The organism is Mycobacterium sp. Root265 (assembly GCF_001428895.1).
GTDB lineage: Bacteria > Actinomycetota > Actinomycetes > Mycobacteriales > Mycobacteriaceae > Mycobacterium.
Map to the genome: position 1 here is coordinate 1 of NZ_LMJA01000009.1, position 113745 is coordinate 113745.

A 113745-nucleotide genomic window follows, 5' to 3' on the forward strand; every position below is an offset into this window, starting at 1 on the left:
GACCACCCCGTGAACGCTGCAGCCGCCGCCGACACCGCCGCCTCGATCTGCTCATCGGTCGCGGTGGGATACTCCTTCACCACATCACCGGTCGCCGGATCAACTACCGCGTACAGACTCATCGGTTCTGCTCCTCACTCGTGGTAACAGTCCCCCCGGACCGAACCTACGCGGTTCCACGCGAGCTGCCTCGTTTTGGCCGATCGGGCTGCGGCAGGCTATTCTTTCCGGGTTCCACCGAAGACCGTCGGTCACCGAGCAATCGGTTGAAGGTCCCGGATCATCCGGGCGGCCCACGCAGGAGGACGAGGTAGAGCATTCTTGCGCGCCCCGACCTGTCTGTGTCGGGGCGTTCGTCTTTTCCGAAGCCTTTCAGCGCACGTGCGGCCCCGTGTCGGTTGGTGGACATCCCAACCATCACGAGGAGGCAAGCATGGCCAAGGCTGAAAAGGCCACCGCGGTCGCCGACATCGCCGAGAAGTTCAAGGAGGCGACGGCCACCGTCGTCACCGAGTACCGCGGCCTGACGGTGACCAACCTTGCCGAGCTGCGCAGGTCACTGGGCGACGGAACGACCTACACCGTCGCCAAGAACACCTTGGTGAAGCGTGCGGCGTCCGAGGCCGGAGTCGAGGGTCTCGATGACCTGTTCGCCGGTCCGACCGCCATCGCATTCATCAACGGTGAGCCCGTCGACGCCGCCAAGGCGATCAAGAAGTTCGCCAAGGACAACAAGGCGCTCGTCATCAAGGGCGGCTACATGGACGGCCGTGCGCTGTCCGTGTCCGAGGTCGAGCGGATCGCCGACCTGGAATCGCGCGAGGTGCTGTTGTCGCGCGTCGCCGGTGCCCTCAAGGCGAAGCAGTCCCAGGCCGCAGCGCTGTTCGTGGCGCCCGCGTCCCAGGTCGCACGACTGGCTGCAGCTCTGCAAGAGAAGAAGGCCGGCGAAGAAACCGCCGCCTGAGACCACATCAACAACCCATAAAGATAAGGAACCACCATGGCCAAGCTGTCCACCGAAGAACTCATCGACGCCTTCAAGGAACTGACCCTGCTCGAGCTCTCTGAGTTCGTGAAGGTGTTCGAGGAGACCTTCGACGTCACCGCCGCCGCTCCCGTCGCCGTTGCCGCAGGCCCCGCCGCCGGTGGCGCGCCTGCCGAGGCCGCCGAAGAGCAGAGCGAATTCGACGTCATCCTCGAGGGTGCCGGCGAGAAGAAGATCGGCGTCATCAAGGTCGTCCGCGAGATCGTTTCCGGCCTGGGCCTCAAGGAGGCCAAGGACCTCGTCGACAGCGCCCCGAAGCCGCTGCTGGAGAAGGTCAACAAGGAAGCCGCCGACGACGCCAAGGCAAAGCTCGAAGCTGCCGGCGCATCGGTCACCGTCAAGTAGTTCTCTGCGCACTGTGGGCCGGGTCGAATTCGACCCGGCCCACAGTCGTCTACAGGGCTGTTCAGTGTGCGGTTCGTCGTTGCTGAAAAACTGTGTAGGTTACAGTGACTCAAGCCACAGGCGGGTGTAGCAGGTGGCACGGCGGGGCTGTGAGCGGAAGGAACCTGTATGGGCGTCCAAATCGACGTGACTGGACTGAGTAAATCGTTCGGGTCGTCGAAGATCTGGGAAGACGTCACATTGACGGTTCCCGAGGGTGAAGTCAGCGTGCTGCTGGGCCCGTCCGGTACCGGTAAGTCGGTGTTTCTGAAGTCGCTGATCGGCCTGTTGCGGCCTGAGCGCGGCTCGATCGTCATCGATGGCACCAACATCCTGGAGTGCTCGGCCAAGGAGCTCTACGAGATCCGCACCCTGTTCGGTGTGCTGTTCCAGGACGGCGCCCTGTTCGGGTCGATGAACATCTATGACAACACGGCCTTCCCGCTGCGCGAGCACACCAAGAAGTCCGAGTCCGAGATCCGCAACATCGTGATGGAAAAGCTCGAGCTCGTCGGTATGCCCAATGACGGGCACAAGTTCCCCGGTGAGATCTCCGGCGGTATGCGCAAGCGCGCCGGCCTGGCCCGCGCTCTCGTCTTGGACCCGAAGATCATTCTGTGCGACGAGCCGGACTCCGGTCTGGATCCGGTGCGTACCGCGTATCTGTCGCAGCTGTTGATCGATATCAACGCCCAGATCGATGCGACCGTGCTGATCGTGACGCACAACATCAACATCGCCCGCACCGTGCCGGACAACATCGGCATGCTGTTCCGCAAGAAGCTGGTCATGTTCGGCCCGCGTGAGGTGCTGTTGACCTCGGAGGAGCCGGTGGTCAAGCAGTTCCTCAACGGTCGCCGTATCGGTCCGATCGGTATGTCGGAGGAGAAGGACGAGGCCACCGCAGCGGCCGAGCAGGCGATGATGGAGGCCGGTCAGCATGACGGTGGTGTCGAGGAGATCGAGGGTGTGCCGCCGCAGCTGATGGCCACTCCCGGTATGCCTGAGCGTAAGGCGGTGGGTCGTCGTCAGGCGCGGGTGCGCGAGATCCTGCACACCCTGCCCCCGGCCGCCCAGGAAGCCATCCGCGACGATCTGGAGGGCACGCACCAGTACCAGGCGCACGAGCCCGGTCACGTCCCGGCCCGCCCGCACCACCACGAGGACGACGCCCCGACGACGTCCATCCCGGTCACCAATCAGTAGAACGTCCAGCACGCAGAAAACCGCCCGAGCCTCGGCCCGGGCGGTTTTTTGTTGCCCGCGGGGGCGAGGGTGCGTCCAGAGCGCCGATGGCGCGGTTTACACGATCTGGATGCACTGTCACGCCCTTGGTGGCCGGCAATTCGTCGAAACCGCGGTCGTACCCGGTGCTCAGGGCTAACATCTGGCACCGGGGGAGGTCGTCATGGGGATTTCGATTTCACGGTGGATCGGCGCGGGGTTACTGGCATTCGGGGTGGTGATCGCGCCGACGGCATTCATCAGCTCAGCCGGCGTGGCGTACGCCGACACCGAAGCCGATTCCGAGGCAGGCAAGCCGGCACCGCCGGACTCAGCCGGACCGCAGGAGTCGGAGAGCCCCGACCCGGCAGAGCCCGACGACGAGGCAACGGCCCCGGACGACGAGCCCGCCGAGGAACCCGAGGCCGAACCCGACAGTGACGTCACGAAACCCACCTTGCGGACGGTGGAACGCGTGCGCGATCACGCGCCCACTCCCGGCGGTCTCGCCGACCAAGTGGCTGAGGAGGACGAGCCGGTCGAGGAGGCCGCGGAACCGGAGCGCATCGCGGCGACCAGCCGACCGGTCGAGCGTCGGGTGGCGCGCACCGCGGTCGCGCAGGTGTCCGCCGCGACATCGCGAGTCACCGTGGCCGAGGCACCCGAGGCTGCAACCGCAGCCGCGCAGCCGGCACCCACCGCGGTCGCCGCGACGGGCCGCCCGACCCTGATCAACATCGTCGGCACCTTCTTCTTCAGCCTTTTCGACAGGTTCGTGCGACTGTTCGAGGGGCCGCCGGCGGTCCCGCCCGGCCGAGCGGTGCGACTGGCCCGCACACCTCTTGAGCTCGACTGCGGCAACGGCTACACCGTCGACGCGGACTGGTACTTCCCGACCGAGACCGAGCCGGACAAGATCATCTACCTGCAGCACGGCGCCTTCGCCCGTGCCGGGCTGTACAACGTCACCGCGGCCGATCTGGCGGTGCGCAACAACGCCATCGTCGTGGCGCCCTCGATCACCACGAACTTCTTCGCCTGCGACGGGTGCGCGCTCGGAAACGATCAGATGCACGCCGCCGTCGCAGACCTGTTCATCGGCGACCGGAACGCACTTGTTGCCAGCGCGCTCGCGGCGGGCTGGACCGCACCGCTGCCGCGGCGGTTCGTGATCGCCGGGCACTCCGGCGGCGGTCAGCTGGCGGCGGGCGCGGCCGGCTATTACGCGGTCCGGGCGCCCGCCGACGAGGTGTACAACCTGGCCGGTGTGCTGCTACTGGACACCTCCTCGGTCGGCGGTGCGGTGGAACGTGGGATTGCCAGAGTTCCGCTCGACATCCCCGTGCACCTCATCGCCGGGGCCCCGGCGCCGCTGAACACCTACGGTGACGTGAACTTGGTGCTGGCCCAGCTCCGACCGGGTTTTGTCGGCGTGCAGCTGATCGGTGGCACCCACAGCGACGCGTGGCGATCCAGCAACGGGCTGGCCGAATTCGTCGGCGGTCTCCTCGGCGGTTTCTCGAAGGCTCGCAACGTCGACGCCGTCCAGGAGCTGGCGCAGGCCTGGATCGCCGATTGGTTCAACGGCACCCACACGGATGCCTATTACGGCGAACGGGGCGAGACCATCACCATCGCCACCCCGGCGGGGCCGGCGCAGGCGTACGTCATCCCCGGGCCGGCGCCGCGGCTGACCTTCTTCGACCGGATTCTGAAGGCGATGATCGAGTCGACGGAATTCCTCGCTCAATTCAGCGGTAACTGCGCCGCGGACCCTGCAGTGACCCCGAATGGCGCTGAATCGCTGCTCCTGAGCAGAAACTCCACAGGCGACACGGCTCTATCTCTTGACGAAGGGCGGCAAACGGGCCAGTCTGTTTTGCAGCAATGTAGGAGGGGTTGAACAAGATCGAGTCGCCAGCCAGCGCCCGGTTCGCCCCCTACATGCGGTGGTTGAGGAATGCGCCGTCTTGCGCTATTGTTGGACGTTGCGCTGGCTGCATCCTGCCCACCCTTCACTGCACCTGACATCGTGACCTAGCCTGAGCCCTGCTCAGCGATCTAGACGCGTGCCATGGTTCCGGCGAAGATTCGGGCTTGAGAGCCAGCCAAACCGATGCAGATATAGCTGGAAGGGTGCATCTTGGCAGTCTCGAGCCAGAGCAAGTCAGATTCCACTAATAGTTCCGTTCCGGGAGCGCCGAACCGAATTTCCTTCGCCAAGCTCCGTGAGCCTCTTGAGGTTCCGGGGCTACTTGACGTTCAGACCGACTCTTTTGAGTGGCTGGTCGGTTCGGACCGGTGGCGTACGAAGGCAGTCGATCGCGGGGACGTGAACCCGGTCGGCGGCCTGGAAGAGGTACTTGCCGAACTGTCCCCGATCGAGGACTTCTCCGGCTCGATGTCGTTGAGCTTCTCCGATCCGCGCTTCGACGAAGTCAAGGCGCCGGTGGACGAGTGCAAAGACAAGGACATGACGTACGCAGCTCCGCTGTTCGTCACGGCCGAGTTCATCAACAACAACACCGGTGAGATCAAGAGCCAGACGGTCTTCATGGGTGACTTCCCGATGATGACCGAAAAGGGCACCTTCATCATCAACGGCACCGAGCGTGTCGTGGTGTCCCAGCTGGTCCGTTCGCCGGGCGTGTACTTCGATTCGTCCATCGACAAGGCCACCGAGAAGGACCTGCACAGCGTCAAGGTCATCCCGGGCCGCGGTGCATGGCTGGAGTTCGACGTCGACAAGCGCGACACCGTCGGCGTCCGTATCGACCGCAAGCGCCGCCAGCCGGTCACCGTGCTGCTGAAGGCCCTCGGCTGGACCAACGAGCAGATCGTGGAGCGCTTCGGCTTCTCCGAGATCATGATGGGCACGCTGGAGAAGGACAACACCGCCGGAACCGATGAGGCGCTGCTGGACATCTACCGGAAGCTGCGCCCGGGCGAGCCGCCGACCAAGGAGTCCGCGCAGACCCTGCTGGAGAACCTGTTCTTCAAGGAGAAGCGCTACGACCTGGCTCGCGTCGGCCGCTACAAGGTCAACAAGAAGCTGGGCCTGAACGCCGGCCAGCCGATCACCAACTCGACGCTGACCGAAGAGGACGTCGTCGCGACGATCGAGTACCTGGTGCGTCTGCACGAGGGCCAGACCTCGATGACCGCTCCCGGTGGCGTCGAGGTACCCGTCGAGGTCGACGACATCGACCATTTCGGTAACCGTCGTCTGCGTACCGTCGGCGAGCTGATCCAGAACCAGATCCGGGTCGGCCTGTCGCGTATGGAGCGTGTCGTGCGTGAGCGCATGACCACCCAGGACGTCGAGGCGATCACCCCGCAGACCCTGATCAACATCCGTCCCGTCGTGGCGGCGATCAAGGAGTTCTTCGGAACCAGCCAGCTGTCGCAGTTCATGGACCAGAACAACCCGCTGTCGGGTCTGACCCACAAGCGCCGCCTGTCGGCGCTGGGCCCCGGTGGTCTGTCCCGTGAGCGCGCCGGCCTTGAGGTCCGCGACGTGCACTCCAGCCACTACGGCCGGATGTGCCCGATCGAGACCCCTGAGGGCCCGAACATCGGCCTGATCGGCTCGCTGTCGGTGTACGCACGGGTCAACCCGTTCGGTTTCATCGAAACGCCGTACCGCAAGGTTGTCGACGGCCAGGTCACCGACCAGATCGACTACCTGACCGCCGACGAGGAGGACCGCCACATCGTGGCGCAGGCCAACTCGCCGCTGGATGGCGACGGCCGGTTCACCGAAGAGAAGATCCTGGTCCGCCGTAAGGGCGGCGAGGTCGAGTTCGTCTCGGCCGTGGACGTGGACTACATGGACGTCTCCCCGCGCCAGATGGTGTCGGTCGCGACGGCGATGATCCCGTTCCTCGAGCACGACGACGCCAACCGTGCCCTGATGGGTGCCAACATGCAGCGCCAGGCGGTTCCGCTGGTCCGCAGCGAGGCCCCGTTGGTCGGTACCGGTATGGAACTGCGTGCCGCCATCGATGCCGGTGACGTGGTTGTCGCCGACAAGACCGGTGTGATCGAAGAGGTTTCGGCCGACTACATCACCGTGATGGCCGACGACGGTTCGCGCCAGACCTACCGGATGCGCAAGTTCGCCCGGTCCAACCACGGCACGTGCGCCAACCAGCGCCCGATCGTGGACACCGGACAGCGTGTCGAGGCCGGCCAGGTTCTCGCCGACGGGCCGTGCACCGAGAACGGTGAGATGGCGCTGGGCAAGAACCTGCTCGTCGCCGTCATGCCGTGGGAGGGTCACAACTACGAAGACGCGATCATCCTCTCGAGCCGTCTGGTCGAAGAGGACGTGCTCACCTCGATCCACATCGAGGAGCACGAGATCGATGCCCGCGACACCAAGCTGGGCGCCGAGGAGATCACCCGGGACATCCCGAACGTCTCCGATGAGGTGCTGGCCGATCTCGACGAGCGCGGCATCATCCGCATCGGCGCCGAGGTCCGCGACGGCGACATCCTGGTCGGCAAGGTCACCCCGAAGGGTGAGACCGAGCTGACCCCGGAAGAGCGTCTGCTGCGTGCCATCTTCGGTGAGAAGGCCCGCGAGGTCCGCGACACGTCGCTCAAGGTGCCCCACGGTGAGTCGGGCAAGGTCATCGGCATCCGCGTGTTCTCGCGCGAGGATGACGACGAGCTGCCCGCCGGCGTCAACGAACTGGTCCGCGTCTACGTGGCCCAGAAGCGCAAGATCTCCGACGGCGACAAGCTCGCCGGACGCCACGGCAACAAGGGCGTCATCGGCAAGATCCTGCCGATCGAGGACATGCCGTTCATGCCTGATGGCACCCCGGTGGACATCATCCTGAACACCCACGGTGTGCCGCGTCGTATGAACATCGGCCAGATCCTGGAAACCCACCTCGGGTGGGTGGCCAAGGCCGGCTGGAACATCGAGGGCTCACCCGAGTGGGCAGGCAAACTGCCCGAGGGCATGCTGTCCGCTCCGGCCGACAGCATCGTGGCCACCCCGGTGTTCGACGGTGCCCAGGAAGGGGAGCTGGAGGGCCTGCTGGGCTCGACGCTGCCCAACCGCGACGGCGACGTCATGGTCAACGCGCAGGGTAAGGCAGAGCTGTTCGACGGGCGTTCCGGCGAGCCGTTCCCGTACCCGGTCACGGTCGGCTACATGTACATCCTGAAGCTGCACCACCTGGTGGACGACAAGATCCACGCCCGCTCGACCGGTCCGTACTCGATGATCACCCAGCAGCCGCTCGGTGGTAAGGCGCAGTTCGGTGGTCAGCGGTTCGGCGAGATGGAGTGCTGGGCCATGCAGGCCTACGGCGCCGCCTACACGCTGCAGGAGCTGCTGACGATCAAGTCCGACGACACCGTCGGTCGCGTCAAGGTGTACGAGGCCATCGTCAAGGGCGAGAACATCCCCGAGCCGGGTATCCCGGAGTCGTTCAAGGTGCTTCTCAAGGAGCTGCAGTCGCTCTGCCTGAACGTCGAGGTGCTGTCCTCGGACGGTGCGGCGATCGAGATGCGTGACGGTGACGACGAGGACCTGGAGCGCGCTGCCGCGAACCTGGGAATCAACTTGTCGCGCAACGAATCTGCTTCTGTCGAGGATCTCGCTTAAACCTCCGCCGTTTGAACTGATAGTTATCTAGTCCCGCAAGGGGAAAGGGAGTTACGTGCTAGACGTCAACTTCTTCGATGAACTCCGCATCGGTCTCGCGACCGCGGACGACATCCGCAACTGGTCCTTCGGCGAGGTCAAGAAGCCGGAGACCATCAACTACCGCACGCTCAAGCCCGAGAAGGACGGCCTGTTCTGCGAGAAGATCTTCGGACCTACTCGCGACTGGGAGTGCTACTGCGGCAAGTACAAGCGCGTGCGCTTCAAGGGCATCATCTGCGAGCGCTGCGGCGTCGAGGTGACCCGTGCCAAGGTGCGCCGTGAGCGGATGGGCCATATCGAACTGGCCGCACCCGTCACGCACATCTGGTACTTCAAGGGCGTTCCGTCGCGCTTGGGCTACCTGCTGGACCTGGCCCCGAAGGATCTGGAAAAGATCATCTACTTCGCGGCCTACGTCATCACCGCGGTCGACACCGAGATGCGCCACAACGAGCTCTCGACCCTCGAGGCCGAGATGGTCGTCGAGAAGAAGGCCGTCGAGGATCAGCGTGACGCGGACCTGGAGGCCCGGGCCCAGAAGCTCGAAGCCGACCTGGCCGAGCTGGAGCGCGACGGCGCCAAGTCCGACGTGCGCCGCAAGGTGCGTGACGGCGGCGAGCGCGAAATGCGCCAGCTGCGTGACCGTGCCGGCCGTGAGCTGGAGCGTCTCGACGAGATCTGGACCACCTTCACCAAGCTGGCGCCCAAGCAGCTCATCGTGGACGAGGTGCTCTACCGCGAGCTCATCGACCGCTACGGCGAGTACTTCCAGGGCGCCATGGGCGCGGAGTCGATCAAGAAGCTCATCGAGACCTTCGACATCGACGCCGAGGCCGAGAGCCTGCGCGACACCATCAAGAACGGCAAGGGCCAGAAGAAGCTGCGTGCGCTGAAGCGGCTGAAGGTCGTTGCGGCGTTCCAGATGAACCGCAACTCGCCGATGGGCATGGTGCTCGACGCCGTGCCGGTGATCCCGCCGGAGCTTCGCCCGATGGTGCAGCTGGACGGTGGCCGCTTCGCGACCTCCGACCTCAACGACCTGTACCGCCGCGTCATCAACCGCAACAACCGGCTCAAGCGACTGATCGACCTCGGCGCGCCCGAGATCATCGTCAACAACGAGAAGCGCATGCTTCAGGAGTCGGTGGACGCGCTGTTCGACAACGGCCGCCGCGGCCGTCCGGTCACCGGACCGGGCAACCGTCCGCTCAAGTCGCTGTCCGATCTGCTCAAGGGCAAGCAGGGTCGCTTCCGTCAGAACCTGCTCGGCAAGCGCGTCGACTACTCGGGCCGTTCGGTCATCGTCGTCGGCCCGCAGCTCAAGCTGCACCAGTGCGGCCTGCCGAAGCTGATGGCACTCGAGCTGTTCAAGCCGTTCGTGATGAAGCGTCTGGTCGACCTGAACCACGCGCAGAACATCAAGAGCGCCAAGCGCATGGTCGAGCGTCAGCGTCCGCAGGTGTGGGACGTCCTCGAAGAGGTCATCGCCGAGCACCCCGTGCTGCTGAACCGCGCACCCACGCTGCACCGTCTGGGCATCCAGGCCTTCGAGCCGCAGCTGGTGGAGGGCAAGGCCATCCAGCTGCACCCGCTCGTCTGTGAGGCGTTCAACGCCGACTTCGACGGTGACCAGATGGCCGTGCACCTTCCGCTGTCCGCGGAGGCGCAGGCCGAGGCCCGCATCCTGATGCTGTCCTCGAACAACATCCTGTCTCCTGCGTCGGGCCGTCCGCTGGCCATGCCGCGTCTGGACATGGTGACGGGCCTGTACTTCCTGACCACCGAAATCCCCGGTGACACAGGCGAGTACACGGCGCCCGGGAAGGACACCCCGGAGACCGGTGTGTACAGCACCCCGGCCGAGGCCATCATGGCCCTCGACCGTGGCGTGCTGTCCGTGCGCGCCAAGATCAAGGTGCGGCTGACCAACCAGCGTCCGCCCGCCGACGTCGAGGCACAGCTGTTCCCCGAGGGCTGGCACCACGGAGACGCCTGGATCGCCGACACCACGCTGGGTCGCGTGCTCTTCAACGAGCTGCTGCCCAAGGGCTACCCGTTCGTCAACGCGCAGATGTTCAAGAAGGCGCAGGCCGCGATCATCAACGATCTCGCCGAGCGTTACCCGATGATCGTCGTCGCGCAGACGGTGGACAAGCTCAAGGACGCCGGTTTCCACTGGGCGACGCGTTCGGGTGTGACGGTCTCGATGGCCGACGTGCTCGTTCCGCCGCAGAAGGCGGAGATCCTGGAGCGCTACGAGAGCGAAGCCGACTCGATCGAGAAGCAGTACCAGCGCGGCAAGCTCAACCATGTCGAGCGCAACGGCGAACTGGTGAAGATCTGGCAGCAGGCCACCGAAGAGGTCGGTAAGGCCTTGGAGTCGTACTACCCCGAGGACAACCCGATCATCACGATCGTGAAGTCCGGCGCCACGGGCAACCTGACCCAGACCCGCACGCTCGCGGGCATGAAGGGTCTGGTGACCAACCCGAAGGGCGAGTACATCCCGCGTCCGATCAAGTCCTCGTTCCGCGAGGGCCTGACCGTGCTGGAGTACTTCATCAACACCCACGGTGCCCGTAAGGGTCTGGCCGACACCGCGCTGCGTACCGCCGACTCGGGTTACCTGACCCGTCGTCTGGTGGACGTCTCGCAGGACGTCATCGTGCGTGAGACCGACTGTGAGACCGAGCGCGGTATCAACGTCACCCTGGCTGAGAAGCAGGACGACGGCAGCCTGGTCCGCGATCAGCACATCGAGACGTCGGCATACGCCCGCACGCTGGCCACCGACGCGGTGGACGCAAGCGGCAACGTCGTCGTCGCGCGTGGACATGACCTGGGTGACCCGGCCATCGACGCGCTGCTGGCAGCCGGCATCACCGAGGTGAAGGTCCGCTCCGTGCTGACCTGCACCACGGGCACCGGCGTCTGCGCGATGTGCTACGGCCGTTCGATGGCCACCGGCAAGCTCGTCGACATCGGCGAGGCCGTCGGTATCGTCGCCGCGCAGTCCATCGGTGAGCCCGGCACGCAGCTGACCATGCGTACCTTCCACCAGGGTGGTGTCACCGGTGGTGCCGACATCGTCGGTGGTCTGCCGCGTGTTCAGGAACTGTTCGAGGCCCGCGTGCCGAAGAACCGTGCCCCGATCGCCGATGTCACCGGCCGGGTGCAGCTGGAGGAGACCGACAAGTTCTACAAGATCACCATCGTTCCCGACGATGGTGGCGAGGAAGTCGTCTACGACAAGCTGACCCGTCGCCAGCGCCTGAAGGTGTTCAAGCACGATGACGGTTCCGAGCGTCTGCTCTCCGACGGTGACCATGTCACCGTGGGTCAGCAGCTCATGGAAGGTGCTGCCGATCCGCACGAGGTGCTGCGTGTGCAGGGCCCGCGTGAGGTGCAGATCCACCTTGTCCGGGAGGTCCAGGAGGTCTACCGGGCTCAGGGTGTGTCGATCCACGACAAGCACATCGAGGTCATCGTGCGGCAGATGCTGCGCCGCGTGACGATCATCGATTCCGGTGCCACGGAGTTCCTGCCCGGATCGCTGACGGAGCGTGCCGAGTTCGAGACCGCCAACCGTCGGGTGGTGGCCGAGGGCCTGGAGCCCGCGGCCGGCCGTCCGGTGCTGATGGGTATCACCAAGGCATCGCTGGCCACGGATTCGTGGCTGTCGGCGGCGTCGTTCCAGGAGACCACTCGCGTGCTGACCGATGCGGCGATCAACTGCCGCAGCGACAAGCTGATGGGTCTGAAGGAGAACGTGATCATCGGCAAGCTGATCCCGGCCGGTACCGGCATCGCCCGTTACCGGGACATCCAGGTGCAGCCGACCGAAGAGGCCCGCGCTGCGGCGTACACGATCCCGTCCTACGAGGATCAGTACTACAGCCCGGACTTCGGCCAGAGCACCGGTGCTGCGGTGCCGCTGGACGATTACGGATACTCGGACTACCGGTAAGACCTACCGATAGTCTTCAGTTCGAGAAAAGCCCCCGGGATTCATCCCGGGGGCTTTTTCGTGTCAGCGCACGAGCAGGTTGTTGCGGCCCGAGCAAGCCAGCAGCAATTCGACTGCGGTGCCGCGTATCTCGCGGCCGGTGCCGATCCTCAGGTCTTGGTCCGTCGCTGTGAGGCTGAGGCCGGCGGCGAGTTCCTTGGCCCCGCCGAACTTCGTCGAGGTGCGGATCTGCTGGCGCAGCGACCATTCGACCGCTTCGGGCGGATAGGCACGGTGCAGACCCAGCGCGCGGCGGATGTCCTCGCCGTGCACGACTTCCTCGACGATGCGGGTGCCCTTCGGGGCGAGCGGGGTGGTGGTCCTCGGGGCAGCCTGCCTCAGCCGCTGCAGGGTCTGGGTGGGCGTCGCACCTTTGGCGCGTGCGATACCGCGGTCGTTCTGCCGGTCGAAATCGAAGCCCGCCCTGGCCATGTCGCGCGCGAAGCCGAGGCGGGTGGACTCGGCGACGTCCACGAGGTGCGCGGCCACATCGTGCACGGTCCACCCCGGGCACAGCGACGGCTGCGCCCACTGTTCCTCGGTGAGGCCCTCCAGGTCGGCGATGAGGGCGTGGCGCTCGGTGTGCACGAGCGGCCAGATGTCATTGCTCATGCCGGGTAGACCCGCGCGGGCCCGAAATCTCATCGAGTGTGCGTCCCCGTCGGCATCGGAGCCGTTTCCCCGACGAGGATTCACACTCGGCGGCTCCACGCGTCGCCGAGACGGATCAGGACACTGTCTTCGGTGTCCGCGGCCGTCACGCGGATGATGATCCAGCCCAGTCGCGACAGCTCATCCAGCCGCCGGATATCGCGCTCATAGGTGAATCGGTCGGTCTGGTGGTGTTTTCCCTCGTACTCCAGACCGATCTTCCGGTCCTCCCAGCCCAGGTCGATGCGCGCGAATTCGTAGTGGTGCTGATCGCGAACGCGAATCTGGGTCTGTGGGCGCGGGTATCCGGCCCGACCGACGAGCAGGCGCAGCCAGGTCTCGCGGGGGGACTCCGAGCCGCCGTCCACAAGTGTCAGGGCCTTTCGTGCCGTCGGGATACCCCGCCGGCCGGGGTGAGCGGCCATCAGCTTCTCGACGTCGAGCACGTCGAGTCGAGTGGCATTGACCAGAGCGTCGATGGCGGCCACCGCGCGGTCCAACGGATACCGACGGGCCAGATCGAAGGCGGCTCGGGCGGGCCTGCACACGCGCATACCGCGAATATCGATGATCTCGTCGTCATCGATATCGTCGGACCAGACGCGAATACCAACAGGCGGTCGACGGTTGTGATGGATCAGCTCGGCCGGACTGCGCGCGTCGACCCACTTCGCACGGTGCAGCGCGGCGGCTGAGTTGCCCGCGATGACTGCCCGCCTCTTCGACCACAGCCACGCAGCCTCGGCCCGAAGCGCCGCGGTGAGCTCGATATCCCGGCACAGATGGATGCTCGGGTAGACGGGGCGATACCGAGTGCGGAGCGCGTGCCCGGTGAGTGTCCCGGCAGCGACGGCGCCCCAGTCGATGAACGGACCTTGCATTCAACAAGTCTCACGTCGGGCAGTGTGTGGAACCTCTGAGACTTTGCGGCGGATTGTGTGCGTACCCGTCGGCATCGGAGCCGTTTCCCCGACGAGGATTCACACACCGGCGGGTCCACTAGGCTCTTCGCGATGTGGAGTGATGCGGGCTGGTTCCTGTTGGGCCTGGCCGCACTGGTTCTCGGGGCCGAGGTGATGGTCCGTGGCGGCGCGGAGGTCGCGGCAAGGCTCGGCATCAGCCCGATCGTCATCGGCTTGACCGTGGTGTCGATCGGCACCAGCCTGCCCGAACTGGCCGTCGGCGTGGTCGCGGCGAGTGAGGGCAGCGGCGCGCTGGCGGTCGGCAACATCGCCGGTACCAACGTCGTCAATCTGCTGCTCATCCTGGGCCTGAGCGCGCTGATTCTGCCGCTCACGATGGCCACGCGGACGCTGCGTTTCGAGCTCCCGGTGATGGCCGGAGCGGCGGTGCTGATGCTGGTACTCGCGCTGGACGGCACCTTGTCCCGGGTCGACGGCATCATCCTGGTGACCGGGGCGGTGGTCTACACGGCGGCGCTCATCCAGATGACCCGCCGCGAGTCGCGCGCCGTCGTCGGCGAATACGGCGAGGCCTACGCCCCGGAGCAGCCCGGCGACCTCGTCGTGAAAACCCGGCCCACCGCGCTCTATATCGGCATGATGCTGGCCGGTATCGCGGTCGTGGTGATCGGCGCGGACTGGCTCGTCGACGGCGCGGTGGGAATGGCGCGCAGCTTCGGGGTCTCCGACGCCCTGATCGGGCTGACCGTCGTCGCGATCGGCACCTCCGCGCCGGAGCTGGTGACGACGGTGGTCTCCACCTTGCGCGGTAACCGCGATATCGCCATCGGCAACCTGCTGGGCAGCAGCATCTACAACATCCTGCTGATCCTCGGCGCCACCTGTCTGGTTGCCACCGACGGCCTGGTGATGCCGGCCAGCCTGGTGCGCATCGACATCCCGATCATGGTGGCCGTCGCGCTGGCCTGCATCCCGATCTTCGTCACGGGCCGCCGGGTGAGCCGCGGCGAGGGCGGTGCGATGGTCGCCGCATACCTTGCCTACCTGACGTTTCTGCTGGTCACCCAGAGCTGATCCGGAAAGCGCACGGCCGCCGCGACTCCCGGTGAGGCAGACCGCGGCGGCCGCGTGACAATCAGCTTGTCCTGTCGGCCTCACGACGCTGCTTACGCGTTTCGCGTTGGTACTTCACCAGCGCGACCAGTGCCTTGGGATTGCGTGCCAGGGCGACCGCAGCCTGCCCGCCCATCTTGACCTTCTGACCGAAAGTCGGTTTTTCCTGGGGTTCCACTACTTACCTCTCACCGATCTTGATTGTCCGCTCTGCACCCTAGCCGGGCCGTCACAGCCGGTGCCTACACTGGCCTCGTGCTCATCGGTTCGCATGTCAATCCCGAAGACCCGATCGCCGCGGCCACCGCCGAAGGCGCTGACGTGGTCCAGTTCTTCCTCGGAAATCCGCAGAGCTGGAAGAAACCCAAGCCGCGTGAGGATGCCGAGGTGCTCAAGGCCTCCAGCGTCCCGCTGTACGTGCACGCGCCGTACCTGATCAATGTCGCCTCGGCGAACAACCGGGTGCGCATCCCGTCGCGGAAGATCCTGCAGGACACCTGCGATGCGGCCGCCGAGATCGGCGCCACCGCCGTCATCGTGCACGGCGGGCACGCCGACGACAACGATATGGACGCCGGTTTCGAGCGCTGGGTGAAGGCGCTGGACTACCTGGAGACCGATGTGCCGGTGTACCTGGAGAACACCGCGGGCGGCGACCACGCGATGGCGCGGCATTTCGACACCATCGCCCGGCTCTGGGATCACATCGGCGACAAGGGAATCGGCTTCTGCCTGGATACCTGCCACGCCTGGGCCGCCGGCGAGGCACTGATCGACGCCGTCGAGCGGATCAAGTCCATCACCGGCCGCATCGACCTCGTGCACTGCAACGACTCCCGCGACGCCGCGGGCTCCGGCGCGGACCGGCACGCCAACTTCGGCACCGGGCAGATCGACCCGCAACTGCTGGTGGCCGTGGTCAAGGCCGCCGATGCCCCGGTGATCTGCGAGACCTCCGAAGAGGGCCGCAAGGATGACATCGCGTTCCTGCGCGACAACATCTGACGCATTTCGGACTGTCGGCAAACGGTGAGTGACCGGAAGGTGAACTAGGCTCACCTCTCGTGGCCACGATTGACGAGGAACAGTCAATCGTCGCGGACGGACAGCTCGCCCCCGGGCGTCGCGCCCAGCGGCTGCGATATCTGCGCTACACCGCGATCACCGTCTGGGCGGCCGTCGTCCTGTGGCGCACCATCACCGACGGATTCGCCTTCAACCGGGAACTCGTGCTGCTGTACATCAGCACCGGACTGCTCGCGGCCAGCATCGGCCAGGGCCGGCGCATGTTCTACGTGCTCCGCGACTGGCTGCCCTTCGCGGTGTTGTTGATCGCTTACGACCTCAGCCGGGGAGCGGCCGATTTCGTCGGCCGCCCGACGTTGTGGCACTGGCAGGCCGACGCCGACCGCTGGCTGTTCGGTGGCACCATGCCGACGGTATGGCTGCAGGAACGCCTGAAACTGCCGCAGCCGCCGTGGTGGGAAGTCGGGATCAGCACCGTCTACATGTCGTTCTTCGTGCTCCCGTACGTGATCGCCGGGGTGCTGTGGCTGCGCGACCGCGACGAGTGGAAGCGGTTCGTCAAGCTGTTCGTCGGCTTGAACTTCGCCGGGCTGATCATCTACACGCTGGTGCCCGCCGCGCCGCCGTGGGCGGCCGCCCGCTGCACCGCCGATGACGTCGCAGGTGGTCCGTCGGGCCCGCAGTGCATGTTCAAGTCCGCGCGCGGCGTCCCCGACGGCGGTGTCCTCGGCGCCATGGAGAACGTGCAGGACGGCGCCAACGGCTGGATCGAGCGCATCGTGACGCGGGGTTGGGGCAACCTCAACCTGCACACCGCGACCGCCCTGCTGGACCAGGGACAGGCCAGCGTCAACCTGGTGGCCGCGATCCCGTCACTGCACGCGGGGATGTCGGCAGCGTTGGCCGCGTTCCTGTGGAACCGGTTGAACCACCGGTGGCGCCCGGTGCTGGTGGCCTACCCGCTCGTCATGGCCTTCACGCTGGTGTACACCGCCGAGCATTACGTCATCGACATCCTGCTGGGCTGGGCGCTGGCCGCTGCGGTGATCTACGCCGGGCACGCCTACGAGTCGCGGCGCAGGGCGTCGACGACCTAGGTCCGTCAGACCTGCGCCAGCGCGATGACCATCTCGGCCACCGTGTCCAGATCCGCGCGGGCGCGCCTTCCGTCGGGGTCGCACACGTACTGCATCGTCAGGCCGTCCACTCCGGCCAGAATGATCCGGGCGAGTCGGTCGTAGGGCACCGCGCTCTGCTCGCCGGCATTGGTGGCCGCGGCCTCACACCAGGTCGCGATGGCCTCGGCGTATCGCTGGTACTGCCACTGCGCCAGGTGTTCCAGGCCGGGTTGGCGCAGCGCGTAGTTGAGCAGTTCGAACTGCATCAGCTGCAGGTTGATCTGGTCGACGACGAGCTCTGTCCAGAAGACCGTCAAGCCCTGCCGGATGGCGTGCGCCAGTCCGGAATTGGTCTCGACCGCGCCGGTGAGGACGGTGGCGATCTCATTGATGACGTCCTCGATGACGGCGCGCAACAACTGTTCCTTGGACGGGAAGACGTACTGCAGCGTGCCCAACGGCACCTCGGCCTCGGCGGCGACGGCACGCAACGAAGTGGTCGCGACGCCCTGGCGGGACATGACCTGCCGGGCAGCGGCGACGAATTGCCGGCTGCGGACGGACGCTTCGACGTACGGCATGCTCAGGTCAGGTAGATCTTGCGCAGGGTCTCGGTGACCGTCCAGGTGGTCTCGGCGCCGGCGGCCAGGCGCCCGATATCGCCGGCGCGCAACTGCAGCGCCACAGTGCCGTCGGCGAACTCGACGGTGGCGGCCCCGGAGAGCACGACGAACACCTCGTCGGCCTCGACATCGGTCATGGTGCCCACCGACATCTCCCAGACGCCGATCTCCAGATCGCCGAACTCGGTGAGCGTCGACGCCGCGGTGCTCGGGTCGCCTGCCACGGACTGATCGGCCGGTACCGGCTCGTGGGTGAGTGCCAGTGCGGCGGCGCGGATGACGGTATTGGGCTGCACCGCACGAGTATGCACTGTGTTACGTATCTTGTGCAGCTGTCGAGAAAATGTAACAGTAGTTGTATGGCCACTCACGTCGTCACCAATCAGGTCCCGCCGATGCTCGACCACAATCCGGCTGCCTCGCCGGTGCTCATGGAGGCGCTGGTCCGCGAGGGCGGCGGATGGGGCGCCGACGAGATCACCGAACTCGGCGCGCTGAGCGGATCGGCCCAGGCCCAGCGCTGGGGCGAACTGGCCGACCGCAACCGTCCGGTGCTGCACACCCACGATCGCTATGGCCACCGCGTCGACGAGGTCGAATTCGACCCGGCCTATCACGAGCTGATGAATGTGGCCGTGACGCACGGACTGCACGGCTCCCCGTGGGCCGATGACCGCACCGGATCTCATGTGGTCCGGGCCGCCAAGACCTCGGTGTGGACGCCCGAGCCGGGACACATCTGCCCGATCTCGATGACCTACGCCGTGGTGCCCGCGTTGCGTTTCAACCCCGAACTGGCCGCGGCCTACGAACCGCTGCTCACCAGCCGGGTCTATGACCCCGAGCTGAAAGTGCCCACCACCAAAGCCGGTCTCACCGCGGGTATGTCGATGACCGAGAAGCAGGGCGGCTCCGACGTCCGGGCCGGCACCACCGAAGCGGTCGCCAATGGCGACGGCACCTACACGCTGACCGGACACAAGTGGTTCACCTCGGCGCCGATGTGCGATGTGTTCCTGGTACTCGCTCAGGCGCCCGGAGGAGTGTCCTGCTTCTTCCTGCCCCGGGTGCTGCCCGACGGCACCCGCAATCGGATGTTCCTGCAGCGCCTCAAGGACAAGCTCGGCAACCACGCCAACGCTTCCAGCGAGGTCGAATACGACGGGGCGACGGCCTGGCTGGTCGGTGAGGAGGGCCGCGGGGTGAAGACCATCATCGAGATGGTCAACCTGACCAGGCTGGACTGCACGCTGGGCAGCGCGACCAGCATGCGCACCGGGCTGAGCCGCGCAGTGCATCATGCCCAGCACCGAAAAGCGTTCGGCGCCTATCTGATCGACCAGCCGCTGATGCGCAACGTGCTGGCCGACCTCGCCGTCGAGGCCGAGGCCGCGACCATGCTGGCCATGCGGATGGCAGGTGCCACCGATCGCGCGGTGCGCGGTGACGAGCGCGAGTCGCTGTTGCGCCGGATCGGCCTCGCCGCCGCCAAATACTGGGTGTGCAAGCGGGCGACACCGCACGCCGCCGAGGCGATGGAATGCCTGGGCGGCAACGGCTACGTCGAGGACTCCGGGATGCCGCGGCTGTACCGGGAGGCGCCGCTGATGGGCATCTGGGAAGGGTCGGGCAATGTCAGCGCGCTGGACACGTTGCGCGCCATGGCAACCCGGCCGGAATGCGTCGACGTGCTCTTCGAGGAACTCGCGCTGGCCCAGGACCCGCGTCTGGACGCGCACGTCGCCGCGCTGAAGACGTCACTGAGCAGCCTCGGCGATATCGAGTACCGCGGACGGCAGGTCGCCGAGGACATCTCACTGGCCTTGCAGAGTTCGCTGCTGGTGCGACACGGACATCCCGCCGTCGCCGAGGCCTTCCTGGCCAGCCGCCTGGGCGGGCAGTGGGGCGGCGCGTTCGGCACCCTGCCGACCGGCCTGGACCTGGCGCCGATCATCGAGCGCACGCTGGTCAAGGGATGAGCTCCCTGCGGCAGGAGGGGAGCCCGTGGACACGCTGAAGACCATGACCTATGAGGTGACCGGCCGCATCGCCCGGATCACCTTCAACCGCCCGGACAAGGGCAACGCCATCATCGCCGACACCCCGGTGGAACTGGCGGAACTGGTAGAGCGCGCCGATCTGGATCCGAATGTCCACGTCATCCTGGTTTCCGGTGCCGGAGAAGGCTTCTGCGCGGGCTTCGACCTCGGGGCCTACGCCGACGGCAGCTCCTCGGCCGGCTCCGATCACCGCGGCACCGTGCTCGACGGCCGCACCCAGGCGGTCAACCATCTGCCCGGCCAGCCCTGGGATCCGATGATCGATTACCAGATGATGAGCCGGTTCGTGCGCGGCTTCTCCAGCCTTATGCACTGCGACAAGCCCACCGTGGTCAAGATCCACGGCTACTGCATCGCCGGCGGCACCGACATCGCCCTGCACGCCGATCAGGTCATCACCGCCTCAGACGCAAAGATCGGCTACCCGCCGATGCGGGTGTGGGGTGTCCCGGCGGCCGGGTTGTGGGCACACCGGCTGGGAGACCAGCGCGCGAAAAGGCTTCTGTTCACCGGGGATTGCCTCACCGGCACCCAGGCCGCCGAATGGGGACTGGCCGTCGAGGCGCCCGAACCCCAGGACCTGGACGAGCGCACCGAACGCCTCGTCTCCCGGATCGCCGCCATGCCGGTGAACCAGCTCATCATGGCCAAGCTGGCCTGCAACACCGCGCTGCTGCAACAGGGTGTGGCCACCAGTCGGATGGTCAGCACCGTGTTCGACGGTATCGCCCGGCACACCCCCGAGGGGCACGCGTTCGTCGCCGACGCGGTCGAGCACGGGTTCCGTGAAGCGGTCCGGCACCGTGACGAACCGCTGGGTGATCACGGCCGACGCGCCTCCGGGGTCTGACCGGTGCGACTGACCGCCCGATCGGTGGTGCTGAGCGTCTTGCTCGGTGCGCATCCGGCGTGGGCGTCGGCGGCCGAACTCGTGCTGTTGACCGCCGATTTCGGTATTCGGGAGGCGACAATGAGGGTGGCGCTGACCAGGATGGTGGGTGCGGGGGACCTGGTGCGATCCGCGGACGGCTACCGGCTCTCGGACCGGCTGCTCACCCGGCAGCGCCGCCAGGACGGCGCCATCGAACCGCGGGAACGATCGTGGGACGGAACCTGGACGACGCTGCTGATCACCAGCGTCGGCGCCGATGCCCGGACCCGCGCCGACCTGCGGAACACCTTGGTGCAGAACCGGTTCGGCGAGCTTCGCGAAGGGGCGTGGTTGCGCCCGGACAACCTCGCGGTGGTGCTGCCCGATGACGTGCGGGCCAAGGTGCGTGTCCTGCGCAGCCGCGACGATGACCCCGCCGGCCTGGTGGGGCAATTGTGGGACCTGCGGGCCTGGGCCCGCGAGGGCGAGCGGTTGCTCGCCGAGATGTCCGAGGCCACCGATGTGCCCGGGCGTTTCGTGGTGGCCGCCGCCATCGTGCGGCATCTGCTGACCGACCCGGTGCTGCCGGCCGAACTGTTGCCGGCGCGCTGGCCCGGCGAACGGCTTCGGCTGGCCTACCGGGATTTCGCCGCCGAACTGGTCGCGCGGCGAGACGACCGAGTGGAGGCACTGTGAGTGAAGGTTCGGAGGGCAGCAGCGAAGCGACCCGGGGAATCGGTTCGGTCCGCATCGAACGGGACGGGCCGGTGACGACGGTCATCATGAACCGGCCGGAGGCGCGCAATGCGGTCAACGGCCCGGCCGCCGCAGAGCTGTACGCGGCCTTCGACGAGTTCGACAAGGACGAGACCGCGTCCGTCGCAGTGCTGTGTGGGGACAACGGAACCTTCTGCGCCGGAGCCGATCTCAAGGCGATGGGCACCGCGGAGGGCAATCAGGTGCAGCCCACCGGGCCGGGACCGATGGGGCCGTCGCGGATGATCCTGTCCAAGCCGGTGATCGCCGCCGTCAGTGGTTACGCCGTGGCCGGGGGACTGGAACTCGCACTGTGGTGTGACCTGCGGGTGGTGGAGGAGGACGCCGAGTTCGGGGTGTTCTGCCGGCGCTGGGGTGTGCCGCTGATCGACGGCGGCACGGTGCGGCTGCCACGCCTGATCGGGCACAGCCGGGCGATGGATCTGATCCTCACCGGGCGGGCCGTCGGCGCCCAGGAGGCCATGCAGATCGGTCTGGCCAACCGGGTGGTGCCGAAAGGGCAGGCCCGCGCGGCCGCCGAGGAACTGGCCGCCCAACTGGCCGCGCTCCCGCAGCTGTGTCTGCGCGCCGACCGGCTCTCCGCGCTGCACCAGTGGGGTCGAACCGAAGAAGCGGCAATCGATTTCGAATTCGGCAGCCTGGCCAAGGTGTCCTCGGAGCTGCTGGCGGGCGCCCAACGGTTCGTCGACGGGGCCGGACGGCACGGGGCCGGCAGCTAGCCCTTGCTGACCTTGTTGCCGCTGCCGAGATCCTCGACCTTCGGGTCACCGCCCTTGTAGACCACGGTGTTGTCGATGCCGACCACGCTGATCTCGGTCTCGACGTTGTCGAGCGTCACCTTGTTGTCGGCGCCGCCGATGTTGACGCTGGAGCAGGTGCCCTTGATGGTGAGGGTGTTGTTGGATCCACCCACGTTGATCGCCTTGCCCTGTGCGCAGTCGATATCGGCTGTGGTGCCGAAGGACCCGTAATTGATGGTGTTGCCGATCTCGACCTGGGCGCCCGAGGTGCCTGCGGTGACGGTCGGAGCGTCGGAATCCCCACTCGACCCGCATCCGGCCAGACCGAGCGCGAGCGCCACGGCGGCGACGGTTCCTGCGATGGGAGTGCGCATACTTCCTCGATTCGTAGCCGGTCGGTTCCAGCCTAGGTGAGCGGAACGTTGATGATGGGCCGTCGCTCACCGGCGCCCGGGCCGTCGAAATGCCACCACTCGCCCGAGTAGACGGTCAGCCCGCCGGCGGCCATCGCTTCGCGCAACACCGCCCGGTTGTACTGCGCGGCGGCGCTCACCCCGTCGGTGGCGTAGGCGTGCGAGGCGGCGGTGAAATCGTCGAAACCGGTGCCCATCTCGGAAAGGCTGGTCGCCCCGGCGGTGGTGACATCGACCGACCGTCCCGATTCGTGGCTCTTCGAGTACGGGCCCGGCTGCGCCACCCAGGCCGGGTTGGACACCACCTGGAACATCCGGACCTGGACGTCATGGGGCCGGTAGCAGTCCCAGAACACCAGCCGCAGACCCCGGGCGCGCAGCTGCGCCGCCGCGGTGGCCAGCCCTGCCGCCAGTGATTCGTGCACCAGGCAGCGGGCCGCAGGCGGATACAGCGGTGTGCCGACGAAGTTGTTCGCGGTGGCGTAGCGCAGGTCGATGACGGCGTCGGGCACCGCGCTGCGGACGTCGATGAAACCCGCGGTGCGGGCAGCCGCCGACACCGGAGCGATGGACGGCTCACTGTTCGCCACCGTGACCACCTCGGGAGTCATTGCCGCGCCGCCTATTCCGCCGAGCAGGGCGAACAGTGCGATGAGCCGGCGCACAGGGTCAGGCCGGTGCCCAGTTGACGCGGTTGGTCATGCCGAGTTCTCGGCCGCGGTCGATCACCGCGGGTGCGCCGTTGTGATAGATCACCGTCTGGTCGTACCCGTAGACGGTGACGTCGTTGATGACGTTGTCGGCGATCACGATGTTCGACGACCCCTGCAGCGTCACCGCCCAGCAGGTGCCCTTGGCGTTGATGGTGTTGCTGGTCCCGTTCACGAGCAGCGTGGCGTTGTTGCAGTCGATCGTCTGCACGATGCCCTGGCCGGTGATGTGCGTGTCGCCGTTCTTGGCCTGCGCGGACGGCGCGGCCAGACTCGCCAGCAGCAGGGGGGTGACCAGCGCGCCCGCCGCGATGGACCGGCTCCGACTTTTCACACTCAGGGTCGCCATGGGACAACAGAGTACGGTGCCGTGCCCGCCCGGTGGCACCGCTTGGCAGGGATTCCCGTCCGGTCGCCTACGGCGTTGCCGCTGGGTAGCGTAGTCATCGATGTATGGGCGTGGCTTCCGGACGATTCTCCGGACTCTTGCCGTGGCAGCCACCGTCATGGCCGCTGCGGGCTGCGTGCAGCAGGTCGACGGCATGGCACAACCGGCGCGTTCGGCGGATGCCGACGCCGAACGCAGCTACGGCTACGCCGACAACCGCTGCGGATTGCTGACGGACACCTCGGTGCAGTCCGTGCTGGCCGCCGATGACGTGGTCCGGCCCTACAGCGGTGCGGTCTGCCAATACGTGCTGATGCGTGACCGCACCATGCTCGACGCGACGTTCGCCTGGTTCGACACCGGCGACCTGGACCGCGAACGTGCGCTCGCGGTGGAGCGCGGCGCCGAGGTCAGCGACACCGTGATCGAGCGCAGGGTCGCGTTCCTGGCCCGCCGCGACACCACGGGGTCGGGCTGCGCGGCCACCGCGGCCGCCGGCGGCGGCGTGCTGAGCTGGTGGGTACAGGTGCGCGACACTTCCGGCGCCGACGCCTGCCCGGACGCCCAGAAACTGTTGTCGGCGACGCTGAAATCGGACATGTGACATGCGCCGCCCCGTGTTGATCACCGCATTTGCCGCCGTGATGGCCGCCGTGCCGGCGCTGACGGGATGCGGCGCCGCAGAGACCGAGCGGGCGGCCCCGGCCACCGGGCAGCAGCGCGCCGGCGGCGGTTTCGAGGGCGGGGACTGCCACGGCATCACCGACGCCGATATTGCCCGGGTCACCGGTGCCGAGATGTTCACCAAGGTGCTGGTCAACGACACCGGGTGTTTCTGGCAGGAGAACACGGTGATCGGCACGTTCGGTGCGGGGATGGGCATTTCGACCTGGTGGTACCGGGGCAGCGACATGGAGGTCGAACGGGAACTGGAGAAGAAGGCCGGCCGCACCCTCACCGAGATCTCGATGGACGGCAACAAGGGTTTCAAGGCCTATGACGCAAATGCCTGCAGCATCTACGTGGCGAAGGGAAACGACCTCATCACCTGGTCGATCCAGACGATGAATCCGGCGACCCTGCCCGCGCTCTGCACCATCACCGATGAACTGGCCAAACTCAGCCAGGACCGCGTGAACTAGAGTCATTAGTCAACCCGGCTTCGGGGGATCTCGACGAACCGGAGGGTGGGGGAATGGCAGCGCGGGCGACCAAACTGAGCCGCGACGCAATCGTGAACGCCGCGCTGGCCTTCCTCGATCGGGAGGGCTGGGACGCGCTGACCATCAACGCGCTTGCCATGCAGCTGGGCACCAAGGGCCCGTCGCTCTACAACCACGTCCAGAGCCTGGAGGACCTGCGCCGAACAGTGCGTATGCGGGTCATCCGGGACATCATCGGCATGTTGAATGCGGTGGGAGAAGGGCGCACCCGGGACGACGCGGTGGTCACCATGGCGAGCGCCTACCGCAGCTACGCCCACCACCATCCGGGCCGGTACTCGGCGTTCACCCGGATGCCGCTGGGCGGCGACGACCCCGAATACACTGCGGCCGCGCGGGAGGCCGCCGGCCCGGTGCTGGCGGCGCTGGCGTCCTACGGACTGGTCGGCGATAACGCGTTCTATGCGGCCCTGGAGTTCTGGTCCGCCCTACATGGCTTCGTCCTGCTGGAAATGACCGGTGTCATGGACGACGTCGACACCGACGCAGTGTTCACCGACATGGTGCTGCGGTTGGCCGTCGGTATGGAGCGCAGGTAGCCCGTCTGTACGCTGTCGGTATGCGCCCCAGCGCGGCTGTAGCGTCTGACCTGCGATAAGGGCCTTTCAGACGGGTTTGGTTCGGCACGCCCACCCCTGGTATTGTGGAGCCTCGTGCCTGGCTGTCAGGGGCGTGTGCGGCTATTGAGAACGGCCCATACGCTCGCAGGTCGGGCGAATTCGTGTGTCTTCGTGTCCCCGAATGCATCGGAAGGTTCGGTGCCGGGCGCGTGCGACACGCCCGGTCGCGGGGTAGGCGATCAGGCGAAAACAGCAGTACAGAGACCTAAAGCTTGACCTGAAGTAGCACCGCCCAAGAAGCACTGAGCCACCAGAAGTAGAAGTAGCAACACAGAAAGCCGGTACATGCCAACCATCAACCAGCTGGTCCGCAAGGGTCGCCGCGACAAGGTCGCGAAGGTGAAGACCGCGGCCCTCAAGGGCAGCCCGCAGCGCCGCGGCGTGTGCACTCGCGTGTACACCACCACCCCGAAGAAGCCGAACTCGGCGCTTCGGAAGGTCGCTCGCGTGAAGCTGACCACCGGGGTTGAGGTCACCGCCTACATCCCGGGCGAAGGCCACAACCTGCAGGAGCACTCGATGGTGCTGGTGCGCGGCGGTCGTGTGAAGGATCTTCCCGGTGTGCGCTACAAGATCATCCGCGGCTCGCTGGACACCCAGGGTGTCAAGAACCGCAAGCAGGCACGCAGCCGTTACGGCGCGAAGAAGGAGAAGAGCTAATGCCGCGCAAGGGTCCCGCGCCGAAGCGCCCGTTGGTCAACGATCCGGTTTACGGGTCGCAGCTGGTCACCCAGCTGGTCAACAAGGTGCTCTTGGACGGCAAGAAGTCACTGGCCGAGCGCATCGTCTACGGCGCCCTCGAGCAGGCCCGTGACAAGACCGGCACCGATCCCGTCGTCACCCTGAAGCGCGCGCTGGACAACGTCAAGCCCGCCCTCGAGGTGCGTAGCCGCCGCGTCGGTGGCGCCACCTACCAGGTGCCGGTCGAGGTCCGTCCCGAGCGGTCGACCACACTGGCACTGCGCTGGCTGGTCAGCTTCTCCAAGGCCCGCCGCGAGAAGACCATGGTCGAGCGTCTCGCCAACGAGATCCTCGACGCCAGCAATGGCCTCGGCGCCGCTGTGAAGCGTCGCGAAGACACGCACAAGATGGCCGAAGCAAACCGGGCATTCGCGCACTACCGCTGGTGATCACGGCCCTTCGGGGCAGCACACCGGACAGCAATCAAGCAAGCGAAAGAGTGGGAATCTAGCCGTGGCACAGGACGTGCTGACCGACCTCACGAAGGTCCGCAACATCGGCATCATGGCGCACATCGACGCCGGCAAGACGACGACGACCGAGCGCATCCTCTTCTACACCGGTATCTCGTACAAGATCGGTGAGGTGCACGACGGCGCCGCCACGATGGACTGGATGGAACAGGAGCAGGAGCGGGGTATCACCATCACCTCGGCTGCCACCACCTGCTTCTGGAACGACAACCAGATCAACATCATCGACACCCCGGGTCACGTCGACTTCACCGTCGAGGTGGAGCGCTCGCTGCGCGTGCTCGATGGCGCCGTTGCCGTCTTCGACGGCAAGGAAGGCGTGGAGCCGCAGTCCGAGCAGGTGTGGCGTCAGGCCGACAAGTACGACGTGCCGCGTATCTGCTTCGTCAACAAGATGGACAAGCTGGGCGCCGACTTCTACTTCTCGGTGCAGACGATGAAGGACCGCCTCGGCGCCAACGTCATCCCGATCCAGCTGCCGATCGGCTCCGAAGGCGACTTCGAGGGCATCGTCGACCTGGTCGAGATGAAAGCCAAGGTGTGGCGCGGCGAGACCAAGCTCGGCGAGACCTACGAGACCATCGACATTCCGGCGGATCTCCAGGACAAGGCCAACGAGTACCGCACCGCCATGATCGAGGCCGTCGCCGAGACCGACGACGACCTCATGGAGAAGTACCTGGGCGGCGAGGATCTCACGATCGACGAGATCAAGGCCGGTCTGCGCAAGCTGACCGTCTCCTCGGCGGCCTACCCGGTGCTGTGCGGTAGCGCGTTCAAGAACAAGGGCGTGCAGCCCATGCTCGACGCCGTCATCGACTACCTGCCGACCCCGCTGGACGTCGCGGCGGCCGAAGGTCACCCGCCGAACAAGGAAGACGAGATCATCTCTCGTAAGCCTTCGGCGGACGAGCCCTTCTCCGGGCTGGCCTTCAAGGTTGCGACCCACCCGTTCTTCGGCAAGCTGACCTACGTCCGGGTGTACTCGGGCAAGGTCGACTCCGGTGCTCAGGTCATCAACTCGACCAAGGGCAAGAAGGAGCGTCTGGGCAAGCTGTTCCAGATGCACTCCAACAAGGAGAACCCGGTCGAGACGGCCAGTGCCGGCCACATCTACGCGGTCATCGGGCTCAAGGACACCACCACCGGTGACACCCTGAGCGACCCGAACAACCAGATCGTGCTCGAGTCGATGACCTTCCCGGATCCGGTCATCGAGGTTGCCATCGAGCCCAAGACCAAGAGTGACCAGGAAAAGCTGGGCACCGCCATCCAGAAGCTCGCCGAAGAGGACCCGACCTTCAAGGTCCACCAGGACGACGAGACCGGCCAGACCGTCATCGGCGGCATGGGCGAGCTGCACCTGGACATCCTCGTGGACCGCATGCGTCGCGAGTTCAAGGTTGAGGCCAACGTCGGTAAGCCCCAGGTGGCCTACCGCGAGACCATCCGGCGCACGGTCGAGAAGGTCGAGTACACCCACAAGAAGCAGACGGGTGGCTCCGGCCAGTTCGCCAAGGTCATCATCAGCCTGGAGCCGTTCAGCGGCGAGGACGGTGCGACCTACGAGTTCGAGAACAAGGTCACCGGTGGCCGCATCCCTCGCGAGTACATCCCGTCGGTGGATGCCGGTGCGCAGGACGCCATGCGGTACGGCGTGCTTGCCGGTTACCCGCTGGTGAATGTGAAGGTCACGCTGCTCGACGGCGCCTACCACGACGTCGACTCGTCGGAAATGGCCTTCAAGGTGGCCGGTTCCCAGGCGCTGAAGAAGGCTGCCCAGGCAGCTCAGCCGGCGATCCTGGAACCGATCATGGCCGTCGAGGTCACCACGCCCGAGGATTACATGGGCGATGTGATCGGCGACCTGAACTCCCGCCGTGGTCAGATCCAGGCCATGGAGGAGCGCAGCGGTGCGCGTGTCGTCAAGGCGCAGGTTCCGCTGTCGGAGATGTTCGGCTACGTCGGCGACCTTCGGTCGAAGACCCAGGGCCGGGCCAACTACTCCATGGTGTTCGACTCGTACGCTGAAGTTCCGGCGAACGTCTCGAAGGAGATCATCGCAAAGGCAACGGGTCAGTAACTCTGGCTCGATCCGCCTCGGCGGACCACACAACTGAACACATCAACACACCTGCTTTAAGTAAAAGCACCAACAAGTCCAGGAGGACACCACAGTGGCGAAGGCGAAGTTCGAGCGGACGAAGCCGCACGTCAACATCGGGACCATCGGTCACGTTGACCACGGCAAGACCACGCTGACCGCAGCGATCACCAAGGTTCTGCACGACCAGTACCCCGATTTGAACGAGTCGCGCGCATTCGACCAGATCGACAATGCGCCCGAAGAGCGTCAGCGCGGTATCACCATCAACATCTCGCATGTTGAGTACCAGACCGAGAAGCGTCACTACGCACACGTCGACGCCCCCGGCCACGCTGACTACATCAAGAACATGATCACCGGTGCGGCCCAGATGGACGGCGCCATCCTCGTGGTCGCCGCCACCGACGGCCCGATGCCGCAGACGCGTGAGCACGTGCTGCTCGCCCGCCAGGTCGGCGTGCCCTACATCCTGGTCGCGCTGAACAAGTCGGACATGGTCGACGACGAAGAACTGCTGGAGCTCGTCGAGCTCGAGGTCCGCGAACTGCTGGCCGCCCAGGACTTCGACGAGGACGCCCCCGTCGTTCAGGTTTCGGCGCTCAAGGCACTCGAGGGTGACCCGAAGTGGGTCGAGTCGGTTCAGAAGCTGATGGCCGCCGTCGACGAGTCCATCCCGGACCCGGTTCGCGAGACCGACAAGCCCTTCCTGATGCCCGTCGAGGACGTCTTCACCATCACCGGTCGTGGCACCGTGGTGACCGGTCGCGTCGAGCGTGGCGTGATCAACGTCAACGAGGACGTCGAGATCGTCGGCATCAAGCCGACCACCACCAAGACCACGGTCACCGGTGTCGAGATGTTCCGCAAGCTGCTCGACCAGGGCCAGGCCGGCGACAACGTCGGTCTGCTGGTTCGTGGCATCAAGCGCGAAGATGTCGAGCGTGGCCAGGTTGTCGTCAAGCCCGGCACCACCACCCCGCACACCGAGTTCGAGGGCAGCGTCTACATCCTGTCCAAGGACGAGGGTGGCCGCCACACGCCGTTCTTCAACAACTACCGTCCGCAGTTCTACTTCCGCACCACGGACGTGACCGGCGTTGTGACCCTGCCCGAGGGCACCGAGATGGTGATGCCCGGTGACAACACCGACATCTCCGTCAAGCTGATCCAGCCCGTCGCCATGGACGAGGGTCTGCGGTTCGCCATCCGTGAGGGTGGACGTACCGTCGGCGCCGGCCGCGTGACCAAGATCAACAAGTAACACCAACGCTGTAAAGAAGCGGCGCTCACCCGAAAGGGTGGGCGCCGCTTTGCTGTCCGCATCTTGCGGCGAAACTCGCGTACCCGGGGTTGAGAAAGCCTGCGCAACCCCGGGTACGCGAGTTTCGCGCTAGAGGTCTTCGATGCTGAGGATGCCGTCCTGCACGGCACGGGCGATCAGCGCCGCCTTGGTCGGCGCCGGTCTGCCGACGGCGGCGTACTTCGCGCGGGCCCGCTGCAGATGGGTGCGCACCGTCGACGGCTCGATGAAGAGCCGCTTGGCGACGAACTCCTTGTTCTCGGTCTGGAACCAGGCGATGAGCACCTCGCGCTCGCGGGTGCTCAGACCGGGCCGCCCGACCGTGCGGTCGTTGAACAGCGCCTTGGCCATCCGCGGACCGACGTACGGCGTGTTCGCATGCGCGGCATACACCGCGTCGAACAGGTGCTGCTTGTCCTCGCCCTTGGCCAGGAAAGTGGTGGCGCCGGCATCCAGGCTCGACAGGATCACCTCGTCGGTGGCCATGTGCGAGTAGACGATGACGCGGTGCCCGGCTTCGCACACCTGCCGCAGGGTTTCGAACTCGGGCTGGAAACGGTCGTACTGCAGATCGAACATGACCACCTCGATGTCCTCGCCGCCCTGCGGATGGTCGGCGAGGAATGAGGTGGGGTTCGGGTAATCGGCGACCAGATCGATGGGCGGATTGCAGCCGGCAAACCAGGCGCGGACGCCGGCATGGATCACGTCGTGATCGTCGATCAGTGCGACCGTGATGGCTTCCGTCGTTTTGTCCACCCCGCGATCGATGGTCCTAGTCATGCATTTCCCCCGACATCGACGAGGGCATCAGCGTGTCCCCAGCGCGGTGCAGTTCACAGGACTGTACCTCCAGCAAACCCGTAGTGACGCCTCAACTTGAGATCTTGGCTAACAGAATTGTCGCCGGGGTAGATTTTAGGCGATTTCGGCGCAGTCCTCGACGTCAATGACAGTATCCGGCAGCAGGTGATGGACGCTGATCCACACGGTGCCGCCGATCTCGGTGACCTCGATACGCGGCTGATCGGTTGTGCCCGGCCGCGGCTCGACCCCCGTGCCGTCGTCATCGCAGAGAATGCTGGCGATCAGTTCCCCGGGGACCACGGTCAGCCCCAACCGGGCATGTTCGACGGCGCGGGCCAAGGCCGCCTCGATCGGTTCGAGCAGTCGGCGGCGCTGTTCGCGGTCCAGTTGCGGCAGGTCATTGTCGGCGTTCAGCGACACCACCACACCGCGCGCGTCGGCCTCCTCGATGGCCGGCCGCAACTCGGCGACCAGCGGATGGCCGAAGGTGCGAGCCTGGAAGATGTAGAGGCGCAGCCGACGCGATTCGATGCGGGCCCGCCACCGGATGTCGGCGTCCATGGCCCCGGTGCTCAGCGTCTGCAGCAGCGGGAACACCCCGCGGATCAGTTTCGAGGTGCGCCGCACGTAGTCGTCGTGCAGGGCCTCGGTGATCCGTCGCTGGGCGTCATTGGCCCACCGGGCCCGGATCTCTTCGGCAGCAACGGTATTGGCATTGCGCAGCAGTACCGGAAACGCCAGCGCGAAGATCTGGACCACGAAGATGCCCGCGGTGTACAGCGCCAGGTTGTACGCGGTATCCATGCCCGGGTAGTGGACGAAGTTCAGGATCGCGGTACCCAACCAGAACGCGATCATGACGGCTGCGGCCGGAGCCAGCCGCAGCCGCAACAGGTGCGGCAGTACGCACAGCGTGGTCGCCAGCAGGGGCCACTGGGCCGGCCCACCCAGCATGGTGTCGGGCAGCAGGCTGGCCTGCGCGTAGATCACCATGGCCATCAGCACCAGGGCCGGGATGGTGAGATTCGGGCGCTGGTCCAGCACCCGCGGGATACCCGCGAGTGCCACCAGGGCAGCGAGCCCGCCCAGTGCGAACTGCGCCGTGGGGTGGTCGGTCGTGGTCGCCGCATAGGGCACCGCAAGCGCCAACTGGACGAAGGCGAACGCCACGATGCCCAGGCCGAAGCGCACCAGGATGCGCTCGGTGAGCTGGTCGACGTCGTCGATGCGAGGTGCGCCCGGCGTCGCGCGCTGCAGTTGATGCCAGTTGACGGTGACGACGGTGCCGGTTCCGGGGGAGGAGCGCACCGATGCGGTGCCGTTGGCGCGTCGCATCCTGCCGACGATCGATTCGGCGACACCGTGGCCGAGCGTGGTGGTGATGGGGTCGAACCCGACACCATCGTCGGTGATGGTCACTTTCGTCGGCGAGATGTCGATGACGATGCGCTGCGCCCGGGCGTGACGATCGGCGTTGTTGATCGCCTCACGGACCACCGCGACCACGGCGTTGGCGGTGCGGCCGTCCAGCACCAGCCGACCCAGCCCGGTCATCGCGATGGGGGTGGTGCAGTGCTGGACCTCGACGCGAATCGCGGCGGCGACATCGGTGGCCGACTTGGCGCCGAGGCCGATCGGCTCCCCGGCCAGCAGCGCGAGGTCGCGGCTGGCCTGGGCCGCGATGCGTTCCGGTGAGACCTCGGCGCCTTCGCCGACGAGGTGCAGGGTCGAGGCGGCGGTGTCGTGCACCAGCGCCATGTGTTCGAGTTCGTGATCGCGCACGGCCGCGGCGATCGCGTCGCGCAGCGCGGCATCGTGGTTGTCGGCGCGGGTCTGGTCGACGCGGCGGGCCACGGTCCGCGCGGTCAGCACCAGCACGGTGGTGATGGCCCACTCGACGGCCAGCATGTAGTAGAGCATCGGGATGTGCAGGACCCGATCCCACCCGACGACCTGCGCGCACCCGGCCATGTAGGCCGCTGTGATCGCCAGTGCCGCAGGGAAACTCATTTTCGGGGGCTGAGCGATGGCGTAGGTGATCACCGCGACGCCCGCGATGACCTGGGGTACCGAATTGGTGTACAGCAACTGTGGGTCGGTACCGAAGACCGGAACCGAGGCCGACACCACCAGCACATAGCAGAGGTCGAGAATCTGAAACGTCGCCGACGTCGACCTGGTCGCCAACCGGTAGACCGACCAGCACACCAGCAGTGCCAGCGCGGCCAGTCCGAGATTCGATTCCGGGGTGTTCGGCAGCAACAGTGCACTGATCGACGCCACCAGCGTGACGCTGTTCAGCAGAATGACGGCAAGGGTCTGTGCGTGGGCGATCACCTGCTGCTCGGATACATGGACCGCCGGGTCGTGGCCGCGCTCGAGCACAGGACATTATGTACCGAATGTCATTGTCAACGTCAGCCAATTGACGGACATTGCCACATGGGCCGGCGCCGGTCCGCCGAGCGTCCGACGGTGCAGGCTCCCTACAGCTAATCTGATCGCGTCCAAGCGTCTGGATATCCCGTCGCCCCGAGGAGCGTGGCCGTGTTGTGGCGTTATGTGAAGGCGCAGGCCTGGGTGCTGCTGTGCGGTGGGCTGGTCGGGCCGATCTTTCTGGCCGTCTACTTCGGCTCAGGGCAGAACGATTTCCTGAAGTGGATGTTCTGGGCGGGGCTGCTCGTGACGGCAGTCGATGTGCTCGCGGCCCTGGCCATCGCCGCCTACGGGACCAAGGCGCAGGCCAAGTCCGATCAGCTGGAAGCCCACGGCGTGCTCGGGCTCGCGCAGATCATCGGGATGGCCGAGACGAACACCCGGATCAACGACCGCCCGGTGGTAAAACTCAACCTGCGCATATCCGGACCGGGGATCGCGACGTTCGACGTCGAGGACCGGGTGATCGCCGACGTCACACGGTTGGCCATGCTCACCTCCCGACGGTTGGCAGTGCTGGTGGATCCCGCCACCGGCCAGTTCCAGATCGACTGGGAACGCAGCGGTTTGATCAACGGTCAGGTGCCTGCGACATTCTCGGTCGCCGAGGACAACAGGACCTACGACCTGTCCGGGCAGGCTGAGCCGCTGATGGAGATCCTGCAGATACTCAAGGCCAACGGCATCGGCATGAACAGCATGGTCGACCTGCGCAACAACCCGGGGGCGCGGGCGCAGGTGCAGGCGGTGGTCCGCCGCGCCGCGGCCCAGCAGGCACCGCCGCCGGTCCCGCCCGCCGCCGCGTATGTGCCCCCACCGGTCGGGCTGTACACGCCACCGGTCCCCGAACCCAGCACCGCGCAACGGTTGCAGGAACTGGAGACCCTGCGTGCGACCGGGGTGATCTCCGAGGACGAGTACGCCGCCAAGCGTCAACAGATCATCGCCGATCTGTGAACAGGCGCCATTAGCAAGCCGTACCAGTCCGCTTGCGGTAGCGTCCGCCTCAGCGACCAAGTCCTGGGGAGGACGGTGGGGTGCCATGACCGCAGCGGAAGTCGACGTCAGAGACAACAAGGTCAGTCTGCCGACCCTGACCGCCATGGTCATCGGGTCGATGATCGGTTCGGGAGTGTTCCTGCTGCCGCGCCGCTTCGGCGTGGAGACCGGTGTGGCGGGCGCCCTGATCGCCTGGACCATCGCCGGTGCCGGAATGCTGATGCTGGCCTTCGTCTTCCAGCGCCTGGCCACTCGCAAACCCGACCTGGACGCCGGCATCTACGCCTACGCCCGGGCCGGTTTCGGCGACTACGTGGGTTTCAACTCCGCGTTCGGATTCTGGGCATCGGCGTGCGCGGGCAACACCTCGTACTGGGTGCTCATCATGGCCACCCTGGGGTCGCTGTTCCCGGCGTTGTTCCCCACTCTCGGTGACGGTTCCACCGTCATCGCGGTGGTCATCTCGTCCATCGGGGTGTGGCTGTTCTTCTATCTGATCCTGCGTGGCGTGAAGGAAGCCGCCATCATCAACCGCATCGCGACGTTTGCCAAGATCATCCCGATCCTGATGTTCATCGTGATCGTCGCCATCGCCTTCAAGGCCGATGTCTTCACTGGCAACTTCTGGGGTGGCGACGGGAACTATTCCTGGTCATCGCTTTTCGAGCAGGCCAAAGGCACGATGCTGATCACGGTCTTCGTGTTCATGGGCATCGAGGGCGCCAGCGTCTACTCCCGCTTCGCCAAGAAACGCGAGGACGTCGGCAAGGCCACCGTGATCGGCTTCCTGGCGGTGCTGTCGGTCTTCATGCTGGTCACCCTGTCCTCCTACGGCGTGCTGGCGCAGTCCGAGCTGGCGGATGCGTCTCAGCCGTCGATGGCCGCAGTGCTGGAATCGGTTGTCGGACCGTGGGGTTCGGTGCTCATCCGGGTGGGCGTCATCATCTCGGTGCTGGGTGCCTACCTGGCCTGGACGTTGATGGCTGCCGAGATCCTGTATCTGCCCGCCAAATCCGACGACATGCCCAGATTCCTGTCCCGGGAGAACGCCAATGGGGCTCCGGTCAACGCACTCATCATGGCCGCCGGGCTGGTGCAGTTGCTGCTGATCCTGTTGGTGTTCTCGGACAACGCGCTGGACTTCATGCTCGATCTGACTGCGGCGCTGGCCTTGATCCCGTATCTGCTCGCCGCCGGTTATGCGTTGAAGCTGACCATCACCCGCGAAACCTATTCCGACGGCAAGTCGTTGGTCCCGGACATGGTGATCGCGGCGGTGGCAACTTTCTACACGCTGTTCCTGGTCTACGCCGCGGGTTGGGATCACCTTCTGTTGTCCTGCATCCTCTACGCCCCCGGCGCCCTGCTGTACTGGATGGCCCGCAGGCAGAGCGGACTGCGGGTGTTCAAGCCCGCCGAAGCGGTGTTGTTCGCCATCATCGTGCTGGGTGCGATCGGTGGGATCTCCGGCCTGATCACCGGTGCCATCCAGATCTAGTCTCGACCACAGCTGCTAAGGAGAACGTATGACCGCCAAGCCATCCGACGCCTACGGAGTGCACTCCGAAGTGGGCAAGCTGCGCAAGGTGCTGGTGTGCTCGCCTGGCCTTGCTCACGAACGGTTGACGCCGACCAACTGCGATGACCTCTTGTTCGACGATGTGCTGTGGGTCCAGAACGCCCGACGCGATCACTTCGACTTCATGGACAAGATGCGCGACCGCGACGTCGAGGTCGTCGAACTGCACGAGCTGCTCACCGAGACCATGGAGAACACCGAGGCGAAGGCCTGGTTACTCGACCGCAAGATCACGGCCAACGAGGTGGGCCTCGGACTCGTCGAGGACACCCGCGGCTTCCTGGACTCCCTGCAGCCCCGTCGGCTCGCCGAACTGCTCATCGGTGGGATGTCGACCCTCGACCTGCCGTCGGACATCCAGTCCGGGTACCGCGCGCTCACCCGTGAGGACACCCGGGTCGCCGAGTACCTGATGCCGCCGTTGCCGAACACGCTCTACACCCGCGACACCACCTGCTGGATCTACGGTGGGGTGACGCTCAATCCGCTCTACTGGCCGGCCCGGCAGGACGAGACGCTGTTGATGAAGGCGATCTACGAGTTCCACCCCGACTACGTGGGATCCCGGGTGTGGTGGGGCGATCCCGAGAAGCAGTGGGGACTGGCCACCATCGAAGGCGGCGATGTGCTGATTCCGGGCAACGGAGTGGTGCTCATCGGGATGAGCGAACGGACCTCGCGTCAGGCCATCACCCAGGTGGCCGCCGAGCTGTTCGCGCACGGCGCGGCCGAGAAGGTGATCGTGGCCGGGATGCCCAAGCTGCGTGCCGCCATGCACCTGGACACGGTCTTCACCTTCGCCGACCGCGACGTGGTCACCATCTACCCCGACATCGTCGACAACATCGCCCCGTTCACGCTGCTGCCCAGCGATACCGAACCCGGCGTCGAGGTGATCGAGGAGGACAAGCCGTTTACCGAAGTGGTGGCTGCCGCGCTGGGACTGCCGGAACTGCGCATCGTCGAGACCGGGGGCACCCAGTACGACTCGGAACGCCAGCAGTGGGACAGCGGCAACAACCTCGTCGCGGTCGAACCCGGAGTGGTCTTCGCCTACGACCGCAACACCCACACCAACTCGTTGCTGCGTAAGGCCGGCGTCGAGGTCATCACCATCGTCGGCGCCGAACTGGGCCGCGGGCGAGGGGGCGGACACTGTATGACCTGCCCCATCATCCGTGATCCCGTCGTCTTCTAGTTGCGGCCGCATTTACTAGAACACGTTTCAGTTCTACTGCTAGCCTGACGCGGGGCTGAAGAAAGGACCGGCGATGACGGCGGCAAGCGAACCACTCGAAGGCCGGGTGGCCTTCATCACCGGCGCCGCTCGCGGCCAGGGACGGGCGCATGCCATCCGGCTGGCCAACGAGGGCGCCGACATCATCGCCTCCGATATCTGCGCGCCGGTCTCGAGCTCGGTCACCTACCCGGCGGCCACCGCCGAGGACCTGGCCGAAACGGTGCGCGCGGTGGAGGCGACCGGGCGCAAGGTGCTGGCCCGGGCCGTCGACATCCGCGATCTGGAAGCCCAGCAGCAGCTGGTGGCCGACGCCGTCGAGCAGTTCGGCCGGCTCGACATCGTGGTGGCCAATGCGGGTGTGCTGAGCTGGGGCCGGCTCTGGGAGCTCACGCCGGAACAGTGGGACACCGTCATCGACGTGAACCTCAACGGCACCTGGCGGACCATCCGGGCCACCGTGCCCGCGATGATCGAAGCCGGCAACGGCGGGTCGATCATCATCGTCAGCTCGTCGGCCGGGGTGAAAGCCACTCCGGGGAACGGGCACTACGCGGCGTCCAAGCACGGACTCACCGCCTTGACCAATTCGCTGGCGCTGGAGGTCGGTGAATTCGGCATCCGGGTGAACTCCATCCACCCGTACTCCATCGACACCCCGATGATCGAACCGGAGGCGATGGGCGCGCTGTTCGGCAAGCACCCCAGCTTCCTGCACAGCTTCGCGCCCATGCCGTATCACCGGGTGACCGATGGCAAGAGCGAGGGCCTGGCGGCGTTCATGCCACCCGAAGAGGTCGCCAACGTGGTGGCCTGGCTGGCCAGTGACGCGTCATCGACCCTGTCGGGCAGCCAGATCGCCGTCGACCGCGGCGTGATGAAGTACTAGAGGTTCAGCTCAGCTGCCGGAAATCATCGCCTCGGCGAATCGGTCCACCGCCCAGTCGATCTCGTCCCTGGTGATGACCAGCGGTGGGGCGAAGCGCAGGGTGTGACCGTGGGTGTCCTTGACGAGCACGCCGCGTTCGGCCAACCGAAGGCTCACCTGTTTGCCGGTGCCGAACCGGGCGTCGATGTCGACGCCCGCCCACAATCCCATGCCGCGCACCGCGGTGACACCGTGTACGCCGGCCAGCCGGGTGTGCAGGTGCGCGCCCAGTTCGGTTGAGCGGGACTGGTATTCACCGGTCTCCAGAATGCCGATGACGGTGGAACCGATGGCGGCGGCCAACGGGTTGCCGCCGAAGGTGGAGCCGTGCTCGCCGGGGTGCAGCACGCCCAGCACGTCGCGGTCGGCCACCACCGCCGACAAGGGGACCACTCCGCCGCCGAGTGCCTTGCCCAGCAGATAGATGTCGGGCACCACGCCCCAGTGGTCACAGGCGAAGGTCCGGCCCGTGCGCGCCAGACCGGACTGGATTTCGTCGGCGATCAACAGCACGTTGTGCTCGGTGCACAGCCGGCGCACCCCGGGCAGGAAATCCGCGGGAGGCACGATGATGCCGGCCTCGCCCTGAATCGGCTCCAACAGAACGGCGACGGTGTTCTCGTCGATCGCCGCCGCCACGGCATCGGCATCGCCGAACGGCACCGCACGGAAGCCGGGGGTGAACGGGCCGAACCCACCGCGGGCCGTCTCGTCATCGGAGAAGCTGATGATGGTGGTGGTACGGCCATGGAAGTTGTTGCGGGCCACAATGATATTGGCCTGCCCCGCCGGAACACCCTTGACGTCGGCACCCCATTTGCGGGCCACCTTGATCGCGCTCTCGACGGCCTCGGCGCCACTGTTCATCGGCAGCACCATGTCCTTGCCGCACAAGCGGGCCAGCGCCTCGCAGAACGGGCCGAGCCGGTCGGAGTGAAATGCCCGGCTCACCAGCGTGACGGCATCGAGCTGGGCGTGCGCGGCGGCCGTGATCACCGGATTGCGGTGACCGAAGTTCACCGCCGAGTAGGCGGCCAGGCAGTCCAGATAACGGTGCCCGTCCACGTCGGTGATCCAGGCACCCTCGGCCGACGCCGCGACAACGGGCAGCGGGGAATAGTTGTGCGCCGCGTAGCGGTCGTCGAGTGCGATCGCCGCGCTCGTCCGGCTGCTGACGGCATCCACGACTGTCACGGGTGTACCTCCAGTGTGCAACATTTGATCGATCCGCCGCCCTTGAGCAGCTCGGACAGATCCACCCCGATCGGTTCGAATCCGGCGTCGCGCAGTTGGTCGGCGAATCCGGTCGCACCGATCGGCAGGACGACGTGGCGGCCATCGGAGACCGCGTTGAGGCCGAGCACGAAGGCGTCCGCGGAGGCGACCTCGATGGCGGTGGGGAACAGTTCACGCAGACGGGCCTGTGCGGCCGCGGAGAACGCCGGCGGGTAATAGGCGACGGTGACATCCGGTCCGTCGCTGAGCACCGTGAGCGCGGTGTCGAGGTGGTAGAACCGCGGATCGACCAGTTCCAGGCTGATCACCGGCAGTCCGGTGATCGCGGCGACCTCGTCGTGCGCGCGCCGGTCGGTGCGAAAACCGTAGCCGGCCAACACCATCGACCCGGCCACCAGCAGATCGCCCTGGCCTTCATTGTGGTGGCGGGTGCGCGCGGGCTGATGACCGGACTCGGCCATCCACGCGGCGTAGGCGTCGGCCTCAGCGGCACGCTGCGGGAAGGTGAAGTTCGCGACGACCGCCCGGCCGTTGACGACGAGTCCACCGTTGGCCGCGTAGACCATGTCCGGCAGCCCGGCAACCGGTTCCACCAGGTCGACGGTGTGGCCGAGTTGGGTGTAGGTGTCGCGCAGCGTCTCCCACTGGCGCAGGGCGAGATGCACATCGACGGGGACGCTGGTGTCCATCCACGGATTGATGGCGTACTCGACGGCGAAGTGGCGCGGTGCCGTCATCACGAAGTGGCGGGTGCGGGCCTTGCGGACGAGCGTAGTAGTGGCGGTGAGATCGGAGACCGTCATGATCATGACGGTATTAGCTATCGCTGGTGCAATCAATCGCCGTGTATTGCGTCTGTAGTATCGATTCATTGCGTCACAGCTCTCCGAGCGGTGATTTGTTGTTCGCAGGGGGTGATGGGCGATGGACGAGACCGACGAACGCATCCTCGCCGAGCTGACCGACGATGCGCGCGCCACCTTCGCCGAGATCGGGCAGCGGGTGAATCTGTCGGCGCCGGCGGTCAAGAGGCGGGTCGACCGCATGCTCGACAGCGGGGTCATCCGCGGGTTCACCGCGGTGGTGGATCGCAATGCCCTCGGCTGGACCACCGAGGCCTATGTGCAGGTCTACTGCCACGGCACCATCGCGCCCAGCGAGTTGCACCGGGCCTGGGTGGACATCCCGGAGGTGGTCAGCGCGGCCACGGTGACGGGTACCGCGGATGCCATCCTGCATGTGCTGGCACGGGATATGCGCCACCTCGAGGACGCCCTGGAGCGAATCCGGGCCAGCGCCGACATCGAGCGCAGCGAGAGCATCGTGGTGTTGTCGAACATCATCGAGCGCACCCGGTCCTGAGCGGTACCGCCGGGGTGGTGGACTACAGAAGCGCGCCATCGTGTAAGAAACACCACGTGGCAACCAATGGGGGCATCGTCATTGTCGGTGGTGGGCTGGCTGCAGCCCGCACGGCCGAACAATTGCGCCGCGCCGAATACACCGGACCGATCACCATCGTCAGCGACGAGCAGCATCTGCCGTACGACCGGCCGCCGCTGTCCAAGGAAGTTCTGCGCAACCCCGAGCACGACGTGGTGCTCAAGCCGCAGGAGTTCTACGACGAGGCCGACATCACGCTGCGGCTCGGGTCGGCCGCGCAGTCGGTGGACACCGCGGCGAAGGCGCTGACCCTGGCCGATGGCTCGACGCTCGAGTATGACGAGCTCGTCATCGCGACCGGCCTTGCACCCAAGCGCATTCCGTCCTTCCCGGACCTGGAGGGCATCCGGGTGCTGCGCTCGATCGGCGAGAGTGCCGAACTGCGTGACCACGCCGCGACCGCCCGGCACGCCGTCATCGTCGGCGCCGGCTTCATCGGGTGTGAGGTCGCCSCCAGCCTGCGCCAGCTCGGTGTCGACGTGGTGATCGTGGAGCCGCAGCCGACCCCGCTGGCCTCGGTGCTCGGCGAGAAGATCGGCGCGCTGGTGACCCGGCTGCACGAGGCCGAGGGTGTGCAGGTGCTGTGTGGCGTGGGTGTGGCCTCGGTGTCCGGTGTGGACAAGGTCGAGAAGGTCGTGCTCTCCGATGGCACCGAGCTGGACGCCGACGTCGTCGTCGTCGGCATCGGTTCGCATCCGGTGACCGGCTGGCTCGACGGCAGCGGCATCGCGGTGGACAACGGTGTGGTGTGCGATGACGCCGGCCGGACCAGCGCCGAACACGTCTGGGCCATCGGCGATGTGGCCTCCTGGCGTTCCGAGGTGGGGCACCAGGTGCGCGTCGAGCACTGGAGCAACGTCGCCGAGCAGGCCCGGGTGCTGGTGCCGGCGATCCTCGGTCAGGAACCGGGCAGCGCGGCGATCTCGGTGCCGTACTTCTGGAGCGACCAGTACGACGTCAAGATCCAGTGCCTGGGTGAGCCCGCGGCCGACGACGTGGTGCACATCGTCGAGGACGACGGTCGGAAGTTTCTCGCCTACTACGAGCGCGACGGCATCGTCACCGCCGTGGTCGGTGGCGGGATGCCCGGCAAGGTGATGAAGGCCCGCGGCAAGATCGCCTCCGGTGCCGCCATCGCCGACGTGCTGCCTGCCTAGTGCTCACCTAGGTAGAACCGGGCGCCCTGGTCATCGGTGCACAACGCGGACTTGCCGTACGACTGTGTCGAGGGCTCCTCCAGGACGGTCCCGCCGGCCGCCCGGACCCGTTCGACCGAGGCGTCGATGTCCTCGACGTTCCACATCGGCACCGTCGCGGGCTGCGCGTTTCCGCCGGCTGCACCGGCCATCGGATGCGATTCCTGGACAGCCCAACCGTCGTCGACCCGCCCGGATTCGAAGGTCCAGTGCAGCACCCGGGAGTAGAACGACCGGAAGTCGGCCGAGTTCTCCACGAAGTACGTGATGTACGAAAGTTCGCCGGGCCCAGTGCCGTTGAGTGCAGGCCGTGGGGTGCCCACCGAGTCCCGGTACACCGCGAACGGTGCACCGGACGGATCGACCGCGTCCAGCACGGTGCCGAACTCGCGCTGCTGGGGTTCGCCGACGGTGCCGCCGCCGGCCACGATGGCCTCGCGGGCGGCGTCCAGATCATCGACGGCGTAGCAGCAGAACAGCGTGCTGGGCCCCGCGGTCTCGAAGATGCCCATGGACAGGCTGGAGCCGGCGACGTGGTGCCCGTCGAACGACCAGCCGAGCACTGCCGAGTAGAACGCCGCGGCCCGGGCTGCATCGGGGGTGTTGACCGACACGTAGCCGACGTCGCCGTGCTTGATCTGCACCGGGGCGCCGGTCATCGGGCCGGACAGCATCCACCGGTGTCCGGAGGGGTCGATGATCGTCGCGCCGCGGGCACCGTGGTCCTCGTAGACCTCGCGCAGCACGGTGGCCCCGTGCTCGCGGGCGCGCTGCAGGACGGCGTCGGTGTCGGTCACCGGCAGCATCAAGCTCACCGAGACAGACTGCGGAGCAGGCGCTTTGAGACCCAACTCGGGGAATTCGTCGGCCAGGTAGAGCACCCCGTCGCCGATGGCGAGTTCGGCATGGCCGACCCGCCCGTCGCCCATCAGGATCGGATCGCCGATGACGGTGGCGCCCAGCGCCGCGACGTACCACGCGATGGCGGCCTTGGCATCCGCCACCGCGAGATAGGGGATGGCCGCCGGCCTCGGCGGGGCGGTGGCGGTGGTCGAATTCAGTTCTGCGATAGCGGTATCGGTGCCACTCATGACAACTCCTTCAGCGTTCGCGGGCAGGGTGAGGGCCGATTCCAGTCGTGCGCGCAGTCGGGCCGCGAACGCCGGATCGGGTGCCACCGGGACTTCGTCGCCGTGCAGCACGGCCAGCGGATCCTGGTTGTTGATGTCCCGGTTGTTGTTCACGACGGCCCTCCTTCCGGTGACGGGTATTGCGATCTGAAGGCGCGGCGGGCCCGCACCAGCAGGGTTTCGGTGGCGTGCACGGTGCGCCCGATCAGTGCCGCGCACTCGGGCACCGAGCAGTCGTCGAGATAGCGCAGCGCCAGCACGGTGCGGTGGTGTTCGGGCAACCGTGCCAACACCGCCTCGGCGACGATGCGGTCCAGTTCGGCATCCCAGTCGTCCACGGGATCGATCGCTTCCGGCAGTTCGGCGACGGGCACGCTGAACCTGTCGTGCCGGCGGCGATAGTGGTCGGCCAACTTGTGCCGGGCCACCCCGATCAGCCAGGGCACCGTCATCGGCGGCGGTGCCGGTTTGCGCGCCGCATCCATGGCCGCCAGGAAGGTGTCCGAGGTGAGATCCTCGGCGGCCGCGCGGTCACCGCAGCGCCGGGTGAAGTACCCGTACACCACAGGCAGTGCCTCGTCGTAGAGCTCAAGTAGCTCCCGAGGGGCATCGCGGTGACCCGATTCGACGCTCACACCTCTATCGTCGCCGTCCGGGGCCGAACTCCGACACCCCCACTTTCCTGCGATTTGTGGAGTTCTTGTCGGAATGGTTCCGACAAGAACTCCTCAAATCGCTCAGAGGGTGTGCAGGCCGCGGCCGACCACGTCGAAAGAATCGCCCAGCAGGTGTTCCAGGGAGACCGACTCGTCGGCCAGCCACTGCTCGTAGGCGGTCAGCGCGACACCCAGCAGTGTCCAGGCGGCGGTCTGGGGGACCAGGCCGCCCGGTTCCTCGCCGCGTCTGCGGGCCACGTACTCGGCCACCACGGTGCGCCAGCCGGCATACATGGTCATCGAATGTGCCTGCAGCGCATCGGTTCCCAGGATCAGCCGCATGCGCTGGCGATGGCGTTCCTCATCGTCGAAGCGGTTGAACGCCAGCAGTGCGGTGCGCAGGGCCACGGCGATGTCACCGCGCTGATCGCCCTCGGCGAGCAGTTCGCGCATGAGGTTCAGGTGCGCGTCGAAGTCGCCCCAGGGGATGGCGTTCTTGGACGGGTAGTAGCGGAACAGCGTGCGGCGGGCGATTCCGGCCGCCCGTGCGACATCGTCGACGCTGACCTCGTCGAAGCCGTGGCTGGCGAAGAGTTCCAGCGCGACGGAGGTGATGTGGTCCTGGGTGGTGGACGGCCGGCGACCGACACGGGGCCCGGACGACTTCGCCATGAAACCCACCCTTCCATTTCTGCACTCGATGCCATATTCTTGCGACCCAGGTCACAATTGTCGATGACCTAGACGTATCACAGCCAAGAAAGGTGCGACCCCCATGGACCAGAATCAGCAGGTTGAGACCGAAGCGCAGCTCGTCACCGAGTCCCTCGTCGAAGAGGTCTCGATCGACGGTATGTGCGGGGTTTACTGATCGTGAGCGCACCCACTGCTGATGCAGTGGCGTTCGACCCCGATCGCGGCTGGCGGCTGCACCACCAGGTGGCGGTGCGGCCGGAGCCGTTCGGGGCGCTGCTGTACCACTTCGGTACCCGCAAGTTGTCGTTCCTGAAGAACCGGACGATCGTCGCGGTGGTCAACTCGCTCGACGAGCACCCCGACATCCGATCCGCTTGCCGCGCCGCCGGAATCGACGACGACGCCCAAGGCCCGTACCTACATGCGCTCAGTGTGCTGGTGAAATCCAACATGCTCGTTGCCAAGGAGATCTAGATGACCGCCGTCCTGCCCCCGGCGCTCGTGCCCGTTTCAGCCCCGGAACCGACGAAAGTTCCCCGCCTGGTCGAGCAGTTCGAGCACGGGCTCGATGCCCCGATCTGCCTGACCTGGGAACTGACCTACGCCTGCAACCTGTCCTGCGTGCACTGCCTGTCCTCGTCGGGTAAGCGCGATCCCCGTGAGCTGAGCACTCAGCAGTGCAAGGACATCATCGACGAGCTCGAACGCATGCAGGTGTTCTACGTGAACATCGGCGGCGGGGAACCCACTGTCCGGTCGGACTTCTGGGAACTCGTCGACTACGCCACCGAACATCACGTCGGGGTGAAGTTCTCCACCAACGGGGTTCGCATCAACCGTGAGGTGGCGGCCAAACTCGCCGCCAGCGACTACGTCGACGTGCAGATCTCGCTCGACGGTGCGACCGCCGAGGTCAACGACGAGGTGCGTGGTCCCGGTTCGTTCGCGATGGCGATCCGGGCGTTGGAGAACCTCAAGGACGCCGGCTTCAAGGACGCCAAGATCTCGGTGGTCGTGACCCGCCAGAACGTCGACCAGCTCGACGATTTCAAGGCGCTGGCAGACACCTACGGCGCCACCCTGCGCATCACCCGGCTGCGGCCGTCCGGTCGCGGCGCCGATGTGTGGGACGACCTGCATCCCACGCCGGTGCAGCAGGTGCAGCTCTACGAATGGCTGGTCGCCCATGGCGAGGGAGTCCTCACCGGTGACTCGTTCTTCCACCTGTCGGGTCTGGGCGAGCCGGGCGCGCTGGCCGGGCTCAACCTGTGTGGTGCCGGCCGGGTGGTGTGCCTGATCGATCCGATCGGCGACGTGTACGCCTGCCCGTTCGCCATCCACGAGAAGTTCCATGCCGGAAACATCCTGCAGGACACCGGCTTCGGCACCGGATTCAAGAACGTCTGGCAGAAGTCTCCGTTGTTCCAGGAGCTGCGCGAACCGCAGTCCGCCGGGGCCTGCAGCGGCTGCGCGCATTACGACTCCTGCCGGGGCGGTTGCATGGCGGCCAAGTTCTTCACCGGTCTGCCCATGGACGGGCCCGACCCCGAGTGCGTGCAGGGGTACGGCGAACCCGCCCTGGCCGCCGAACGGGACAAGCCCAAGTCCTCGGTCGACCATTCCCGAGCGGGTGGGCGCAAGGGCCCGATCCCGCTCAAACTGCTCACCGTCCCGCCCAAGAAGTTCTGTAACGAAAGTCCTGTGTAGAGATCATGGCTCGCGATACCTGGTTCGAGACCGTTGCCATCGCCCAACAGCGTGCGAAGAAACGGCTGCCCCGCTCCGCCTACTCCTCGCTGATCTCGGCGAGCGAGAAGGGGGTATCGGTCTCCGACAACGTCGAGGCGTTCTCCCAGCTCGGCTTCGCCCCGCATGTCATCGGTGCCACCGAGAAGCGTGAGATGGCGACAACGGTGATGGGACAGGACATCTCGATGCCCGTCGTCATCTCGCCGACCGGCGTGCAGGCGGTCGACCCCGACGGCGAGGTGGCCGTGGCCCGGGCGGCGGCCGCCCGCGGCACCGCGATGGGGTTGTCGTCGTTCGCGAGCAAGCCGATGGAGGAAGTGACCGCCGTCAACGGCAAGATCTTCTTTCAGATCTACTGGCTGGGCAGCCGGGACGAGATCCTGGCCCGCATGGTGCGGGCCCGCGAGGCCGGTGCGGTCGGTCTGATCCTGACCACCGACTGGAGCTTCAGCCACGGCCGGGACTGGGGCAGCCCCAAGATCCCGGAGCAGATGGACCTCAAGACCATGGTGAAGATGGCACCGGAGGTCATCACCAAGCCGCGCTGGTTCTACAGCTTCGCCAAGACCCTGCGACCGCCGGACCTGCGAGTTCCCAACCAGGGCCGCCGCGGTGAGGCCGGCCCGACGTTCTTCGAGGCCTACGGTCAGTGGATGGGCACCCCGCCGCCGACCTGGGAGGATGTGGCCTGGCTGCGCGAGCAGTGGGGCGGGCCGTTCCTGCTGAAGGGCATGGTTCGCGTCGATGACGCCAAACGTGCTGTGGATGCCGGTGTTTCGGCCATCACGGTGTCCAACCACGGTGGTAACAACCTGGACGGCACCCCGGCCGCGATCCGCTGCCTGCCGGCCATCGCCGACGCGGTCGGCGATCAGGTCGAAGTTTTGCTGGACGGTGGCGTCCGGCGCGGCAGCGATGTCGTCAAGGCTGTCGCCCTCGGCGCCCGCGCGGTGTTGATCGGACGGGCCTACCTGTGGGGCCTGGCGGCCAATGGACAGGCCGGCGTGGAGAACGTGCTCGACATCTTGTCCGGAGGCATCGACTCGGCGTTGCGGGGTCTGGGCAAGTCCTCGATCCACGATCTGACGCGCGAGGACATCCTGATCCCCGAGGGCTTCACCCGGACGCTCGGAGTGCCGCAGTCCTGACACGCCGGTAGCCTGATACGGACGTGACTGACGTGACGGACGTGACCGGTTGTCCGCCGACTGGCCGACAGGCGCGGAAATCAATTGCCGCGCATGCGCCAACAATCGGTGCACACCAGGTGAATTCGGCCTACCATCACCGAGTGGCTTTACCCGGGGAGCTCGGCAGTGTGACGTCGAGTGGACTGCTTGGTACCCCACGCAACCAGCAATCCGGCGGATCGCCTGCGCTCATCGTGCCGATCGGCTCCACCGAACAGCACGGCCCGCACCTGCCGCTGGACACCGACACCCGCATTGCGACCGCCGTGGCACGCGCGGTGGCAGCGCGGCTCGGCGCCGGATGGCTGCTGGCCCCCGCGCTCAGCTACGGCGCGAGCGGCGAGCACGAGGGATTCGCGGGCACGGTCTCGATCGGCACCGAGGCGCTACGGCTGTTGCTGGTCGAGTTCGGCCGGTCCGCCTGCAACTGGGCCTCCCGGCTGGTCTTCGTCAACGGGCACGGCGGCAATGTCGAAGCGCTGGCCGGCGCGGTCGGACTGTTGCGTACCGAGGGTCGCGACGTCAGCTGGAGCTCGTGCATGGTCGCCGGTGCGGACGCGCACGCCGGGCACACCGAAACATCTGTATTGCTACATATTTCGCCCGAGGCCGTACACACCGATGCGGTGGTGCCGGGGAACAGCGCGCCGTTGGCCGAACTGATGCACGCCATGCGTGCCGGCGGTGTGGCGGCGGTCAGCGCGGTCGGGGTGCTCGGGGATCCGACCACCGCCACGGTGGCCGACGGGCAACGGTACTTTGCCGATATGGTCGACGGGTGTGCCCGCAAACTCCTGACTTGGACGCCGAACGGGCACGGGATGCTGACATGACCGGGCCGCGCCTGCCCGACGGATTCGCCGTCCAGGTGGACCGCCGGGTCAAGGTGCTGGGTGCCGGATCGGCGTTGCTCGGCGGCTCGCCCACCCGTTTGCTGCGGCTCGCTCCGGTGGCCCAGACGATGATCGACGACGGCCGCCTGGAGGTCCACGACGCGCTGTCGGCGCAGCTGGCCCGCACTTTGCTCGACGCCACCGTCGCGCACCCGCGTCCCCCCAGCGGTCCGTCACATCACGATGTGACGGTGGTGATTCCGGTGCGCGACAATGTGTTCGGGGTCAGCAGGCTGGTGCGGGCGCTGCGCGGCATGAACGTGGTGGTGGTCGACGACGGGTCCGCCGAACCGCTGACCGACACCGATTTCCAAGGCGCGCGCTGTGAGGTCCGGGTGCTGCGCCATGCCCGCAGTCGGGGCCCGGCGGCCGCCCGCAACACCGGCCTGCGTGCCTGCAACACCGACTTCGTGGCGTTCCTGGACTCCGACGTGGTCCCGCGCCGCGGCTGGATGGAAGCGCTGCTCGGCCACTTCTGCGACCCCGCTGTCGCGCTGGTCGCTCCCAGGATCATCAGCCTCAACGAGCCGGACAATCTGGTCGCCCGGTACGAGGCCGTGCGCTCCTCGTTGGATCTGGGCATGCGGGAGGCGCCGGTGGTGCCCTACGGCACGGTGTCCTACGTGCCCAGCGCCGCCATCATCTGCCGGCGCAGTGCGCTGACCGAGGTGGGCGGCTTCGACGAGACCATGGAGTCCGGGGAAGATGTCGACCTCTGCTGGAGGTTCATCGAAGCCGGTGCCCGGTTGCGTTATGAACCCATCGCGCTGGTCGGCCACGAACACCGAACCCAGCTGCGGGAATGGTTCCAGCGCAAGGCTTTCTACGGGCAGTCCGCGGCCCCGCTGGCAGTCCGGCATCCGGGCAAGACGGCACCGATGGTGTTGTCACGGTGGATGCTGGTGCTCTGGCTGCTGGTGGCGACCAGATCCGGCTACGGCTATCTCTTCGCCGCGGTGGTCGCGGCGTTCTTCGGCAGACGCATCTCGGCGTCACTGGAGTCGGTCGACACCGGTCCCAAGGACGTGGCCGCGGTGGCCGCCGGCGGGCTGTGGGGCGCCGCCCTGCAGGTGGCCTCGGCCATCTGCCGGCATTACTGGCCGGTGGCGCTGCTGGCCGCGGTGTTCTTCCGCCGATGCCGCCAGGTGGTGCTCGTCGCCGCCGTCGTGGACGGTCTGGCCGACTGGGCCAACCGCCGCAACAGCGTCGCCGAGGACACCCATCGCGTCGGCCTGCTGAGCTACCTGCTGCTCAAACGTCTCGACGACGTGGCCTACGGGCTGGGGCTGTGGACCGGCGTGGTCCGCGAACGCCACATGGGCGCACTCAAGCCGCAGATCCGAACCTGAAGCGCGACGCGTTGCAGACGGATGTCCTGATCGTCGGTGCCGGTAGCGCTGGTTCGATTCTTGCCGAACGTCTTTCATCCGACACCGGGCGTACCGTGACGGTCCTGGAGGCGGGTCCGCAGGCCGGTCCGCCGCATGCCGGCGATGCGCACCTGGTGCCGATCGGGCCCGGTAGCCCGGTGGTCAGCCGGTACCCGGCGGTCCTGACCGATGTCCCGCGCCGGGAGGTCGATCTGGTGCGCGGCGCGGTGGTCGGCGGTTCCGGCGCGATCAACGGCGGCTACTTCTGCCGGGGCGTACCCGCGGACTACGCGGACTGGAAGACACCGGGATGGTCCTGGGAGGATGTGTTGCCGCACTTCCGGGCGATCGAGACGGACCTGGACTTCAGCGGCCCGCTGCACGGCGACTCCGGGCCGATACCCGTGCGCAGGACACGTGAGTTCAGCACGGGCACCGAAAAATTCGTGCAAGCGGTGCTCGCGAAGGGGTTCGGCTGGATCGACGATCTCAACGGGGCCGGCCCCGCCGACGGAGTGGGCGCGCTGCCCCTGAACGTGCGGGACGGCACCCGGGTCGGTCCGGGCGCGGCGTTCCTGGGACCGGCTCTGCAGCGGCCGAACCTGCTGGTGCAGCCGGCAACCAGGGCGCAGCGGATCCGCTTTTCCGGATCCCGGGCGGTCGGCGTGGACGCGCTCGGTCCCTCGGGACCGGTGTACTACGCCGCCGACCGCATCGTCCTGTGCGCCGGAGCCATCGGCACCGCGCACCTGCTGCTGGTGTCCGGTTGTGGTCCCGCGGCGGTACTCGGTTCCGCCGGTATCCCGGTGCAGGCGGATCTACCGGTGGGGGAGCGGTTCAGCGATCACCCGGAGTGGGTGCTGCCCGTCGACTGGCCGGCCACCGGTGGACGCACCCCGATCGAGGCGGCGCTGTCGGTGGACGGTCTGGAGATCCGCTTGTACACATCGGGTTTCGCGCAGATGACCGGGGAAACGCCATCGGACCCGCCGCATATCGGGGTGGCGCTCATGCGCCCCGCGGCGCGTGGCCGGTTGACGGTGTCGTCCCCGGATATCGCAGTGGCTCCGGTGATCGAGCATCACTACGACACCGTCGCCGAGGATGTCGAGGCGCTGCGGCGCGGCGCCGACCTGGCCCGGGAGATCGCCGGAGTCGTTGACCGCGAGGCGAACTGGTCCACCACCCAACACCTCTGCGGTACCGCGCCGCTGGGCGCGGTGCTCGATCCGCAGTGCCGGGTGCTGGGTGTCGACGGGTTGTGGGTGGCCGACGGTTCGATCATGCCGGCACCCACCTCGCGCGGGCCCCATGCCACCATCGCGATGATCGGGCACCGGGCGGCGGAGCTGATCGCGGGCTAGTCGCGGTGCCTGCCGGCACCGCGGAGACGGCGCACGAGCCGCAACTGCTGATCGTCGCGGCCGGGTGCCCACAGCCCGATGACCACGGCGCTGACGCCCACGATGACCGCGAGTCCCAGCAGCGACGCACTCATCGATTCGACGAAGGCCGTCCGGCCGAGTTCGGCGATGCGTGCGCCCGCCGGTCCCAGCGTCGCCGACACCTCCAGGGCCTGGCCCAGGGATCCGAGCGCGGCGTCGCGAGCGGGTGGCGGCAGCTCGGCCGGGAGCCTGGGCGCCAGCAGAGCGGTGTACTGCGCGGCCAGCAGCGAGCCGGCCAGTGCGATGCCCAGGGCGGCGCCGATCTCTCGGGTGGTGTCGTTGACGGCGGAGGCCACGCCCTGCTTGTCGTCGGGAGCGGTGTTCATGATCGCGGAAGTGGTTGGTGCGGTGAGTAATCCGATGCCGATGCTCATCACGAGCAAGGGCCAGCCGACGGCCGCATAGCCGTCCGCGATGGTGATGGTGCTCAGCAGCAGAAAGCCGACGGCGATGAACGTGAGCCCGGTGAAAACGACCAGTCGAAGCCCGGCGCGCGGCAGGTACCAGAACGACGTTGCGGACAGCAGCAGAACCGGCCCCATCAGCGGAGTCAGGGCGAAGGCCGTCTTGATCGGGCTGTAGCCGAGGATCAGTTGCATGTGCTGCATCACGACGTAGAAGAAGCCGAACATGGCAAGGAAGAACACCGTGATGGCGGCCGCGCCGGTTGCGAAGGCGGGATTGGCGAACAGTCGGACGTCGAGCAGTGGATGTTCGCGTCGAAGCTCGATGACGCCGAACGCCAGCATCATCAGCGCGCCCACGACGATGCAACCGATGACCAGTGCATCGGACCAGCCACGGGCGGGCGCCTCCAGGATGCCGAACACGAGCACCGCGACACCGCCACCGATGACGACGGCGCCGAGCCAGTCCAGCGGTTTGGCGATCGTCTCCTTCGATGTCGCGATGGTCAGCGTGAGGACGAACAGCAGCACCCCGGCGCCCGCGAAGGCCCAGAAGATCGCCTGCCATCCGAAGAAGTGCAGCAGTCCACCCGAGCCGAGCATGCCGACGATGGCGCCACAACCTGCGGTGCCCGCCCAAATGCCAACGGCCTTGTTGCGCTGATCTTTCGGGTATGCGGAGGTCAACAGGGACAGGGTCGCGGGCATCACGAAGGCGGCGCCCGCGCCGGCCAGTCCGCGCGCGATGATCAGGTGCATCGGGTCCGACCAGAGCACCGGTGCGATCGAGGCGATGCCGAAGATGGCCAGACCCAGCAGCAGGGCGCCGCGGCGACCGTAGCGGTCGCCCAGTGCGCCGGCGGGCAGGAGCAGGCAGGCGAGCACCAGGGTGTAGCTGTCGACGATCCAGGTGAGTTCGGTCTGGGTGGCCGACGTCGCCTTGGCGAGATCGGGGAGCGCGGTGTTCAGCGCGACCATCGAGGAGATGACCAGCAGCACACCGAGACACGCGATGAGCAGTGTCCAGACGCGGACTCTGGTCGAAAGGCCGGCCAGGGAGGAATCGGTAGGCCGGTCCGACTCGGCAAGTGTGTCGACCATTGCCCCTCTTTCGACGAGTGCGTTATTTTTGATACTGCCCGTCTAGTTCCGAGACTAACAGTCTCGTTCTGGGTGGGGAAGGGAGTTGGACGATGGCGACGCATACCGACCCGCGGCCCGCGAGGTCGCGGGCCCGGTTACTGGAGGCTGCGACGGCGCTGCTGCGCACCGGAGGTCCCAGTGCGGTGACGGTGGACGCCGTCATCCGTGCCTCCAATGTGGCGCGCGCCACCCTGTACCGGCACTTTCCCAGTGGAAATGACCTGCTGGCGGCGGCTTTTCACGCGCTGATCCCGCCCGCCCCACTACCGCCGGCGGATGGCACCCTGCGCGATCGGCTGATCGCGGCACTGGACGGCTTCGCCGACCTGGTCGCCGAGACTCCCGTGAGCCTGGCCGCGACCTCCTGGCTGGCACTGGGCGGTGGCCTGAATCAGGCAGGGTGGAACACGGCCGACCCGCATGCCGAGAGCGACGCAGTGCGCACCCTGCGTGAGCGGGTCGCCGATCAGTACGCAGCACCGTTCGACGCTGTCTTCGACAGTCCCGACGCGGTGTCGGGGCTGGTTCACGTTGATCGGGTGCAGGCGGTGGCGCTGCTACTCGGCCCGATCGTGCTCGGCAAGTTGAGTACGTTCGCCGACTTCGACTACCGTGCGGCCGCCAGGGCCGCGGTCGACGGCTTCCTGGCCACCCACCAGAAGGCGGTCCGAACTACCGCAGCGAGTACCTGATCGGCAGGTGCTTGAGCCCGCCGACGAATGTCGTCGCCGACAGCTCGGGCTCACCGGCCAGCTCGATCGACTCCAGACGCGGAATCAGTTCGGAGAACAGGCTGTTCATCTCCATCCGGGCCAACGCGGCACCGAGGCAGAAGTGCACGCCGTAACCGAACGCGACATGCTTGTTGGGGTCGCGGCCGACATCGAAGCGGAACGGCTCCTCGAACACCTCTTCGTCGCGGTTGCCCGAAACATAAGCCAGATAGACGGATTCGCCCGCCGCGATGGGCACACCGCGTACCTCGGTATCGGCGGCGGCGGTGCGCATGAACTCCTTGACCGGTGTCGTCCAGCGGATCATCTCCTCGACCGCGGTGCCCATCAGCGACGAATCCGAGCGCAGCCGCTCCAGCTGGTCGGGATTCTCGATCAACGCCAGCAGCCCGCCGGAGATCGCGTCCTTGGTGGTGTCGTGTCCGGCGCTGGCGACGATCACATAGTAGGAAACGGTGTCCACATCGGTCAGTGGCTCGCCGTCGATGCGCCCGTTGGCGATCGCGGAGGCCAGATCGTCGGTGGGGTTCTCCCGGCGGGACGCGGTGAGTTGGGAGAAGTAGGCGAAGAAGTCCAACAGCACCTGGAGCTGATCCTCCAGGGATCCGCCCTCGCGCTTGTACTCGTCATCGTCGCCGCCGAACATCTCCTGGGTCAGCATGTGCATGCGCTCGTAGTCGTCCTCGGGCAGGCCGAGCAGCGACATGATGACGTAGAGCGGGAAGTGCACCGCGATCTCGGTGACGAAATCGCATTCCGGGCCGATATCGCGCATCCGGTCGACATAGCGTTTGGCGAGCTCGTCGACGCGGACCTTCAGATCGCGCATGGCCTTGGGGCGGAACCAGTCGGCGCCGATGGCGCGGATCTTGCGGTGGTGCGGGTCGTCCATATGGATCAGCGTGCGCAGCCCCATGCCGGCTTCCAGCTGCTCCTTGGCCAGATCGTCGGCCGCGGCGGTGGCCAGCAGCGGCCGGGGTTCGCTGAGGAACAGGTTGTTCTCGCGTTCGATGGCCATGATGTCGGCGTGTTTGGTGATGGCCCAGAACGGGCGGTAGAGCCTGGACTCGACCCGGACCACCGGTTCATGGGTCCGCAGATAGGCCAGCGCTTCGTGCAGGCGCGCGTCATCGGCGTAGGCCTTCGGCTCGACGAACACGTTGGCGTACTGGCTGGCCCGATCATCCTTGGTCGGAGTGCTCATCCATCGGCTCCTTCACACTGTCTTGACGGGTGTCAAGTTGCAGTCTAAGGGGGCGTCTCAGCCCGCACGCGCGGAATGCGGGAATCGTCGTCAGTAGGCTCGGGCGGTGCCTTCCACGTCCCGACTCGTCCGCTGTGCGTTGGCATTACTGGCCACCGGCACGCTCACGCTCGGCTGCGCAGGCAACACCGCCGATGCGCCGGCGTCCCTACCTCCCGACCCGTCAGTGGTCAAGACGACCGCGGGGCTGGTGCAGGGGGTGGCCACCCTCGACAAACGACATTTCGCGGGGATCCCGTACGCGGCGCCGCCGGTCGGGCCGCTGCGCTGGCAGCCGCCGCAGCCGGTGGCGCCCTGGCCCGGCGTGCGCGATGCGACCAAGGTCGGCCCGCGCTGCCTGCAGGACGAGGGCAGCGATCTGGAGATGGGCAGGCAGACCGACGAGGACTGCCTCACCCTGAATGTCTGGACCCCGCCGCCGGCGGAAGAGCCACGGCCGGTGATGGTTTGGATCCACGGGGGCGCGTTCATCAACGGAAATGGCGGGATGTACGACTCCCGCTGGCTCGTCGACCGCGGCGACATCGTCGTCGTCACGCTGAACTACCGGCTCGGTGCACTCGGATTCCTGGCCCATCCGGCGCTCGGCCCGGACGGTGCCGTCGGCAATTACGGATTGCAGGACCAGCAGGCGGCACTGCGCTGGGTGCACGACAACATCGCGGCGTTCGGCGGCGACCCGGACAAGGTGACCATCGCCGGCGAGTCGGCCGGCGGGATGTCGGTGTGCGATCACATGGTGGCGCCCGAGTCCAAGGGGCTGTTCCGGGCCGCGATCATCCAGAGCGGACCGTGTCAGGCCCAGTTGGCGCTACCGCAAGCTGAGCGCATCAGCGAGGACTACGCGCGCGATCTGGGCTGCGGCGATCCGGCGGGCGCGGCGGCCTGCCTGCGCGCGTTGCCGGATCACAAACTGCGAAAACCGGTGTGGTACGACCGGATCGGTGAGGACACGCTCAGCGGGCCGGTATACGGGACCGCTGTCCTGCCCGAAGATCCGATGGCCGCCTTCCGCGAGGGCCGGGCGGCCGATGTGCCCGTGCTGATCGGCAGCAACCATGACGAGTTCACCTTGTTCGTCGCACTGCAGTATCTGCGCGGCAGCAGACAGTACGGGCCGGGCGAGTATCCCGGTCTGCTCGCCAACACCTTCGGGCCCGAGGCGGCGGAGGTCGGTGCGCGCTACCCGCTGGACCGATACGGCGGCAGCACGGCGCTGGCCTACTCGGCGGCAGTCACCGACGGTGTGTTCGCGTGTGTCGCAGACCGGATGGCCGACGAACTGTCCGGCGCCAACCAGGTCTACGCCTACGAGTTCAACGATCCGAATCCGCCGGCGCCGGAACCCATGCGCACGTTGCCCTTCCCGGTGGGTGCCAGTCATTCGCTGGAACTGCGGTATCTGTTCGACGTCGGCGGCGCACCGCCGCTGAACCCGGCTCAGCAGGAGCTGTCGAACCAGATGATCGACTACTGGGCAGAGTTCGTCAGGACCGGGGTGCCCGCGGCGGACGGGGCACCGGAGTGGCCGGCGGTCAGCGGCGACGGGCCCTGGATGTCACTGCGGCCGGACGGCCCGCGGGTCGTCACGAACTTCGACGAGGGCCACCAGTGCGACTTCTGGGCCGGCCGCACGCGCTGAGCGCGAGCTCAGCCGGCGGGTGTCACCCAGGTGGTGATGTCGGCGTGCACGACCTCCGCGCCGTTGCGGTCGGTGATGCTCACCGGCACCACCAACTCGGCACCTTCGGTGATGGCAGCGAAATCGGGCGGAGTGAACTCGGCCCGGGCCCGCAGCGAGGTGGTGGCCTTGGCCAGGTACTGCACCGTCATCCCCTTCGGGATCCAGCGGTGGGTGCCGGGCACGGTGGCTTCCATGGCCATTCCCATCGCGACCTCGGCGGCGTTGCACGAGGCGATCGCATGCACGGTGTGCAGGTGGTTGTAGATGTAGAACCACTTCGGGACCAGCACCTCGGCGCTGCCCGGCCCCATGTGCACCACGTGGGGGAGCACCGAGGCGAAGTAAGGGACCCGGACCATCGCGGCCACCGAGAACAAGCGGCTGCCCAGTGGTTTGTCCGACAGCTGTTGCCAGGCGCGATAGGTCGGACTGTCCGTCATCCGGTCTATCTTACTCTGGAGTAAGATAGATGTCCCGGCCGGGCCGCTGCCGAGGCTCCAAGCTGCTCAAATGGGGATTTGGAGGACGCCGGGATCTGAGGCATACTGTTCGGGTTGCCTTCTGCCGGGTCCGCCTGGCTGAGAGCAACCGACCCGCGTCCTACACGGACGCACCCGGTCCCCACCTCGATTGCGACAGATTATCTACGCAAAAGAGTGTGCGTAAGGGCGACACACCCGAGCGCGGGGGTCGGTGAACCAGAGACAGGTAAACAGCGGCGGCATAGCCAGCGTGCTGTCGTGCGGGGAACACCCCGTTCGACAGAGCGCACGAAGACCAGAGGTATTTCTGCGCCCGAAGCGCGGAAGCCCTTAATAGTGAGGTAGGAAAGCGTGGCGGGACAGAAGATCCGCATCAGGCTGAAGGCCTACGACCACGAGGCGATTGACGCCTCGGCGCGCAAGATCGTCGAGACGGTCACCCGTACGGGAGCAAGCGTGGTCGGCCCGGTGCCGCTGCCGACCGAGAAGAACGTGTACTGCGTCATCCGGTCCCCCCATAAGTACAAGGACTCGCGGGAGCATTTCGAGATGCGTACCCACAAGCGCCTTATCGACATCCTCGACCCGACGCCGAAGACCGTTGACGCCTTGATGCGCATCGATCTGCCGGCCAGCGTCGACGTCAACATCCAGTAGGAGAACCCAGAAAAATGGCTAGAAAAGGCATTTTGGGCACCAAGCTGGGCATGACGCAGGTGTTCGACGAGAACAACAAGGTCGTCCCGGTCACGGTCGTCAAGGCCGGCCCGAACGTCGTGACGCGCATCCGCACCCCGGAGCGCGACGGCTACAGCGCAGTGCAGTTGGCGTACGGCGAGATCAGCCCGCGCAAGGTGAACAAGCCGGTTGCCGGTCAGTTCGCCGCCGCCGGTGTGAACCCGCGCCGTCACCTCGCCGAGCTCCGGCTCGAAAACGAGGCCGCCACTGCCGATTACGAGGTCGGCCAGGAGCTGACCGCCGAGATCTTCGCCGACGGCGCGTACGTCGACGTGACCGGCACCAGCAAGGGCAAGGGCTTCGCCGGCACCATGAAGCGCCACGGTTTCTCGGGTCAGGGTGCCTCGCACGGCGCCCAGGCCGTGCACCGCCGCCCCGGCTCGATCGGTGGCTGTGCCACCCCGGGCCGCGTCTTCAAGGGCACCCGCATGTCGGGCCGCATGGGTAGTGACCGCGTCACCACCCAGAACCTGAAGGTGCACAAGGTCGATGCCGAGAACGGTGTGCTGCTGATCAAGGGCGCCGTCCCCGGGCGCAACGGTGGACTCGTCGTGGTCCGCACCGCGATCAAACGAGGTGAGAAGTAATGACTCTCAAGATTGACGTCCACACCCCGGACGGCAAGAAGGACGGCTCCGTCGAGCTGCCTGCCGCACTGTTCGATGTTGAGCCCAACATCGCGCTGCTGCATCAGGTCGTGACCGCGCAGCTGGCCGCCAAGCGTCAGGGCACGCACTCGGCGAAGACTCGTGCCGAGGTGTCCGGCGGTGGCAAGAAGCCGTACCGCCAGAAGGGCACCGGCCGCGCCCGCCAGGGTTCGACCCGCGCACCGCAGTTCACCGGTGGTGGCGTGGTGCACGGTCCGAAGCCGCGTGACTACAGCCAGCGCACCCCCAAGAAGATGATCGCCGCCGCCACCCGCGGGGCGCTCTCGGACCGGGCGCGCAACGAGCGCATCCATGCGATCACCGAACTGATCAGCGGGCAGGCCCCGTCGACCAAGGCGGCCAAGGCTTTCCTGGAGAGCCTGACCACCAACAAGAAGGTTCTGATCGTCATCGGTCGCAGCGACGTGGTCGGCGCCAAGAGCGTCCGTAACCTGCCGAACGTCCACGTGATCTCGGCAGACCAGCTCAACGCGTACGACGTGTTGCATGCCGATGACGTGATCTTCAGCGTCGAAGCGCTGGATGCCTACATCGGCGCGAACAGCACGGCCCAGAAAGAAGGAGCGTCGGTCTGATGGCAACGATTACTGACCCCCGCGACATCATCCTGGCCCCGGTCATCTCGGAGAAGTCGTACTCGCTGATCGAGGACAACGTGTACACGTTCGTCGTGCACCCGGACTCGAACAAGACGCAGATCAAGATCGCGATCGAGAAGATCTTCTCCGTCAAGGTCGATTCGGTGAACACGTTGAACCGCAACGGCAAGCGCAAGCGGACCCGCAGTGGCTACGGACAGCGCAAGAGCACCAAGCGCGCGATCGTGACCCTGGCCGCGGGCAGCAAGCCGATTGACTTGTTCGGAGCGCCGGCCTAACGGCGGGCAGAGAGACTCAGGAACCAAGAAATGGCAATTCGCAAGTACAAGCCGACGACCCCCGGTCGTCGCGGTGCCAGCGTCTCCGATTTCGCCGAGATCACCCGCTCGACGCCGGAGAAGTCGCTGGTTCGCCCGCTGCACAGCACGGGCGGCCGCAACGCGCACGGTCGTATCACGACACGGCACAAGGGCGGTGGCCACAAGCGCGCCTACCGTTTGATCGATTTCCGTCGCCACGACAAGGACGGCGTCGACGCCAAGGTCGCTCACATCGAGTACGACCCGAACCGCACCGCGAACATCGCACTGCTGCATTACCTGGACGGCGAGAAGCGCTACATCATCGCGCCCCAGGGTCTGAAGCAGGGCACCATCGTGGAGTCCGGCGCCAACGCCGACATCAAGCCGGGTAACAACCTGCCGCTGCGCAACATCCCGGCCGGTACCGTCATCCACGCTGTGGAGATGCGTCCCGGCGGTGGCGCGAAGCTGGCCCGTTCGGCCGGTGTGAGCGTCCAGTTGCTCGGTAAGGAAGGCGCCTACGCCACGCTGCGTATGCCCTCCGGTGAAATCCGTCGCGTCGATGTGCGCTGCCGCGCCACCGTCGGCGAGGTCGGCAACGCCGAGCAGGCCAACATCAACTGGGGTAAAGCCGGCCGTATGCGGTGGAAGGGCAAGCGCCCCACCGTCCGTGGTGTCGTGATGAACCCGGTCGACCACCCGCACGGCGGTGGTGAGGGTAAGACCTCCGGTGGCCGCCACCCGGTGAGCCCGTGGGGCAAGCCCGAGGGCCGTACCCGCAAGCCGAACAAGGCGAGCGACAAGCTCATCGTCCGTCGCCGGCGCACCGGCAAGAATAAGCGCTAGGGAGTAAAGCGATGCCACGCAGCCTGAAGAAGGGCCCGTTCGTCGACGACCACCTCTTGAAGAAGGTCGACGTCCAGAACGAGAAGAACACGAAGCAGGTCATCAAGACCTGGTCGCGTCGTTCGACCATCATTCCTGACTTCATCGGTCACACCTTCGCCGTCCATGACGGTCGCAAGCACGTGCCGGTGTTCGTCTCCGAGGCGATGGTCGGGCACAAGCTCGGCGAGTTCGCCCCCACCCGCACGTTCAAGGGTCACATCAAGGATGACCGGAAAGCGAAGCGCCGGTAATGACTACTGCAATTGAGTATCCGTCCGCGACGGCGGTTGCCCGCTTCGTGCCGTTCTCGCCGACCAAGGCGCGCCGGGTCATCGACCTGGTCCGCGGCAAGTCGGTCGCCGAGGCGCTCGACATCCTCCGGTGGGCACCGCAGGACGCCAGCACCACGGTTGCCAAGGTGATCGCCAGTGCGGCCGCCAACGCGCAGAACAACAACGGACTGGACCCGTCGACCCTCGTGGTCGCGACCATCCACGCCGACGGTGGCCCGACCGCCAAGCGCATCCGGCCGCGCGCCCAGGGGCGTGCGTTCCGTATCCGCAAGCGCACCAGCCACATCACCGTGATCGTCGAGAGCCGTCCGCCCAAGAAGAGCGGACAGCAGGGCGCCTCGGCGAGTGCGGCACGCGCACGTCGTGCGCAGGGCAGTAAAGCAGCTTCGACCAAAACCAAGGCTTCCGCAGAAGCGAAGGAGGGCTCGGAGTAGTGGGCCAGAAGATCAATCCGCACGGCTTCCGGCTCGGTATCACCACCGACTGGAAGTCCCGGTGGTATGCCGACAAGCAGTACGCGGACTACGTGAAGGAAGACGTCGCGATCCGCCGTCTGCTGGCCACCGGCCTGGAGCGGGCCGGTATCGCCGATGTGGAGATCGAGCGGACCCGTGACCGGGTCCGCGTGGACATCCACACCGCGCGTCCCGGCATCGTCATCGGGCGCCGCGGCACCGAGGCCGACCGCATCCGGACCGACCTGGAGAAGCTGACCAAGAAGCAGGTTCAGCTCAACATCCTCGAGGTGAAGAACCCCGAGTCTGTTGCGCAGTTGGTCGCCCAGGGCGTCGCCGAGCAGCTGTCCAACCGGGTGGCGTTCCGTCGCGCGATGCGCAAGGCCATCCAGTCGGCCATGCGCCAGCCCAACGTCAAGGGGATCCGGGTGCAGTGCTCGGGCCGCCTCGGCGGTGCTGAGATGAGCCGCTCGGAGTTCTACCGCGAAGGTCGAGTCCCGCTGCACACGCTGCGTGCCGACATCGACTACGGCCTCTACGAGGCCAAGACCACCTTCGGCCGTATCGGCGTGAAGGTCTGGATCTACAAGGGCGACATCGTCGGTGGTAAGCGTGAGCTGACCGCCGCCGCGCCGGCCGCCGACCGTCCGCGTCGTGACCGTCCGTCGGGCACCCGTCCGCGCCGCAGTGGCGCGTCGGGTACCACCGCGACGAGCACCGAGGCCGGCCGTGCCGCCACCGGAGAAGAGTCGGCCGCACCGACCGCTGACGCGGCTGTCGAGGCGCCCGCCGAGAGCACGGAGAGCTAGTCATGTTGATTCCCCGCAGGGTGAAGCACCGCAAGCAGCACCACCCGAGGCAGCGTGGTACCGCCAGTGGCGGCACCTCGGTGAGCTTCGGCGATTACGGCATCCAGGCACTGGAGCACGCCTACATCACCAACCGGCAGATCGAGTCTGCTCGTATCGCCATCAACCGGCACATCAAGCGTGGCGGCAAGGTGTGGATCAACATCTTCCCGGACCGCCCGCTGACCAAGAAGCCCGCCGAGACCCGCATGGGTTCCGGTAAGGGTTCGCCCGAGTGGTGGGTGGCCAACGTCAAGCCCGGCCGCGTGCTGTTCGAGCTCAGCTACCCGGATGAGAAGATCGCCCGCGATGCTCTCACCCGCGCAATCCACAAGTTGCCGATCAAGGCACGCATCGTGACACGAGAGGAGCAGTTCTGATGGCAGTGGGAGTTACGCCTGGCGAACTGCGTGAGCTCACCGAAGAAGAGCTCACCACTCGCCTGCGCGAATCGAAGGAAGAGCTGTTCAACCTGCGCTTCCAGATGGCCACCGGTCAGCTGACCAACAACCGGCGCCTCCGTGTGGTGCGCCACGAGATTGCACGGGTGTACACCGTGCTGCGTGAACGTGAACTGGGTCTGGCCTCCGGACCCGTTGGTGAGGATTCGTAACAATGGCAGACACTAAAGGCCCCAACCACACGCCGACCACTGAGAAAGTGCGCGGTCGTCGCAAGACGGCCATCGGCTACGTGGTGAGCGACAAGATGCAGAAGACGATCGTGGTCGAGCTGGAGTCCCGTAAGAGCCACCCGCTCTACGGCAAGATCATCCGGACCACCACGAAGGTCAAGGCGCACGACGAGAACGGCGATGCCGGTATCGGCGACCGCGTCTCGCTGATGGAGACCCGTCCGACCTCGGCGACCAAGCGCTGGCGTCTGGTCGAGATCCTCGAGAAGGCGAAGTAGAGCACTCCTTCGGGACAGCTTCCCAAACCCCCGGTACCGCTTGCGCGGGCCGGGGGTTTGTGCGTGTCAAGATCAATTGGCCGTTTCGGGCGTGTCGGCTCGGATAATTAGCCAGCTTGCAACTGCGGGGAACATCTATGGCTACGTCGGGGATCTCGCACCTGCATATGCGTTTGCTGAAACGTCTGTGCCATGACAATTCTTTGCCGGTTCAAGTATTCGGTGTTTGCCCGCGTATCTGGTGACCTACCATCGCGCACATGGCGCGGGGGATTGTGGTGCGAGATCGGCTCATTCGTGAATGCTGCCGAGATCGTCATCCGTCGGCGCACGTGTCACCGTCACCGTCCGGGTGATCTCGATGGCCACTACGACCACCGACGAGCAGCCGCCGCGCACACCGGTCCTCGATCGGTACTACGGCGTCCACCCGCTGTACCGGCTGGGCCTGCGCTGGTTGCTGATCATCGTGCTGACCGCGATCGCCTTCGGCGAATCGTTCGTGAGCCTGGCGATCACCACCCGCGAAGGCGGGGTCGGCGGGTACGTGTGGACGGTGCCATTGGTGGCGACCCTGGTCGCCATCGGCGTGGCGCGGCGCAACCGTACCGAGCTACCCATCCACGACCGGCAGACCGACATCATCGTCGGCGGTATGGGTTTGGGCATGGCGGTGCTGATCATGGCCGCCCTGCTGGAGCGCTACGCGCTGTATTTCCATCTACTACGCCTGGACCTCCTCGCGGCGTGGCTGTTCGTGGCCAGCTGCTGCGTGGTGCTCTTCGGTCTACGCCCGGTGATCCGCTTCGCCTGGGTGTGGGCGATGTTCTTGCTGGCCTTTTCGCTGCCGTATTACTTCGCGGTGATCCTGCTCGGCGGCGGAAAGTTCGCTGCGGGCTCGGCAGCTCTGCTGATCGCCGCCATCGGCACCGGCACGGCAACGGGCCGCACCTTCCGGCGCGGACTTGTCGGATCACTGGGCGCCTGGGCGGTCGGATTCGCCGTCCTGACCGCGATCTCGCAGTTCATCCCGGATGCGCCGATGGTGGTCTACCAACAGGTGCCCGCGGTGACGGCCATCAGTGTCGTCGGTCTGGTCATGTACCTCCAGGCTCGTCGGGGGGCGCCCAAGCGGCTACTGGACCGCAAGGTGGAACCACTTGCTTCCAAACAGGTCTGGGCGGGTGTACCGCTCGTGGTGGTGGCCGCGGTGGCGTTGTCGCTATGCAGCCTGCCCACACAGACCAGTACCGCCACGGTCAGCAGGCCCAGCCCGGACCGGTTGGTACAAGGACGCCCGCTGGACGTGCCGATCGGCTGGACCGTCACCGAGCAGCGTGAGTATCCCCAGGTGCATCGCCTCTACGGCGACGGCGCGGTACTGGTCCGCCAGTACATGCTGGCCGACTCGGGCAATGCGCGCTGGGACAAGCTGTCCCGGCCGCGCACGATCGTGGTCGACAGCATCGTCACCAGGCGGCCGTTCTCCCTCGGCACCTATCCCGCACGCGTCGTGTACGGCCTGACCAGCGCCCGCATCAGCCCGGCACGCCAGATCGACCTCGACATGGGGGTCCAGGGCCGCCTGACGTCGGTGGTCGACGACAGCCTGCTGGTGACCTGGAACTCGGTGCAGTTCGCTTGGGGCGATGATGAACTCGCGCAGCGGGTGACGATCTTTGCGGTCGACAACCATGATCCCGACGCCCCCTTCCCGACGCCGTCGACCAGCGTGGTCTCCAATATCCGAACGCTCATCACGTTGTTGTTCCGTGGCAATGCAGTGCTCGACGAACGGACACCGGTGTTCAAGGACGAGGACCTGCTGCGGACGTTCAGCAGAGCACTGGTGGCGGCCCAGTTCCGATGAAACACGACAGGAAGACGATTTCAGTGGATGTAGCTCTGGCGAACGTATGGCCGCACAGGTCTTCGCGGTGGACCACTCGGATACTGCCGCTGGCGGCCGCCGTGTTGGTCGCCGGCGGGACGGCGCTGCCCGGAGTCGCCGTGGCAGAGCCCGAAGGCGATATGTCGCTGGCCAATTCGCCCACCCTGGGCCTGCGCACCATCGGACTCGACTCCACCATCTCGCTGTACGGGATCGAAGGCGTGCAGACCTTGTCGGTCCCGGTGCAACCCGGCCTGACACCCGCAGAACTCGTCGCCACCGTGGCACCGCCGGTCAATTCGCTGGGTGGCACGCTGGAGGTCAGTCAGGACGAGCGCATCATCTCGCGGGTCCCGTTGCCGCCGGAACAGGCGCCGATCACCATTCCGCTTGCCGGGGCGCGCATCGTGGACAACGCCGTCACGGTGCAGTTGCGCAGCTATCTGAATCTGCCGCAGGGGTACTGCGTCTTCGACGCCACCAACCCGCTTCGGCTGGTGGGGACCGAAGTCCGCTACTCCGGCCAGGAACTCGCGCCGGCCACCGTCGCGGACTTCCTGCCGCCGGTGCTACAACGGCTGACCCTGGCTGTTCCCTCGAATCCGTCCCGGGCCGAATCCGATGCTGCCGTGAGGCTCGCGACGGCCACGGTCGCACGGTATGGCCCGCAACAGACCGAGATCGACGTCATCTCGACCGACGGCGCGTTGCGCCCGCCGGCGCCGCTGGAACGTCAGATCATGATCCGGGAAGGTGAGGCGCCTGGCGTCAGCCTGCAGGGACCCAATGCCGTACCTGCCCTTCTGATCACGGGTTCGGCCGCAGACCTGGACAACCAGGCGCGGCTGCTGTCCAGTGACCTCTCCCAACTGGCAGTGCAGTCCACTGCAGTGGCCGGGCCGTTGTCGACCGTGCCGCAACTGCCCAGCGACCGCACCACCATCCGCAAGCTCGGTCAGCCCGGCGTCAACGCCACCGATCTGGTCAATCCGCGGGTGACCGTCCCGCTCGACCAGACTCGGATCGGCAGGTCGGTGAAGGATGTGCGGGTCCATCTGCAGGGGTCCTACACGCCGCTGCCCGAAGGCCTCGCCGGGCAGGTGACCGTCGGAGTGGGCGGCGAGATGCTGGACCGATGGGCGACCGAGCCCAGCGGTCAGATCGACCGCTGGATCGATGTGCCGGAACGGCTGCTGGAGCGCTACACCAACCTGGACATCGCGGTCGACGCGGCGGGTAACACCGGTCAGTGCGGCGAGTTCCAGCCGATCACGTTGACCATCGACGGCGAGTCGGCGGTGGAGACCGCGCTCGCGAGCCCGCCATCCCCGGCAGGATTCCAGTCTCTTCCGCAGGCCCTGATGCCGCGCGTGGAGATCGGTGTCGACGACGGATTGGACAACCTGCGCCGCGCGGTGCGCATCGTCACCGGCCTGCAACGGTTGAGCAGTCTTCCGTTCGACACGGCGGTCGTGTCCCGCGACGATGCCATCGCCTCGAGCAACCCGGCGATCGTGGTCAGCCCGGACGGCTGGAACGACGACAGGATCGCGCTGCCGGTGACGGTCGATGCCGACGGGGTCATCACCGTCGAGAACGTGGACGGCAGCGGCAATTCCAGCACATTGGCGCTGGATCCGGCTGTCGGGTTCGGGTCCTTGCAGACCCTGTACTCCGGTGGCCGGACGGTGCTCGTCGCGACCTCCAGTGCTGCGCCCGCAGAACTCGACCGGCTACTCACCTGGCTGGACTCCGATATCGGCCGGTGGTCGGGGCTCACCGGCAACGCCGCGGTGTCGATGCCGGGACGCGAACCCATCCAGTTGACAACGCCGGCCGCCGCCGAGGAGGTCGCCGCCGCCACAGCGGACCGAAAGCCGTTGTACATCGCCATCGGCGTGGGCGCGCTCGCTCTGGTGGTGCTGGGTGCGGCATTCGTCGTGCTGCGCGGCAGGCGGTCCCGGGGCACGCCATGACCGCGACCGATGACGTGAAACGGCTGGGCCCGCAGACTGCGAGCACACGGCAGATCTTCGACGCCGACACCGTCACGCCCGAGCAGCAGGCATGGGTGCTGGACCGGGCGATCAACGGGCTGCGCGACGATGATCCCCGGCAGTCCGCGTCCAAGCCGTTACTGGGCTGGCAGAAGCCGGTGCTGCTCAGCCTGCTGGCCGTTGTCATCGCGGTGGCGGTCTGGCGGCCGATGCAGACCGCTGTCGGTCTCATCGGATTCTGCACGCTGGCATACCTTCTGACGCTCGGCGACCGGGTGCTCATCTTCCGGCGCGGGCTGGCATCGCGGCCCATCGTCATTCCCGACGATGTCGCCAGATCGATCGCAGACGAAGACCTGCCGTCCTACACGATCCTGGTGCCCGCCTACAACGAGCCCGAAGTGGTGGCCGACCTGATCGGTGCCATGGATTCGTTGGAGTACCCGAAGGACAAGCTGCAGGTGTTGTTGCTGTTGGAGGCCGACGACCAGGTCACCATCGACGCGGCGGAGGCGTGTGGGGATTCCGAGGTCATCACCATCCTGTTGGTGCCGCCGGCCGAGCCCCGCACCAAGCCCAAGGCGTGTAACTACGGCCTGTACTTCGCCACCGGCGATATCGTCACCATTTTCGACGCCGAGGATCTTCCGGAGCCCCTGCAACTGCGCCGGGTGGTGGCCGCGTTCCGGGACCTACCTGATGACGTCGCGTGTGTGCAGGCAAAACTGGTCTACCACAACGGGCACCAGAATCTGCTGACGGCGTGGTTCACCGCGGAGTACGGACTCTGGTTCGGCTTCCTGCTCCCCGGCATGATGGTCAGCACCTCACCGATCCCGTTGGGCGGCACGTCGAATCATCTGCGCCGCGACATGCTGCAGGGCATCGGCGCCTGGGACCCGTTCAATGTCACCGAGGACGCCGATCTCGGATTACGCATCGCCGCAAACGGATACCACACCGCGGTCATCGATTCCTACACGCTGGAAGAGGCCAACAGCGACCCCATCAACTGGATCCGTCAGCGGTCCCGTTGGTACAAGGGCTATCTGCAGACCTGGTTGGTGCACATCCGGCGACCGCTCAAGCTCTATCGCACCCTTGGCCTGCGCAGCTTCATCCGCTTCACCCTGGTGCTCGCGGGAACCCCGATCATCGCGGTGCTCAACCTGTTGTTCTGGTTCATCACCCTGCTCTGGTTCCTCGGCCAGCCCGCCGTCGTCGGGGAGGTCTTTCCGGACCTCATCTACTTCCCGGCGCTGGTCGCCATGATTCTCGGCAACTTCACCGTCGTGTACATGAACATGATCGCGCTGCGCGAGGACGACAGGTCCGATCTTTTGGTGGCCGCGCTGACGGTGCCGTTGTTCTGGCTGATGATGAGTATCGCCGCCGCCAAGGGCTGTTATCAGATGATCCGGCAGCCGTCGTTCTGGGAGAAGACCTATCACGGCCTCGCCGAGAAGCCCGACGAGACCACCGTGCACCAGCCCGCCGGTCAGCAATGACCGCGACACTCGGCGGGTCGGACCGCCGGCTGAAGTTCACCATCTTCTTCATCTGCCTGGCGGTGTACGTCGGTGTCGGATACTGGCTGCAGATCCAGAACGGATTCGTCATGGGCGACACCCTGTCCCGGGTGGCCTCCACGCGGGCGGTGTTGTTCAGCCGGGACCCGCATCTGGCCGCTCTGGGTTTCATCTTCACGCCGGTCGCGGCCATGGTGCAGATTCCCGCGGTGTGGCTCAGCCCGGTGTTTCCGGACATCGCCGGGCGTGCCTTCTCCGGATCGATGATGTCGGGACTGTTCATGGCCGGCGCGGCGGTCCAGATCTTCAGCATGGGCGCCGATCGCGGTCTGCCGCGCGCATATTCGTTGACGATCACCGCATTGTTCGCGCTCAATCCGATGATCGTCTTCTACGGCTCCAACGGCATGAGCGAGGCGCCGTTCATCTTCTTCATGACCTGGGCGGTACGCAGGCTGATCATGTGGATGGTCGACGACGACGTGCACCACCTGGTCACCGCCGGTGGGGTGGCGATGGGCCTGGCCTACCTGACCCGTTATGACGCGCTGGCCACCGTCGGGGCCGCCGGACTGATCGTGGGCATCACCACCTATCTCCGGGCGAAATCGCCCCCGCGACTTCATCGCGCCGCGATGGACATGTTGATCGTGAGCGGACCGGGGGTGATCGCCTTTGTGGGCTGGGCGGCCGCGGGCTGGCTCATCACCGGTGAGGCATTCGCGCAGTTCACCTCCCAATACGGAAACGCCGCGATCCTGGACCAATCCGGACTCACCGCACCGAACTTCACCGAGGGAGTGGTCTTCGCGGCCCTCTGCGTCATGTTGCTCGCACCGACCCTGATCCCGCTGGCGCTGTGGGTCCTCATGCAGCGGTGGGGCAGGCCGAACTGGCAGACGATCGTGGTCCCACTGGGGATGTTCGGCGCCGTGCTGGGTTTCCAGGCGTTCAGTTACGCACAGGGGTCCACGTTTCCATTCCTGCGGTTTTTCATCATCGCGATCCCGATGGCGGCGACGTTGGCGTTGCTCGGCGTGCCGGACGGAGTCATGGCCCGGTCCAAGCGTCCCGGTAAGCACGCCCCGGTGGTTCCCGACCACGTCCCACAGAAGCGTTCGGCGGGAACGTATGTCGCGGTGGCGGCGACGCTTGCGGTCGGGATCCCGGTGACGGTGGTGGGCATGTCTGCGCCCGACTACGCCCCGCAGGAGTACGCGCTGGCGGCGGTCCTGGCTGCCGACCCGGACGACGTGAGCGAACGGGCGGCCACCGAACAGCGCATCGCGCGGACATTCGGCACCGAGCGCAGGATCGCCGAGTACCTCGAAACGCTGAATCTCCCCGACAGTTCCGTGATCACCGACACCGTGTACGGCTTCGGGATCATCGCCGCATCGCCGCGGCCAAGGACCTTCGTGATTCCGTCCGATCCCGATTTCACCGAGTTGCTCAACGATCCGAGCGACAACGGCGTCCGGTATCTGCTGTCGGTGCCCCCGGTAGGTCGCGGCACCTCCGATGCCCTCAACCTGCGGTACCCGACCCTTTACGAGACCGGCGCCGAGGTGGCCACCCTGGAACTCGAGATCCCCAACGACGGTGACGGTCAACCGGATTGGCGCCTGTATCGGGTCAACCAGCCCGCCGAGTCCGGGTAGCCCGAAGCGGCGCGCATTGTTGCGGGCGTCAATATCCCCGGTCCACGCCATCTGGCGGGTGTAGTGTCCGGGCGTCCGTCAAACCGGGAGGTCCGATGACCGCAGAGTTCCAGGGCAAGATCGCGCTCGACATCCGTGATTCGGAGCCGGACTGGGGACCGTATGCCGCTCCGGTGGCGCCGTCCGATGCGCCCAATGTGCTCTATCTCGTCTGGGATGACATCGGTATCGCCACCTGGGACTGCTTCGGCGGGCTCGTCGAGATGCCGGCCATGAGCCGCATCGCGGAAAAGGGGGTGCGCCTGTCGCAGTTCCACACCACCGCGCTGTGCTCGCCCACCAGGGCCGCTCTGCTCACCGGCCGCAATCCCACCACCGTCGGGATGGCGACCATCGAAGAGTTCACCGACGGATTCCCGAACAGCAACGGACGGATTCCCTACGACACCGCACTGCTGCCCGAGGTGCTCGCCGAACGCGGATACAACACCTACTGCATCGGGAAGTGGCACCTGACGCCGCTGGAGGAATCCAGCCTGGCGGCCACCAAACGGCACTGGCCGCTGGGCCGCGGCTTCGAACGGTTCTATGGGTTCCTGGGCGGGGAGACCGACCAGTGGTACCCCGACCTGGTGTACGACAACCATCCGGTCGCGCCGCCGGCCACGCCGGAGGACGGCTACCACCTGTCGAAGGATCTGGCGGACAAGACAATCGAGTTCATCAAGGACTCGAAGGTGATCGCACCGGACAAGCCGTGGTTCTCCTACCTGTGCCCGGGCGCCGGGCACGCGCCCCACCACGTGTTCGAGGAGTGGGCCGACAAGTACGCCGGCACCTTCGACATGGGCTACGAGCGCTACCGCGAGATCGTGCTGGAGAACCAGAAGCGCCTGGGCATCGTGCCGGCCGACACCGAGCTGTCTCAGATCAACCCGTACCTGGATGTGACGGGCCCGGGCGGAGAACCGTGGCCGACCCAGGACACGGTGCGCCCGTGGGACACCCTCGACGACGAAGAGAAGAAGCTGTTCACCCGGATGGCCGAGGTGTTCGCCGGGTTCCTGTCCTACACCGACGCCCAGATCGGCCGCATCCTCGACTATCTCGACGAGTCGGGGCAGTTGGACAACACCGTCATCGTGGTGATCTCCGACAACGGCGCCAGTGGCGAAGGCGGGCCGAACGGCTCGGTCAACGAGAGCAAGTTCTTCAACGGCTACATCGACACCGTGGAAGACAGCATGCGGTACTTCGACGTGCTCGGCTCGCCACAGACCTTCAACCACTACCCGATCGGGTGGGCCATGGCGTTCAACGCGCCCTACAAGCTGTTCAAGCGCTACGCCTCCCACGAGGGCGGCATCGCCGACAGCGCAATCATCTCCTGGCCCAACGGGATCGACGCTCACGGCGAAGTCCGGGACAACTACGTCAACGTCAGCGACATCACCCCGACGGTGTATGACCTGCTCGGCATCACACCGCCCGACGAGGTGCGCGGCATCGTCCAGAAACCGCTGGACGGAACAAGTTTCGCGGCAACCCTGAAGGACGCGGCGGCGAAGTCCGGCAAGGAGACGCAGTACTACGCCATGCTCGGCACCCGGGGCATCTGGCACGACGGCTGGTTCGCCAACACCGTGCACGCGGCGAGCCCGGCCGGGTGGGGCCACTTCGACACCGACCGTTGGGAACTGTTCCACATCGAATCCGACCGCAGCCAGCGCCACGACCTGGCCGCCGAGCACCCGGACAAGCTGGAGGAACTCAAGGCGCTGTGGTTCGCCGAGGCGGCCAAGTACAACGGGTTGCCGCTGGCCGATCTGAACATCTTCGAGACGCTCGGCCGCTGGCGGCCGTACCTGAGCGGGGAGCGCACCAGCTATACCTACTACCCCGACAACGCCGAAGTCGGCAGTGGCGCAACCCCCGAGATCCGGGGCCGGTCGTTCTCGGTGTTCGTCGAGGTGGACGTGGACGCGGCCGGTGCCGAAGGAGTGCTGTACAAACACGGCGCCGGGCACGGCGGGCATGTGCTGTTCGTCCAGGACGGGCGGTTGCATCACGTCTACAACTTCATGGGTGAGGACGAGCAGCGGGTGTCCTCGCAGGACGTGGTGCCGTCGGGTCGCCACATTCTCGGGGTCCGGTACGAGCGCACCGGCACGGTCGAGAACAGCCACACCCCGCTCGGTGAGGTGTCGCTCTACGTCGACGGCACGGTGGTCGGGACCCGCAGCAATGTGCGCGCCCACCCGGGCAGCTTCGGGCTGGCCGGGGCGGGCATCAAGGTGGGCAGCAATCCGGGCCAGGCGGTGTGCAGTTCCTACCGGGCGCCGTTCCCGTTCACGGGTGGAACAATCGCCAAAGGGGTGGTCGACATCTCGGGCGCGCCCTACCGTGATGGAGAGCGTGAACTGGCGCGGGCATTCGCGAAGGACTGATGACTGGTATCCGAGGGGCTGCAGCCGCAGCGGCGGCGACGCTGTGTCTGACTGCGCCGATGCTGGCCGCGTGCACCACGTCGAGTGAGGGCACACCGGTGGCCGACGATGTCGCCCTCACGACGACCGGCCCCACCGAGACGGCGACGGCCACTCCGACCACCGGCCCCACCACGGATCTCGACCATCCTGATTTCGGTGTCGTCCCGACCAGCACCTCTGCGATCCCGGCGGGCACCGTCACCTGCGAACCCGAGCAGCGTCCCCCGGTCGGCATGGTGGCCAAGGTCGCCGACTCGGTGGCGCCGGTGATCACCGTCGCGGTCCCCGAGGGCTGGTCGATGCAGGGCGGGACGGGCGACGTGGGGGCGCAATTGTCGGGCCCGGACGGGATGTCGGCAACCGTGACGATCATGCCGACGACCCTCGATCCCCAGGCGGCGTTCGCCGAGTACGCGGAGGGTCTGACCGCCGACGCCGCGGTGAGCTCGCTGAGCGTGTTGCCCGCCGAACTGTGCGACTACAGCGGGCAGAAGCTGCTCGGCGCCGTGTCGGACACCCCCGAGAACGCGATCGAGTTCGTCGACCGCGTCGTGCACGTGTGGACCAAACGTCGTGACTACCTGGTCTCGGTGCACACCGAGGCGCCCACCGGAACCGACGGATTCGACCCGGCCTCAACGCAATTGACGGAAGACTTCGAGGTGCGGATTCCTTGAGCCTGTCCGATCTGGTCCAACTGCCCGCGGGCTCATTCCGGATGGGGTCGACCCGTTTCTATCCCGAGGAAGCGCCGATCCGCACCGCGCACGTCGCCGCGTTCGGCATCGAACGCCACCCCGTCACCAACGCCCAGTACGCCGCGTTCGTCGCGGACACCGGGTACCTGACCGTCGCCGAACGTCCGTTGGATCCGCAGCTCTACTCCGGAGTCCCGCAGGCCGACCTGCAGCCCGGCGCGATGGTCTTCCGGCAGACCCCGGGCCCGGTGGACCTGCGGGACTGGCGGCAGTGGTGGGACTGGGCCCCCGGCGCCAGCTGGCGTCACCCGTGGGGGCCGGGCAGCGAAGGCGCTCCCGATCACCCGGTGGTGCAGGTGGCCTACGCCGACGCGCTTGCCTACGCGCAGTGGGCGGGCCGCCGGCTGCCCACCGAGGCCGAGTGGGAGTACGCGGCACGCGCGGGCGCGGAGTCGACCTATCCGTGGGGTGAGGAGGTCGCACCGGCGGGGGAGTTGATGGCCAACACCTGGCAGGGCGGCTTCCCGTACCGCAACGACGGCGCACTGGGCTGGGCCGGAACCTCACCGGTCGGCACGTTCCCGGCCAACGGATACGGGCTGGTCGACATGATCGGCAACGTATGGGAGTGGACCGCCACCGAATTCAGCGGGCGCATCCAGAACCCGTGCTGCCTGCCGGCCGACGATCCCGGCGTCAGCCAGGCGCTCAAGGGCGGATCGCATCTGTGTGCCCCGGAGTACTGCCACCGCTACCGGCCCGCGGCCCGCTCGCCGCAGTCCCGGGACACCGCGACCACCCATATCGGGTTCCGCTGCGCGGCCTAGCCTCCTAGCTCGCGCCCACCAGGTGCGCCCGCCGCGGTGACAACCGCAGGTGACCGAGCATCGCGACCGCGGCAGTCAGTGCCGCCGACAGCGCGAACGGGACGGCGATGTGCCACCGCAACAACAGCGCGCCGACGACCGCGCCGGCGAAGATCATGGCGATGGCGCCGAATCGCCGGTTGAGCAGCACGCCACCGCCCCTGCGTGTCCAGGTCTCACCCGCCAGTGACGCCAGCGTGGAGGTCACCACGACGGTCGTCATATCGGCGACCGCCACGGCCCGGGCGACCATGGCCTGCGAACCCATCACCGCAGCCGTCGCGGCCGCCATCACGATCTGGATGGCCGGGCCGGAGTGGTCACCGACGACGGCGGCGACCACGGTGAGCGCGGTCAGTGTCAGTGCGCCGAGCGTCAGCAGCACGGTGACCCGGTGCTGCCACCCTTTGGCACCCGCGCGCAACACCAGGCCGGCGACGAAGGCCGCGGCGGTGAACGCCGCCAGCGCGATCGCCGGGCCCAGCACCGGCAGATCGTCCGCGCCGGCCACGCCCATGCCGAGGATCACGATGTTGCCGGTCATGTTCCCGGTGAACACCCGGTCCAGGGCCAGGAAGCCGACGGCGTCGACGACTCCGGTGACGAAGGTCAGTGTGACGGTCGCGGCCAGGGCCAGCTTCTGTTCGGTGTCGGTCAGCGCCATCAGAAGACGAGGATGGCGAAGACGGTGGACAGCACCAGACCGGCCATCACCGGCAGGAAGCACTTGCGCGCCAGGGTGAGGACCGGGACGCGTGCGAAGCCGGCCACCGCGACCAGGGATGACCACGCGACCAGCGTGCCGCCGCCGGACCAGATGTTGCCCATCTGCCCGATCGCGGCCAGCGTCGCCGGATCCATCCCGGCGGCGCTGCCGAGCGCACCTGCCAGCGAGCCGGTCAGGGGGAGACCGCTGAACCCGGAACCCTCCAGGCCAGCGATGACACCGACGAAGAGCACCGTGAACGCGACGATGAAGGCATTCGGTGCGACATGTGACAGCGCCGCGTTGATCAGATCGAACAGCAACGCGGGCCCGGTGGCGTCCTCGGGCATTCCCAGGATGCGGGCGGAGAAGTCGCCGTTGCCGATGAAGAAGAACCCGGCGATCGGCAGCACGATGCCCATGGCCTTGAAGGCGAACACCAGGCCGTCGACGATATGGGTCGACGAGCTCTCCAGAAATGTCCGCTTGTCGTTGGTCAGGCAGGCGGCGAACAGCAGCATCGCGGCGATACCACCGACGATGCCCGCGGCGTCACCACCTTTCAGCGGCGGTACCAGGCTGGTGAACTTGCCCAGCAGGAGATAGACGATGAATGCCAGGTAGGCCATCGGCACGGTCACCGCGAAGGCTTTGGCCGCCAACGTTTTCGGCGGATCGACCGGATCCGGCACGGCATCGTCGAGCACGATGGTGGCGGTCGGGGCATTCGCATCGCCACCACCGACACCGCCGCCGGCGGGGACTGGGGCGTCCCCGCGCAGGCTCACACCGGTGCCACCCGACACGTCCGTGCCAGGTTCTTCGTTGGTCGCGACGCCGAACTTGTCGGCCTTGTTCTCCCAGGCCACCAGCAGATCCGGGGACGGTTTCTGCCAGGTCCGGCGCTGGGTGAAGTAGGTGATGGCCAGCGCGACCAGACCCACGATGAGCGAGAGCACCATCGCCTTGTCGGCGACGCTGTCGGTGTCGACACCGGCCGCCGTCGCCGAGATTCCCGGGGCGACCTTGATGATGTAGTCCGACGACAGGGCCATGCCCTGGCCGGCGATGGCGATCACCATGCCGACCGACAGCGGACTCAGGCCGGCGCGGATCGCCACCGGAATCAGCACGGCGCCCACCAGAGGTACCGCGGGAGTGGGCCAGAAGAACAGCGAGATGACATAGGTGACGATGGCCAGTACCACGAAACTGCTTGTGCCCGCCCGCATCACTCTGCGGAACGGCGTCACCATCAGTCGGTCGGCACCCATCTCACGCAGGGCGCCGATCATCGCTGTCACGAAAGCGATGATGAGGAAGATGTTGAACAACTCGTGAGCGGCCACCAGGCTGGCATTGAAGATCGACGCCAGACCGGTCACGATGCTGCCCGAAAACACCCACGCGGTAAGCAATGTCGCGATGACCGCAGGCACCACGATGTTCTTGCGGAGCGCCATCGTGATGAGAATGACGACAATTCCGGCCAGGTAGATCCAGTGGGCCGCGCTGAGTTGTATATCCATCGACGGTCTTTTCACTCACAACTGCTCGTGGGCTGTGCAGTCTGATGTGGGAATGCTCGGCCCGTTGCCCGACCGGGTCAACGCACACTGTGCACAACGGTGTGCGGATGGCCCTGTGCAACGTGTTCCGACATTGTCATCCTGATGTCGCGGTGTTTCGCAAACGTTAAAATCCGCGCTGGGGTGCGGTTTGTCACGAGGCACGCACCCGGCACGGCTGTGCACAATGCCTGATTCCGGGCGGTATCGCTGTGCGCCTTGGCCCGCACATGCGGCACCTTCGCCGCGCCGGGAATGAGACAGTGGCGGTGCGGGTGCCACTGCATCTCGCGCAGCCACACCACACAGATCGGCCACGGAAGTCCCCGCCATGACTGACACAGACAGCCGCGTCCCCGCGGGCCCGGCGGTCCCCGACGGAGCCGGCACGCCGTTGGCGCTCGCCGCGCTGCTCTCCGGAACCTTGGTCGGCACGGTCAGCAACAACGTGGTGAACGTGCCGATGCCCGCCATCCTCGCCGAGTTCGGTGCACCCCTGGGCAGCGGCGTGTTCGTGGTGGTCGGCTTCCTGATGACCTTTACCGCGACGATGCCGCTGGTCGGCTGGATCGGGGACCGGTTCGGCAGGCGCCGGATGTACTGCGCGTCGATGATCGCCACCGCGGTGTGCGCCATCGGCGCCGCGACCGCGCCGTCGCTGGAGCTGCTGATCCTGTGGCGCTGCCTGGGCGGTGCGGCCGCCTCCGCGCTGGGCCCCGCCGTGCTGGGCCTGTTGACCTGGCTGTTCGCCGGCGAGCGGCGGGGCAGGGCGGTGGGGCTGTGGGCCTCGGTGAACGGCATCGGTCAGGCCATCGGACCCACCATGGGCGGATTCATCGCCGACGGCTGGGGGTGGCGATGGGTGTTCGTGCCGCTGGTCCCGGTCGCGCTGGCCGGCCTGATCGGCACCCTGCTCCACATTCCCCGTCATCCGGGCACCACGATGCGCTTCGACACCATCGGCGCCACCGCGCTCACCGTCGGGTCGGGGCTGCTCATCCTCGGCGTCGCGCTCGTCCCGCGGCAAGGAGTGTCGGTGGTTGTCGTCGTCGCCGTGACGGTGGCCGTGGCGATCCTGGTGTTCTTCGTCCGGCACTGCCTGCGGGTGCCGGAGCCGTTCGTCGACGTGCGACTGGTGGCGGAGGCCCGGTTCGTCCGCAGCACCTTGGGCGCGTTCGCGTTCATGTTCAGCCTCGGGGCCACGCTACTCGCGGTGCCCCTCTATCTCGTCGGCAGCGGCCGGACCGGGTCGCTGGCGGGCGTGGTGCTGCTGGCGATCCCGGCCTCGATGGTGATCCTCGGACCGCTGGTCGGGCGCTACCTGGACCGGATCGGGGCCCGGCGGGTGCTACGCACCGGGTTGGCGCTGCTGATCATCGGCCAGGCGCTGCTCGCCGCGGCCGTCGGGGCGCATCTGGTGGAGAAACGTTGGGGGCTGGCCGGCTTCGTGGCGATTCTGGTCCTGGTCGGCATCGGCACGGCATTGGTGCAGACACCGGCGGCCACCGGTGCCACCCGCTCGCCGGCCGGGGCGCAGGGCACCGGACTCGGATTGTTCAACCTGGTGCGCTTCGGCGGCTCGGCGATGGGCGCCGCGTGGGTCGCGATCGCCCTGGGCTTCGGCGCCACCACCGGCTTCACGATCGCGTTCGCGATGGTGTCCGGCGTCGCGGTGCTCGGACTGCTGGGCTCGTTCATCGGGCCCGACCCGGCGCCCGAACCGTAGCGCCGTCCACCTCAACGGAAGCTGGCCTCCCGGTCGACAGCGGCGTGCACCTCGCTGAGCAGGTCCAGCCGGATCGCCAGCCACACGGTGAACTGGTTGTCGGGCAACCGGATATCGAGACCGATCGCCCGCGACACCCGGTCCAGTTTGGTCAGCATGGTGTTGCGGTGCACGTTGAGCACCCGGGCGGTGGCGTTGACGTTCCCGCCGTGGGACAGGTAACCGGTCAGGAAATCGCGCAGGTCGGGAGTGGCGCGCAGGGGTCCCAGCAGGTCGTTGACCAGAGCCTTGCTCTGCTCGGTCTCGGCGATCTCGGCCAGCACCGTGAAACTGCGCAGATCCTGGTAGGACACCGCGCCGGTGAGGCCCAGCCTGCGTGCGATGCCCAGCGCGATGCGGGCCTCGCGGTAGCTGGCCGAGACGGCCTGGGCGCCACTGGCGGGCCTGCTGTAGGACACGGCGACCGCGGCGCCGCGGCGGTTCTCGAGTTCGCCCGCCATCGCCTCGGCGTAATGGACCATCTCGCGGTGCCGCGCGGTGTCGTCATCGCCGCAGAGTGAGCGCACCACCACCAGCACGTCACCCAGCACGGTGACGTAGGAGCGGACGGCGGGATCGGGCGCCACATTGGCGGCGTACCGGGCCAGCCGGACCATGCTCGCCGCGGGGTTGTCCACACCGTGCGGAATCGCGCCCGGCGCGACGAAAACACCGAACTGCGAATCGATGTCGATATCGTGGTACTCGGCTCGTGCGCGCATATCGTGCTCGCTGGAGAAGTGGCCGTGGACCAGAGCCTGGACGAAGTCGCCGCGGGCGCGTTCCTCGGCCTCGTCGACGCTGTGCTGGCGCAGCATCTCCGAACCGATGATCGCGGTCGCCTGTTCGGTGACGACGATGTGTCGCGCCAGATCGTGGGCACCCGGTTCGGAATTCGGGACCAGGACGAGCACCCAGCCCTCGAAGGCCTTGCCGAGCCGGATGGCCGTGGAGATGGCGGTCCACGCATTGCCGTGCGGGTCCGCGAGATGCTCGACGCGGGTGTCGTGATGGCCCGGGAGCCGCGCGCCGGCCGGCAGGTCGACGGTCAACCTCGGCACGATGACCTCGGTGAGGACTCCCGCGGCCTCGGCGGCCAAGCCGTTGTGAGCCACGATCTGGCCGCGGGCATCCAGTGCCACTGCGGGGTTGCGGGCCAGGTTGGACACCTCGCGGATCAAGATCTGTAGCCCGGCTCCGCGGTGGAAGAGCCCCGCCAGGGAGGCGTGCACGTGCGTGGCGTACCGCATCACGTGCACTTCCTGACTCAGCGCCCGCTCCGCCAGCAGCCGGTTCAGTGCGGTGAACCCGACCGGAAACGCCATCTCGATCACCACGAGCCCGGCAGGCAGGGCCGTCGGGAAATCGGCGGGGACCGCGCCGTCGACCACCAGGGTGGTGGCGCCGCGGGCGGCGAGCGCGGCCAGTGCGCCGGCGGTGCCCAGTAGGGCTTCCGGACGTGCGTAGACCGCGACGCCGTCGAGCGGCTCGTGGCGGGACAGCACCTCGGAAAGGGGCAGGACCCAATGCAACTCGCGGCCCAGGTGATCCTGGCCGGCGATCACCCGCGCGCCGGACATGAGCGACTCGTCGAGCAGTCCGGCGACCGTCATCCGGTCGCCGTGCGGGTGCTCTGCTGTCATGTGCTCACCTGCTCTGTGCGGCGTGTTCGTCGATGCGGTGGCGGATCGAACCACCACGATCACACTGTCGACTGCCCACAGCCTATGTGCAGTTTGACCATGATGCGGCCGATAAAGCGGACATTGTGACCAAGGCGGGTGGCGGCTTGCCCCGGTAGACATTCACCAGGCGAACAGCCCGGGGCGGGATCGCCGCCCCGCAGGAACCCAGCAATTCTCAGGAGGTCAGCAGATATGCACCAGATCTACCGGATCACCCTCGACGACGCCCTTCCCCTGCTCGCCGCCGGCCGGGCCAAGGCCGAAGAGATCGGTGTCAAGCAGACCCTGTGCATCTGCGATGACGGTGGCAATGTCCTTGCCCTGCACCGGCTTCCGGGTGCCCGGCTGACCGGCGTCGATATCTCCATCGCCAAGGCGTTCACCGCTGCAGGACACGAGCGGGCCACCCACCTGTTCAACGAGGCCCCGGACGGCCCGGCACTGCCGGGCAACGAGGCCTTCGGTATCAGCCACATGCTGCCGGGCAAGTTCGCGGTCTTCGTCGGCGGGTTCCCGCTCGTCTTCAACGGCCAGATCATCGGCGGCGTCGGGATCAGCGGCGGTAACGGCACGCAGGACAAGGCCGTCGGCGCGGCGATCCTGGCCGAGTTCGAGGCGCTGACCGCTGCGGTCGCGAGTCACTGAGGCCGGTGTGCATCATGCCTCGTCGCCGCGTCCATCAGGGGTGATGTTGTCCATGTCGCAACCCCGGTCCGCTGGCTAACGTCGCTGGTGCAGAGTCGACTTCGCAACGGCGCGTCGCCTCGCAGCCCCCATCAATCGCGAAACTGTCTCTGTTGCTGATGGTTTCGCGAAATCAACCGATCGAAGGGATCTGATCCATGACTGAACTACTGGGCCGTGACGAGTTCCGCGCCGAGCTCGAGAACGCGATCAAGGGTCGTGAGGCCAAGAACGCATCGTTCTCCAAGGCGTGGGCCGAGGGCCAACTGGAGCGCCACCACTTCGCCCGCTGGGCCGAGAATCACTTCCACTACGTCGGGCCGTTCGCCGACTACCTGGCCAACATCTACGCCAACACCCCGGACCAGTTCACCGGCGCGAAGGATTTCACGCTGCAGAACATGTACGAGGAAGAGCTCGCGGACATCCGGCACACCGACCTGCTGATCAAGTTCGGTGAGGCATGCGGCACCACCAAGGAACGCATCGAGGACCCGAACAACATGAACGCCATCACCCGCGGCCTGCAGTCGTGGTGCTACGCGGTGTCGCAGCGCGAGCACTTCGTGGTGGCCACCGCCGCGCTGGTGGTGGGCCTGGAATCCCAGGTGCCCAGCATCTACATGAAGCAGATCGTGCCCCTGCGTGAGGTCTACAAATTCACCGAGGACGAGATCGAGTTCTTCGATCTGCACATCACCTCCGATGTGGTGCACGGCGAGCGCGGCTACCAGATCGTGCTGGACCACGCGGACACCGTGCCGCTGCAGCAGCGTTGCCTGCAGATGGTGCGGTGGGGAGCCGAGATGCGGTTCTCCTACACCAAGGGTCTGTATGACACCTACGTCGCGCCCGAGCTGGAGCCGGTCGCGGTCTGAGTGACTTCGGTGCGTCCACGCCCGCTGCGCGAGCGTGGACGCGCCGGATTCGGACAGGAGAATCATGGAGTGGACCGCGGTCGCCACCGCGCGACAACTGGGCAGACGCCGCAAGCTGCGGGTCGAGGTCGACGGTGTCGCCGTCGCGCTGTTCCAGACCGAAGGGCGGGTGTACGCCTTCGCCGATCTCTGTGTGCACCAGGATCGTTCGCTGTTCAAGGGGACGCTGCTGCACGGCAAGGTGATCTGCCCGGGCCATCAGTGGCAGTTCGACCTGGAGACCGGCTACGAGGCCGATCAGGACCTTTGTCAGCCCACCTACCCGGTGCGCGTCGACGACGACGGCACCATCTACGTCAATCTCGCGCCGGAGAGCCGTGTGCCGGCCCGCACCGAAGAGGAGGCGCGGACATGACACCGCGCACCATCGTCACCGTCGGCGCCGGGCAGGCTGCCGCCGTCGCCGCCCGCAACCTGCGCAGGCAGGGATTCGACGGCCGCATCATGCTCATCGGGGACGAACCCCACGCGCCCTACCAGCGCCCGCCGCTGTCCAAGGAATTCCTGGCGGGCACCGACAGCGAGGCCGCCCTCTGGATTCTGCGCCCCAGCTGGATCGCCGACAACGAGGTGGAGATCGTCACCGGAACCAGCGTGCTGCGGGTGGACCCGGCGTCGCGGAGCGTCACGCTGGACACCGGTACCGAGATCGACGCCGACGCAGTACTTTTTGCCACCGGAGGCACGCCGAGACCGCTGACCGTGCCCGGCCCGCGGCCCGAGCTCGTGCACTACCTGCGCACGCTCGACGACGCCGTGGCGCTGGCCCCGGTACTGGTGCCGGGGAAGCGGCTGGCCATCATCGGCGCGGGTTTCATCGGCCTGGAGATCGCGGCCACCGCGGCCGCCGCAGGTGTGGCGGTCACCGTGTTCGAATCGGTACCCGTGCCGTTGGCCCGCATCCTCGGTGCCGCGATGGGTGAGGCCGTCAGCCGGCTGCACCGCGACAACGGCGTGCAGCTGCGCACCGGAGTGCGGTTGGACGGCATCCGGACCACCTCCGACGGTGTGCTCATCGACGTGACCGGCGCCGCAGCACCTTTCGAGGCCGACGCCGTCGTGATCGGCATCGGCATCACGCCGAACACCGCCGCCGCGGAGGCTTCCGGGCTGCGTGTCGAGGACGGCATCGTGGTGGACGCGTCGGGCCGCAGCAGCATCCCGAACATCTACGCCGCCGGAGACGTGGCACGCCGGTACTCCGAGCGGGCCGGTCGCCACATCCGCCTGGAACATTTCGACAACGCCAGCAGGCAGGGCGTGGCGGTATCCAACGCGATGCTCGGCCGCGATGCGCCCTCCGACGATGCGCCGTGGTTCTGGTCGGACCAACATGGACGAAACCTTCAGTTCGTCGGTACCGCCACGGGGGATCCGGTGATCCGCGGTGACGTCGGTGCACTGGACTTCACCGGCTTCTACCTGGAGGGCGCCGCGGTGTGCGGCGCCTTCGCCATCGACCGCGGCGAGGACATCATGGCCGTGCGGGAGCTACTGGGCCGCGAGGTCGACATCGCGGCGCTGTGCGATGAGGACACCGATCTGTGGGACCTCGCCTACGCAGACATCGACGAAGAATCGCAGGTACAGCAATGACCACAGGACTCAACTTCATCGGCGGCGCCTGGGTGCCCGCCCTGTCCGGGGCCACCTTCACCCGGACCAACCCGGCCGACCCGGCCGATCTCATCGGCACCTTCCCCGCCTCGGGGCCCGCCGATGTGGCCAATGCCGTGGACGGGTTGGAGAAGGCCGCGCCGGAATGGGCCGCGACGGCCCCCGAACGTCGCGCGGCGATCCTGGAATCGGCCGCGATGGAACTGCAGAAGCGCGGTCCCGACCTGATAGCCGAGTTGGTGCGCGAAGAGGGCAAGACCCTCGCCGAAGCGACCATGGAGGTCAGCCGTACCCCGGCGAATCTGCGGTTCTACGCCGCGGAGGCAACCCGCAGCGGGGGAGTGACGCTGCCCGCGGTCGGCGACACCCTGCTCTACACACTGCGCGAACCGGTAGGTGTCGTCGGTGCGATCACCCCGTGGAACTTCCCGCTCAACATTCCTTCCCGCAAGCTCGGCCCGGCCCTGGCGGTCGGGAACCCGGTGCTGTTCAAGCCTTCCGAGATCACCCCACTGATGGGGCAGCGTCTGGTCGAGGCACTGCTGGCCGGCGGGCTGCCGCCCTCGGTGATCGCCCTGGTCCAGGGTGACGGGCTGGCCGGGGCCGCCGTGGCCGCCGACGAGCGGATCGCGGCGATCACGTTCACCGGCTCCACCGAGGTCGGTCGCGCCATCCATGGCCGGGTCGGCCCGCACCGGCGGGTCCAGCTGGAGATGGGCGGAAAGAACCCGGTGCTCGTCGCCGACGACGCCGACCTGGACCGCGCCGCGGCGCTGATCGTCAAGGGCGCCTTCGGGTTGTCCGGTCAGGCCTGCACCGGCACCAGCCGGGTGATCGCGACCGATGCGGTGCACGACGAACTGGTCGAGCGGGTGATCCGGCGCACCGAGGCCCTGGTGGTCGGCCCGGGTGCCGACGACGGCGTGGACATGGGCGCGCTGGCCAGCGCGCAGCAACTCGACAAGTTCGCCCACTACGTGGCGGTCGGGGTCGCCGAAGGCGCGCGGCTGCGGTGCGGCGGCACCACCGTGGACGTGGCGGCCGGTCCGGGTGGCCATTTCGTGCGACCGGCCGTGTTCACCGATACCGAACCCACGATGCGCATCGTCACCGAAGAGGTGTTCGGCCCGTTGCTGGCCTTCCAGCGGGCGGGCTCGCTGAACGAGGCGATCGAGCTGGCCAACGCGACCGAGTTCGGACTCTCGGCGGCCATCGTCACCTCGGATCTGGCCACCGCGCAGCGGTTCGCACGCGAGTCGCGCACCGGACTGGTCAAGATCAATCAGCCGACCACCGGGATGGCGATGAACGCGCCGTTCGGCGGCTACAAGGCCTCGTCGACCGCCACCTTCAAGGAACAGGCCGGGGCGTCCATGATGGAGTTCTACCTGGCCGAGAAGACCGTCTACCTCAACGCCTGACACCCGGTAATCTCAGAATCGCAGAACCGCCAAATTATAGAAACACGGAGAGCAACAATGGATTTCGTTCGGGTAGCACGATCCGGGCAGGTGCCCGAGGGTATCGTCCGGCGGTTCTACTCCGGCGATCACGAATTCGCCGTGGCACGGCTCAACGGCAAGGCCTACGCCACCTCGAACTACTGCACCCATCTGGACTGCCTGCTGTCGTCGGGCAAGCTGCGCGACGACGGCATCGGCTGCTCCTGCCACGGCAGTGCCTTCGACCTGGAGACCGGTGAGCCGATCAGCCCGCCGGCCACCGAACCCATCAAGACCTTCCCGTGCCAGGAACGTGACGGGGAGATCTTCGTGGGTGTGGAGCCCGGGGAGATGCCCGCGGGCCCGACCCGCCGGGCCCGCCGGGGCGCCTGATGGCCGCGGCACAGCGACCGCCGGCGCTGTCGGCAGGCGGCATGGTCAGCAGCAGTCACCCGGCGGCCAGCCTCGCCGGTGCGCGGGTGCTGGCCGACGGCGGGAACGCCATCGACGCGACGCTGGCGATGGCCGCCCTGACCTGGCTGACCCTGCCCGGCCAGTGCGGTATCGGTGGCGATGCCTTCGCAGTGGTCCGGGAACCCGACGGGCGGGTGTGGACCGTCAACGGATCCGGCTTCGGGCCCGACGGTGGAACCCCGGATTTCTATGCTGCGCAACACCTCGGCGCGATACCGATGGACGGCCCGCTGGCCGTCGCGGTGCCCGGCGCGCCCGCTGCGCTGGTGGCGCTGCACGGCGGCGGCGCCACCAGGTCGCTGCCGGAACTGTGGGAACCCGCCGCCCGCATCGCCGAGAACGGATTGCCCTGCTCGGCGCGCACCGCAGGTGATGTCAGCTCGGCTGCCGACGCGGTCGCGGCCGACCCCGGACTCGCCGAGATCTATGCGCCACAGGGTGTTCCGCCCGTCATCGGACGCCGCTTGGCGCAGCCCGCACTGGCGGCAACCATCCGGATGCTGGCGCACGACCCCGGTAGCTTCTACACCGGCGAGTTCGCCGAACGCGCGGTGGCCGCGCTGCGGGCCGGCGGCGCACCGTTCAGCGGTGACGAATGGGCGGCGGGCGCGCAGGTGACACCCGAACCCGCGCTCACCGGGCGCTACGCCGGCGCGGTGCTGCACCAGACGCCACTGCCCACACCGGGATGGATGGTATTGCAGCAGGCGGCGCTGTGCGACGGTGTCCTCGGCGTCGCGGAGTGGATGTCGGCGGCCGCGATCGACCGGTTGGCACGGGCGGCCCGACTGTCGTTCGCGGACCGATTTGCCTTGTGCGGCAGCGATAACCGACGTGACGGCGCCGACTACATTCTCAACGCCGACCGTCTGGACGCGCAGCGCCGCGATCTCGACGCCCGCATCGAAGTGCGCAGCGGCATCGCGGTCGCGGCGGGGGACACCACCTCGACGGTGGCGGTCGACGCCGACGGTCGGGCGGTGAGTTTCATCCACTCGCTGGCGTTCACCTTCGGCGCGAAGTTCAGCGTGCCCGGCACCGGGGTGGTGCTCAACAACCGGCTGGGGCGGGGCGCGTACCTGATGCCCGGGCATCCCAACGAGGTGAAGCCGCGCCGAAAGCCGCTGCACACACTCAATGCCTGGATCGTCACCGACGATGCGGGCGCCCTGAAGCATGTCGGCAACACCCCGGGCGGCGATGGGCAGGTGCAGTGGAACATGCAGCTGATCTCCCACCTGCTGGACCACGGACGCGATGCCGCCGAAGCAGTCGCGGCATCCAGGTTCACCGTCTTCCCGGGCTCGGACGCCGACGTCATCGGCGCGCCCGACGAACTGCGCGTCGAGCCCAGCCTGCCCCCCGCGGTGCGCGACGAGCTGGCCGCTCTGGGGCACCGCATCGTCGTGCAACCCGATCTCGGTGCCGGCGGCAGCGCCCAACTCATCTCCGTCGACGACCGGGGCGTGCTGACCGGTGCCGCCGACCCCCGCCAGGAAGGTGTGGCGCTCGGTGTCGACTGAACGGACCGAAGCCCCGGCGCCGCAGGGCGATTACATCCCCGCGACGTTGCACGCCGGGCTCATCTTCAGCGCCGGGATGACGCCACGCCGCAACGGGGTACTCACGGTCACCGGTACCGGCGGCCGACAGGTCGACCTGCCCACGGCCCGCGCAGCGGCGATGCTGGCCGCCACCAACGCACTGGCCGCGGTCCGGTCGGTGCTTCCCGCGGACGCGTCGGGAGTGCGGTGCCTGCAGATGACCGTGTACGTGGCCTGCACACCGGAATTCACCGCGGCATCGGCCGTCGCCGACGGCGCCTCCGCAGCGATCACCGCGGAACTCGGGGTGGACGCCTTACCGGCACGGAGCGCGATCGGGGTGTGCGCCCTGCCGTCCGGCGCACCCGTCGAAGTGCAACTGGTGGCCGCGGCGCTGTGACGGCCCAGTGGCGCTGGACACAGTGCACAGCCGCAGGGCAGGTGATGTGTGCGTTCTCGGCATTGTTCAAAGTTGGTCCATGGAACAAACTCTCGACACCCACGATTGACCTCAGCCACTGCACTCCCGGACCGTTCAGCCCCATGTGAAACCCTTTCCCGGCCGCTTCGTTTTCTGCCCCGCGCGGCGACCGCAGTCCCGATTGGATGGTGACGTCAGTGTCCATTGCGCACTGGGTGTACCTGCTCGGCCTCGTCGTGCTGATCGTCACGGTCATCGCCAAGAAGAACGTGATCGCCCCGGCGATGATCGCGACCTTCCTGACCGCACTGGCGTTCTCCGGCAGCATCACCACCGGTCTCGGCGCGGTGTTCAACGCGGCGATCATCGGTACCCGCGAGCTGCTGCCCATTTTCATCATCATCGCGCTGGTGACCGCCATGCTCGGAGCGGTGCGCCATGCCGGCGCGGACTCGGTGATGATCCGGCCACTGCGCGGGCTCTTCCGAAATGGCCACATCTCCTATGTGGTCCTGGCTGTGGTGACGTTTCTGCTCTCGGTGTCGTTCTGGCCCACCCCGGTGTTGCCGCTGATCGCCGCGATCCTGCTGCCCGCGGCGGTGAGAGTGGGACTGCCGCCGTTCGGTGCGGCCCTCGCGATCGCCATCGCCGGCCAGGGCATGGCGCTCAGTTCGGATCTGGTCATGGGAGTGGCGCCCGCCCTGTCCGCCGAGGGGGCCGACGTCTCCGCGAGCGTCATCGCCGTGCGGGCGACCATCATCGCGCTGATCGCCGGAGTGGTGGCGCTGGCAGTCGCCTACCTCCGCGACGTGCGCACCAAGATGCTGGATCCGGTGGCGGCCGCCGCGGTGACGCTGCCCGTCGCCGAGGCCTCCGCCGGCTCTGAGCCAGCAGCGGGCAGCGCCCGCGCAGGCGGCGCCGACACCTCTGGTGAGCGGGTCCGCACGACCACCCTGCGTCCCTCCGGCGCCGCGGGCGACGCTCTCGACGTCGAGGATGCCTCGCCGTCGACGAAGGCGCGACTCATCGCGATCGGTGTGCCGACCTTGTTCGCCGCCCTGCTGGCCTTCATGCTGCTGGGCCGGTTCACGCCCTGGGTGCCCGATATCGACGACGGACTGGGGGCACCCCTGGTCGGTGGCGCCGCAGCCCTGGCCCTGGTGACCATCGCCGTCGTGGTGAGCCGACGGACCTGGCTGGCAGATGTCGGTCAGCATTTCACCGACGGCATCACGTTCTCGTTCCGGTCCATGGGCATGGTCATTCCGGTGGCGGGTTTCGTCTATATCGGGTTGTCGGACTACTCCGGCGCCATCCTGGGCCTGGCCCCGGAGGCGCCCGCGCCGGCTTTCCTGCTGGATGCCGTGGCCTCGGTGGAGCCCTATATTCCCCAGGTGCCGGTGTTCGCGGCCTTCGCGATGCTGCTGATCGGCATGGTGATCGGCCTCGACGGCAGCGGCTGGCCCGGCTTGCCGTTCACCGGGTCGCTGGCAGCCTCCCTGGGTGAGAGCTCGGGTGCTGATGTCGCCACCCTGGCGGCGATCGCGCAGAACGGGGCCAGCTGGACCGGCGGGGGCACGCTGGTGATCTGGTCGTCGCTGATCGTGGTGGCGGGCCTGACCGGGGTATCGGTGATGGATCTGGCCCGTCGACTGTTCGTCCCGGTGATGTGCGGCCTGGTGGTGGCCACCTCGGTGGCGGCGGTGCTGCTGCTGTGAAAATTGCAGGGGTGAACGCGGCGACCGTGATCGAGACGGCCGATCTGGTGCGGTCGGGTCAGGTGAGCGCGCAGGACACCGTGGCGCGAGCGCTGACGGCCATCGAGGAGACCAACGGCGCGCTCAACGCCTTCATCCACGTCGACGGTGAACGGGCCATGGACTGGGCCCGCGACGTCGACCGGGTGGTGGCTCGCGGCGGCGATCCGGGTGCGCTGGCCGGGGTGCCGATGGGGGTCAAGGAACTGCAGCCGGTGCAAGGTTGGCCGTTCGCGATGGGGAGCACGCTGCACGCCGGCCGGATTGCCGACCACACCTGCACCCTGGTGTCCCGAGCTGTCGCCGCCGGTGCGGTGCCGATCGGGGTGACCGCATCCCCGGAGTTCGGCCGCGCTTCCTACACCGCATCGGTCTTGCACGGCATCACCCGCAACCCCTGGAACACCGACCTGACGCCGGGCGGGTCCAGTGGCGGGTCGGCCGCCGCCGTCGCGTCCGGCATGGTGGCGGTGGCCACCGGCACCGACGGCGCCGGCTCATTGCGCATTCCGGCGTCCTACTGCGGACTCGTGGGTTTCAAGGCGACGTATGGAGTGGTTCCACGCGGGCCGCGGCACCGGGGAGTCGCAGACAACGACCACTACGGAGTGCTCACCCGGACCGTCGCCGATACCGCGCGGGTGCTCGACAGCATCTGCGGCATCGATCACCATGACCGGGCGTCCCTGCCGGCGCCGGCGCAATCGTTCGAAAAGAACTTGTACACAACCGATTTGAGTGCACTGCGAGTGGCTTTCACGGCGACACTCGGTGGGGCGCCGTGTGATCCCGCGATTGCCGCAGCGGCCGAAGCGGCCGCCGAGAAATTCATCGAGGCCACCGGTGCGCGCCGGGTGAGCGCCGCGGCGATACGCATCGACGCGGCGTGCAGCACAGCGTTTCGCACGCTGTCGGCGCCGGACGTCCACGCCCAGGTCGGCTCGCCGGTGGATCTCGGGAACGTTCATCCGGCGGTGCGCCGCTACTTCGAGGCCGCCGCCGAACTGGATGCCACGACGCTGCTCGATGCGCACGAGGCGCGGGCCCGGCTGGTGGCCGGCATGGCGTCGGCGTTCGAGGCATTCGACCTGTTGCTCACGCCGGCCACCACGGTGCCGTCCTTCGCAGCCGAAGGGCCCATGCCCACCGAGATCGACGGTCGCCCGGTGGACCACTGGGGTGCGTTGGCCGCCACCTACCCGTTCAACCTCACCGGCCAACCGGCGATCTCTGTTCCTGCGGCCCTGGTGGGCGGTGCTCCCATGGGTCTGCAGATCGTCGGCCGGAGGCATGCCGATGCAACGGTGTTGGCGGCCGCGGCGGCCTTCGAGCGGATCGGCCTCTTCTAGCAGGCCACGCACGTTTTGTGCCGCTTCGGTGAGCAATTTGGCTCTCAGCAGGTCGTCCCCTAGACTCTAGGGGTTGCCTGGGGCAGACCTCGGTTCTCTCATGCGAGAAAACCCTGCGTGCTCTCGGGGCAACAAAGACCGCGCACGTCAGGTCGGTATCTGCCGTGCACACATAACCAGGTCAGGAGATCGAGTGATTCAGCAGGAATCGCGGCTGAAGGTCGCCGATAACACGGGTGCCAAGGAGATCTTGTGCATCCGCGTTCTCGGCGGCTCGGCGCGACGCTATGCCGGCATCGGCGACATCATCGTGGCGACCGTCAAGGAAGCCATCCCGGGCGGCAACGTCAAGCGCGGCGATGTGGTCAAGGCCGTCGTGGTGCGCACCGTGAAGGAACGTCGTCGTGCCGATGGCAGCTACATCAAGTTCGACGAGAACGCCGCCGTCATCATCAAGGCGGACAACGATCCGCGCGGCACCCGCATCTTCGGCCCGGTGGGCCGCGAGTTGCGTGAGAAGAAGTTCATGAAGATCGTTTCGCTCGCCCCGGAGGTGCTGTAAATGAAGGTGCACAAGGGTGACACCGTGCTCGTGATCTCCGGTAAGGACAAGGGCGCCAAGGGCAAGGTCATCGAGGCCTACCCGACCCGCGAGAAGGTCCTCGTCGAGGGCGTCAACCGGATCAAGAAGCACACCGCGGAGTCGCAGAACGAGCGCGGCGCCTCCTCCGGCGGCATCGTCACGCAGGAAGCGGCCATCCACGTCTCCAACGTGATGGTCATCGACTCCGACGGTAACCCCACCCGCATCGGCTACCGCGTCGACGAGGAGTCGGGCAAGAAGGTCCGGGTCTCCAAGCGCAACGGCAAGGACATCTGAGAATGACCACAGTAGAGAACGCCGCCAAGGTGCAGCCGCGGCTGAAGCAGCGCTACCGCGAGGAAATCAAGGACGCGCTCAACAAAGAATTCAACTACGCCAACGTGATGCAGATCCCGGGCGTGGTGAAGGTCGTCGTGAACATGGGTGTCGGTGACGCCGCCCGCGACGCGAAGCTGATCAACGGCGCGGTCAACGACCTCGCCCTGATCACCGGCCAGAAGCCCGAGATCCGCAAGGCGCGTAAGTCCATCGCCCAGTTCAAGCTTCGCGAGGGAATGCCGATCGGCGCCCGGGTGACGCTGCGCGGCGACCGGATGTGGGAGTTCCTGGACCGCCTGGTCTCGATCGCGCTTCCCCGTATCCGCGACTTCCGTGGCCTGAGCCCCAAGCAGTTCGACGGCAGCGGCAACTACACCTTCGGGCTCTCGGAGCAGTCGGTGTTCCACGAGATCGACGTGGATTCCATCGATCGCCCCCGCGGCATGGACATCACCGTCGTCACCACGGCGACCAACGACGACGAAGGACGAGTGCTGCTGCGGGCCCTCGGCTTCCCGTTCAAGGAGAACTGAGCAATGGCAAAGAAGGCTCTGGTCAACAAGGCCAACAAGAAGCCGAAGTTCGCGGTTCGCGGCTACACCCGGTGCAACCGGTGTGGCCGTCCGCACGCGGTGTTCCGCAAGTTCGGCCTGTGCCGGATCTGCCTGCGCGAAATGGCGCACGCGGGCGAACTGCCCGGTGTCCAGAAGTCCAGCTGGTAACCAGCATTCATTCGAATTCAAATTTCGGAAGGCCCACGGAGTTGATTGACCGGAAGGCAATCGACCTCGGGGGAACCGCCGCAAGGAAGGTGAACCGGCTGTCATGACGATGACCGATCCCATCGCAGACTTCTTGACGCGTCTGCGTAACGCCAATTCGGCGTATCACGACGAGGTGTCTCTGCCCCACTCGAAGATCAAGGCGAACATCGCCGAGATCCTCAAGAAAGAGGGCTACATCTCCGATTACCGCACCGAGGACGCCCGCGTGGGCAAAGCCCTTGTGGTGCAGCTGAAGTACGGTCCCAGCCGTGAGCGCAGCATCGCCGGCCTGCGCCGGGTGAGCAAGCCCGGTCTGCGGGTCTACGCAAAGTCCACCAATCTGCCTCGGGTGCTCGGCGGCCTGGGCGTGGCGATCATTTCCACGTCCTCCGGTCTGCTCACCGATCGCCAGGCAACTCGACAAGGCGTGGGCGGCGAAGTCCTCGCCTACGTCTGGTAGGGGAACGAAAAACATGTCGCGTATTGGAAAGCAGCCGGTCCTGGTTCCCACCGGGGTCGATGTGGCCATTGATGGTCAGAACGTGTCGGTGAAGGGCCCCAAGGGCACCTTGACCCTGGATGTCGCCGAGCCGATCGTGGTCTCGCGCAACGACGACGGCGCCATCGTGGTGACCCGTCCGGACGACGAGCGGCGTAGCCGTTCGTTGCACGGGCTGTCACGCACCTTGGTCGCCAACCTGGTCACCGGTGTCACCGAGGGCTACACCAGGAAGATGGAGATCTTCGGCGTCGGTTACCGCGTGGTGCTCAAGGGTGCAAACCTGGAGTTCGCGCTCGGTTACAGCCACCCGGTCCTCATCGAAGCGCCCGAGGGCATCACTTTCGCGGTCGAGACACCCACGAAGTTCTCGATCACGGGCATCGACAAGCAGAAGGTCGGCCAAATCGCCGCGGTCATCCGCCGCCTGCGCCGCCCCGACCCGTACAAGGGCAAGGGCGTGCGGTACGAGGGTGAGCAGATCCGCCGCAAGGTCGGAAAGACAGGTAAGTAACCATGGCTTCCACGAAAACTGATGCAGCCACCGGCACCAAGCACAAGCCGGTGGGGCAGAACATCTCCGAGACCCGTCGGGTCGCGCGGATCCGTCGTCACGCCCGGTTGCGCAAGAAGGTCGCCGGAACGGCCGACGCCCCGCGTCTGATGGTCAACCGGTCGTCCCGGCACATCCACGTCCAGCTCATCGACGATCTCGCCGGCGTCACCGTCGCCGCGGCCTCGTCCATCGAGCCCGATGTGCGTGCCGTCGACGGCGACAAGAAGGCACAAAGCGTGCGGGTCGGTCAGCTGATCGCCGAGCGCGCCAAGGCAGCCGGTGTCGAGACGGTCGTGTTCGACCGTGGCGGCTACACCTACGGCGGCCGGATCGCCGCGCTGGCCGATGCCGCGCGCGAAGGCGGGCTGAAATTCTGATGACTGACAACGAGAGGACTGCATGATGGCCGACCAGGCTGGCGCCGGTTCGGCGCAGGACAATCGCGGCGGCCGCGGAGATCGCGGCGGCCGAGGCCGTGACGATCGTGGCGGCCGTGGCCGTGGCGACGACCGCGGTGAGAAGAGCAACTACATCGAGCGCGTCGTCACCATCAACCGCGTCTCCAAGGTGGTCAAGGGTGGTCGGCGCTTCAGCTTCACCGCTCTGGTCATCGTCGGTGACGGCAACGGCATGGTCGGCGTCGGCTACGGCAAGGCCAAGGAAGTTCCGGCCGCCATCGCCAAGGGCGTCGAGGAAGCTCGCAAGAACTTCTTCCGCGTGCCGCTGATCGGCAGCACCATCGTGCACCCGGTGCAGGGTGAGGCCGCGGCCGGTGTCGTGATGCTGCGTCCGGCCAGCCCCGGTACCGGTGTCATCGCCGGCGGTGCTTGCCGCGCCGTGCTCGAATGCGCTGGGGTGCACGACGTCCTGGCCAAGTCGCTGGGTAGCGATAACGCGATCAACGTGGTGCACGCCACCGTCGCCGCACTCAAGATGATCCAGCGGCCCGAAGAGGTGGCGGCCCGTCGTGGGCTGTCCATCGAGGATGTGGCGCCGGCCGGCATGCTCAGGGCCCGGCGCGAAAGCGAGGCGCTGGCCGCCAGTGCCGCGCGTGAGGGGTCGGCATAGTCATGGCAGAGCTCAAGATCACCCAGGTGCGCGGCACGATCGGCGCACGCTGGAAGCAGCGCGAAAGCCTGCGCACGCTGGGGCTGCGGAAGATCCGCCAGTCCGTCGTCCGTGAGGACAACGCTCAGACCCGTGGTCTGATCAAGACCGTGCATCACCTCATCACGGTCGAGGAGGTCTAGGAATCATGAGTGTCATCAAGCTTCACGACCTGAAGCCGGCCCCCGGGTCGAAGACCAAGAAGACCCGCGTCGGTCGCGGCGAGGGCTCCAAGGGTAAGACCGCGGGTCGCGGCACCAAGGGCACCAAGGCCCGCAAGAACGTCCCCTCGACGTTCGAGGGTGGCCAGATGCCGATCCACATGCGGCTCCCGAAGCTCAAGGGCTTCAAGAACCGCTTCCGGGTGGCCTACGAGGTCGTCAACGTCGGCGATATCGCCAAGGCGTTCCCGGAGGGTGGCACCATCGGTGTCGACGAACTGGTGGGCAAGGGTCTGGTTCGCAAGAACACCCTGGTGAAGGTCCTCGGCGACGGCAAGCTGTCCGTCAAGGTCGACGTCACCGCCAACAAGTTCAGCGGCAGCGCGCGGGAGGCCATCACGGCCGCCGGCGGTTCGGCCACCGAACTGTAAAGCTCGTACACGCGAAGGCCCCTGCTCCGGCAGGGGCCTTTTGCGTTGCCGACGAGCGTGAATCCTCGTCGGAACATCGCGAGATCGAGCGCACAGGTTTCACGATCGGCGAAAAGGCCGGGCGCTGTGGCGCCGGTAGGCTCGGAAGATGTTCGGATTCTTCCCCAGCCTGCCCGGTCCCGACGACCTGAAGTCCCTGGTGCGCAAGGTCGACACCGCCCGCCACAACGGTGTGCCCGACGGCTGCGTGCTCGAACTCGACCTGCAGTCCGCGCCACCGGAATCGCTCGGGTTCGATCCGTTCACCCTCATCTCCCTCGGCGGCAAGCCGCTGACGCTGCGGCAGGCTGTCGATGCCCTGCACCGTGCGGCCGAGGACGACCGGGTCGCCGGGTTGATCGCCCGGATCCAGCTGTCGGCGGCAGCCCCGGGTCCGGTGCAGGAACTGCGGGACGCGATCGCGGCCTTCGGCACCTCCAAGCCCACCCTGGCCTGGGCGGAAACCTATCCCGGCACCCTGTCGTACTATCTGGCCTCGGCTTTCCGTGAGGTCTGGATGCAGCCGTCGGGCACGGTCGGGTTGATCGGATTCGCCACCAGCGCACTGTTCCTGCGCGGCGCCCTGGACAAGGCCGGCATCGAGGCGCAGTTCGTGGCGCGTGGTGAATACAAGTCGGCGGCAAACCTTTTCACCCAGGACAGATACACCGATGCGCACCGCGAAGCGGACACCGCGCTGATCGGCAGCCTGCACGCACAGGTGCTGGCTGCGGTGGCCGAATCCCGCGGCCTCGATGCCGCCGAGGTGGATGTGCTGGCCGACAAGGCGCCGTTGCTGCGTGATGCCGCGGTGTCCGGGAAGCTCATCGACCGCATCGGCTTCCGCGATGAGGCCTACGCCCGGATCGCCGAACTCACCGGCGCCGCAGCGGTTGCCGACGGCGAGGACGCCCCGCCGCGGCTGTTCCTGTCGCGCTACGCGAAGGCGAACCCGTTCACACCGGCCCCGCCCATCCCGGGGCGCAAGACCAAGCCCCGGATCGCGGTGGTCACCCTGGACGGGCCGATCGTCAGCGGCCGTGGCGGCCCGCAGATGCTGCCGTTCGGGAATTCGAATGCCGGCGGTGACACCATCGCGGCCGCCCTGCGGGAAGCCGTCGCCGACGACGACGTGTCGGCCATCGTCGTGCGGGTCAACAGCCCGGGCGGGTCGGTCACCGCATCGGAAACCATTTGGCGCGAGGTGGTTCGGGCCACCGAGGCCGGTAAACCCGTCGTCGCCTCGATGGGCGCGGTGGCTGCGTCCGGCGGCTACTACGTATCGATGGCCGCCGACGAGATCATCGCCAACGCGGGCACCATCACCGGATCGATCGGCGTGGTCACCGGCAAGCTGGTCTCCCGCCAGCTCAAGGACAAGCTCGGTGTCGGTTCGGATTCGGTGCGCACCAACGCGAATGCCGACGCCTGGTCGAGCAACGAGCGCTTCACCGAGGAACAACAGGCGCACGTGGAGGCCGAGGCCGACCTGTTCTACGCCGATTTCGTCGAACGGGTCGCCCAGGGGCGCAACCTCACGGTGGCCGCGGTCGAAGAGGTCGCGCGAGGGCGGGTGTGGACGGGTGCGGATGCCAAGGACCGCGGCCTGGTCGACCAACTCGGTGGGTTGCGCACCGCGATCGGCCGGGCGAAGGTGCGGGCCGGGTTCGAGCCGGACACCGAAGTGCGGATCGTCAACTACCCCGGTTCGTCGATGCTGGACGTGTTGCGGCCGAAGGCCTCCTCCCAGCCGGCGGCGGCATCCCTGCCGCAGGCCGTCGGTGCGCTGCTGAGCAGCTCGGTCGCGGGCGTGTTCGACCAGGTGGAGCGCTCGATCAGCGGTGCTCACGCACTATGGCTGGGAGACTTCAGGTTCTGACGTCATCGGGTCGCCACCGCCGGTGACGGTTACGTCTATCGTTGTCGGGTCGGTGCAGGTGAGTCGAACGGAGGGCAGGCGCGATGAGCGGTTCGCCCGTACGCCTGGCCATCGTGAACGACTACGAGCTCATCGTCGCGGGACTGGCCGCTCTGTTGCAGCCCTACCGGGACCGGTTGCGCATCGTCGAACTCGATGCCAGGACCGAGGTGCAGAGCCCGGTCGATATCGCCATCTGGGACACCTTCGCGGCCGCCCAGGGGGACCGCACCGACGTCAGTGACCTGGTCGGCCAGCCGCACATCGGCCGAGTTGCGGTGTATTCGTGGAATATTGACCAGCTGCTGATCGACCGCTCACTGGCCGGTGGAGTCAGCGGGTATCTGGCGAAGTCGCTGCCGGTCGACACACTGGTGGACTGCATTGAGCGGATTCATGCCGGTGAGACCGTGATCGAACGCGGCGATGGCAGCATGTCCATGCCGATGCAGTGGCCCGGCCAGGACGCGGGCCTGTCGGCCCGTGAGGCCGAGGTGCTCGCGTTGATCACCCAGGGCCGGACGAACAACGAGATTGCCGAACGCTGCTACCTGTCCATCAACACCGTGAAGTCGGTGGTGCGTTCCACCTATCGCAAGCTCGGGGTGACCAGGCGCGCCCAGGCGGTGGCCTGGGGGATGGATCACGACTTTCGGCCCGATGTGGCCCGATTGCATCCCTGAAACAGCAATCTCACCCTTAGGGGTGTAGTCCAGCGGGCAAGATGGGCATTGACTGGTCATGATGCGGACATTGATCGATCAGGAACTGCGGTCGCGGCTGTCGGACGACAGGCGCGTCGATGTCTGCGCGGCACTCGGTGTCGCCAAGCAGTTGTCCGATCGGCAGTGCCGCCCCGGTGGCGGGCGCACCCATGACTACCTGGCCACGCTGGCCACGCTCGGCGTGGTCGACGCGTCGCTGGCCCGCGTCGTCGAACCGCATCTCGATGCGCACGCGATCCTGCAGCAGGCCGGCGTGGGCCCGGACATCCCGGCGCTCGGCGCCGACTCGGGTTCCACCTGGGGCGTATACGCGGCGCACGCGTCGGGACTGAGATTGGAGGCCATCGAGGGGCCTGACGGCTGGACTTTGTCCGGCACCAAGCCCTGGTGTTCGCTGGCCGGTCAGCTGTCCCACGCGGTGATCACCGCCGAGGTCGCCGGGCGGGGACAGCAGGCGTTCGCGGTCCGACTGGACCCGCGGCACGTCCGCGTCGCACCGGCGCACTGGGTATCGCGCGGGCTGGCCGCCATCCCCAGCGGCCCCATCGAGGTTCAGGCGCTGCCCGCCGTGCCGCTGGGAGATCCGGGCTGGTACGTACGCCGGCCGGGTTTCGGTTGGGGCGGGGTTGGTGTGGCCGCCGTCTGGTACGGCATCGCCCTGGCCTTCCGGGAACGGATGCTGCGTCATCTGGCCGACCGCGCTCCGGATCCGATAGCGCTCGCCCAGTTCGGCAGCGTCGACGAGGGACTGTTCACCGCCGCAACCTGTCTGGAGTACGCGGCAGTCGCGATCGACGCCGGCACCGAGGACACCGAGCTGCTCGCACAACGGGTACGGGCCGCAGTGGCCCGGGTGAGCGAAATGGCCTTGCACACAGCGGGGTACGTGCTCGGCCCGGCACCGTTGGTCGGCGAGGAGGAGTACGCGCGTCGGGTGGCCGATCTGGGCGTGTACCTACGCCAGCATCACGGACAACGCGATCTGGCCTACCTCGGCGAGCTCGCGGTGGCAGCGCAGGAGCGCCGTCATGGATGAAGCCCGCCCTTTCACCCACCGGGACAGCGGCACCGACGAAGCGACCTGGTTGCTCGACTCCGGATGGGACGGCGTGCCCAGGCTCGATCTGTCCGCGATCATCGCGCGGTGCCCGCGCGTGGTGCTCGTGGCGCCGCACCCCGACGACGAAACGCTCTCGCTCGGGGCGACACTGGCAGACCTGGCTGCCCAAGACGCGGACGTCACCATCGTCTTCGCCACGCACGGCGGCGACGGTCCCGGATCGACGCCGCGTCGCATCGAAGGGGACCGCGCGATCGCGGCACTGGGCACCCGGATCTCGGCGCTCTGGTGGGATCTACCCGACGGCGGCCTCGATTCCGAACACGGCGAAGTGACCCGGCGACTGGCAGAACTGGTCGACGAGCGCACCGTGGTGTTCGCTCCGGTGGAATGCGACGGCCATTCCGATCACGACGCCGTCGCTCGGGCCGCCGAGGTGGCGGTCCGGCGACGATCAGCGGTGCTGATCAACTACCCGATCTGGTTGTGGCACTGGGCGACTCCGGGTGACATGGACTGGTCGCGAGTCCGGACGCTGGCGCCCTCGCTGCACGGCCTGGGCGCGAAGACGTCGGCGATCGACTGCTACACCAGCCAACTGCACTCCGATGACGGCCAGCCGATCGTCGGATCCTCCGTGCTGAGCCGGGCCCGCCGGGTTTTCGAAACCGTCTTGATGCCCGCCGCAGCCGACCTCGCCGAGCGGGTCTGCGCAGCCGTCGACCTGGGGCGGCCGCGGGATGCCATCGCCGAACCGTTCGACGCGATGATGGCGTCGGGTGAGGAGGATCCCTGGCATCTCGATGACTTCGCCTATGAGCGCCGCCGTCTCGAGCTGGTACTGGCCTGCCTGGGACGCGAGCGCTACCAGCGGATCCTGGAAGTCGGCTGCGCCACCGGCCAGCTCGCCGAGCAGCTGACGGGCCGGGCCGACACCGTGGTCGCCATCGATGCGAGCGAACGCGCCCTGGCGGTCGCCAGGAACAGAACCGACGAGGTCCGGTGGATCTGCGGGGCCGCTCCGGCTGATCTTCCTGACGAAACCTTCGATGCCATCATTCTTTCCGAGATCGGCTACTTCCTGGACGGCCCCGACCTGATCGCGACCCTGCGCGCCGTGCGAAGGCATCTCACCACCCGTGGAGAGATCGTATTGGCGCACTGGCGCGGATCCACCACCGGCATTCCGCTCGATGGTGCCGCCGTGCATGCGCAGGCCGCGGCGCTGCTGGATCTTCCGCTCCGCGCCCGGTACGAGGACGTCGACCTGATCGTCGAGGTTTGGGGCGAGCCCGTCTCGGTCTACCGTGAATACCGCGGTGCATCATGACCGGTATCCGTCACGTCGAAGTAGTGGTGCCGGCCCGCAATGAGCAGGCGCACATCGAGGCCTGTCTGCGCAGCATAAGGGACAGCATCGACATCCTGAACGCCGAAAAGGTCGGTGTGTCAGGAGGAATCACGGTCGTGCTGAACAATTGCACCGATGACACCCTCGACATCGTGCGGGAGTTCGGGGTCCGGGTACTCACCAGCGACGCCGACAGCGTCGGCGCCGTGCGCCAGCTCGGCACCGCGGATGCGATCAACCGGGCCCAGCAGGCCGGCGTCGAGCCGGCCGAACTGTGGATAGCGTGCACGGACGCCGACACCGTGGTGCCGGGCGACTGGCTGTCCAGGCAGATCGCGTTCGCGGATTCGGACCTCGATGCGGTGATCGGGACCGTGACGCCGGCCGATGTCAGCCAGGAGATCTACGAAAGCTGGCTACAGCACCACGATCTCACCGAGGGACACGACCATGTGCACGGCGCCAATCTCGGTTTCCGCGCCGATATCTATCTGCGCGCCGGTGGCTTCCTGGACGCCGAGAGCCGGGAGGATGTCGGCCTCGTCGAGCGCATCCGCGCCCTCACACCACGGTGGGTCGCCACCCACCAGACCAGCGTGCTCACCTCCGGGCGCACCGAGTCCCGGGTCGAAGGCGGATTCGGTACGTATATCGCCGCACTGGAATCCGAGGCGACCTGATGCGCATCGCCGTGATCGGGCCGGCACGTCACCCGGTGGCCGAGCCGTACGCGGGGGGACAGGAACGCTTCACCGCCATCCTGATTCGCGGACTGCGCGACCGTGGGCACGACATCGAGTTGTGGGCCCGTGCCGGCACCACTCCGGCGCTCGCCGACGACCTGCACGTCATGCCGGATACCCCGGACCTGTCCACCATTGCCTCGGACGACCCGAACATGCCCGAACCGGACTTCCTCGACGACCAGGTCGCCTACCTGGCGGCGATACGGGATCTGTTGAACCGCAATGATATCGATGCGGTGCTGAACCAGAGCCTGCATCAGCTGCCGCTGGCGCTGAGCTCGGCTCTGCGGGTACCGATGATCACCACCCTGCACACGCCGCCGTTCCCGTGGATGGAGATCGGTGCGTGGTTGGCGGGTCCGGCCTCACACCTGGTCGCGGTGAGCGCGGCGCTTCGTGATCAGTGGGAAACGCTGCGCGGCGTCCGGGTGATCCACAACGGGGTCGACCCCGCGCGGTTCCCGGTGGGGCCGGGTGGCGAAGACCTGGCCTGGGCCGGGCGTCTCACCCCGGAGAAGGGCGCAGATATCGCCATTGCGGCGGCCGCCCGCTCCGGGCGGCGACTGCGTCTGGCCGGACCCGTGAGCGACATCGGATGGTTCGACGGCGTCATCCGGCCGATGCTCGGATCTCGGGTCGAATACGTCGGCGCGCTGGGTGATGACGAACTCGCCGAGTTCTACGGGCACAGCGCGGCAACGTTGGTGACACCGCGCTGGGAGGAGCCGTTCTGTCTGGTGGCTGCGGAATCCCAGATGTGCGGGACGCCCGTGGTGGGCCTGCGCCGAGGCGGGCTGGCCGAGGTGGTGATGTTGCCCGGCGGTGTGCTGGTGGCAGCCGGTGACGGCGAATCGGACCGCCTGGCCGCAGCCCTGGACTCGGTGCTGCGGACAGACCGCGATCGCATCGGCATCTCGGCGCGGGTGCGGCTGAGCAGCGACCGCACGGTGGACGGCTACGAGCAGCTGCTGACGCTGGCCAGACGCACGAACGGACTGGAGGTTTCGCGATGAGTGATCGAGAAGGACACGAAGGAGCAGGTGCTCATGACTAGCCAGCCGTCGGGCTGCACCATCGAAGAACGCCGCATCGGCGGTGTCATCGTGGTGGCGGTCAGCGGAACCGTCGACGCCATCACCGCACCACAAATGGATGCGGCCATTGCCGCTGCCGCGGCCGCCGCGCCCACCGCCATCGTGGTGGACCTGGCTGCGGTGGACTTCCTGGCATCGTCGGGAATGGGCGTGCTGGTGGCCGCGCACGCCGACCTCCCCGCTGAGGTGCGCCTCGTGGTCGTCGCCGACGGGCCGGCGACCAGTCGACCGCTCAAGCTGATCGGCATCGCCGATATCATGGGAGTATTCGCCGAACTCGATGAGGCGTTGTTGGCAGTCAGCGACTGACGGCGGCATTCCACTCGGCGCGGATGTTTAGCCCGCCGCGGCGCCGGGCACGTATTGGCGGACGCGGTGTGCGCTGTGTCGGTGCGCGCATCCGCGCATGTGGCGCTCACCCAGGGAGGGGTGGGCACCGGTGGGCACCGCATCTGAGGCCGGTGAGGCACCCTCGCCGGAAGTGGTCAAACGGGCCGTGGCGGCATCGGCTATCGGCAATGCCACCGAATGGTTCGACTACGGCATCTATGCCTACGGCGTCACCTACATCTCCGCGGCGATCTTCCCTGGCGACACGCAGCGCGCGACTCTGCTCGCACTCATGACCTTTGCGGTGTCCTTCCTGGTGCGCCCGCTCGGCGGCCTGGTATGGGGGCCGCTCGGCGACCGGATCGGGCGCAAACAGGTGCTGGCCCTGACGATCCTGCTGATGGCGGGTGCCACACTGTGCGTCGGCCTGATCCCGTCCTACGCCGCGATCGGCATCTGGGCACCCATTCTGATGGTGGCGTTGCGCATGGTCCAGGGATTCTCCACCGGGGGTGAATACGGTGGTGCGGCAACGTTCATGGCGGAGTATGCGCCATCGCGCAGGCGCGGGTTCCTGGGTAGCTACCTGGAATTCGGTACGCTGGCCGGATTCTCGCTGGGAGCCTGCCTGATGCTCGGCTGCTCGCTGGTGCTCACCGAGGAGCAGATGGGTGAATGGGGCTGGCGGCTACCGTTTTTGGTTGCCGCACCGCTCGGGCTGATCGGCGTGTACCTGCGTTCCCGGTTGGAGGAAACGCCGGTGTTCCGGGAGCTGGCCGAGTCCCACGGCACTGCGGATGACACCTCGACACAGTTCACCCAACTGCTGATCGGCTACTGGCGTCCGATCCTGCGACTCGGCGGGCTGGTGGTGGCGCTCAACGTGGTCAACTACACGCTGCTGACCTATATGCCGACATATCTGGAGCAGTCCATCGGTCTGTCGCCGAACCTGTCGCTGGTGGTGCCGATCATCGGAATGCTCGCGATGATGATCTTCGTTCCGTTCGCCGGGATGCTCTCGGACCGCCTGGGCCGCAAGCCGATGTGGTGGTTCTCGCTGATCGGTCTTTTCGTTGCGGGCGTGCCGATGTTCCTGCTGATGGGCACCGGCGTCGGCGGCGCCATACTCGGGTTCGCGGTGCTCGGTCTGCTCTATGTGCCCCAGCTGGCCACGATCTCGGCGACCTTCCCCGCCATGTTCCCGACCCAGGTGCGTTTTGCCGGGTTCGCCATCGCCTACAACGTCTCGACGTCGATCTTCGGCGGCACGGCTCCGGCGGTGAACGACTGGCTGGTCAATCTGACCGGAAGTAACCTGGTGCCTGCGTATTACATGATGGCGGCGTGTGTGATCGGCGCGATCGCGCTCGCCGGGATTCCGGAGACCGCCCGGTGCCCGATCGACGGCACCGAGACGCCTGGGACTGCCGCGGCCCCACCACAGCTGGACTACGCGGACCGCAACAGCTGATTACGGCAATGTGCCGCTGAGGTAGACGATCTCACCGAGCACGTCGCGTTCACCGAATTCCGGTGCGGGTAGACCGTATCGGGCGAACAGTTCGGTGCGGGGGACGCCGGTCATCTGCCAGCCTTTGCCGGCCAGATAGTCTGCCGCGGAACGTCGTTCGCCATGGTAGATCAGTGAGGGCATGTCCATGTCGAGCCCCAGCTTGGTGAAGGCATCGGTGGAAGTCCGTGCCTGCTCCGGGTTGAAATCCCGCATACCGGGCACGAATTCGGTGGCCACTGTGCTGCCGGGCGCGCTGAGTTCGTGGATGTTGTCGAACAGCCGGTCCTGCGCGTCGGGCGGCAGATAGATCAGCAGCCCTTCCGCGCACCACGCCGTCGGTCGATCGGGGTCCAGGCCCGCCGCGCGCATCGCGGTCGGCCAGTCCTCGCGCAGGTCGATCGGCACGGTGCGCCGTTGCGCGGTGGGGGAGGCGCCCAGATCAGCCAGCGTGCGGGTCTTGAACTCGATTACCTCGGGCTGGTCGACCTCGTAGACCACGGTGCCGTCCGCCCATGGCAGCCGGTATGCGCGCGAATCCAGGCCGGCGGCCAGGATGACTGCCTGCCGGACACCGGACTCGCCGGCGCTGACGAAGTAATCGTCGAAGAACTTGGTCCGGACCGCCATCTCGTCGATATTGGATTTGACCTGCGCCGCAGCGTCGGGGGCGACGTCGGCGATGTTCAGCGTGCCGTCGACCATCATGGTGAAGGCCTCGATGCCCACCGCGCGCACCAGGGGAGCGGCCCACGGATCATCGATCAGGGCGTGCTCCTCGGTGCTGGCGATGGCGCGCCCCACCGCGACCATCGTCGCCGTCGCACCGACGCTGGAAGCCAGGTCCCAGCTGTCCCCTTCAGAGCGTGCCATCGCCATACCTCACTTGCTCGCGATCAGATAGCCGGAGTCTCCCACCATCGCCGACAGTTCGTCATTGGGACGCTCGAAACCGTTGGCGGCGTATGCCTTCGAATTCGGCAGCACGGTGACCTGCCAGCCCGCTGCGCTCAGATGATCGCCCGCCGAGGTGCGTGGACCGCTGTAGAACAGCTCGTTGAGGTCGATGTCGCTGCCGTACCGCCGACCGCGCGCGCTGAGCTCCTTGGCCCAGTCCCCGGTGAGCGCCTTCGCGTCCATGTGCTCGGTGGCCAGCGCGCTGCCTGCAGCGCTGAGCGCGGTGATGTCGTCCAACAGCCGGTCCTGGGCATCCGGGGGCAGGTAGATCAGCAGCCCCTCGGCGATCCAGGCGGTCGGCGCCGACGGATCGAAACCGGCGTCCCTCAGCGCGGCCGGCCAGTCCTCGCGCAGGTCGATGCCCACGGTGCGGCGGTCCGCGCCGGGCGCGGCACCCGCGTCGGCCAGCACCCGGGTCTTGAACTCGATGACGGCCGGCTGGTCGATCTCGAACACGACCGTTCCGTCCGGCCAATCCAGGCGGTAGGCGCGGGTGTCCAGCCCCGAGGCGAGGATGACGGCCTGACGGATACCGGTCGCCGACGACGTCGCGAAGAAATCGTCGAAGAACCGGGTGCGCACCGCGATGTGCTGGCGCATCTGGTCCCGTCCGAAGAGGGGGTCGTGGCTGTCGTCGAACTCGCCGTTGGCCATCCGCACGAAATGGGGGAGCCCGACGGCCTCGACAAGCGTGGCGGCGTAGGGGTCGTCGATCAGGGCGTCGGGTCCGCGGCTGGCCAGTGCCCGTGAGGCGGCCACCGATGTGGCGGTGGCGCCCACGCTGGAGGCCAGGTCCCAGCTGTCGCCCTCCGACCGTGCCATCACTTCACCGCGGTGAGGTAGGACGCCTGCCCGAACTGCTGATCCTCCTCGATGAGGGGCAGCCCGTACTGCGCCAGTAGACCGTTGGTCGGGATCGCCGAGGTCTGCCAGCCCAGTTCGGTGAGGTGGGTCGTCGCGTCCTTGCGGTCACCGAGATAGACCAGCTCGCTGAAGTCCAGATCGAATCCGTGCGAGGACCACTTCTCGGTCACCGTCTGCATCCGTTCCCGGACGGCCTCCGGGTCGATGTCCATGGTGCCGGGAACCGCCTCGGCGGCGACCCGGCTACCGGGCGCACTGTTCTGGGTGATCAGGTCGAGCAGCTTGTCCTGCGCCTCGGGCGGCAGGTAACCGAAAAGGCCCTCGGCAATCCAGGCGGTCGGTGCCGCCGGGTCGAAGCCTGCCGACCGCAGCGCCGACACCCAGTCGTCGCGCAGGTCCGCCGCGACGGCGCGGCGATCCGCGGTGGGCTGCGCGCCCAGGTCGGCGAGCGTCTGGGATTTGAACGCGATCACCTCGGGCTGGTCGATCTCGAACACCACGGTGCCGGCCGGCCACTCCAGCCGGTATGCACGGGAGTCCAGGCCGGCGGCCAGGATGACGGCCTGGCGCACCCCGGCAGCGCCGGCGTCGGTGAAGAAGTCGTCGAAGAACCGGGTGCGGGCGGCCATCCCGTTTGCGAAGCGGGAGATGTTCATCTGGGGGTCGTCGCCCAGGTCTGCTTCGGTGAGGTCGCCGTCGACCAGCTTGGTGAAGAAGTCCACGCCGACCGCGCGCACCAGGGGAGCGGCGAACTGGTCGTTGATCACGGGTTCGGGGGCGGCCGTGGCCATCGCGCGGGCCGCCGCCACCATCGTCGCGGTGGCGCCCACGCTGGACGCCAGGTCCCAGCTGTCTCCGTCGGTGCGTGCCATGACGGTCTCCTCTACAGAATTTAATTAGCTGATGTAATGAACGCGACCGACTGTACGCTTCGAAGCTGAATGCCCTGGTAGATGGACGGCGACGGGCCCCGACACATCTGCCGGGGCCCGCCTCTGTCCGTGTGGTCTGTTACGCAGCGGCGCCGGCGCCGCCCGTCGCTGAGTCCGCCGAACCGTTTTCGGCCTTGCGGTGCCGGCCCGGTGCTGATGCCGTCGATGACCCCTCGGTGGATGACGTGGCCGTCGAATCGGCGGCGTCGTCCTGGCGGGCGTGCTTGCCGTAAGAGCCGCCCTGCAAGGAGTGCCTTCCGTGCGTGGCGCCCTCATCCGCGGTGTCCGCCTCATCGGTGTCGCCCGCTTCAGCGGTCTTCTCGGTGTCCGTCGCCGCGGGCTTGTCGGCGGCCGGATCGCTGCTCTGCTCCGGGGTGGCCTCGGCGGGGCTGTCGACGGCGGTGTTCTGCGCGGGCACGGTGGGATCCACCTCGTCGACGGTCTCGGTGGAGTCCGTCACGGTGTCGTCCTCCGACGCAGCGGTGTCCGCGTCGACAGGGGTCTCGGGGCCGCTCTCGACCTCGCTGCCGGCGAGGGCTTCTGCGCCGTCGGCGGCGTCCTTGACCTCGATGACGGTCGACTCATCGGCGGTCTTCGGCGTGCTGCCCTCAATCGCCGTGGCCGACGGCAGGGCCAGCGTGTGCACGCGCTCACTGGTCACGAACGTGGACGTCACCGAGGCGGGTGCCAGGCCGCCGAACAGGTGCTGCAGCGCCTGGACGTTGTAATTGATCAGCGTCTGGGGCAGCTGGAGAACCTTCTGGAAGGCGGCCACCTCATCGGTCCAGGCCTTCTGCAGGTTGGCCGGGACGAGGTCCCAGTTGCCCTTGTAGATGTTGCCGAGGGCCTGGTTGAGNCTTCTGGAAGGCGGCCACCTCATCGGTCCAGGCCTTCTGCAGGTTGGCCGGGACGAGGTCCCAGTTGCCCTTGTAGATGTTGCCGAGGGCCTGGTTGAGGCCGGTGACGAAGTTCGTCAGGCCGCCGAGTGTGGTCAGGGTGGTGTTCAGGTTGTTGAACGGAATACCGAGCACCACGAGCAGTGCGTTGGTGACGTCCGATTGGGCCGTCGGGAGGGCGGCGGCGGTCGACGCGACGGACTTGGCGGTGAGGGTCGAACCGCCTGCACCCAGGCTGTTGACGAAGTTCTGGATCGTCTTGGTGTTGTAGGTGATCAGCGTCTGGGGCAGCTGGAGAACCTTCTGGAAGGCGGCCACCTCATCGGTCCAGGCCTTCTGCAGGTTGGCCGGGACGAGGTCCCAGTTGCCCCCTTCTGGAAGGCGGCCACCTCATCGGTCCAGGCCTTCTGCAGGTTGGCCGGGACGAGGTCCCAGTTGCCCTTGTAGATGTTGCCGAGGGCCTGGTTGAGCCCGGTGACGAAGTTCGTCAGGCCGCCGAGTGTGGTGAGGGTGGTGTTCAGGTTGTTGAACGGAATGCCGGCCACCAGAAGAAGATTCTGCAGCGCCACAGATGCGGCGGTCAGTTCGTAGGGCTGATCCAGCACCGACACAGTGCGGTGCTGAACCACGGGCAGTTCGGCGGCCGCAGCGTGCGGCGGTACGGCGACCATGGTTGCGGTGATGCACAGCGAGCACACACCGGCCGTCAGCGAAGCGGGCTTGTTCACGGCAGAAACTCCCGGGGTTTTGGGTGAGTTTGACAGGCAGAAAATACCGCAAAATCTTGTAATTAGGTACAGCACAACATATTTCAGGTCCATCAATTCGAAATCAGAAGCTCCGCAACCAAGTATGGACAGCACTTGGCAGAGAATGTCAGATTGACTGCGTTTCGGGCAGTCAATTCAACTGGGATGCAGCTATTTCGGGTCCATGCCTGAAGGTAGTTATCAGGCGGGTGGTGGTGGAAGGTCCGGCGGGAGATCCGCCGGGACCTCCGGTGGGGGAGGCAGGAATTGACCCAGCCCCGGCGGGATGTTGGTTCCGGGCGGAGGCGCGGTGCCCGGTAACGGCTCACCGAGTTGCTGTTGCGGCAACTGCCCGAGCAGTCCGCCTCTGAGCATGCCGGCGCGGTACATGTCGATGTAGCGCCCCATCCACTCCCGGCGGTTGACATCCGCGTTCTCTTGGCCGGGGGCGACATCGAACTGCTGGCATTCGCCGGGGGCCGACGGTACCAAGCACTGCTGGGGGCCGTAGGCGTTGTTGAACACGTTGAGGTTCGGGGGTGTCCCCGGCGCGGCTCCCGGCGCCGAGGGGATCGGGAGCTGGCCCAGCACCGTGGTTCTGTCCAAGCCGAGAACCGGTGGGGCGCCCAGCGGACCACCGGGCTGAGTTCCGCTCTGCGCCAGAACGTTCAACCCTTCCGGCCCGAGCGGTGCACCGACGATGGGCACATTGGGTCCTGCGGGAAGCGGTGGTGCCGGTGCGACCGGGGCCGGCAACGGCTCCGGTGGCGGCTCCGCAGCGGCGGCCGTTGCACAGGCGACCGCCGCTGCGAAGATTGCGATACCAGCAGCGACTCCTCGTGCAACGGAGGGCAAAAGCGCAGCGGATGAGCAGATGACACTGCGATTCATGTTGCAAGCCGCGTGATCTGGTGTCGATGCCATGTCTGCGTCAGACAGACTTGGTCACGCCGTAGTAGGCCACGACGTCATCGGTGTCCTCGGTCGAACTCGTCAACGTGGCGTAGGACCGCAGGAACGACTGACCGACACAGCCATCGACCTTGATGTGCGTGTCCTTGATGGTGACGCGCACCGGCGCCTTCTTGAATTCCTTCTTGTTGACGGTGACGGTCGAGACGGTGCCGGGCTTGGCGTGAATCTCGATGGTGCCCGAGAGCGGGAACGTGACACCGGTCGGGATGAGCCCGCCGGTCAATGACGAACCGGAGGTGCCGATACCCGCCGACCCGATGAGGCGCACCTGGCCGAGTTCGATTCCGCAGCCCACCTGGTAGCCCGCCTCCAGGGTGCCGCCCTTGAGTGTTGTCGATCCTTCACCGGACACCGCGCCGGCGAACGTGCCGCCCACCAGGTACTCGCGGGACGACACCGCCGTGGTCAGCGGTGCGACCGGCAGCTGGGTTTCATTCGAGGCCGCAACGGTCAGTGTCCAGCCGTCCGGGGTCGTCACGATCCCGGGCGGAGACGATGCGACCACGCCGGTGTCCGGCGGCGGTACATCGCTGACCGGCGGCTCCGCCATGGCGATCTGTGCGGTGGCGAGTGGGAGCATCATGCACGCGGTCAGCGTGGCAATTCGCATGATCATGTTGATTCCGTTCAAGTGTGGGGGTAGGGGCAGACGAGTCTCAGACGGCTTTGGTGACACCGAGATAGGTGATGATGTCGTCGGTGTTCTCGGTCGAGCTGGTCAGCGTCGCGTAGGAACGGATGAACGACTGGCCGGCGCACTGGTCGGTCTTGACGCGGACACCCGTGATGGTGATGCGGGTCTCGGTGCCCTTGAACTTCTTCTTGTCCAACGCCACGGTGGTCACCGTGCCGGGCTTGAGATAAACCTTGCCCTGCAGGGAGACGCCGAACGCGCCGGTCGCATTGCCCGTGAACGGAATGCCGATACCCGGGGTGAAGCTGGCACCCGGGTTGATCTCGACCTCGTCGGAGATGATGCCGCAGCCGATCTGCTCGCCTGCTTCGAACGATCCACCGGCCAGCTCGGTGGTACCCGATCCCGTGATCTTGCCGGTGAACGTGCCGGCGATCAGGTACTCCCGCGACGAGATGGCGGTGGTCAGCGGTGCGACCGGCAGCTGGGTTTCGTTGCTGCCCGATACCTCGAGGCGCCAGCCATCGGGGGTGTCCAGGATTCCGGGCGGCCCGGAGGGGACCGCGCCTTCGGGCGGGAGCGGATTGCTCAGGTTCACCGGAGCCGCCACGTCGGGCGCCGGCGGCGGTGGCGCTGGCTCTGCCGCTGCGAGAGGTGCGGACGCTACCGGCACCAGTACACAGGCAGCCAGAGCGGCAAAGTGTTTGAGCATGAGGTGAGTTCGCCCTCTCGTGGTCGGAATGAGATCCAACGGATATGTCGAGTCGGAGCTTCTACGGACCGGGTTTCCGAACGGCAAACTGCCGGACAACGGTCCCCGCCTGATTTGCGTCGGGTGGACGTCTCGGAGCTGTGAGTTCGCTGTCGATGACCTTGGGCGCCAACCGATTCCATGTCCTGACATGGACCGGTTCAGCGAAGGGGGCGGGCCGGTGACCCTGGGAGCTTCCTGTGGGCGACACGCCGACGACGCACTGTGGGACACGCTGTGTAGCAATACATTCCAAAAACAGGAGGTGTATATGCCCGGCCTGATCTGGCAAGTTGCTGTGAATAACCTTGTAATTCAACGTATTTCACTTGGAAAAGAACGCAAGTGGACGGCAACTGGAAGCCGCCAGTCTGCCGACTGTTCACGATCTGGACTCCTGGTCGATGGACCGTGAGCTCGATTCGCCCGCCCAGCCGGCGCGTCGGGTCGAAACACAGCTCGTATTTGGAGGAAACGCCGTGAAGTCATCAATGTTGTGTCCGAAGGCGACCACCGCCTTACTGATCGCCCTCGGCATCGGATTGTCGAGTGCCGCGACAGCGGTCGCCGACGACGTCATCCCCGACCCGGCATCGCCCGATTCCGTCGTGCAGGTGGCGGGCGCGCCGACAGCGGACAACGCAGATCCGGTAGCGGTGCAGGCCTGCGCGCAGTTCGCCCAGGTACTGGATGGTTCGGCCACCTACTACGGGGACTTCGCCGATTCCTACGAGGGGTCCGGCTACGCGGATCCGGCGGTCGCGACCAGCAATGTCACCGGGCGCACCGCGCTGCGGGAGGCCGCCGGACTGTCGATGGGCGCGGCCAACACCCCGGGATTGGCGCCCGATATCGCGGCACCGATGAGGACCTGGTCGCTCGGCGCGACGAAGCTGCTGTTGAAGATGGGCCTGCGCATCGACGGCGAGAGTCTCAACAGCACCGCGGCGGAGATGAACAGTCAGGCGACCCGCGCGCAGGAGGCCTGCGCCGCGGCCGGGACGCATGCCTGATCGCGCGCGATCCATCGCGGTCGGAGCACTGCTGCTCGCCGTCGGGCTCGCCGGCTGCTCCGACGGTGATGCGTCCGCGGCGTCGGCAGCGCCGAAGCCGGTCCCCGACTCGGCGCTGCCCGGGTTGCTGCTCAGCGCTCAGGAGATGGACGCCGTGCTCGGCACCACCGGCGTCGTCGCCCATCCGCAGACCGACACCATGGGCGATCACCGCAACCTGCTCTCGAATCTGAACTGTCTGGGGGTGTGGCAGGTCGACGAAGCTCCCATCTACGACCCCAGCCACTACAAGACGGTGCGTCAGCAGTTGCTCCGGTCGCCCGACAGTGATCAGTGGGACAGCCTCGCCGTGCAGTCGGTGGTGTCCTACCGCACGGCCGACGCGGCGCAAGGCTTCTTCGCCGAGTCGGCGCAGCGATGGTCGAAATGCACGGATCACACCGTGAACATCCGCATCAATGACCAGGTGATGCCGAAGTGGGTGAGCGGTGACCTCGACCGGTCCGACACCCTGTTGGCCATGCCGTATACCCGGGGGGTCGGCGCCGAGGCCAAGTCGTGTCAGCGCGCCCTCGCGGTCGCCGCGAACGTCATCCTCGACATCCAGGCCTGTCGGCCACCGCAGCAACAACCGATCACGGCTGCGGTAGACATAGTGGAGAGCATCGAGGCGAAGCTGCCCAGATGACCGGATGCCGGGCGCAACCGGCCCCTTCGTGGGGCGGTGCCGGCATTCCAGCCAGTGCCGGGCAATCGGTGTCGGGCTGTTACTCTCGTAGACTGTTTGACGCGTGACTTTGCAGGCTGCAAACCTGCAGGTAGATCGCGCGAGACTTTAACCAGACGCTGGACTGTCCAGCCCCATTGCACGCCGCGCGATTGAAGTCGGCTGCGCAGGAGGAAGAGTGCTTTCGGCTTTCATCTCGTCGCTGCGGACTGCCGACCTCAGGCGCAAGATCCTGTTCACCCTCGGGTTGGTCATTCTGTACCGCGTCGGCGCGACCATCCCGTCGCCGGGCGTCAACTACCCGAACGTGCAGCAGTGCATCGAGCAGGTCAGCGGCGGTGACTCGGCGCAGATCTACTCGCTGATCAACCTGTTCTCGGGTGGCGCGCTGCTGCAGCTGTCGGTGTTCGCGGTCGGCGTCATGCCCTACATCACCGCCAGCATCATCGTGCAGCTGCTCACCGTGGTCATCCCGCGGTTCGAGCAGCTGAAGAAGGAGGGTCAGGCCGGTCAGGCCAAGATGACCCAGTACACCCGGTATCTGTCGATCGCACTGGCGATCCTGCAGGCCACCAGCATCGTGGCGCTGGCCGCCAACGGTGGCCTGATGCAGGGTTGCAGCCTGGACATCATCGACGACTCGTCGATCTTCGGTCTGATCGTCATCGTGTTGGTCATGACCGCGGGCGCAGCCCTGGTGATGTGGATGGGCGAGCTGGTAACCGAGCGCGGTGTCGGCAACGGCATGTCGCTGCTGATCTTCGCCGGTATCGCGGCCCGCATCCCGTCCGAGGGCAAGGCCATCCTGGATGCCCGCGGCGGCATGGTGTTCACCTTCGTCTGCATCGGCGCTCTCGCCGTCCTGGTCGGCGTGGTGTTCGTCGAGCAGGGGCAGCGTCGCATCCCGGTGCAGTACGCCAAGCGCATGGTCGGGCGCCGTATGTACGGCGGCACCTCCACCTACCTGCCGCTCAAGGTCAACCAGGCCGGCGTCATCCCGGTGATCTTCGCGTCCTCGCTGATCTACATCCCGCAGCTGGTCACCCAGCTCATCGACAGCGGTCGCGACAATCCGGGCACCGGGTGGTGGAGTTCGTTCGTCGCCAACCACTTGTCGAACCCGACGGACCCGGTCCATATCGCCTTCTACTTCGGCCTGATCATCTTCTTCACGTACTTCTACGTGTCCATCACGTTCAACCCGGAGGAACGGGCCGACGAGATGAAGAAGTTCGGCGGGTTCATCCCGGGCATCCGCCCGGGCAAGCCCACCGCTGACTATCTGCGCTTCGTGCTGAGCCGTATCACCCTGCCGGGCTCGATCTACCTCGGCGTGATCGCGGTGCTCCCGAACGTCGTGCTGCAGGCCGGCAGCGGCGGCGCCACCCTGCAGAACCTGCCGTTCGGCGGTGTTGCGGTGCTGATCATGATCGGCGTGGGGTTGGATACCGTGAAGCAGATCGAGAGCCAGCTCATGCAGCGCAACTACGAAGGTTTCTTGAAGTGAGAGAGGTTCCCAAGTTGAGAATTGTTTTGCTCGGACCTCCCGGTGCCGGAAAAGGAACCCAGGCGGAGAAGCTCGCCGCCCAGCTCGGCATCCCGCAGATCTCCACGGGTGACTTGTTCCGGCACAACATCGGCGCGGGCACCCCGCTCGGTGTGGAAGCCAAGAAGTACCTGGACGCCGGTGACCTGGTGCCCGCCACACTCACCAACGCACTCGTCGATGACCGCATCGACCACGACGACGCCGCCGCCGGGTTCATCCTTGACGGGTACCCGCGCTCGGTCGAGCAGGCCGAGGCGCTCAAGGACATGCTGGCCAAGCGCGGCCTGAAGCTGGACGCAGTGCTGGAGTTCCGGGTGTCCGAGGACGAGTTGCTCGAGCGTCTCAAGGGTCGCGGCCGCGCCGACGACACCGAAGAGGTCATCCGCAACCGGATGGCGGTCTACAACGCCGAGACCGCGCCGCTGCTGGACTACTACGCGGACGAACTCAAGACCGTCGAAGCCGTCGGCACCCTGGACGAGGTGTTCGCCCGGGCGTTGCAGGCACTCGGCCAGTAGCCAGGAGCATCCCTTGATCGGCCAATCATGATCAACGTGCCCGGCCTGCGGCGCAAGGTGGTTCCTCAGCGCAGCCCCGGTGAACTCGACGCGATGGCCGCGGCGGGTGCGCTGGTGGCCGCGGCACTCAAGGCCGTCCGGCAGGCCGCCGCGCCCGGCATCTCCACCGGTGAACTCGACCGGATCGCCGAATCGGTGATCCGCGACGGCGGTGGCGTCCCGTCCTTCCTCGGTTACCACGGGTTCCCGGCGACCGTCTGCGCGTCGGTCAACGA

Annotated in this window: 115 protein-coding genes and 2 pseudogenes (1 of these 117 only partly in view); 87 read left to right on the plus strand and 30 right to left on the minus strand. The window is 66.9% G+C overall.

Annotated features, from left to right (window positions below; all coding sequences use genetic code 11):
* The coding region (locus ASE48_RS32650; protein ID WP_156409139.1) for an aldehyde dehydrogenase family protein at positions 1–122 on the minus strand (122 nt) is incomplete at its 3' end.
* A gap of 311 nt (positions 123–433) precedes the next feature.
* Here ASE48_RS32650 and rplJ point away from each other — a divergent pair.
* The 6 genes from rplJ (at position 434) to ASE48_RS10225 (ending at position 12285) form a co-directional block, all read left to right on the plus strand.
* The gene (rplJ, locus tag ASE48_RS10200) at positions 434–964 is read left to right on the plus strand and encodes a 50S ribosomal protein L10 (protein ID WP_057166970.1); all 531 of its coding nucleotides are present in this window, start codon (positions 434–436) and stop codon (positions 962–964) included.
* A gap of 36 nt (positions 965–1000) precedes the next feature.
* Entirely contained in the window at positions 1001–1390 is a 390-nt protein-coding gene (gene rplL, locus ASE48_RS10205; RefSeq protein ID WP_057166971.1) for a 50S ribosomal protein L7/L12, read from the plus strand.
* Positions 1391–1558: 168 nt separating this feature from the next.
* Positions 1559–2635 carry an ABC transporter ATP-binding protein gene (locus tag ASE48_RS10210; RefSeq protein ID WP_057166972.1) on the plus strand — a complete coding sequence of 359 codons (1077 nt, stop codon included), beginning with the start codon at positions 1559–1561 and terminating at the stop codon, positions 2633–2635.
* A gap of 202 nt (positions 2636–2837) precedes the next feature.
* Complete coding sequence (locus ASE48_RS10215; protein WP_057166973.1) at positions 2838–4556, plus strand: hypothetical protein; 1719 nt, start codon at positions 2838–2840, stop codon at positions 4554–4556.
* Between the two features lie 225 nt (positions 4557–4781).
* Positions 4782–8276 carry a DNA-directed RNA polymerase subunit beta gene (gene rpoB, locus ASE48_RS10220; RefSeq protein ID WP_156409140.1) on the plus strand — a complete coding sequence of 1165 codons (3495 nt, stop codon included), beginning with the start codon at positions 4782–4784 and terminating at the stop codon, positions 8274–8276.
* Positions 8277–8331: 55 nt separating this feature from the next.
* Positions 8332–12285, plus strand: a complete 3954-nt coding sequence (locus ASE48_RS10225; protein WP_057166975.1) for a DNA-directed RNA polymerase subunit beta' — start codon at positions 8332–8334, stop codon at positions 12283–12285.
* A 63-nt stretch (positions 12286–12348) separates the two neighbouring features.
* Here ASE48_RS10225 and ASE48_RS10230 read toward each other — a convergent pair whose 3' ends face one another.
* Both ASE48_RS10230 and ASE48_RS10235 read right to left on the minus strand, forming a co-directional pair.
* Positions 12349–12936, minus strand: coding sequence for a maleylpyruvate isomerase family mycothiol-dependent enzyme (locus tag ASE48_RS10230; protein ID WP_057166976.1), 588 nt, complete (start codon positions 12934–12936; stop codon positions 12349–12351).
* An 80-nt stretch (positions 12937–13016) separates the two neighbouring features.
* Entirely contained in the window at positions 13017–13856 is an 840-nt protein-coding gene (locus ASE48_RS10235; protein ID WP_057166977.1) for a hypothetical protein, read from the minus strand.
* 132 nt (positions 13857–13988) lie between these two features.
* Here ASE48_RS10235 and ASE48_RS10240 point away from each other — a divergent pair, with 132 nt between their 5' ends.
* The gene (locus ASE48_RS10240) at positions 13989–14972 is read left to right on the plus strand and encodes a calcium/sodium antiporter (protein ID WP_057166978.1); all 984 of its coding nucleotides are present in this window, start codon (positions 13989–13991) and stop codon (positions 14970–14972) included.
* Between the two features lie 61 nt (positions 14973–15033).
* Here ASE48_RS10240 and ASE48_RS32655 read toward each other — a convergent pair whose 3' ends face one another.
* Complete coding sequence (locus ASE48_RS32655; protein ID WP_156409141.1) at positions 15034–15189, minus strand: hypothetical protein; 156 nt, start codon at positions 15187–15189, stop codon at positions 15034–15036.
* Between the two features lie 77 nt (positions 15190–15266).
* Here ASE48_RS32655 and ASE48_RS10245 point away from each other — a divergent pair, with 77 nt between their 5' ends.
* Both ASE48_RS10245 and ASE48_RS10250 read left to right on the plus strand, forming a co-directional pair.
* On the plus strand, positions 15267–16016 hold the full coding sequence (locus ASE48_RS10245) for a deoxyribonuclease IV (protein WP_057166979.1): 750 nt from the start codon (positions 15267–15269) through the stop codon (positions 16014–16016).
* A gap of 59 nt (positions 16017–16075) precedes the next feature.
* Positions 16076–17134 (plus strand): phosphatase PAP2 family protein, encoded by a 1059-nt coding sequence (locus ASE48_RS10250; RefSeq protein WP_057166980.1) that lies wholly within the window; start codon positions 16076–16078, stop codon positions 17132–17134.
* A gap of 5 nt (positions 17135–17139) precedes the next feature.
* Here ASE48_RS10250 and ASE48_RS10255 read toward each other — a convergent pair whose 3' ends face one another.
* Positions 17140–17736 (minus strand): TetR/AcrR family transcriptional regulator, encoded by a 597-nt coding sequence (locus ASE48_RS10255; RefSeq protein ID WP_057166981.1) that lies wholly within the window; start codon positions 17734–17736, stop codon positions 17140–17142.
* Positions 17737–17738: 2 nt separating this feature from the next.
* Positions 17739–18074 (minus strand): cupin domain-containing protein, encoded by a 336-nt coding sequence (locus ASE48_RS10260; protein ID WP_057166982.1) that lies wholly within the window; start codon positions 18072–18074, stop codon positions 17739–17741.
* A 63-nt stretch (positions 18075–18137) separates the two neighbouring features.
* Here ASE48_RS10260 and ASE48_RS10265 point away from each other — a divergent pair, with 63 nt between their 5' ends.
* The 4 genes from ASE48_RS10265 to ASE48_RS10280 are packed head-to-tail and all read left to right on the plus strand — an operon-like array spanning position 18138 to position 22205.
* Positions 18138–19757 carry an acyl-CoA dehydrogenase family protein gene (locus ASE48_RS10265; protein WP_057166983.1) on the plus strand — a complete coding sequence of 540 codons (1620 nt, stop codon included), beginning with the start codon at positions 18138–18140 and terminating at the stop codon, positions 19755–19757.
* A 25-nt stretch (positions 19758–19782) separates the two neighbouring features.
* Positions 19783–20688, plus strand: coding sequence for a crotonase/enoyl-CoA hydratase family protein (locus tag ASE48_RS10270; RefSeq protein WP_156409142.1), 906 nt, complete (start codon positions 19783–19785; stop codon positions 20686–20688).
* Positions 20689–20691: 3 nt separating this feature from the next.
* On the plus strand, positions 20692–21405 hold the full coding sequence (locus ASE48_RS10275) for a PaaX family transcriptional regulator C-terminal domain-containing protein (RefSeq protein WP_057166984.1): 714 nt from the start codon (positions 20692–20694) through the stop codon (positions 21403–21405).
* A 38-nt stretch (positions 21406–21443) separates the two neighbouring features.
* Positions 21444–22205 carry a crotonase/enoyl-CoA hydratase family protein gene (locus ASE48_RS10280; protein ID WP_268766290.1) on the plus strand — a complete coding sequence of 254 codons (762 nt, stop codon included), beginning with the start codon at positions 21444–21446 and terminating at the stop codon, positions 22203–22205.
* On the opposite strand, the gene ASE48_RS10285 is transcribed toward ASE48_RS10280, so the two are convergent.
* The 3 genes from ASE48_RS10285 to ASE48_RS10295 are packed head-to-tail and all read right to left on the minus strand — an operon-like array spanning position 22202 to position 23698.
* Positions 22202–22600, minus strand: a complete 399-nt coding sequence (locus ASE48_RS10285) for a DUF3060 domain-containing protein (protein WP_057166985.1) — start codon at positions 22598–22600, stop codon at positions 22202–22204. The genes ASE48_RS10280 and ASE48_RS10285 overlap by 4 nt on opposite strands.
* A 32-nt stretch (positions 22601–22632) precedes the next feature.
* Positions 22633–23250 carry a M15 family metallopeptidase gene (locus tag ASE48_RS10290; protein ID WP_082614117.1) on the minus strand — a complete coding sequence of 206 codons (618 nt, stop codon included), beginning with the start codon at positions 23248–23250 and terminating at the stop codon, positions 22633–22635.
* 58 nt (positions 23251–23308) lie between these two features.
* Positions 23309–23698: a DUF3060 domain-containing protein gene (locus ASE48_RS10295; RefSeq protein ID WP_057166987.1), complete on the minus strand. Its 390-nt coding sequence runs from the start codon at positions 23696–23698 to the stop codon at positions 23309–23311.
* A gap of 100 nt (positions 23699–23798) precedes the next feature.
* Between ASE48_RS10295 and ASE48_RS10300 the strand changes: the two genes are divergently transcribed.
* From ASE48_RS10300 to tuf, 7 genes are all read left to right on the plus strand, one after another.
* A complete protein-coding gene (locus ASE48_RS10300; protein WP_057166988.1) occupies positions 23799–24341 on the plus strand; it encodes a DUF3558 domain-containing protein in 543 nt (180 codons plus the stop codon).
* Between the two features lies 1 nt (position 24342).
* Entirely contained in the window at positions 24343–24879 is a 537-nt protein-coding gene (locus ASE48_RS10305; protein WP_057166989.1) for a DUF3558 domain-containing protein, read from the plus strand.
* A 53-nt stretch (positions 24880–24932) separates the two neighbouring features.
* Positions 24933–25499: a TetR/AcrR family transcriptional regulator gene (locus ASE48_RS10310; protein WP_057166990.1), complete on the plus strand. Its 567-nt coding sequence runs from the start codon at positions 24933–24935 to the stop codon at positions 25497–25499.
* 366 nt (positions 25500–25865) lie between these two features.
* On the plus strand, positions 25866–26240 hold the full coding sequence (gene rpsL, locus ASE48_RS10315; protein WP_057166991.1) for a 30S ribosomal protein S12: 375 nt from the start codon (positions 25866–25868) through the stop codon (positions 26238–26240).
* Entirely contained in the window at positions 26240–26710 is a 471-nt protein-coding gene (gene rpsG / locus ASE48_RS10320; protein WP_057166992.1) for a 30S ribosomal protein S7, read from the plus strand. The genes rpsL and rpsG overlap by 1 nt, the downstream gene beginning before the upstream one ends.
* Before the next feature lie 64 nt (positions 26711–26774).
* Positions 26775–28877, plus strand: a complete 2103-nt coding sequence (fusA, locus tag ASE48_RS10325; protein WP_057166993.1) for an elongation factor G — start codon at positions 26775–26777, stop codon at positions 28875–28877.
* 94 nt (positions 28878–28971) lie between these two features.
* Positions 28972–30162, plus strand: a complete 1191-nt coding sequence (gene tuf, locus ASE48_RS10330) for an elongation factor Tu (protein WP_057166994.1) — start codon at positions 28972–28974, stop codon at positions 30160–30162.
* Positions 30163–30291: 129 nt separating this feature from the next.
* Here the strand turns inward: tuf and ASE48_RS10335 are convergent, their stop codons facing one another.
* Positions 30292–30984 (minus strand): response regulator transcription factor, encoded by a 693-nt coding sequence (locus tag ASE48_RS10335; protein WP_057166995.1) that lies wholly within the window; start codon positions 30982–30984, stop codon positions 30292–30294.
* Positions 30985–31119: 135 nt separating this feature from the next.
* Positions 31120–33393 carry a sensor histidine kinase gene (locus ASE48_RS10340; protein ID WP_057166996.1) on the minus strand — a complete coding sequence of 758 codons (2274 nt, stop codon included), beginning with the start codon at positions 33391–33393 and terminating at the stop codon, positions 31120–31122.
* Between the two features lie 156 nt (positions 33394–33549).
* Here ASE48_RS10340 and ASE48_RS10345 point away from each other — a divergent pair, with 156 nt between their 5' ends.
* From ASE48_RS10345 to ASE48_RS10360, 4 genes are all read left to right on the plus strand, one after another.
* The gene (locus tag ASE48_RS10345; RefSeq protein ID WP_057166997.1) at positions 33550–34401 is read left to right on the plus strand and encodes an SHOCT domain-containing protein; all 852 of its coding nucleotides are present in this window, start codon (positions 33550–33552) and stop codon (positions 34399–34401) included.
* Positions 34402–34486: 85 nt separating this feature from the next.
* Entirely contained in the window at positions 34487–35941 is a 1455-nt protein-coding gene (locus tag ASE48_RS10350; protein ID WP_057166998.1) for a basic amino acid/polyamine antiporter, read from the plus strand.
* Positions 35942–35969: 28 nt separating this feature from the next.
* Positions 35970–37220, plus strand: coding sequence for an arginine deiminase (arcA, locus tag ASE48_RS10355; protein ID WP_057166999.1), 1251 nt, complete (start codon positions 35970–35972; stop codon positions 37218–37220).
* Between the two features lie 73 nt (positions 37221–37293).
* On the plus strand, positions 37294–38148 hold the full coding sequence (locus ASE48_RS10360; RefSeq protein WP_057167000.1) for a mycofactocin-coupled SDR family oxidoreductase: 855 nt from the start codon (positions 37294–37296) through the stop codon (positions 38146–38148).
* Positions 38149–38157: 9 nt separating this feature from the next.
* Here ASE48_RS10360 and rocD read toward each other — a convergent pair whose 3' ends face one another.
* Entirely contained in the window at positions 38158–39405 is a 1248-nt protein-coding gene (rocD, locus tag ASE48_RS10365) for an ornithine--oxo-acid transaminase (RefSeq protein WP_156409143.1), read from the minus strand.
* The gene (gene ddaH, locus ASE48_RS10370) at positions 39378–40226 is read right to left on the minus strand and encodes a dimethylargininase (protein WP_057167136.1); all 849 of its coding nucleotides are present in this window, start codon (positions 40224–40226) and stop codon (positions 39378–39380) included. Before ddaH ends, rocD begins: the two co-directional genes overlap by 28 nt.
* Positions 40227–40347: 121 nt before the next feature.
* Here ddaH and ASE48_RS10375 point away from each other — a divergent pair, with 121 nt between their 5' ends.
* Entirely contained in the window at positions 40348–40785 is a 438-nt protein-coding gene (locus ASE48_RS10375) for an Lrp/AsnC family transcriptional regulator (RefSeq protein WP_057167002.1), read from the plus strand.
* Positions 40786–40841: 56 nt separating this feature from the next.
* Entirely contained in the window at positions 40842–42023 is a 1182-nt protein-coding gene (locus ASE48_RS10380) for an NAD(P)/FAD-dependent oxidoreductase (protein WP_057167003.1), read from the plus strand.
* Here ASE48_RS10380 and ASE48_RS10385 read toward each other — a convergent pair.
* The 3 genes from ASE48_RS10385 to mftR all read right to left on the minus strand — a co-directional run bounded on the left by ASE48_RS10385 (position 42020) and on the right by mftR (position 44520).
* Positions 42020–43306 (minus strand): VOC family protein, encoded by a 1287-nt coding sequence (locus tag ASE48_RS10385; protein ID WP_235571002.1) that lies wholly within the window; start codon positions 43304–43306, stop codon positions 42020–42022. The genes ASE48_RS10380 and ASE48_RS10385 overlap by 4 nt on opposite strands.
* Complete coding sequence (locus ASE48_RS10390; RefSeq protein ID WP_057167004.1) at positions 43303–43827, minus strand: RNA polymerase sigma factor; 525 nt, start codon at positions 43825–43827, stop codon at positions 43303–43305. Before ASE48_RS10390 ends, ASE48_RS10385 begins: the two co-directional genes overlap by 4 nt.
* 102 nt (positions 43828–43929) lie before the next feature.
* The gene (gene mftR / locus ASE48_RS10395; protein ID WP_057167138.1) at positions 43930–44520 is read right to left on the minus strand and encodes a mycofactocin system transcriptional regulator; all 591 of its coding nucleotides are present in this window, start codon (positions 44518–44520) and stop codon (positions 43930–43932) included.
* A gap of 103 nt (positions 44521–44623) precedes the next feature.
* Here mftR and mftA point away from each other — a divergent pair, with 103 nt between their 5' ends.
* From mftA to mftG, 7 genes are all read left to right on the plus strand, one after another.
* Entirely contained in the window at positions 44624–44719 is a 96-nt protein-coding gene (mftA, locus tag ASE48_RS32135) for a mycofactocin precursor MftA (RefSeq protein ID WP_073856536.1), read from the plus strand.
* Positions 44704–45018, plus strand: a complete 315-nt coding sequence (mftB, locus tag ASE48_RS10400) for a mycofactocin biosynthesis chaperone MftB (protein WP_057167005.1) — start codon at positions 44704–44706, stop codon at positions 45016–45018. Before mftA ends, mftB begins: the two co-directional genes overlap by 16 nt.
* Positions 45019–46251, plus strand: a complete 1233-nt coding sequence (gene mftC / locus ASE48_RS10405; protein ID WP_057167006.1) for a mycofactocin radical SAM maturase — start codon at positions 45019–45021, stop codon at positions 46249–46251.
* 5 nt (positions 46252–46256) lie between these two features.
* A complete protein-coding gene (gene mftD, locus ASE48_RS10410; protein ID WP_057167007.1) occupies positions 46257–47441 on the plus strand; it encodes a pre-mycofactocin synthase MftD in 1185 nt (394 codons plus the stop codon).
* 119 nt (positions 47442–47560) lie between these two features.
* Positions 47561–48316, plus strand: a complete 756-nt coding sequence (gene mftE, locus ASE48_RS10415; RefSeq protein WP_057167008.1) for a mycofactocin biosynthesis peptidyl-dipeptidase MftE — start codon at positions 47561–47563, stop codon at positions 48314–48316.
* Complete coding sequence (gene mftF / locus ASE48_RS10420; RefSeq protein ID WP_057167009.1) at positions 48313–49725, plus strand: mycofactocin biosynthesis glycosyltransferase MftF; 1413 nt, start codon at positions 48313–48315, stop codon at positions 49723–49725. Before mftE ends, mftF begins: the two co-directional genes overlap by 4 nt.
* Positions 49726–49736: 11 nt before the next feature.
* On the plus strand, positions 49737–51110 hold the full coding sequence (mftG, locus tag ASE48_RS10425; protein WP_057167010.1) for a mycofactocin dehydrogenase MftG: 1374 nt from the start codon (positions 49737–49739) through the stop codon (positions 51108–51110).
* Here mftG and ASE48_RS10430 read toward each other — a convergent pair.
* Entirely contained in the window at positions 51107–52699 is a 1593-nt protein-coding gene (locus ASE48_RS10430) for an MFS transporter (RefSeq protein ID WP_057167011.1), read from the minus strand. The genes mftG and ASE48_RS10430 overlap by 4 nt on opposite strands.
* 92 nt (positions 52700–52791) lie before the next feature.
* On the opposite strand from ASE48_RS10430, the gene ASE48_RS10435 reads away from it, so the two are divergent.
* Complete coding sequence (locus ASE48_RS10435) at positions 52792–53433, plus strand: TetR/AcrR family transcriptional regulator (protein WP_057167012.1); 642 nt, start codon at positions 52792–52794, stop codon at positions 53431–53433.
* Here ASE48_RS10435 and ASE48_RS10440 read toward each other — a convergent pair.
* The gene (locus ASE48_RS10440) at positions 53414–54679 is read right to left on the minus strand and encodes a cytochrome P450 (protein ID WP_057167013.1); all 1266 of its coding nucleotides are present in this window, start codon (positions 54677–54679) and stop codon (positions 53414–53416) included. The two genes, ASE48_RS10435 and ASE48_RS10440, sit on opposite strands and share 20 nt — an antisense overlap.
* A 106-nt stretch (positions 54680–54785) precedes the next feature.
* Between ASE48_RS10440 and ASE48_RS10445 the strand changes: the two genes are divergently transcribed.
* Positions 54786–56381: a carboxylesterase/lipase family protein gene (locus ASE48_RS10445; protein ID WP_057167014.1), complete on the plus strand. Its 1596-nt coding sequence runs from the start codon at positions 54786–54788 to the stop codon at positions 56379–56381.
* Between the two features lie 8 nt (positions 56382–56389).
* On the opposite strand, the gene ASE48_RS10450 is transcribed toward ASE48_RS10445, so the two are convergent.
* On the minus strand, positions 56390–56863 hold the full coding sequence (locus ASE48_RS10450; RefSeq protein ID WP_057167015.1) for a hotdog fold domain-containing protein: 474 nt from the start codon (positions 56861–56863) through the stop codon (positions 56390–56392).
* A 393-nt stretch (positions 56864–57256) separates the two neighbouring features.
* Here ASE48_RS10450 and rpsJ point away from each other — a divergent pair, with 393 nt between their 5' ends.
* The 18 genes and pseudogenes from rpsJ (at position 57257) to ASE48_RS10540 (ending at position 73700) form a co-directional block, all read left to right on the plus strand.
* Entirely contained in the window at positions 57257–57562 is a 306-nt protein-coding gene (rpsJ, locus tag ASE48_RS10455; RefSeq protein ID WP_003883485.1) for a 30S ribosomal protein S10, read from the plus strand.
* Positions 57563–57576: 14 nt separating this feature from the next.
* Positions 57577–58230, plus strand: coding sequence for a 50S ribosomal protein L3 (rplC, locus tag ASE48_RS10460; RefSeq protein ID WP_057167016.1), 654 nt, complete (start codon positions 57577–57579; stop codon positions 58228–58230).
* The gene (gene rplD / locus ASE48_RS10465) at positions 58230–58886 is read left to right on the plus strand and encodes a 50S ribosomal protein L4 (protein ID WP_057167017.1); all 657 of its coding nucleotides are present in this window, start codon (positions 58230–58232) and stop codon (positions 58884–58886) included. The genes rplC and rplD overlap by 1 nt, the downstream gene beginning before the upstream one ends.
* Positions 58886–59188, plus strand: a complete 303-nt coding sequence (gene rplW, locus ASE48_RS10470; protein WP_057167018.1) for a 50S ribosomal protein L23 — start codon at positions 58886–58888, stop codon at positions 59186–59188. The genes rplD and rplW overlap by 1 nt, the downstream gene beginning before the upstream one ends.
* Positions 59189–59218: 30 nt before the next feature.
* Positions 59219–60058 (plus strand): 50S ribosomal protein L2, encoded by an 840-nt coding sequence (gene rplB / locus ASE48_RS10475; protein ID WP_057167019.1) that lies wholly within the window; start codon positions 59219–59221, stop codon positions 60056–60058.
* Between the two features lie 11 nt (positions 60059–60069).
* A complete protein-coding gene (gene rpsS, locus ASE48_RS10480) occupies positions 60070–60351 on the plus strand; it encodes a 30S ribosomal protein S19 (RefSeq protein WP_057167020.1) in 282 nt (93 codons plus the stop codon).
* A pseudogene (gene rplV, locus ASE48_RS10485) lies at positions 60351–60821 on the plus strand (50S ribosomal protein L22); the annotation flags it as partial. The gene rpsS and the pseudogene rplV, both read left to right, overlap by 1 nt.
* A 5-nt stretch (positions 60822–60826) precedes the next feature.
* Positions 60827–61657, plus strand: coding sequence for a 30S ribosomal protein S3 (gene rpsC / locus ASE48_RS10490; RefSeq protein ID WP_057167022.1), 831 nt, complete (start codon positions 60827–60829; stop codon positions 61655–61657).
* Positions 61658–61659: 2 nt separating this feature from the next.
* Positions 61660–62076 carry a 50S ribosomal protein L16 gene (gene rplP / locus ASE48_RS10495; protein ID WP_057167023.1) on the plus strand — a complete coding sequence of 139 codons (417 nt, stop codon included), beginning with the start codon at positions 61660–61662 and terminating at the stop codon, positions 62074–62076.
* Positions 62076–62309: a 50S ribosomal protein L29 gene (rpmC, locus tag ASE48_RS10500; protein WP_057167024.1), complete on the plus strand. Its 234-nt coding sequence runs from the start codon at positions 62076–62078 to the stop codon at positions 62307–62309. The genes rplP and rpmC overlap by 1 nt, the downstream gene beginning before the upstream one ends.
* Before the next feature lie 2 nt (positions 62310–62311).
* Positions 62312–62608, plus strand: a complete 297-nt coding sequence (rpsQ, locus tag ASE48_RS10505) for a 30S ribosomal protein S17 (protein WP_057167025.1) — start codon at positions 62312–62314, stop codon at positions 62606–62608.
* A 361-nt stretch (positions 62609–62969) separates the two neighbouring features.
* Positions 62970–64478 carry a hypothetical protein gene (locus tag ASE48_RS10510; RefSeq protein ID WP_057167139.1) on the plus strand — a complete coding sequence of 503 codons (1509 nt, stop codon included), beginning with the start codon at positions 62970–62972 and terminating at the stop codon, positions 64476–64478.
* 140 nt (positions 64479–64618) lie between these two features.
* Positions 64619–66475 (plus strand): cellulose biosynthesis cyclic di-GMP-binding regulatory protein BcsB, encoded by a 1857-nt coding sequence (locus ASE48_RS10515; RefSeq protein WP_235571003.1) that lies wholly within the window; start codon positions 64619–64621, stop codon positions 66473–66475.
* A complete protein-coding gene (locus tag ASE48_RS10520) occupies positions 66472–68004 on the plus strand; it encodes a glycosyltransferase family 2 protein (RefSeq protein WP_082614104.1) in 1533 nt (510 codons plus the stop codon). Before ASE48_RS10515 ends, ASE48_RS10520 begins: the two co-directional genes overlap by 4 nt.
* Positions 68001–69686 (plus strand): ArnT family glycosyltransferase, encoded by a 1686-nt coding sequence (locus tag ASE48_RS10525; protein ID WP_057167026.1) that lies wholly within the window; start codon positions 68001–68003, stop codon positions 69684–69686. The genes ASE48_RS10520 and ASE48_RS10525 overlap by 4 nt, the downstream gene beginning before the upstream one ends.
* Positions 69687–69781: 95 nt before the next feature.
* Positions 69782–72133 (plus strand): arylsulfatase, encoded by a 2352-nt coding sequence (locus ASE48_RS10530; protein WP_057167027.1) that lies wholly within the window; start codon positions 69782–69784, stop codon positions 72131–72133.
* Positions 72133–72852 (plus strand): hypothetical protein, encoded by a 720-nt coding sequence (locus tag ASE48_RS10535; protein WP_057167028.1) that lies wholly within the window; start codon positions 72133–72135, stop codon positions 72850–72852. The genes ASE48_RS10530 and ASE48_RS10535 overlap by 1 nt, the downstream gene beginning before the upstream one ends.
* Before the next feature lie 41 nt (positions 72853–72893).
* Positions 72894–73700, plus strand: coding sequence for a formylglycine-generating enzyme family protein (locus ASE48_RS10540; protein WP_057167142.1), 807 nt, complete (start codon positions 72894–72896; stop codon positions 73698–73700).
* A gap of 4 nt (positions 73701–73704) precedes the next feature.
* Here the strand turns inward: ASE48_RS10540 and ASE48_RS10545 are convergent, their stop codons facing one another.
* Positions 73705–74403: a YoaK family protein gene (locus ASE48_RS10545; protein ID WP_057167029.1), complete on the minus strand. Its 699-nt coding sequence runs from the start codon at positions 74401–74403 to the stop codon at positions 73705–73707.
* The gene (locus ASE48_RS10550) at positions 74403–75974 is read right to left on the minus strand and encodes a hypothetical protein (RefSeq protein WP_057167030.1); all 1572 of its coding nucleotides are present in this window, start codon (positions 75972–75974) and stop codon (positions 74403–74405) included. The genes ASE48_RS10545 and ASE48_RS10550 overlap by 1 nt, the downstream gene beginning before the upstream one ends.
* Before the next feature lie 370 nt (positions 75975–76344).
* On the opposite strand from ASE48_RS10550, the gene ASE48_RS10555 reads away from it, so the two are divergent.
* Positions 76345–77739, plus strand: a complete 1395-nt coding sequence (locus ASE48_RS10555; RefSeq protein ID WP_057167031.1) for an MFS transporter — start codon at positions 76345–76347, stop codon at positions 77737–77739.
* A gap of 11 nt (positions 77740–77750) precedes the next feature.
* On the opposite strand, the gene ASE48_RS10560 is transcribed toward ASE48_RS10555, so the two are convergent.
* Complete coding sequence (locus ASE48_RS10560; RefSeq protein WP_057167032.1) at positions 77751–79421, minus strand: PucR family transcriptional regulator; 1671 nt, start codon at positions 79419–79421, stop codon at positions 77751–77753.
* Positions 79422–79655: 234 nt separating this feature from the next.
* Here ASE48_RS10560 and ASE48_RS10565 point away from each other — a divergent pair, with 234 nt between their 5' ends.
* The 28 genes from ASE48_RS10565 (at position 79656) to ASE48_RS10700 (ending at position 102866) form a co-directional block, all read left to right on the plus strand.
* Positions 79656–80108: a GlcG/HbpS family heme-binding protein gene (locus ASE48_RS10565; RefSeq protein ID WP_057167033.1), complete on the plus strand. Its 453-nt coding sequence runs from the start codon at positions 79656–79658 to the stop codon at positions 80106–80108.
* Positions 80109–80305: 197 nt separating this feature from the next.
* Positions 80306–81025, plus strand: a complete 720-nt coding sequence (locus ASE48_RS10570; protein ID WP_057167034.1) for a TenA family transcriptional regulator — start codon at positions 80306–80308, stop codon at positions 81023–81025.
* A 64-nt stretch (positions 81026–81089) separates the two neighbouring features.
* Positions 81090–81440, plus strand: a complete 351-nt coding sequence (locus ASE48_RS10575; RefSeq protein ID WP_057167035.1) for a Rieske (2Fe-2S) protein — start codon at positions 81090–81092, stop codon at positions 81438–81440.
* Positions 81437–82681, plus strand: coding sequence for an NAD(P)/FAD-dependent oxidoreductase (locus ASE48_RS10580; RefSeq protein WP_057167036.1), 1245 nt, complete (start codon positions 81437–81439; stop codon positions 82679–82681). Before ASE48_RS10575 ends, ASE48_RS10580 begins: the two co-directional genes overlap by 4 nt.
* Positions 82678–84123: an aldehyde dehydrogenase family protein gene (locus tag ASE48_RS10585; RefSeq protein ID WP_057167037.1), complete on the plus strand. Its 1446-nt coding sequence runs from the start codon at positions 82678–82680 to the stop codon at positions 84121–84123. The genes ASE48_RS10580 and ASE48_RS10585 overlap by 4 nt, the downstream gene beginning before the upstream one ends.
* A 57-nt stretch (positions 84124–84180) precedes the next feature.
* The gene (locus ASE48_RS10590) at positions 84181–84537 is read left to right on the plus strand and encodes a Rieske (2Fe-2S) protein (protein WP_057167038.1); all 357 of its coding nucleotides are present in this window, start codon (positions 84181–84183) and stop codon (positions 84535–84537) included.
* Positions 84537–86141, plus strand: coding sequence for a gamma-glutamyltransferase family protein (locus ASE48_RS10595; RefSeq protein WP_057167039.1), 1605 nt, complete (start codon positions 84537–84539; stop codon positions 86139–86141). Before ASE48_RS10590 ends, ASE48_RS10595 begins: the two co-directional genes overlap by 1 nt.
* Positions 86131–86562 (plus strand): RidA family protein, encoded by a 432-nt coding sequence (locus ASE48_RS10600; protein WP_057167143.1) that lies wholly within the window; start codon positions 86131–86133, stop codon positions 86560–86562. The genes ASE48_RS10595 and ASE48_RS10600 overlap by 11 nt, the downstream gene beginning before the upstream one ends.
* Positions 86563–86780: 218 nt before the next feature.
* Positions 86781–88301 (plus strand): permease, encoded by a 1521-nt coding sequence (locus tag ASE48_RS10605; RefSeq protein ID WP_235571006.1) that lies wholly within the window; start codon positions 86781–86783, stop codon positions 88299–88301.
* Between the two features lie 11 nt (positions 88302–88312).
* Positions 88313–89689 (plus strand): amidase, encoded by a 1377-nt coding sequence (locus ASE48_RS10610; protein ID WP_057167041.1) that lies wholly within the window; start codon positions 88313–88315, stop codon positions 89687–89689.
* 193 nt (positions 89690–89882) lie between these two features.
* Positions 89883–90251, plus strand: a complete 369-nt coding sequence (gene rplN / locus ASE48_RS10615) for a 50S ribosomal protein L14 (protein WP_057167042.1) — start codon at positions 89883–89885, stop codon at positions 90249–90251.
* Positions 90252–90569: a 50S ribosomal protein L24 gene (gene rplX, locus ASE48_RS10620; RefSeq protein WP_057167043.1), complete on the plus strand. Its 318-nt coding sequence runs from the start codon at positions 90252–90254 to the stop codon at positions 90567–90569. It begins immediately after the preceding gene.
* Positions 90570–90571: 2 nt separating this feature from the next.
* Positions 90572–91144 (plus strand): 50S ribosomal protein L5, encoded by a 573-nt coding sequence (gene rplE / locus ASE48_RS10625; protein ID WP_057167044.1) that lies wholly within the window; start codon positions 90572–90574, stop codon positions 91142–91144.
* Positions 91145–91147: 3 nt separating this feature from the next.
* Positions 91148–91333 (plus strand): type Z 30S ribosomal protein S14, encoded by a 186-nt coding sequence (locus tag ASE48_RS10630; RefSeq protein ID WP_020109913.1) that lies wholly within the window; start codon positions 91148–91150, stop codon positions 91331–91333.
* A gap of 103 nt (positions 91334–91436) precedes the next feature.
* Positions 91437–91835: a 30S ribosomal protein S8 gene (gene rpsH, locus ASE48_RS10635; RefSeq protein ID WP_057167045.1), complete on the plus strand. Its 399-nt coding sequence runs from the start codon at positions 91437–91439 to the stop codon at positions 91833–91835.
* A 13-nt stretch (positions 91836–91848) separates the two neighbouring features.
* Positions 91849–92388: a 50S ribosomal protein L6 gene (gene rplF / locus ASE48_RS10640; RefSeq protein ID WP_057167046.1), complete on the plus strand. Its 540-nt coding sequence runs from the start codon at positions 91849–91851 to the stop codon at positions 92386–92388.
* Between the two features lie 2 nt (positions 92389–92390).
* Entirely contained in the window at positions 92391–92807 is a 417-nt protein-coding gene (rplR, locus tag ASE48_RS10645; RefSeq protein WP_057167047.1) for a 50S ribosomal protein L18, read from the plus strand.
* A gap of 25 nt (positions 92808–92832) precedes the next feature.
* Positions 92833–93498 (plus strand): 30S ribosomal protein S5, encoded by a 666-nt coding sequence (gene rpsE / locus ASE48_RS10650; RefSeq protein ID WP_082614118.1) that lies wholly within the window; start codon positions 92833–92835, stop codon positions 93496–93498.
* Positions 93499–93500: 2 nt separating this feature from the next.
* On the plus strand, positions 93501–93680 hold the full coding sequence (gene rpmD, locus ASE48_RS10655) for a 50S ribosomal protein L30 (protein ID WP_057167049.1): 180 nt from the start codon (positions 93501–93503) through the stop codon (positions 93678–93680).
* Positions 93681–93685: 5 nt separating this feature from the next.
* Positions 93686–94129, plus strand: a complete 444-nt coding sequence (gene rplO / locus ASE48_RS10660) for a 50S ribosomal protein L15 (RefSeq protein ID WP_057167050.1) — start codon at positions 93686–93688, stop codon at positions 94127–94129.
* A gap of 148 nt (positions 94130–94277) precedes the next feature.
* Positions 94278–96047: a signal peptide peptidase SppA gene (sppA, locus tag ASE48_RS10665; protein ID WP_057167051.1), complete on the plus strand. Its 1770-nt coding sequence runs from the start codon at positions 94278–94280 to the stop codon at positions 96045–96047.
* 83 nt (positions 96048–96130) lie between these two features.
* Positions 96131–96769: a helix-turn-helix transcriptional regulator gene (locus tag ASE48_RS10670; protein WP_057167052.1), complete on the plus strand. Its 639-nt coding sequence runs from the start codon at positions 96131–96133 to the stop codon at positions 96767–96769.
* Between the two features lie 61 nt (positions 96770–96830).
* Positions 96831–97847, plus strand: coding sequence for an acyl-CoA dehydrogenase (locus ASE48_RS10675; protein ID WP_156409145.1), 1017 nt, complete (start codon positions 96831–96833; stop codon positions 97845–97847).
* Positions 97840–99201 (plus strand): PIG-L family deacetylase, encoded by a 1362-nt coding sequence (locus ASE48_RS10680; RefSeq protein WP_057167054.1) that lies wholly within the window; start codon positions 97840–97842, stop codon positions 99199–99201. The genes ASE48_RS10675 and ASE48_RS10680 overlap by 8 nt, the downstream gene beginning before the upstream one ends.
* Positions 99198–99902, plus strand: coding sequence for a glycosyltransferase (locus ASE48_RS10685; RefSeq protein ID WP_082614107.1), 705 nt, complete (start codon positions 99198–99200; stop codon positions 99900–99902). Before ASE48_RS10680 ends, ASE48_RS10685 begins: the two co-directional genes overlap by 4 nt.
* On the plus strand, positions 99902–100981 hold the full coding sequence (locus ASE48_RS10690; RefSeq protein ID WP_082614108.1) for a glycosyltransferase: 1080 nt from the start codon (positions 99902–99904) through the stop codon (positions 100979–100981). The genes ASE48_RS10685 and ASE48_RS10690 overlap by 1 nt, the downstream gene beginning before the upstream one ends.
* 33 nt (positions 100982–101014) lie before the next feature.
* Positions 101015–101371: an STAS domain-containing protein gene (locus ASE48_RS10695; protein WP_057167145.1), complete on the plus strand. Its 357-nt coding sequence runs from the start codon at positions 101015–101017 to the stop codon at positions 101369–101371.
* Positions 101372–101468: 97 nt separating this feature from the next.
* A complete protein-coding gene (locus ASE48_RS10700) occupies positions 101469–102866 on the plus strand; it encodes an MFS transporter (protein ID WP_082614109.1) in 1398 nt (465 codons plus the stop codon).
* On the opposite strand, the gene ASE48_RS10705 is transcribed toward ASE48_RS10700, so the two are convergent.
* The 8 genes and pseudogenes from ASE48_RS10705 to ASE48_RS10745 all read right to left on the minus strand — a co-directional run bounded on the left by ASE48_RS10705 (position 102867) and on the right by ASE48_RS10745 (position 109624).
* Positions 102867–103778, minus strand: a complete 912-nt coding sequence (locus tag ASE48_RS10705) for a class I SAM-dependent methyltransferase (protein WP_057167147.1) — start codon at positions 103776–103778, stop codon at positions 102867–102869. It lies immediately after the preceding gene.
* A gap of 9 nt (positions 103779–103787) precedes the next feature.
* Positions 103788–104684 (minus strand): SAM-dependent methyltransferase, encoded by an 897-nt coding sequence (locus ASE48_RS10710; protein ID WP_057167055.1) that lies wholly within the window; start codon positions 104682–104684, stop codon positions 103788–103790.
* On the minus strand, positions 104684–105598 hold the full coding sequence (locus tag ASE48_RS10715) for a class I SAM-dependent methyltransferase (protein ID WP_057167056.1): 915 nt from the start codon (positions 105596–105598) through the stop codon (positions 104684–104686). The genes ASE48_RS10710 and ASE48_RS10715 overlap by 1 nt, the downstream gene beginning before the upstream one ends.
* Before the next feature lie 139 nt (positions 105599–105737).
* Positions 105738–106514: pseudogene (locus tag ASE48_RS10720) on the minus strand (hypothetical protein); the annotation flags it as partial.
* Positions 106515–106829: 315 nt separating this feature from the next.
* Positions 106830–107282 (minus strand): hypothetical protein, encoded by a 453-nt coding sequence (locus ASE48_RS10730; protein WP_057167059.1) that lies wholly within the window; start codon positions 107280–107282, stop codon positions 106830–106832.
* Between the two features lie 222 nt (positions 107283–107504).
* Positions 107505–108011 (minus strand): hypothetical protein, encoded by a 507-nt coding sequence (locus tag ASE48_RS10735; RefSeq protein ID WP_235571007.1) that lies wholly within the window; start codon positions 108009–108011, stop codon positions 107505–107507.
* 223 nt (positions 108012–108234) lie between these two features.
* Complete coding sequence (locus ASE48_RS10740; RefSeq protein WP_057167060.1) at positions 108235–108894, minus strand: MspA family porin; 660 nt, start codon at positions 108892–108894, stop codon at positions 108235–108237.
* Positions 108895–108934: 40 nt separating this feature from the next.
* Complete coding sequence (locus ASE48_RS10745; RefSeq protein WP_057167061.1) at positions 108935–109624, minus strand: MspA family porin; 690 nt, start codon at positions 109622–109624, stop codon at positions 108935–108937.
* A gap of 518 nt (positions 109625–110142) precedes the next feature.
* Between ASE48_RS10745 and ASE48_RS10750 the strand changes: the two genes are divergently transcribed.
* From ASE48_RS10750 to map, 5 genes are all read left to right on the plus strand, one after another.
* Entirely contained in the window at positions 110143–110676 is a 534-nt protein-coding gene (locus ASE48_RS10750) for a hypothetical protein (protein ID WP_235571017.1), read from the plus strand.
* Positions 110669–111364: a sensor domain-containing protein gene (locus ASE48_RS10755; protein ID WP_057167063.1), complete on the plus strand. Its 696-nt coding sequence runs from the start codon at positions 110669–110671 to the stop codon at positions 111362–111364. The genes ASE48_RS10750 and ASE48_RS10755 overlap by 8 nt, the downstream gene beginning before the upstream one ends.
* Positions 111365–111581: 217 nt before the next feature.
* A complete protein-coding gene (gene secY, locus ASE48_RS10760) occupies positions 111582–112910 on the plus strand; it encodes a preprotein translocase subunit SecY (protein WP_057167064.1) in 1329 nt (442 codons plus the stop codon).
* Between the two features lie 14 nt (positions 112911–112924).
* Positions 112925–113470 (plus strand): adenylate kinase, encoded by a 546-nt coding sequence (locus ASE48_RS10765; RefSeq protein WP_057167149.1) that lies wholly within the window; start codon positions 112925–112927, stop codon positions 113468–113470.
* Positions 113471–113497: 27 nt separating this feature from the next.
* A protein-coding gene (map, locus tag ASE48_RS10770; RefSeq protein WP_057167065.1) for a type I methionyl aminopeptidase crosses the window boundary here: on the plus strand, positions 113498–113745 show its 5' portion. 547 nt of this gene lie beyond the right edge of the window; the window shows 248 of its 795 coding nt (coding positions 1–248); the start codon lies at positions 113498–113500; its stop codon lies off the right edge, out of view.

Coding starts and splice junctions, on each gene's coding strand:
- ASE48_RS10530 (WP_057167027.1), top strand. CDS start 69,782: ATGACCGCAGAGTTCCAGGGCAAGATCGCGCTCGACATCCGTGATTCG.
- rpsG (WP_057166992.1), top strand. CDS start 26,240: ATGCCGCGCAAGGGTCCCGCGCCGAAGCGCCCGTTGGTCAACGATCCG.
- ASE48_RS10585 (WP_057167037.1), top strand. CDS start 82,678: ATGACCACAGGACTCAACTTCATCGGCGGCGCCTGGGTGCCCGCCCTG.
- ASE48_RS10700 (WP_082614109.1), top strand. CDS start 101,469: ATGTGGCGCTCACCCAGGGAGGGGTGGGCACCGGTGGGCACCGCATCT.
- rpsL (WP_057166991.1), top strand. CDS start 25,866: ATGCCAACCATCAACCAGCTGGTCCGCAAGGGTCGCCGCGACAAGGTC.
- sppA (WP_057167051.1), top strand. CDS start 94,278: ATGTTCGGATTCTTCCCCAGCCTGCCCGGTCCCGACGACCTGAAGTCC.
- ASE48_RS10450 (WP_057167015.1), bottom strand. CDS start 56,863: ATGACGGACAGTCCGACCTATCGCGCCTGGCAACAGCTGTCGGACAAA.
- ASE48_RS10670 (WP_057167052.1), top strand. CDS start 96,131: ATGAGCGGTTCGCCCGTACGCCTGGCCATCGTGAACGACTACGAGCTC.
- mftA (WP_073856536.1), top strand. CDS start 44,624: ATGGACCAGAATCAGCAGGTTGAGACCGAAGCGCAGCTCGTCACCGAG.
- ASE48_RS10360 (WP_057167000.1), top strand. CDS start 37,294: ATGACGGCGGCAAGCGAACCACTCGAAGGCCGGGTGGCCTTCATCACC.
- rplJ (WP_057166970.1), top strand. CDS start 434: ATGGCCAAGGCTGAAAAGGCCACCGCGGTCGCCGACATCGCCGAGAAG.
- ASE48_RS10690 (WP_082614108.1), top strand. CDS start 99,902: ATGCGCATCGCCGTGATCGGGCCGGCACGTCACCCGGTGGCCGAGCCG.
- ASE48_RS10550 (WP_057167030.1), bottom strand. CDS start 75,974: ATGGATATACAACTCAGCGCGGCCCACTGGATCTACCTGGCCGGAATT.
- ASE48_RS10710 (WP_057167055.1), bottom strand. CDS start 104,684: ATGGCACGGTCGGAGGGCGACAGCTGGGACCTGGCCTCCAGCGTGGGC.
- rplR (WP_057167047.1), top strand. CDS start 92,391: ATGGCTTCCACGAAAACTGATGCAGCCACCGGCACCAAGCACAAGCCG.
- ASE48_RS10255 (WP_057166981.1), bottom strand. CDS start 17,736: ATGCCGTACGTCGAAGCGTCCGTCCGCAGCCGGCAATTCGTCGCCGCT.
- ASE48_RS10305 (WP_057166989.1), top strand. CDS start 24,343: ATGCGCCGCCCCGTGTTGATCACCGCATTTGCCGCCGTGATGGCCGCC.
- ASE48_RS10525 (WP_057167026.1), top strand. CDS start 68,001: ATGACCGCGACACTCGGCGGGTCGGACCGCCGGCTGAAGTTCACCATC.
- ASE48_RS10235 (WP_057166977.1), bottom strand. CDS start 13,856: ATGCAAGGTCCGTTCATCGACTGGGGCGCCGTCGCTGCCGGGACACTC.
- ASE48_RS10290 (WP_082614117.1), bottom strand. CDS start 23,250: ATGACTCCCGAGGTGGTCACGGTGGCGAACAGTGAGCCGTCCATCGCT.
- rplB (WP_057167019.1), top strand. CDS start 59,219: ATGGCAATTCGCAAGTACAAGCCGACGACCCCCGGTCGTCGCGGTGCC.
- ASE48_RS10545 (WP_057167029.1), bottom strand. CDS start 74,403: ATGGCGCTGACCGACACCGAACAGAAGCTGGCCCTGGCCGCGACCGTC.
- ASE48_RS10675 (WP_156409145.1), top strand. CDS start 96,831: ATGCGGACATTGATCGATCAGGAACTGCGGTCGCGGCTGTCGGACGAC.
- ASE48_RS10300 (WP_057166988.1), top strand. CDS start 23,799: ATGTATGGGCGTGGCTTCCGGACGATTCTCCGGACTCTTGCCGTGGCA.
- ASE48_RS10295 (WP_057166987.1), bottom strand. CDS start 23,698: ATGGCGACCCTGAGTGTGAAAAGTCGGAGCCGGTCCATCGCGGCGGGC.
- rpsQ (WP_057167025.1), top strand. CDS start 62,312: ATGGCAGACACTAAAGGCCCCAACCACACGCCGACCACTGAGAAAGTG.
- ASE48_RS10230 (WP_057166976.1), bottom strand. CDS start 12,936: ATGAGCAATGACATCTGGCCGCTCGTGCACACCGAGCGCCACGCCCTC.
- ASE48_RS10680 (WP_057167054.1), top strand. CDS start 97,840: ATGGATGAAGCCCGCCCTTTCACCCACCGGGACAGCGGCACCGACGAA.
- ASE48_RS10555 (WP_057167031.1), top strand. CDS start 76,345: ATGACTGACACAGACAGCCGCGTCCCCGCGGGCCCGGCGGTCCCCGAC.
- rpsE (WP_082614118.1), top strand. CDS start 92,833: ATGGCCGACCAGGCTGGCGCCGGTTCGGCGCAGGACAATCGCGGCGGC.
- ASE48_RS10215 (WP_057166973.1), top strand. CDS start 2,838: ATGGGGATTTCGATTTCACGGTGGATCGGCGCGGGGTTACTGGCATTC.
- ASE48_RS10570 (WP_057167034.1), top strand. CDS start 80,306: ATGACTGAACTACTGGGCCGTGACGAGTTCCGCGCCGAGCTCGAGAAC.
- rplD (WP_057167017.1), top strand. CDS start 58,230: ATGACTCTCAAGATTGACGTCCACACCCCGGACGGCAAGAAGGACGGC.
- ASE48_RS10685 (WP_082614107.1), top strand. CDS start 99,198: ATGACCGGTATCCGTCACGTCGAAGTAGTGGTGCCGGCCCGCAATGAG.
- ASE48_RS10430 (WP_057167011.1), bottom strand. CDS start 52,699: ATGGTCGACACACTTGCCGAGTCGGACCGGCCTACCGATTCCTCCCTG.
- rplC (WP_057167016.1), top strand. CDS start 57,577: ATGGCTAGAAAAGGCATTTTGGGCACCAAGCTGGGCATGACGCAGGTG.
- ASE48_RS10695 (WP_057167145.1), top strand. CDS start 101,015: ATGACTAGCCAGCCGTCGGGCTGCACCATCGAAGAACGCCGCATCGGC.
- rpmC (WP_057167024.1), top strand. CDS start 62,076: ATGGCAGTGGGAGTTACGCCTGGCGAACTGCGTGAGCTCACCGAAGAA.
- rplW (WP_057167018.1), top strand. CDS start 58,886: ATGGCAACGATTACTGACCCCCGCGACATCATCCTGGCCCCGGTCATC.
- ASE48_RS10335 (WP_057166995.1), bottom strand. CDS start 30,984: ATGACTAGGACCATCGATCGCGGGGTGGACAAAACGACGGAAGCCATC.
- ASE48_RS10590 (WP_057167038.1), top strand. CDS start 84,181: ATGGATTTCGTTCGGGTAGCACGATCCGGGCAGGTGCCCGAGGGTATC.
- rplE (WP_057167044.1), top strand. CDS start 90,572: ATGACCACAGTAGAGAACGCCGCCAAGGTGCAGCCGCGGCTGAAGCAG.
- rplX (WP_057167043.1), top strand. CDS start 90,252: ATGAAGGTGCACAAGGGTGACACCGTGCTCGTGATCTCCGGTAAGGAC.
- ASE48_RS10630 (WP_020109913.1), top strand. CDS start 91,148: ATGGCAAAGAAGGCTCTGGTCAACAAGGCCAACAAGAAGCCGAAGTTC.
- rpsS (WP_057167020.1), top strand. CDS start 60,070: ATGCCACGCAGCCTGAAGAAGGGCCCGTTCGTCGACGACCACCTCTTG.
- ASE48_RS10755 (WP_057167063.1), top strand. CDS start 110,669: ATGCCTGATCGCGCGCGATCCATCGCGGTCGGAGCACTGCTGCTCGCC.
- ASE48_RS10310 (WP_057166990.1), top strand. CDS start 24,933: ATGGCAGCGCGGGCGACCAAACTGAGCCGCGACGCAATCGTGAACGCC.
- rpsH (WP_057167045.1), top strand. CDS start 91,437: ATGACGATGACCGATCCCATCGCAGACTTCTTGACGCGTCTGCGTAAC.
- rplF (WP_057167046.1), top strand. CDS start 91,849: ATGTCGCGTATTGGAAAGCAGCCGGTCCTGGTTCCCACCGGGGTCGAT.
- rplL (WP_057166971.1), top strand. CDS start 1,001: ATGGCCAAGCTGTCCACCGAAGAACTCATCGACGCCTTCAAGGAACTG.
- ASE48_RS10440 (WP_057167013.1), bottom strand. CDS start 54,679: ATGAGCACTCCGACCAAGGATGATCGGGCCAGCCAGTACGCCAACGTG.
- rplO (WP_057167050.1), top strand. CDS start 93,686: ATGAGTGTCATCAAGCTTCACGACCTGAAGCCGGCCCCCGGGTCGAAG.
- ASE48_RS10520 (WP_082614104.1), top strand. CDS start 66,472: ATGACCGCGACCGATGACGTGAAACGGCTGGGCCCGCAGACTGCGAGC.
- mftC (WP_057167006.1), top strand. CDS start 45,019: ATGACCGCCGTCCTGCCCCCGGCGCTCGTGCCCGTTTCAGCCCCGGAA.
- ASE48_RS10535 (WP_057167028.1), top strand. CDS start 72,133: ATGACTGGTATCCGAGGGGCTGCAGCCGCAGCGGCGGCGACGCTGTGT.
- mftF (WP_057167009.1), top strand. CDS start 48,313: ATGACCGGGCCGCGCCTGCCCGACGGATTCGCCGTCCAGGTGGACCGC.
- ASE48_RS10705 (WP_057167147.1), bottom strand. CDS start 103,778: ATGGCACGCTCTGAAGGGGACAGCTGGGACCTGGCTTCCAGCGTCGGT.
- ASE48_RS10580 (WP_057167036.1), top strand. CDS start 81,437: ATGACACCGCGCACCATCGTCACCGTCGGCGCCGGGCAGGCTGCCGCC.
- ASE48_RS10285 (WP_057166985.1), bottom strand. CDS start 22,600: ATGCGCACTCCCATCGCAGGAACCGTCGCCGCCGTGGCGCTCGCGCTC.
- ASE48_RS10595 (WP_057167039.1), top strand. CDS start 84,537: ATGGCCGCGGCACAGCGACCGCCGGCGCTGTCGGCAGGCGGCATGGTC.
- mftD (WP_057167007.1), top strand. CDS start 46,257: ATGGCTCGCGATACCTGGTTCGAGACCGTTGCCATCGCCCAACAGCGT.
- rocD (WP_156409143.1), bottom strand. CDS start 39,405: ATGTTGCACACTGGAGGTACACCCGTGACAGTCGTGGATGCCGTCAGC.
- ASE48_RS10560 (WP_057167032.1), bottom strand. CDS start 79,421: ATGACAGCAGAGCACCCGCACGGCGACCGGATGACGGTCGCCGGACTG.
- rplP (WP_057167023.1), top strand. CDS start 61,660: ATGTTGATTCCCCGCAGGGTGAAGCACCGCAAGCAGCACCACCCGAGG.
- mftR (WP_057167138.1), bottom strand. CDS start 44,520: ATGGCGAAGTCGTCCGGGCCCCGTGTCGGTCGCCGGCCGTCCACCACC.
- ASE48_RS10540 (WP_057167142.1), top strand. CDS start 72,894: ATGGGGTCGACCCGTTTCTATCCCGAGGAAGCGCCGATCCGCACCGCG.
- ASE48_RS10740 (WP_057167060.1), bottom strand. CDS start 108,894: ATGATCATGCGAATTGCCACGCTGACCGCGTGCATGATGCTCCCACTC.
- ASE48_RS10240 (WP_057166978.1), top strand. CDS start 13,989: ATGTGGAGTGATGCGGGCTGGTTCCTGTTGGGCCTGGCCGCACTGGTT.
- ASE48_RS10210 (WP_057166972.1), top strand. CDS start 1,559: ATGGGCGTCCAAATCGACGTGACTGGACTGAGTAAATCGTTCGGGTCG.
- ASE48_RS10510 (WP_057167139.1), top strand. CDS start 62,970: ATGGCCACTACGACCACCGACGAGCAGCCGCCGCGCACACCGGTCCTC.
- ASE48_RS10745 (WP_057167061.1), bottom strand. CDS start 109,624: ATGCTCAAACACTTTGCCGCTCTGGCTGCCTGTGTACTGGTGCCGGTA.
- ASE48_RS10715 (WP_057167056.1), bottom strand. CDS start 105,598: ATGGCACGCACCGACGGAGACAGCTGGGACCTGGCGTCCAGCGTGGGC.
- ddaH (WP_057167136.1), bottom strand. CDS start 40,226: ATGACGGTCTCCGATCTCACCGCCACTACTACGCTCGTCCGCAAGGCC.
- rpmD (WP_057167049.1), top strand. CDS start 93,501: ATGGCAGAGCTCAAGATCACCCAGGTGCGCGGCACGATCGGCGCACGC.
- ASE48_RS10265 (WP_057166983.1), top strand. CDS start 18,138: ATGGCCACTCACGTCGTCACCAATCAGGTCCCGCCGATGCTCGACCAC.
- ASE48_RS10565 (WP_057167033.1), top strand. CDS start 79,656: ATGCACCAGATCTACCGGATCACCCTCGACGACGCCCTTCCCCTGCTC.
- ASE48_RS10350 (WP_057166998.1), top strand. CDS start 34,487: ATGACCGCAGCGGAAGTCGACGTCAGAGACAACAAGGTCAGTCTGCCG.
- ASE48_RS10375 (WP_057167002.1), top strand. CDS start 40,348: ATGGACGAGACCGACGAACGCATCCTCGCCGAGCTGACCGACGATGCG.
- ASE48_RS10435 (WP_057167012.1), top strand. CDS start 52,792: ATGGCGACGCATACCGACCCGCGGCCCGCGAGGTCGCGGGCCCGGTTA.
- arcA (WP_057166999.1), top strand. CDS start 35,970: ATGACCGCCAAGCCATCCGACGCCTACGGAGTGCACTCCGAAGTGGGC.
- ASE48_RS10575 (WP_057167035.1), top strand. CDS start 81,090: ATGGAGTGGACCGCGGTCGCCACCGCGCGACAACTGGGCAGACGCCGC.